The sequence below is a fragment of the Streptomyces sp. NPDC085927 genome, from assembly GCF_044540975.1.
Lineage (GTDB): Bacteria > Actinomycetota > Actinomycetes > Streptomycetales > Streptomycetaceae > Streptomyces > Streptomyces hirsutus.
The window spans coordinates 1-115,343 of record NZ_JBITSN010000011.1; the positions used below are offsets into that span (position 1 = coordinate 1).

Consider the following 115,343-nt stretch of genomic DNA (forward strand, 5'->3'; position numbering starts at 1 on the left):
CGACGGGCACCTGCCCATCGAGGTAGAGTCGGCCTACCTGCCCCAGCACCTCCTCCAGCACGACTGGCTGGGCGAATTCCCCACCTGACCAACCAGGAGGAGACCGGCCGGGAACTACCCGGCTCAGCCCCTCAGTACGTCCGCCACGCAAGCAGCTCCACGCATCCCACGCGGGCAATTCCGGCAACGCCCGCCGGTGCCACCGCCTCGACCCTGGCCGAGGCGGGCATCAAGTGCTTCGCGGACAAGGGCTATCAGAGCGTGGGTGGCACCGTGGGCGCCCCTTCCGTGGCAAGCACCGGAACCTCTCCACCGGCAAGCAGGCGGCCAACGTCGCCCACGCCAAGATCCGAGCTGTCAGCGAGCAGGTTATGGTCACTCTCAAAGGCTGGCGACTGCTGCGCGAGCCCGGCGAGATCGCTCTTCGGCCGGGGCGCTATCAACTGCGGTTGCTCTGTCGAGGCCGGGATCACGTGGAGGCCCTTGTTGCGCTCGACGCCTTCCCACCGCAGGGGCCTCACGAAGATTCCCTCGAGGTGTGGGTCGCTCAGATGTGGCCTGACGACTGAGACCCAGTGTGAGATTGGAAAAGGCTCAGGGAGACGAGGTGCCGCTACTCGGGTCGTTCTCTCCCGGCCGATCGTCCAGCAGTCGCATGACCTCAGGCAACAACACCCCGAGTGGCTCCCGCGCGGATCACGTTTCGAACTCGCCGACCCATGAGCGCCTCAGCAGGTGCTTGGGCAAGTACTCGGACTCGACCTCGACCGGGAATTCGTTGTCGTAAGCCATACAGGCCAACGCGAGGGGAGCGAGGGCCACCAGGCCGTCACCGCTCAGGGCGCGCGCCGCGTCGTCGGCCCAGTACTGCTTGTGCCCAGTGACGGCGTCAATCAGTGCAGTGTTGAACTGATCAATTTCCCGCAGCTGGAAGCGGTGGAATAGTTCGAGCGGCGGATAAAGAATCTTCAGCGTCACTTCCTTGCCAGTGACGCCCTCCCGCTCGGGATCGGTGCCTTTGACCGCTGATGCCAGCTTGTCCCACATCTCCGTCGCCCGGCCGGCCCAGTAGCTCCGGAGAGCCTCCACCCAGTCGTAGACATGGTCGTCGAAAACCGCGCCCTCGGGAACAGAGGCACGGAGAAACGACAGGGGTACCTGCATCAGTCGATCGAGACGATCGTTCTCGCGGCAGATCGTCGCCAGATAGACCGATGTGAGCCACGCCCCCGCATGCGTGTAAGGCGTCGGCCCCGTCGCAGGCAGGTCCTTCACCTCGCCCGCGCTTCCGATGCGGCACGGGACGGGTCCCTCGGTGGCTGTGGCAGAGTCGAACAGGGCGCAGCCGACCTGCATGGCGGTGACCCAGGCCTCCCACGTCTCAAGTCCGGCTGCTTCGGGATCCGTCAGGCAGCGCCACTTCGCCATGGTCAGGGTGCTGCTCAGCGCCCGATGGCGGGATATCTCCGACCTTTCCAGCCGGTCGAGAACCCGGCGTGTCCCATCGATGAGCGGCGCCATGGCCTTGGCCGCGTTGTCTGTGCGGAAGTCATGGCGCGGAACACTCGTGACCACTGAACCCCTCCCCTAACCGATACGGCTGGACACGTTGGCGCATCACTGGTGCGAACCATCAAGTGGTATATCCGAGCAGTACGTCAGGTAGAGGGCTGGCTCCTTATGGACCTGTCCTGAGTGGTCATTCCGATCACCTGTTTCACGTGGGGAATTCGCCGAGCCAGCTGCGCTTGAGTAGGTGTTCGGGCAGGTACTCCGATTCGACCTCGATGGGCCGTCCGGCGTCGTGGGCGAGGCAGGTGAGGGCGAGGATCGCGAGGGGGATGTCGCCCTCACCGGATTCCTCACGGTCCAGGTCGGCAGTCCAGTATTCCTTGTGCAGCTCAAGCGCCTGGACCAGCGCCTCGTTGAACTGGTCGGGGTCCTGTCCGATGAAGCGGTAGAACAGGTTGATCGGCGGATACAGGACCTTGAGCATCATCTCGCGGTCCATGAACCGCAGCCGGTCCGGGTCGGTTGCGTCGAACGCGGCGACGAGCTTGTCCCCGAGTCCCGGCCGCTCCAGCCAGTACGTCTGGAGTACATCCACCCAGTGGTAGATGTACTCCTCGAACACGGCGCCGGAGGCCCGCAGCGTCTCGATCGGCACCTGGCACAGCTGGGTCATCCGCGCCTGGTCCCGGCAGACCACCGCGAGCCAGAAGGCTTCCAGCCAGGTCCCGGCGTCAACGAAATGCGTGATCCCGACGGCGGGGATCGTCCGTACCTCATGGCCGATCATGCACTGGACGGTGGAGCCCTCAGGAGCGGTCGCCGAGGCGAACAGCGCGGACCCCACCTGCATGGCCATCACCCAGGCCTCCCACGTCTCCAACTTGTCGGCAGTAGGATCGCTCAGCGTAAAAAGGCTGGCGTTGGACAAAGCGCCGCTGAAGGTCAGGCCGAAGCCCTGCGGGTATTCCTCAAGGCGCTTGATGTGGCTGAGGGTTTCCTCGTTGAGTTCTTGCCGGAACTCATCTGGATTCGGATGGCTACCCTTCGACGGGGGGCGGGGAATGCGTGCGTGCATGAATGAATTTCTCATTTCGTGAGGTCGAACTGCCTTATCTGATATCCGGCATATGCGGACCCGTTGAAGTCCGCCTTGACTAGGATGTAGTCCACCTTGCCTTCGCCCAGCGCGTTTCGAAGGTCCATGGTCAAGGTGCGCTCGGCGCGAGCCGCATCAGGGGAACCGTTGTCTGCACGTCGGTTGGCTCTCCTCTCCATCTCCTTGAGAATGGTCTCGAAGTACTCCTTCGTTCCCTGTGTCACCAACCGCCCACTGTGCCCCTTGCGCGTGCCGAGGGAGGCCCTCGTGGACCCCTTCGCCTCGACGACGACGTACCGGCCATCCGTCGTCCGGTACACCTGGTCGAACCGATTGTTGCCGAACGCCCCGTCGTCCAGGCGCACCGCGCCCTCGTAGTGTTCCGGTATCGCGTGGCGCTCGGCCGCGTACTCGCCGAGCAGTTCGCTCTGCCGGTTGGCGTCGCCGTGGAGCGGTGAGTGCGTCCTGTCGGCGAGGTCTCTCGCGGCGGCCAGTTCGTCCGTGGGGTTGGCGGCGTAGGCCTTCTCCGCGGCCGTGAGGACGCCCTCCGCCGCGTTGTCGGCCTGGACGGCCGCGTCCCGCTTGGCGGCCTGTTCGTTCAGGTAGTCCAGGGTCTCCTTGGGGAGGTCCGACACCTTGCCCGGGATGGGATCCGGCCGGATGTAGTGTTCCTTGATCGCCGGAGGCATGTCACTGGCCGCGATCCATTTGGGCGGCGCGAACGGGTTGAGCGTGATCTGGGGTACGGCCTGTCCGTATCCGCCCTCTGCGGTCGTGTCGCGCCGGTAGCCGTTCTCGCGGTAGTGATCCTTGAACCACTGGGGGTCGTTGTTGGCCCGTTCGACCTGCTGGCGCATGATCTCGCGTTCGTGGTCCAGCGGATCGCGGCTGCTGCCGGACGGCGACCCGTCGGGGCCGTTACCGCCTCCGTTGCCGCCGCCGGTCCCGCCGTGCTGGGCGGGAATCCGGCCACCGTCGGTCCCGTCGCCGCCCGCCGTATGCCCGCCCGTGTCGCGTGCGGGCACCGTGTCGGTGCTCCTGGCTCCTGCGTGGTCGGTGGTGTGTGCGGTCGCCGCCGTGTTGCCGCCGGCCCGCCCCGTCGTGTCGCCGCCGACGTGGGCCGCCGTGCTCCCGGCGGCGTGCGCGCCCGCCCGGTCGCCCGCCCCGACGAGCGCACCCTCCTCGTGCGGCAGGCTCCGCTCCAGCAGTTCTCGGTCCGCCGCCGACAGTTCCACCTTGGCCGGGGCCGCCGTCCCGTCCGCGCGGACGACCGAGCCGTCGTCCAGGTTGAGGCGGGTTCCGTCGGGCCACTCCACGACGTTGTCGCGGATGACCGGCGTGTCGTCGGCGATCCGGACCACGCTGCCGTCGGGCTGGACGCGTCCCGCGCCGGCGAGGATGCCGTCGTAGGCGCCCGCGTGCACGCCCCGCAGGCCGGCGAACAGGTCGGCGACCTTGACCGTGCCGAACGTCGCGGCCTTGCCGAGGTACGTCATGGGGTCGACCAGCCGGGCCGTCCTGCCGAGCGCGCCGACCGTGCGGGCCACCGCGCCGCTCTTCGCTGCCGCTCCGGCGCCTCCGGTGAACACCGTGGTCAGGACGTTGAAGGTGACCGCGCCGCTCGCGCGTGCGGGGTTCTCGCCCCACTGGTCCCAGGCGACCAGCGCCTTGCCCGTCTCCTTGACCGCGTTGCGGGAGTCGCGCAGGTAGGAGGGCAGTTTGTCCTCGGGCATCGCCCAGTAGGCGACGCCGACGACGGGCACCGCGGTGATGAGCACGCCGGTAGCGAGCTTGCCGAGCCCTTTCCAGGCCTCGCCCGCCGCGTCGAAGCCGTCGAAGCCGACGAGGGTGCCGAGGCCCTGGATCGTGGCCCACACTCCGTCGACGACGAATCCCTTGCCGAACTCCCACACCTGGTGGCCCAGCCAGTCGAGCCCGTGCCGCTCCTTCTCCACGGTCTTGCCCCAGGGCAGTTCCTCGGACTGGTTCAGGAGGTCGGCGGTGAAGCCGTAGGTGCTGGTGCCGCGCTCCACCAGGCGCTTCTCCGCGCCGTCCTCGAGGATCAGCGTCGAGCCGCCCACCAGCGCGGTGATCCCGTTGTGGCAGGCGATCTCCGCCAGCCAGAAGGCCTCCGAGGTGGCATTGACGTCGTACACCAGGTCGTTGTTGAGCTGGACGTTGTCGTCGTCCTCGCGCCAGTCGTCGTCCCCCGCTATCTGCTGCCGGAAGGTTTCCGCACGCTGCTTGAGGCTCTTCAGCTTGGCCACGAGCGGCTGGATCTCCGTCTCGTACGCGCTGAGGGCCACCGCGACCTTCTCCAGGTCGTCGGCGAACTCGTCCGCCTTGGCCGCCACCGGCGCGGTCGTGGCGAACAACTGCTCCGCCTCCGGTGCCGTGTAGCACGCCGACAGCCCCTGGAAGCGGGTGTGCACGTCGGATCCCGACTGGCGGAAGACGAGGGCCTCCCCCGTCAGAAGCATGTGATCCGTGCCCAGTTGCTCCAGGTCGCCGGTGAACTGCGGGATGTTCTGCGGGTCGATCAGGTCCGCGCTCACTTGCCCCCCTGCTGCCCGCCCGCCCCCGGCAGGTCGATCTTCGGTTCCTTCAGCGCGTTCGCCTGGGCCTGCGCGGCCATGTCCAGGTCGCCCTTGACGTACGCGTTGGTCGCGGTGGCCGCCCCGTTGAGGGAGTTCGACGTGCGCACCGCGACGTACATCAGCTTTTCCTGGTAGGCGGTGAAGAACTCGCCCAGCGCCGCCGCGACCGGGCCCTGGACCCCGCTCCTCTCCACGCCGCCCTGCTGGATCGTGCCGGCGGACTTCGCCGCGCTCGGCAGCGTCTCCTGCAGGGCCTTCCCGGTGTCCGAGAGGCCCTCGGCCGCCTTCGCCGTCTGCGTGAGAACGCGCTGCACGCCGGACGGCGAGATGTCCCACCCCGTCATATGGATTCCCCGTATCCCCGTATCCCCGTGTGCCGTCGTCCCGCCGGCGCGCCCGCGCGCCCGCGTCAGCCGATGTTGTCGACCGCCGCCCGCGCCTTCGCCATCGTCGCCTGGGCCGTCCCGTCGTTGTCCTCGAGGGTGGTGCGCACCAGTTGGATGATGCTGCGCACCTCGTCGGCCGCGCGGTTCCAGCGCAGCTCCTTGCCGTGGTACTCCTCGGAGACCCCGTCGGCCTGGAAGTCGGCCATGGCGGCCTTCACGGCCTTGTCGCGGTCGGCCAGCACGCGCTCCAACTGGCCGACGATGCCCTGCAGACCACCCTGCACCTCGCTCGACGCGCCGGTGTCGTAGGAGCGGCGGTCCAGATTCTGACCCATCGTCACAAACCCCCTGTGGTGGTCGGTCCCTGCTCCGGTCCGCGGTCTAGCGCGCGCCGAAGCGGGCCGCGTCGAAATTCGCCGCCCCCATGTTCTTGTGGGCGTTGTCCTGCTGTTCCACGTCACCGGTGCCGAACGCGGTGTCCATACCGCCCTGGCCTTCGAGGATCGCGCCGAGCGACTCGTTCAGGGCGGCGGTGATCTCGTCCGCACGCGTCTTGAACGAGTCGAAGGCGACCTTTCCGGATCCGTTGAACTTGCCCTCCAGCGGCTCGGCCGCCTGGATGAGCATGCGGATCAGCGTGCCCAGGTCGGTGCTCGAACCGTCCGTGTTCCTGCCCAGATCCGACAGGGTCGTGGACCCCATGTCGAACTTCACGTGTGTCACCCCCGTGCGTCACGTACACATCACAAACCCGTTCGAACATATTCCCGTGCAACCCGTTGCGGACGCAACGTCGTTGATCGCAATGTGACGTGATCCGGACATGTTGGGGACAACGCCCAACGGCTCGGGCACGACGACGGTGCCGCGAACCCCCGGCACCGCACCCGCACCCGAGCCTGGCTGAGGGCCGGGAAAGTTTTTCGCGAAGACCGTACAACCCTCCCCGTACCCCGCGGGTCGTATGTGCTGTCAGGACTTCTGCGGGGGGACCCGGGGGGATCCGAGAGGTTCTGACGGGGGAGGGAACAGGGGGAGGGAATCGAGGGGGCCCGGTCACGTACCGAGCCCCCTCGAAGTTTCTCCGCGTCGAAGTTTCCCCACGCACGGCAGGACCCGCTCCTGGAAGAACACTCCGCTCCCGGAGCGCACCCGGCTCTCAGAAGAACACCCCGCACCGCAGCAGCACGTTCGCGTACGGCCGGGCCTCGCCGGTGCGGACGACGAGCCGGGCGCCGGCGGTCAGTTCCTTGAGCCGTTCGTGCGGGACCAGGTCGAGGGCGGGGAAGTGGCCCGCCAGCAGGTCCGCGGCGGCCGGGTTGGCCCGGCGGATCTCGGTGGCGGCCGTCGCGCCCTCGATCACCAGCTCGGCCAGCAGCCCCTCCAGCACCTCCGCGAAGGACGGCACTCCGGCGCGGAACGCCAGATCGACCACGCGCGGCCCGTCGGGGATGGGCATGCCCGCGTCGCACACCAGCACCCGGTCCGTGTGGCCCAGTTCGGCCAGCGCGGCGCACAGGTGCCGGTTCAGGATTCCGCCCTTCCTCACAGCGCCGCGACCTCCTCCGCGGTCGGGAAGGACACCTGCGCGCCCTCCTTGGTGACCGTCGCCGCTCCCACCCGGGCCGCGTACGCCGCCGCCTGGGCCAGGGACTCGCCCAGGCCCAGCCGCCAGGCCAGCGCGGCGGTGAACGAGTCGCCCGCACCCGTGGTGTCCACGGCCCGCACCTTCACCGAGGGGACACGGGAGACCCCGTCGGACGAGGCCACCAGCGCGCCCTCGCCGCCCAGCGTCACCACCACCGAACGGGGGCCCTTCGCGAGCAGCAGCCGCGCCCAGTCCTCGGGCGTCTCACCGACACGCGCCTCGCCGAGGATCACCTTCGCCTCGTGCTCGTTGACGATCAGCGGGTCGCACACCGCCAGCACCTCGCCCGGCAGCGGCTGCGGCGGTGACGGGTTCAGCACCAGCCTGCTGTCCGGCGCCAGCGAACGCGCCACCTCCACCACCGTCTCCAGCGGGATCTCCAACTGGGTGGAGACCACCTTGGCGGCGTGGAAGAGGCTCCCGGCGGCCCGTACGTCACCGGGCGTCAGCCGGCCGTTGGCGCCCGGCGAGACGACGATGCTGTTGTCCCCGGACGGGTCCACCGTGATCAGCGCGACGCCGGTGGGCGCCCCGCCCACCAGCACGCCGACCGTGTCGACCCCGGCCGCCCGCTGCGAGTCCAGCAGCAGCCGCCCGTGCGCGTCGGCGCCGACCCGGGCCAGCAGGGCCGTCCGGGCGCCGAGCCGGGCGGCGGCGGCCGCCTGGTTGGCGCCCTTGCCGCCCGGGTGGACGACCAGGTCGGAGCCGAGCACCGTCTCACCGGCGTCCGGCCGGCGCTCGACGCCGATCACCAGGTCGGCGTTGGCCGACCCCACGACCAGCAGGTCGTAGTCGTACATGGAATGGCTCCCCACATGGTCGTCATGTCGTCATACGGTCTTCGCACGGTCGGTCGTCGCACGGTCGTCCGGGGGCGGCCGGTCGTGATGACCGACCGCCCCCGGTCCTGATCCCTCGTCGGTGTCAGCCGCTGAACTCGGCCACGTTCTCCTTCGTGACCACCTTCACCGGAACCATCACCGTCTCGTCGATCTTCTTGCCCTCGGCGGCGCGCAGCGCGTTGTCCACCGCGATCCTGCCCAGTTCGCGCGGCTGCTGCGCGACGGACGCGTACAGCGTGCCCTGCTCGACCGCCTTGAGGCCGTCCGGCGTGCCGTCGAAGCCGACGACCTGGACCGACTTCCCGGCCTTGGAACCGAGCGCCTTGATCGCGCCGAGCGCCATCTCGTCGTTCTCGGCGAACACGCCGTCGACGTCGGGGTGGGCCTGGAGCAGGTTGGTCATCACGTCGAGGCCCTTGGTGCGGTCGAAGTCCGCGGGCTGCTTGGCGAGGACCTCGATGCCCGGGTAGTCCTTCAGGCCCTCGGCGAAGCCGGCGCCGCGCTCCCGGCTGGCGGAGGTGCCCGCCTGGCCCTGGAGGATCACGATCGTGCCCTTGCCGCCCAGCTTCTCGGCGAGCGCCTCGGCACCCTGCCGGCCACCGGCCACGTTGTCGGAGGCGACCAGCGCGGACGTCTCGGCCTTGTTGACGCCGCGGTCCACGGCGACGACCGGGATGTCCGACTCGTTGGCGGTGCGCACCGCGGGCCCCGCCGCGTCCGAGTCCACCGGGTTGACGATGATCGCGTCGAGGCTGCCGCTGGTGAAGTTCTGCAGCTGGTTGGCCTGTTGCGAGGCGTCGTTCTGCGCGTCGGTGACGGTCAGGTCCAGGCCCTGCTTCTTCGCCTCCTCCTGCGCGCCCTCACGGATCTGCACGAAGAACGGGTTGTTGAGGGTCGACACGGACAGGCCGACCTTGCGGTCCTCCTTCTCCGAGGAGCCGTTGTGCAGGAAGGACAGCGCGCCGACGACCGCCGCCGCGACCACCGCGGCGAGCAGATAGGTCGCCGCCTGCTTCTTCCGGCCGCCCCCGCCCGGCGCACCGGACGCGGTCGGGGTCGCCCCCGCCTTGCGGCGCAGCGTGTCCAGGAGCACGGCCAGCGCGATGACCACGCCGATCACCACCTGCTGCCAGAACGCCGACACCGACAGGAGGTTGAGGCCGTTGCGCAGCACCGCCAGGATCAGCGCGCCGATCAGGGTCCCGGACGCCTTGCCGGTGCCGCCCGCGAGGGAGGCGCCGCCGATGACGACGGCGGCGATCGCGTCGAGTTCGTAGCCCTGCGCGGCCTGCGGCTGCGCGGAGGACAGCCGGGAGGCGAGCACGATGCCCGCGGCGGCGGCGAACAGGCCGGACAGCGCGTAGATGGCGAGCTTCTGCTTCTTCACCCGCAGCCCGGACAGCCGGGCCGCCTCCTCGTTGCCGCCGATGGCGTACATGGAGCGGCCGATGTACGTGCGGCCGAGGATGAACGCGGTGATGAGCCCCATGGCGATCATCACGAGCACCGGCACCGGCAGCCAGCCGCCGAGGGTGTCACCGAGGTGCGAGACGGAGTCGGGGAACGGGATCGGGGAGCCCTGGGAGATCACCAGGGACAGACCGCGGGCCACCGACAGCATGGCGAGTGTCGCGATGAACGACGGCAGCTTGCCGTACGACACGAGGATGCCGTTGACCAGGCCGCACGCGATGCCGGTGGCGATGGCCAGCAGCACCGCCAGGGGCACCGGGACGCCCTCGGAGGTGGCGCTCCAGGCGAGGACGGTGGCCGACAGTGCGGCGACCGAACCGACCGACAGGTCGATGCCCGCGGAGACGATCACGAAGGTGACACCGAAGGCGAGGATCGCGACGACCGCCGCCTGCACACCGATGTTGAGCAGGTTGTCGGCCGTCAGGAAGTCGCCGGACAGCGCCGACATGGCGATGACGAGGACGATGAGCGCGGTGAGCGCCCCGTTGTCGAGCAGGAGGCGGCGCAGGCCGCCCGAGGCGGCGTCCTTGCCCCCCGTGCTCTTGAGCGTGTCAGTGGCCACGGGGGGCCTCCTTGCCGTTCTTGTCGTTCTTGTCGGTCCGGTCGTTCTCGTCGGTGGGGGCGGTGCCGACCGCGAGGGCCATCACGGCGTCCTGTGTGGCGTCCTCGGCCGGTAGTTCGCCCGCGATGCGGCCCTGGGCCATCACCAGCACCCGGTCGCTCATGCCGAGCACCTCGGGCAGGTCACTGGAGATCATCAGCACGGCGGCGCCCGCCGCGGTGAGTTCGTTGATCAGCTGGTAGATCTCGACCTTGGCGCCGACGTCGATCCCGCGCGTCGGCTCGTCGAGGATCAGCACCTTGGTGTCGGCGAGCAGCCACTTGCCGATGACCACCTTCTGCTGGTTGCCGCCGGAGAGCGTGCGCACCTGCTGGTGGAGGCCCGCCATCCGCACCCCGAGCTGCTCGGCGATCCGGGCCGCCGCGGTGTGCTGGCCCTTGAGGTCGACGAGGCCCGCGCGGGTGGCCGAACGCAGCGTCACCAGGCCCAGGTTCTCCTCGACCGAGGCGTCCAGGACGAGGCCCTGGCCCTTGCGGTCCTCGGGGACGAGTCCCATCCCGGCCGTCATCGCCGCGTTGACGTCGTGCGCGCGCAGCGTGCTGCCCGAGACCGTCACGGTCCCGCTGTCGTACGGGTCGGCGCCGAACACCGCGCGGACGACCTCGGTCCGGCCGGCGCCCACCAGTCCGGCGATGCCGACGACCTCACCGGCGTGCACCTCGAAGCTCACGTCGTGGAAGACACCGTCGCGGGTGAGCCCCTCGACCCGGAGCAGGGTGTCGCCGGCGTCGGGCCGCCGGCGCGGGTACTGCTGCTCGATGGATCGGCCCACCATGAGACGGACGAGTTCGTCCTCGGGCGTGGTGGCCGGGACCTGGCCGACGCTCCGGCCGTCCCGGATGACCGTGACCCGGTCGCCGAGGGCGGCGATCTCCTCCAGGTGGTGCGTGATGAACACGATGCCCACGCCGTCCTCGCGCAGCCTGCGCACGATGGAGAAGAGCTTGTCGACCTCCTCGGAGGTCAGCACGGCGGTCGGCTCGTCCATGATCAGCACACGCGTGTCCAGGCTCAGAGCCTTGGCGATCTCGACCATCTGCAGGCGTGCGATACCGAGTTCGCGGACCCGCGCGGAGGGCGACACACGGACGCCGACCCGCTCCAGGAGGACGGCGGCGTCGGCCTCCATCCTCTTGCGGTCGATCATCCCGAAGCGGCGCGGCTGCCGCCCCAGGAAGATGTTCTCGGCGACCGTCAGATCGGGTACGAGGTTGAACTCCTGGTAGATGGTGGCGATCCCGAGGCGCTCGGAGTCCTGCGCACCGTGGATGCGCACCTCCTCGCCGCCGACCAGGATGCGGCCCTCGTCGGGGGTGTAGGCGCCGGACAGCATCTTGATGAGGGTGCTCTTGCCCGCGCCGTTCTCACCGAGCAGCACGTGCACCTCGCCGCGGCGCAGGTCGAAGTCGACGCTGTCGAGGGCGACCACGCCGGGGAAGGTCTTGCGGATGCCCTCGATGCGCAGCAACTCGTCCGGGTTGCTCACGACGTACTCCTTTGTACGGGGGGACTGGGGGGACTGTGCGTGTGGGTGGTGGGGGTGTGGGGACGGGGGCTATGCCGGTGGTGACGGCCGGGCGGGGGACGGAGGCTCGGAAGCCGACGGCGGCGGCCCGGTGGCCGGTTCGCCGCACGAGCGGCGCACGACGAGCCGGGCGGGGAGGGTGACGGACTCACCGGTCCGTCCCTCGATCCGGTCGACCAGCGCCCGCACGGCGGCCCGCCCGAGGTCGCCCGTGGGCTGGGCGATCGCGGTGACCGGCGGATCGGTGTGCACGAACCAGGGGATGTCGTCGAACGCGGCGAGCCCGATGTCCTCGGGAACCCGCAGCCCGCGCGCGCGGACGGCGTCCAGCGCGCCGAGCGCCATCAGGTTGTCGGCGGCGAAGACGACCTCGGGCGGCTCGGGCAGGTCGAGGAAGCCCTCGGTGACCCGGCGGCCGCTGTCGGCCTGGAAGTCGCCCTGGCCGATGAAGGCGTCGGGAAGGGGGAGCCCGTACACGCCGAGCGCCTCGCGGAAGGCGTCGACGCGCTCGCGTCCGGTCGTGGTGGCGGCCGGCCCCGCGATGATCGCGAGCCGCCGGCGGCCGAGCCCGTACAGGTGCGCCACGAGGTCCCGCACGGCACTTTGCCCGTCCGACCGGACCACGGGCACGTCCACGCCGGGGATCCAGCGGTCGACGAAGACCATCGGCGTCCCCGCACGGGCGGCCTCCAGCATCCGGGGCGAGCCGCCGTCGGTGGGGGAGACCAGCAGTCCGTCGATACGGCGGTCCAGCAGGGTCGTGACGTGGTGGTCCTGGAGGTCGGGCCGCTCGTCGGCGTTGCCGATGATGACGCTGTAGCCCAGCGCGCGGGCCTCCTCCTCGACGGAGCGGGCCAGCTCGGTGAAGTACGGGTTCATCACGTCGCTGATGACCAGGCCGAGGGTGCGGGTCTGATGGGTGCGCAGCGACCGGGCGACGGCGTTCGGGCGGTAGCCCAGCGCCTCGACGGCGGCCAGCACCCGCTCGCGCGCGGCCGCGCTGACCGACGCGTGGTCGTTCAGGACCCGCGAGACCGTCGCGACGGACACGCCCGCCTCGGCGGCGACGTCCTTGATGCCCGCCATCGCCTCCACCTCCTCGTGGAATCGATTACATCGCTGTGCACCAAGGATTGGAATCGATTACACGGGGGGAAACAAGAGGTGCAGGTGGCCGAAATCAAATCGTGACCGGGGTGTGGGGTGCCGCCGGCGCCCTCCCGTGACGGGCCGGAACCGATCGCTGCCGGTCGGCGTGGTGGTGTTCATGGCGCAGGGCGGGAGCACGATGGGCGAGGAGCCGACGTGGGCGGAGTTGCTGCTGATCTTCGTCCTCGGGGCGGCGATTCCCACGATCGTCGGGGGAGCGGTGATCTTTTCCCTGGTCGGACTGACGGTGTGGGCGACGGCACCGCTGCGGCGACGCAGGCGGACCCGCTCCGAGGAGGCCTAGGCGGGTCCGCCGGTCACCGCGAGTGCCCGGCCGGCGTGCGGGTGCCGGCTCACCGGTGCTCTACCCGGGGGGTGGGGTCTCCCGTACCCGAGCCTGGTGCCGGCGGGCCTTGAGCCGGTTCCCGCAGGTCTTCATCGAGCACCACCGTGCGGTGTTGGCGCGACTGCGGTCCAGGAGGAAGAGACGGCATTCGGGGTTCCCGCACGGCCGCAGGCGGCCGGGCAGGCGTTCCTTGACGTCCGCCCACGCGAGCACGAGTTCCACGGCGAGCCTGCGCTCCGGCGGCACCTCCAGGTGCCACTCGACGCCCGACGCGCTGGGCTGCGGGACTTTGTGAACGCCCGCGAGGACTCGGCGCAGACGGGGCTCCGCCGGCGTGCCCGACTCCACCGCCTGGAGCGCGTCCCGGGCGGTGCGCAGCCACCCGCGCTCCTCCTCGCCGCCGATGCCCCCGTGCTCCCGCGCCCACCTGTCCATCTCCTGGTCGTCACGCCACAGGTCCTGGCGTCGGCCCTCCGTGACAGGGGTGCTGTTCAGCGCCTGCATCAGGGCTTGGTCGTCCAGCACGGCCCTCACCTTCCCGGCTAACTCCATCAAGTCGTTTGACAGGTTACTCCCAGGGCGGTCTACTGGACGCCGAGCGATAACCATCAAAGGCCATTGAAGGGGTTAGTCATGGTTGAGATCCGCCACCAGTACGCGACGGTGCGGGGACATCGCGTCTTCTACCGCGAGGCGGGGCCCCGCGAGGCGCCCACGCTCGTGCTCCTGCACGGATTCCCCTCCAGCTCACGCATGTTCCGCCACCTCATTCCGGCGCTGGCCGACCGATTCCACGTCATCGCCCCCGACCACCTCGGCTTCGGCAACTCCGACGCCCCGCCCGTGGACGCGTTCACCTACACCTTCGACTCCCTGACCGACATCACCGAAGCCCTTCTGGCCCGGCTCGGCGTCACCCGCTACGCCGTGTACGTCCAGGACTACGGCGCACCCATCGGCTGGCGGCTGGCCCTGCGCACCCCGGACGCGATCACCGCGGTGGTCACGCAGAGCGGCAACGCCTACGAGGACGGCTTCGTACCGGATTTCTGGAAGCCCGTGTGGGCGTACGGCGAGGACCCGGGCCCCCGGACCGAACCCGCCGTCCGTGCCGCCCTCTCGCTCGACGCCATCCGCTGGCAGTACCTGCACGGAGTGGACCGGCCCGAGCTGGTCGATCCCGACACCTGGGCCGCCGACCACCGCGAGGTCAACCGGCCGGGCAACGACCTCGTGCAGCTCGCCCTGTTCCGCGACTACGCCGCCAATCCGCCCCTCTACCCCCGGGTACACGCCTACTTCCGGGAACGCCGGGTTCCTCTCCTCGCGGTCTGGGGCGCGGGCGACGAGATCTTCGGTCCGGACGGGGCACGCGCCTTCGCGAGGGACCTGCCGGACGCGGAGATCCACCTGGTCCCCGGAGGCGGCCACTTCCTGCTCGAAAGCCACCTGGACACCGTGGCCGGGTACATGCGCGGGTTCCTGACCGCCACCGGAGCACCGGCGTGAAGCCCGTGAAGAGGTCCCGGGGCGGGTGAACGGGCTCTTCAGGGCCGAGATCCGGTCGGGACGCACCGCTCGCCACCGCCTCGGCCGGCGGGCCGGCCGTCGCCCGCATCCGGAAGAGCCCTAGGCGGTTTCGAAGAGGGTGGCCAGCTCGCACCACACGTACTTGCCCCGGCTGCCCTCCCTGGCCAGGGGCTGCCACCCCCACACGTCGGCGCAGGCCCGCACCAGCGCGAGCCCTCGCCCCGACTCCAGCTCCTCCCCTCGTTCGAACGGAACCGGCGGCTCCGGCGGTTCGGGGTCCGCGTCCCATGCCCCGATCCGCAGCGTCCCCGGCGGCGACCAGCGCACGCGCAGGGCAGCGGGGCCCTTGGTGTGCCGTACGGCGTTGGACACCAGCTCCGCCGCCATCAGTTCGGCGACGTCGACGAGGCCGATCAACCCGTGCATGGTCAGGATCAGCCGGAGGGTGCGGCGGCTGATGGTGACGGCGCGGGGATCGTTGGGGACGTACAGGGAGTACTCCCACGGTTCGTTTTCGGGCATGCGTCAACTCCGTTCGGTGAGAGGCAGGTTCGGGGGAGGGGGCGGTGTCGTTGCCACCGGCGTCACGACAGGACGGAGCGGGGCACTTCCGGCGCCCATGACTTCACACGGTGTGCGTTGCGTCACCGACGGTATGGGTTACGTGTAATCCAGGGCAAGTCGATCGCGTAATCTGCCCCCGAATGAGCTGCGCCGACAGGCGTGTTGAATCAAGGAGCGATCAATGGTCCTCAGGCGTGAACCGACCGCACGCCACGTGCGCCTCGGAGTCGAACTGCGCAGGCTCCGCGAGGCGGCAGGACTCACCACCGTGGAGGCGGCGGCGCTGCTGGGAGCGAACCGGGTTCAGACCAGCCAGATCGAATCCGGGCTCGTGGGAGTGAGTGAGCAGCGACTGCGTCGCCTCGCGTCCCACTACGCCTGCACGGACGTGGAGTTCGTCGACGCCTTGGTGGGCATGGCCACCGACCGGACCCGCGGCTGGTGGGAGGAGTACCGAGGGCTGTTGCCCACGTCGTTCCTGGATCTTTCTGAACTGAATCACCATGCCTCGTTCCGGCGTGATGTGGCGATCCTTTACGTGCCGGGCCTGCTGCAGACGGAGAACTACGCCCATGCTGTCTTCTCCGGCAGAGTGCCCGAACTGGCCGAGGACGAGCTCGAGGTACGTGTTCGTCATCGAATGGCGTCCCAGGGCATCGCTGTTCCCTACGACCTGGTGATCCACGAGTCGGCGCTGCGGATCAGGGTCGGTGATCGCGCCGCCTCCCGGGCCCAGCTCGCCAAGCTCCTCGGGCTTTCCGAAGCGGACAACATCACCATGCGTGTCATCCCCTTCGACCTGGACGGCTTCGCCAGAGCCGGTAGCACGATGACGTACGTGGGTGGCCCCGTACCCAAGCTGGACACAGTCGTGCGCGACGTGCCCCATGGCTCGGCCTTCATCGACTCCGAAGCGCAACTCGGCGCCTTTCGAACCCGCTTCCGTAAACTGGAGGCCGTGGCGCTCGACCCCCAGCGGTCGCGTGACTTCATCAACCGCCTGATGAAGGAGCTGTGAGGAGCATGGGCAACTGGCGTAAGTCGTCTTATTCAGGTCCCGACGACGGCAATGAGTGCGTGGAGATCGCGAACTCACCGACCCACGTCGCCGTCCGCGACACAAAGGCACCGGCTCGAGCCACCCTCGTCTTCCCGGCCGAAGCCTTCGCCCCCTTCCTCGAAGCCCTCAAGTCGCACCCCTAGCCCGTACGGGCTGTCACAGCCCACCGGTACCGTCGAACCATGTCCAACCAGTCCGCAGCGGCCCCCGGTGAACGGCGTCTCGCCACCCTCGAAGGCGTGCTGGAGCGCATCACGTACGCCAACGAGGAGAACGGCTACACGGTCGCCCGCGTCGACACCGGCAGGGGCGCCGCCGACCTGCTCACGGTCGTCGGGGCGCTGCTCGGGGCCCAGGTGGGCGAGTCGCTGCGGATGGAGGGCCGCTGGGGGTCGCACCCGCAGTACGGGAAGCAGTTCCACGTCGAGAACTACACGACCCTGCTCCCGGCCACCGTCCAGGGCATCCGGCGCTACCTCGGGTCAGGGCTGGTCAAGGGCATCGGGCCGGTCTTCGCCGACCGCATCACGCAGCACTTCGGCCTGGACACCCTGACCGTCATCGAGGAGGAGCCCAAGCGGCTCATCGAGGTGCCCGGCCTCGGGCCCAAGCGGACCAAGAAGATCGCCGACGCCTGGGAGGAGCAGAAGGCGATCAAGGAGGTCATGCTCTTCCTCCAGACCGTCGAGGTGTCGACGTCGATCGCGGTCCGGATCTACAAGAAGTACGGGGACGCCTCGATCTCCGTCGTGAAGAACCAGCCCTACCGGCTGGCGTCCGACGTCTGGGGCATCGGCTTCCTCACCGCCGACAAGATCGCCCAGTCCGTCGGCATCCCGCACGACAGCCCGGACCGGGTCAAGGCCGGTCTGCAGTACGCGCTGTCGCAGGCCACCGATCAGGGCCACTGCTACCTCCCCGAGGAGAAGCTGATCGCCGACGCGGTGAAGCTGCTCCAGGTGGACACCGGGCTCGTCATCGAGTGCCTCGCCGAACTGGCCGCCGAGCCGGAGGAGGGCGAGGACCCCGGGGTCGTACGGGAGAAGGTGCCCGACCCGGAGGGCGGCGACCCCGTCACCGCCGTCTACCTGGTGCCCTTCCACCGTGCCGAACTGGCCCTCTCCGCGCAGCTGCTGCGCCTCCTGCGCACCGGTGAGGACCGGATGCCGGGGTTCGGGGAGGTGGCCTGGGACAAGGCGCTGACCTGGCTGAAGGGGCGTACGGGCGCCGATCTCGCCCCCGAGCAGGAGGCCGCCGTCAAACTGGCGCTCACCGAGAAGGTCGCCGTCCTCACCGGCGGCCCCGGCTGCGGCAAGTCCTTCACGGTGAGGTCCGTCGTGGAGCTGGCCCGCGCGAAGAAGGCCAAGGTGGTGCTCGCCGCCCCGACCGGACGCGCCGCCAAACGTCTCGCGGAGCTGACCGGCACCGAGGCCTCCACCGTCCACCGCCTGCTGGAGCTCAAGCCCGGCGGCGACGCCGCCTACGACCGGGACCGGCCGCTGGACGCCGACCTGGTGGTGGTCGACGAGGCGTCCATGCTCGACCTGCTGCTGGCCAACAAGCTGGTCAAGGCGGTGGCCCCGGGAGCCCACCTCCTCTTCGTCGGCGACGTCGACCAGCTCCCCAGCGTCGGCGCGGGCGAAGTGCTCCGGGACCTGCTGGCCGACGGCAGCCCCGTCCCCGCCGTGCGCCTCACCCGCGTCTTCCGCCAGGCCCAGCAGTCGGGCGTGGTGACCAACGCGCACCGGATCAACGCCGGACAGCACCCGTTCACCGACGGCATGAAGGACTTCTTCCTCTTCGTCGAGGACGACACGGAGGAGGCCGGCCGGCTCACCGTGGACGTCGCCGCGCGCCGCATCCCGGCGAAGTTCGGGCTCGACCCGCGCCGGGACGTGCAGGTCCTCGCCCCCATGCACCGGGGCCCGGCCGGCGCCGGCACGCTGAACGGGCTGCTCCAGCAGGCCGTCACTCCCGGCCGCCCCGACCTGCCCGAGAAGCGGTTCGGCGGCCGGGTCTTCCGCGTCGGGGACAAGGTCACCCAAATCCGCAACAATTACGAAAAGGGTGCGAACGGGGTCTTCAACGGCACCGTCGGCGTGGTCACCTCGCTCGACCCGGTCGACCAGCGGCTGACGGTGCTGACGGACGAGGACGAGGAGGTGCCGTACGAATTCGACGAACTGGACGAGCTGGCCCACGCCTACGCGGTGACCATCCACCGTTCCCAGGGCAGCGAGTACCCGGCCGTCGTCATCCCGGTGACCACCGGCGCCTGGATGATGCTCCAGCGGAACCTGCTCTACACGGCGGTCACCCGGGCCAAGCGGCTGGTCGTCCTCGTCGGCTCCCGCAGGGCGATCGGGCAGGCGGTCCGCACGGTCTCGGCCGGCCGGCGCTGTACGGCGCTCGACTTCCGGCTCGCGGGCGCCTGAACCGTCGTTGTTGCGGCCCTTCGTCCCCCTCCCGGAAGAAAAATGATCGATCAAGTGAGTCGGGAACGTCACAGAGGCCTTCCGGAAGGGGAACGCAGGAGGCAGGATGGGCAAGTTGGCGGCACTCAGTGCCGCCAATAGGCCCGATGGTCGACCCCGAGTGCACTCTCCTGAGCCAAGTGGGGGATGGTAGAGACAGTCAGGGCACCTCGAAGATGAGGCACTACGTCGGTGAGGGAAGACGTGAGCGACAACTCTGTAGTACTGCGGTACGGCGACGGCGAGTACACCTACCCGGTGATCGACAGCACGGTCGGCGACAAGGGCTTCGACATCGGGAAGCTCCGATCCCAGACCGGCCTGGTGACGCTGGACAGCGGTTACGGCAACACCGCCGCATACAAATCCGCGATCACGTACCTGGACGGCGAGGGAGGCATCCTCCGTTACCGCGGGTACCCCATTGAGCAGCTGGCCGAGCGCTCCTCCTTCCTGGAGGTCGCCTACCTGCTGATCAACGGCGAGCTGCCGACCGTCGACGAGCTCAGCGCGTTCCGGGGCGAGATCACGCAGCACACCCTGCTGCACGAGGACGTCAAGAACTTCTACAAGGGCTTCCCGCGCGACGCCCACCCGATGGCGATGCTGTCGTCGGTCGTCTCGGCGCTGTCGACGTTCTACCAGGACAGCCACAACCCGTTCGACGAGCGCCAGCGCCACCTCTCCACCATCCGGCTGCTCGCCAAGCTTCCGACGATCGCGGCCTACGCGTACAAGAAGTCGATCGGTCACCCGTTCGTCTACCCGCGCAACGACCTCGGCTACGTCGAGAACTTCCTGCGCATGACCTTCTCCGTCCCGGCCCAGGAGTACGAGCCCGACCCGGTCGTCGTCTCCGCCCTGGACAAGCTGCTCATCCTGCACGCGGACCACGAGCAGAACTGCTCGACCTCCACGGTGCGCCTGGTCGGCTCCTCGCAGGCGAACATGTTCGCCTCGATCTCCGCCGGCATCTCCGCCCTGTGGGGCCCGCTGCACGGTGGCGCCAACCAGTCGGTGCTGGAGATGCTCGAGGGCATCCAGGCCGACGGCGGCGACGTCGACTCCTTCATCCGCAAGGTGAAGAACAAGGAGGACGGCGTCCGCCTGATGGGCTTCGGCCACCGGGTCTACAAGAACTTCGACCCGCGCGCCAAGATCATCAAGGCCGCCGCGCACGACGTGCTGTCCGCCCTCGGCAAGTCCGACGAGCTGCTGGACATCGCGCTCAAGCTGGAGGAGCACGCGCTCTCCGACGACTACTTCGTCTCGCGCAGCCTCTACCCGAACGTGGACTTCTACACCGGCCTGATCTACCGGGCCATGGGCTTCCCGACCGAGATGTTCACGGTCCTGTTCGCCCTCGGCCGGCTGCCGGGCTGGATCGCCCAGTGGCACGAGATGATCAAGGAGCCGGGTTCCCGCATCGGCCGCCCCCGCCAGATCTACACGGGCGTGGTGGAGCGCGACTTCATCCCGGTCGAGGAGCGCTGACCGGACACGGCACGGAACGACGACGGACGGCACGCTCCCAGGCTCTGGAGGGTGTGCCGTCCGTCGTTCCGTCTCGTACGGCGGGCGGGCCGACGACTACGGCAGGCGGGCCGACGGCACTTCGCGGCGAACCGGGCCCCAGAAATTACAGAAGGCGCCCTGCGCCGGTCCCCCCACGGGCCGACGTCAGGGCGCCTTCCCATGTCCCGGTGCGGATTCCCCCCACGGGATCCGGCCGGGCGTCTGTGAAGATCAGCGCCTGAATCGCTGTCTTTGAGCGCGATGAGCGGAACTCACCGCGCCTGTGCGGTCTGCCGGGACGCGCACGGTCGAGAGGGCCGCTCAAAGCTCTCCGAAGTACGTGCCCCGGCAACGCAGCTCCGGGGAAGTCCCCCAAGACATCCCCAGATGCCAGGTCGCGCCCCCCAAGACGCTTCCCGACATCGCCAACTTAGACCTTCGAACCCCTTCGATGGTTACGTTCACATCACTGTGATCTGCGTCTCTTGCATGTGTCCGTTAGGTGCGCAAGGGCCCTGAATTACCGACGCGCCCCAAGAGTAAGGAAGATGCGGGAGCCTTGTGAAGAGCTTATGTGAAATGTCGTACCGGACTCCAGGGGGTCACCTCAGTTGAGACCTCAATGAAACGAGCGCAGCCGCAGGCTGTTGGTGACGACGAAGACCGAGGAGAAGGCCATGGCGGCCCCCGCGATCATCGGGTTGAGCAGTCCGGCCGCGGCCAGCGGCAGCGCGGCGACGTTGTAGCCGAAGGCCCAGACGAGATTGCCCTTGATGGTGGCGAGGGTGCGGCGGGACAGCCGGATGGCGTCCGCCGCCACCCGCAGATCACCGCGGACGAGGGTCAGGTCGCCGGCCTCGATCGCCGCGTCGGTGCCGGTGCCCATGGCCAGGCCCAGATCGGCGGTGGCGAGGGCGGCGGCGTCGTTGACCCCGTCACCGACCATGGCGACGGACCGCCCCTCGTCCTGCAACTGCCGCACGACGGCGGCCTTGTCCTCGGGCAGGACCTCGGCGATCACCCGGTCGATGCCGACGGCCCGGCCCACCGCCTCGGCGACGGTGCGGTGGTCGCCGGTGAGCAGGACGGGGGTGAGCCCGAGGGCGCGCAGGTCCCGGACGGCCTCCGCACTGGTCTCCTTGACCGCGTCCGCGACGGCGAGGACCCCGCGAGCGGTTCCGTCCCAGCCGACCACGACCGCCGTGAGCCCGCCCTTCTCGGCCTCGTCACGGGCCCGCTCCAGCTCCGGCGGCAGCCCGGCGCCCGTCGTCCCGCCCGCCGGACCCCCGCCGAGCCGCCCCACGACCACCTCATGGCCGTCCACGCGCCCGCGTACGCCCCGCCCCGGGACGTTCTCGAAGCTCTCGGGTGAAGGCAGCGCTCCCGCCCGCTCCTCGGCGCCGGCGGCGATCGCGCGGGCGATCGGGTGTTCGGAGGCGTGCTCCAGGGCGCCGGCGAGCCGCAGCAGCTGCTTCTCGTCGGTGCCGTCGGCGGTGTGGACCTGCCGGAGGGTCATCCGGCCGGTGGTGACCGTGCCGGTCTTGTCGAGGACGACGGTGTCGACGCGGCGGGTGGACTCCAGGACCTCGGGGCCCTTGATGAGGATGCCGAGCTGCGCGCCGCGCCCGGTGCCGACCATGAGCGCGGTCGGGGTGGCCAGTCCGAGGGCGCACGGGCAGGCGATGATCAGCACCGCGACGGCCGCGGTGAAGGCGGCGACGGTGTCGCCGGTGGCGCCGAGCCACCCGCCGAAGGTGCCGGCGGCGACGAGCAGCACCACGGGGACGAAGACCCCGGAGACCCGGTCCGCCAGCCGCTGCACCTCGGCCTTGCCGTTCTGCGCGTCCTCCACGGCCCGTGCCATCCGCGCGAGACGGGTGTCGGCGCCGACCCGGGTGGCCTCCACGACGAGCCGGCCGCCCGCGTTGACCGTGGCACCGGTGACGGCGTCGCCGACGGTGACGTCCACCGGCACCGACTCGCCGGTCAGCATCGACGCGTCCACGGCGGAGGAGCCCTCGACCACGGTCCCGTCGGTGGCGACCTTCTCCCCGGGGCGTACGACGAACCGGTCACCGGCCGCCAGTTGCTCCGCCGGGACGCGCACCTCGCGCACCCGGCCGCCGCCCTCGTCACGGAGCACGGCGACGTCCTTGGCGCCCAGTTCCATCAGGGCCCGCAGAGCGGCGCCCGCGCGGCGCTTGGAGCGGGCCTCGAGGTAGCGGCCGAGAAGGATGAAGACGGTGACGCCGGCGGCGACCTCCAGGTAGATCGTGGAGGCGCCGTCGGTGCGGGAGACGGTCCACTCGAAGGGGTGCCGCATGCCGGGCATGCCCGCGTCACCGAGGAACAGCGCCCACAGGGACCAGCCGAACGCGGCGAGCGTGCCGACGGAGACCAGGGTGTCCATGGTGGCCGCGCCGTGCCGCAGGTTGGTCCAGGCGGCCCGGTGGAAGGGCAGCGCCCCCCAGACGACGACGGGGGCGGCGAGGGTGAGCGAGAGCCACTGCCAGTTGTCGAACTGCAGGGGCGGGATCATCGCGAGCAGCACGACGGGAAGGGCGAGCACGGCGGAGACGGTCAGCCGGTCGCGCAGGGCGGTGAGCCCGGGGTCCGCCGGCGCGGTGTCCGGCCCGTCCGGCCCGTCCGGTGCGGACTCCGGTACGGAGGCGGGGGACGGCGGGGGCGCGGGCTCCTCTGCGGTGTAGCCGGTCTTCACCACGGTGGCGATGAGATCGGCGACCCCGGTGCCGGCGGGGTAGGCGATCCGGGCCTTCTCCGTCGCGTAGTTCACCGTGGCGGTCACGCCGTCCATGCGGTTGAGCTTCTTCTCGACGCGGGCCGCGCAGGAGGCGCAGGTCATCCCGCCGATGAGCAGCTCGACCTCGGAGGCGGGCGGGGCCTCCGAGGTCGTGGGGGCCGCCGGGGTGCCCGGGCCCGCCGGCTCGGCGGGTATCGGTGCTCCGGTGGCGGTGGTGCTGGTCATGTCCGTACTCCAGGCAGGTCCGGGACTCCGGAGGGGTCGCGGTGTCCCCGGTGGGCTCGGGCGTGTCGTCCTGGCGCCAGGCCGAGCCGCCGGTGGCGTCAGGCGGGGCCGACGAGCTCGAAACCGGCCTCGTCGACGGCGGCGCGGACGGCCTCCTCGTCGAGCGGGGCCGCGGAGACGACGGTGACCTCGCCGGTGGTGGCGACGGCCTTCACCGAGACGACCCCGGGAAGCTCGGAGATCTCGCCGGAGACGGCACCTTCGCAGTGGCCGCAGCTCATGCCGCTCACCTTGTAGACGGCGGTGACGGAGCCCTGGGTATCGGTCTGGGCGGTCATGTCGTTGCTCCTCGTCGAGACGTATGAGGTCGAGGGGGTCCACGGGGCCGGGGCCTCCACTTCCAGACTATACCCCTAGGGGGTATGAATCCATGGGTGGCGGGTCCGGGTGGCGGAACAGGACGTCCTTCGGTTCCCGGACGCAGGCCTCACGCTCGGCGCCCTCGTGGGCGGGGATCGGCTCCGGGCCGCCCCTGTGGATGTCCATGCGCGTTGTTCGGGAGGGGCTGGTGCGGCGTGCCGGGGGAGCCGCCCGCCTCGAGCGGCCGGGCGACGCGCCGCTCGCTGCGCGCCTGTCCGTGGTGGGGCCGCCCGTCGGCCGTCCGCTCCTCCATGCCGGTCCTCCCGCTCCTGTGGGCACGTGTTCCCCGTTTCCGCGCCGCTTCTCCGCGCGCCGCTCCGTTCGGCCGTCCCGTAGTGACCGGAACGGCCGAACGGCTGTGCCCCACCTGCGTGGTGGGGCACAGCCGTTGTCTGTCGTGTGCGGGGCGGGCGGGGGTCAGGGGCGCGGCCGGTTGCCCGGCCGGGAGGCCACCCAGCGGCGCACCGTGTCCGCGTACCAGTACGGCTTGCCGCTCTCCACATGGTCGGGCGGCGGCAGCAGGCCGTGCTTGCGGTACGAACGGACGGTGTCCGGCTGCACCTTGATGTGCGCCGCGATGTCCTTGTAGGACCACAGGCGTCGGTCGGTCATACGTCGTACCTCCCCGCGAGCACCACGGAGGCGGCCAGGGGTCGGCCGTCAGGGGGAGCCGGGTGCTGCGCTGGCGATCACCAGGCGTTCTGCCCCGTGAACGACGCCCTACGGCGGCGGAGCGGCGTTGTGCGCCGGGCGTGACGAAAAGCCCGCGTACCCGGGACACACGTGACACGAGCGGGGTATTTGTGACGCAAGTGAAGCAAAGGTGCATGCCGGTCCACCGGCGGGCCGTGTTGACCCGCCCCGCCGGAGCCGTCGATCCGCCCGGCTCGCCCATCGGTCCGTAGCCCGGTCGGCGGTTGTGAAGGCATCGTCCGGCCGGGCGTCGGCCCGCTGTTTCCCCTGGACGGTTCGCCCGTTCCGGGGACGTAAGGTCAAGATCTCGTCCTTATGTCTGGACAAAGCATTGACAGGGCTTCGTCTCCACGGCTAGAACCGGGGGGAGCCGTGTGGGACGACCGCCGTCCCCGCTCCGGGGTGCCCCTGACGGCCCCGGCATCGACCACCTCCGGCGCGGGCAGCCGCTTCGCTTTGGCAGGAGCGAAGTGCGTGCGACGACTCCCCGTCCGCCACGGCCCCGCGCCGGAGGTTTTGACCCGGATGCCGTGCCCCCGGGGGCCCGGAGATCCGCGGTGTGCGTGACGGCCCGTCAGTCCACCGCACCGCACCGGCGGCTCGTCCGTCCTGGTGTGTCGTCGCGCGTGGTGTCGCCGGACGGGCCGGACGGCTGCGCCGTCTCGGCTTCTCGTCCAGTGCTCCCCGCCCGCCGCCGGTACTCGCCGGGCGGCATGCCGTAGGTGCCGCTGAAGGCCCTGCTGAACTCCGAGGCGTGCCGGAAGCCCCAGCGCGCGCCGATCGCCTGGACGGTCAGTTCCGCGCAGGCCGGGGTGAGCAGATCCCGGCGGCAGCGTTCGAGCCTCCGGCGGCGGATCCACTCACCCACGGTCGTCCCCTGCTCCCGGAAGAGCCGGTGCAGATGGCGTACGGAGATGTGGTGCGCGGCGGCGATCGACTCCGGTGTGAGGTGCCGTGTACCGAGATGGCGGTCGATGAAGGAGTGGATGCCGGTCAGCAGCGCCCGGTGGCGGATCTCCACCGGAAGCGCGTTCTCCGCCTCACCGTGGTGCGCCAGCGTCGCCACCGCGAGATCCGTCAGCACGGTGCCCAGGCGTATGCCGTCGTGCGGCCCGTACGAGCGGGTGTCGGCGACCAGGCGGTGCAGGAAGGAGGTCAGCAGTGCCCCCGTGCCCGTACCGCAGTCCAGCCGGGTGGTCGCCAGGCGGTCGAGTATGCGCCGCGGGAGCGGCACCGCCTCACGCGGGAGGGCCATGGAGATGGTCCCGGCCGTGGGCCCCGTGGGGCGCGCCCAGGTGTCGAACGGTCGGCCGATGTCCAGGAGCACCAGGTCCCCGGAGGTCAGAGTCGCCTCACGTCGGTCACTGGACGCTCCCTGTCTGCCTGCCGTGTTCAGGCACAGCCAGTACACATCCAGGTCCTCCGCGCGCACCAGCTTCGGGGTGCGCCTGGAATGCAGTGACGGGTATTCGAGTATGTCAACCTGGGCGGCCCCCATGTCGAGGCGCCTGAAGGAGGCGCGGAAGTCATGGGCGTCCTCGCTGGTGACGTCGGTCGGCAGGAACGTCTGCCGGAGCAGCTCCCAGTACCAGTCGTACCGCTCGGCGGCCGGTAAGTGGTCATTGCTGTAGACGGTTTCGCGCATGCCGAGGTCCCCCCTGGTCGCACCGTGTGGATCACTGGCCATCGCCCGGGAGCGCGCCGGGCGCACATCGTCAATGTCCTGGCACGCTCCGTTAATGACGGGATGGCGCCATCTTTCTAGCGTGATCCGTACATGTCAGCAAGGGAGAGAAGGGTCATCACGTGTTGAGCACCGCATCACAGCACCGCCCGGTCCGGGCGGCCGTCAACATCCTGCTCGCCGTCCTCATGGCGTTCGGCGTCAGCGCCGCGATCGCACCGGCCGCGCAGGCCGCCCCGCAGGCGGAGTGCTGGACTCCCCAGGCCAACGGGGAGGGGCGCGGGTACATCTACTGGAACGGCAACGGCGGCGTCAACCTCAAGAGCGGGCCCTACCAGTCCGGATGCTGGGACACCGGATGGGCCGGCTACCACTCCATGATCTACCTCCACTGCTGGACCTACAACTCCTACGGCAACACGTGGTGGTACGTCCGGCTCGCGGGCACCAACACCTACGGCTGGACGTCGGAGGACAACTTCTGGGGCGACTCGGTGGACGAGAACGGCGACGGGCAGATCAGCTTCCACCAGTGCTGAGACCCGCCCACCCGGAGGCCGCCCGTCACGCGGGCGGCCTCCGTCGCGTTCCCGGCCGGAAGACCGGCGCACCCCGCCCTACATGGGCGGCCCCGGGGTGTTCGCGGTGCGGTCGCGTACCACGGACGCGGTACGCGGCGGCGGCCGCGTACGCCTGGAGGAGGTGACGGGGTCGGCCTCCGGGCGGCATCAGGACGCCGGAACGACCCCGTACCGTTGACGCATGGATCTTCGAATGCCCGGTCGGCCCGGACTGCGGTGGCTCCGGTCGCGGCGGCCCCGACGCGCTGCGGCCGCCGCGGCCGCCGCCGTCGTGCTCGCCGGGGCCGGCACCTGGACCGCCGTCGCCTCCGACGACCCGGCGCCCGCGGTGGACCGGGCCGACCGCGTCATGACCGTGGACGACGGCGGTGAGGGGAGTGACGAGGTACGCATCGACACCTCGTACTTCACCGCCGGTCCGGACGGCCGCCGGCCCGCCGTCCTGCTCGGGCACGGCTTCGGCGGCAGCAAGAACGACGTACGGCAGCAGGCCGAGGACCTCGCGCGCGAGGGGTACGCCGTCCTCACCTGGTCCGCGCGCAGCTTCGGCAAGTCCACCGGGAAGATCGGACTGAACGACCCGGACGGCGAGGTCGCCGACGTCTCCCGGCTCATCGACTGGCTCGCCGAACAGCCCGAGGTCGAGCTGGACAAGGACGGCGATCCGCGCCTCGGCATGGCCGGTGCCTCCTACGGCGGCGCCATCGCACTGCTGACCGCCGGGCACGACGACCGGGTGGACGCCATCGCCCCGGCGATCACCTACTTCGACCTGGCCGAAGCGCTCTTCCCGAACGGCGTGTTCAAGAAGCTGTGGGCGGGCATCTTCGTCAACTCCGGCGGCGGCTGCGAGAAGTTCGAGCCCGCGCTGTGCCGGATGTACGAGCGGGTCGCCGAGTCCGGCACCCCGGACGCGGAGGCCGTCGCGCTCCTGAAGGAACGCTCCCCGTCCGCCGTCGCCGACCGCATCGACGTGCCGACCCTGCTGATGCAGGGCCAGTCCGACTCGCTGTTCCCGCTCGGCCACGCCGACGCGGCGGCGAAGGCGATCCGCGCGAACGGCGCCCCGGCCGACGTCGACTGGATCGCCGGCGGGCACGACGGCGGGGAGCCGGAGGCGGACCGCGTCCGCGCCCGCACCCAGTCCTGGTTCGACCGGTACCTGAAGGACGACAAGGGCGCCGACACCGGCCCCGCCTTCCGCGTCACCCGCACCGGAGGCGTCGACTCCACCGACGGGCGGGCCGTGCTGAGCGGCGCGAGCGCGGACCGCTACCCGGGCCTGACCGGCGGCGGGAAGGCCTTCCCGCTCGCCGGACGCGAGCAGAGCTTCGCCAACCCGGCCGGCGCCAGCCCGCCCGCCGTCTCCGCGCTGCCCGGCCTCGGCGGTGCCGGCGGCCTCTCCCAGCTGTCGTCCCTCGGCGTCGGCGTCTCCCTGGACTTCCCCGGCCAGCACGCCCGCTTCGAATCCGCCCCGGTCACCGGTGACCTGCCGATCACCGGCTCGCCGACCGCCACCGTCCACGTGAAGTCGACCAGTGACGACGCCGTCCTCTTCGGCAAGGTGTACGACGTCGGCCCGGACGGACGGCAGCAGGTACTGCCCTCCCAGCTGGTCGCGCCGATCCGGGTCGAGGACGCCAAGGCGGGCAAGGACGTCACCGTCACGTTCCCGGCCGTCGACCACGAGGTCCGGCAGGGCCACCGCCTGCGGCTCGTCCTGGCCTCCACCGACCTCGGCTACGCCTCCCCGGCCGCCCCGGCGACGTACACGGTCGCCCTGAAGAGCGACCTCACCGTGCCCACCGCGCCCGAGGTGGCCACCGCGGCGGCACCGCTGCCCTCCTGGGTGTGGTGGCTGCCGGCCGCCGGAGCGGTGATCGCCCTCGCCCTGGTGCTCACCGGCCGCCGCCGCACGACGGCCGTGCCCCCCGACCCCGGACTCGCCGGCGTACCGCTGCAGATCACCGGCCTCAGCAAGCGCTACGCCCGTTCCGCCGACCGGTACGCCGTACGGGACCTGTCGTTCCGCGTGGAGAAGGGCCAGGTCCTCGGCCTGCTCGGACCGAACGGCGCGGGCAAGACCACCACCCTGCGCATGCTGATGGGCCTGATCAGGCCCGACGGCGGCGAGATCCGCGTCTTCGGTCACGCCATCCGCCCCGGCGCGCCGGTGCTCTCCCGGGTCGGCGCCTTCGTCGAGGGCGCGGGCTTCCTCCCGCACCTGTCCGGTCGGGAGAACCTGGAGCTGTACTGGCAGGCCACCGGCCGCCCGCCGGAGGACTCCCGCATGGAGGAGGCCCTGGAGATCGCGGGCCTCGGCGACGCCCTCGCCCGCGCGGTGCGCACCTACTCCCAGGGCATGCGCCAGCGCCTCGCCATCGCCCAGGCCATGCTCGGCCTGCCGGACCTGCTCATCCTGGACGAACCGACCAACGGCCTGGACCCGCCCCAGATCCGCGAGATGCGCGAGGTGATGATCCGGTACGCGGCCGCCGGACGCACGGTGATCGTCTCCAGCCATCTGCTCTCCGAGGTCGAGCAGTCCTGCACCCACCTCGTCGTCATGGACCGCGGACAGCTGGTCCAGGCCGGGCCGGTGCACGAGATCGTCGGCTCCGGCGACACCCTGCTCGTCGGCACCGAGTCCCCCGTGGACGAGCCGCTCGCCGGGAAGGTGGCCGCCCTGCCGGGTGTCGCCTCGGCGGTCCCCACCGACGACGGGCTGCTGGTCCGCCTCGACGCCGACGGCACCGCCGCGCGCCTGGTCGCCGAACTGGTGCGACTGGAAGTACCGGTGGCGTCGGTCGGCCCGCACCGCCGCCTCGAAGACGCCTTCCTCACGATGATCGGAGGTCCCGCATGAGCGCGCTCGACGAACGGACCGGGCCCGCCGGGCCCGGCCGGCCGGTGACCCCGGCGGAACCGGTGGAGGTGGCCGACGGCTACCGCGCGGGCCGCACGCTGCCGCTGCGGGTCGAACTGGTCCGGCAGCTGAAGCGCCGCCGCACCCTCGTCATGGGCGCGATCCTCGCCGCCCTGCCGTTCGTGCTGGCCGTCGCCTTCGCCATCGGAGGCGAGCCGGAGGGCCGCGAGGGCCGGGTGAGCCTGATGGACACGGCCACCGCGTCCGGCGCCAACTTCGCCGCCGTGAACCTGTTCGTCTCGGCCGGCTTCCTCCTCGTCATCCCCGTCGCCCTGTTCTGCGGGGACACGGTCGCCTCGGAGGCCGGCTGGTCCTCGCTGCGCTACCTCCTCGCCGCCCCGGTGCCGAGGATGCGGCTGCTGTGGTCCAAGCTCGTCGTCGGCCTGGGGCTCAGTCTCGCCGCGATGGTGCTGCTGCCGGTGGTCGCGCTCCTCGTCGGCACGGCCGCCTACGGCTGGGGTTCGCTGCAGATCCCCACCGGCGGCTCGCTCGACCCCGCGACGGCGGCACAGCGGCTCGTGGTGGTCGTGGGCTACATCTTCGTGTCCCAGCTGGTCACCGCCGGACTCGCGTTCTGGCTGTCGACCCGCACCGACGCCCCGCTGGGCGCGGTCGGCGGCGCGGTCGGCCTGACCATCGTCGGCAACGTCCTGGACCAGGTGACCGCCCTCGGCGACTGGCGCCACTTCCTGCCCGCGCACTGGCAGTTCGCCTGGGCCGACGCCGTCCAGCCGACCCCGCAGTGGTCCGGCATGATCCAGGGCACCGCGGTCTCGGTGACGTACGCGCTCGTGCTGTTCGCGCTGGCCTTCCGCGGCTTCGCCCGCAAGGACGTGGTGTCGTAACGAGGGGCCCCAGGTCCGGCTCAGGTCGACGGAGGGTCACCCACCGGTCTCGGCGGGCCGGTTCCGTGCCCGCTTCGAGACCCATCCGCAACGCCCCGTAGCGCACGTTCCGCCCCGCTCCGGCGTCACAGTCGCAGAAGTCGACGCCAACGGCACGAGGGGGAACGGACGATGAAACGGACGACCCGACGCACGACCCCGCCCACGCAGTGCGGCCCGGGCACACGGACACGGCACGGAACGCGACGGCTCCGCACGCGACGGCTCCGCGCCGCGCTGGTCGCGCTCACGGCGGCGAGCGGCCTCCTGCTCACCGCGTGCGGCGGCGGGAACGGGAACGGGAGCAAGGCCTCCGACTCCTCGTACGAGGGCGGGGGCGGGCCCGGGGGAGGGACCGGGGGCGGCGGGAACGGTGGCACGGCCCCGCTCCCCGCGCCCGACGGCCCCCGCGGCCCGGAGGACGGACAGCGCGAGGGGGAGCAGGACGGACGGCGGGACATCGCGCCCGACCCCGACCACCTGTCCACCTTCGCCCTCGACGTCGACACCGCCTCCTACGGCTACGCCCGCCGCACCCTCTCCGAGGGCCGGCTGCCCGACCCGTCGACGGTCCGGCCCGAGGAGTTCGTCAACAGCTTCCGGCAGGACTACGAACGCCCGGACGGCAACGGCTTCACCGTCACAGTCGACGGCGCCCGCACCGGCGAGGACGACTGGTCCCTGGTCCGCGTGGGCCTCGCCACCCGGTCCGGCGGGACGGGCGAGGACCGCCCGCCCGCCGCCCTCACCTTCGTCATCGACATCTCCGGCTCCATGGCCGAACCGGGCCGCCTCGACCTCGCCCGGGAATCCCTCGCCACCATGACGGACCGGCTGCGCGACGAGGACTCCGTGGCGATCGTCACCTTCAGCGACGAGGCCGAGACCGTTCTGCCGATGACCCGCCTCGACGGCAACCGGGACGAGATCCACGACGCCGTCGACGCCCTGGAACCCGCTCGGTCCACCAACCTCGGCGCGGGCGTCGAGACCGGCTACGAAACCGCCGTCGAAGGGCTGCGCGAGGGCGCCACCAACCGGGTCGTCCTGGTCTCCGACGCGCTCGCCAACACCGGCGACACCGACGCCGACACGATCCTCGAACGCATCGGGGAGTCCCGCCGCGAGCACGGCATCACCCTCTTCGGCGTCGGCGTCGGCAGCGACTACGGGGACGCCCTCATGGAACGCCTCGCCGACAAGGGCGACGGCCACACGGTGTACGTGTCCGACGAGGAGGAGGGCCGCGAGGTCTTCTGCGAACAACTGCCCCGCAACATCGAACTGATGGCCAGGGACGCGAAGGCCCAGGTCGCCTTCGACCCGGGGACGGTCGCCGAGTTCCGCCTCGTCGGCTACGAGAACCGCCGGGTCGCCGACGAGGACTTCCGCGACGACGACGTCGACGGCGGCGAGGTCGGCCCCGGCCACACCGTCACCGCCCTGTACGTGGTGCGCACCCGGTCCGGCGCCCCCGACGGCCACCTCGCCACGGCCACCGTCCGCTGGCTCGACCCCCGCTCCCGCGCCCCGCACGAGGAGAGCGGCGCCCTGGAGGCCGGAGACCTCGGCGACTCCGTGTGGACCGGCGGCCGGGGCCTCGCCGTCACCGCGACCGCCGCCTACTTCGCCGACGCCCTGCGCCTGGACGACCGCCGCCACCGCGCCCTGCCCGGCGCCCCCGGCCTCGGCGAACTCGCCGACCACGCGGCCGGCCTGGCGGACCGCACCGAGGACAAGGACATCCACGGCCTGGCCGAAGCGATCCGCACCGCCGACCGCCTGTCCTGACGGGTCCGCCTGTCCTGACGGGCCCGGTCGTACCGAGGGGCCCGCTCGTACTGAGGGGCCCGCCCCATTGACTCGTCATTACGCACGGGTAAGTTTACTTCGGAGTAAGTAAGCGGGGCAGCACCAATACGACCGCATCAGCCGCGACCGGGAGCCGTCATGGGTGTACGCAAGGATCTGAAACGCGCGAAACGACGCACCGACCTGGCCGCCCGCACCAGAACCGGGACCACCAGGGACGAGCACGGCGTCGTGCGTGAGGTCCGTACGGAACCCCTCGCCCCGCGGCCGGCCACCGGCAGCACCGCCGACATCCCGTTCACCAACGCGGCCGAGGCCCCGGACGACGTCGTCCTGCGCCGCGAGCGGCACGGCGGCTGGCACCCGGTCACGGCGGCGGCCTTCGCCCAGGAGGTCGCCGCCGTGGCCAAGGGATTCGTCGCGGCCGGCCTCGAACCCGGCGACCGGGTCGCGGTGATGTCCCGCACCCGCTACGAATGGGCGGTGCTGGACTTCGCGATCTGGTCCGCCGGCGGCCAGAGCGTCCCGGTCTACCCCACCTCCTCCGCGGACCAGGTCGAATGGATCGTCCGGGACTCCGGCACCCGGTTCGTCGTCACGGAGACCCCGCAGAACACCGCCACCGTCACCAAGGCCACCGCGGCCCTCCCCGAGCCCCCGCGCACCTGGGAACTCGACGCGGACGCCCTCGCGGTCCTCACCGCCCTCGGCCGGGACGTCCCCGACGAGGAGATCACCGAACGCCGTGCCGCCCTCGCCCCCGGCACCACCGCGACGATCTGCTACACCTCCGGCACCACCGGACGCCCCAAGGGCTGCGTCCTCACCCACGCCAACCTGCTCGCCGAGGCCGGCAACACCGTCGAACTCCTCCACCCCGTCTTCAAGGAGGTCACCGACCAGACCGCCTCGACGCTGCTCTTCCTCCCGCTCGCCCACATCCTCGGCCGCACCCTGCAGATCGCCTGCCTGATCGGCCGCATCGAGGTCGGCCACTGGCCGAGCATCAAACCCGCCGAACTGCGTCCCGCCCTCAAGCGGTTCCGCCCGACCTTCCTCGTCGGCGTCCCCTACCTCTTCGAGAAGATCCACGACACCGGCCGCGCCACCGCCGAGAAGCTCGGACGCGGCGCGTCCTTCGAACGCGCCCACCGCGTCGCCGTCCGCTTCGGCGCCGCCCACCTCGACCGGTTCCTGGGCCGGGGCAAGGGGCCCGGCCTGCGTCTGTACGCCGCCTGGGCGCTGTACGACCTGCTGGTCTACCGGCGCGTCCGCAAGGAACTCGGCGGCCGGGTGCGCTACGCCATCAGCGGCGGCTCCCCGCTCGAGCGGGACCTCAACCTCTTCTTCTACGCGGCCGGAATCCTCGTCTACGAGGGCTACGGCCTGACCGAGACGACCGCCGCCGCCACCCTCGTCCCGCCGCTCGCCCCCCGCCCCGGCACGGTCGGCCTGCCGATCCCCGGCACCACCGTCCGTATCGCCGACGACGGCGAGGTCCTCGTCAAGGGCGGCATCGTCTTCGGGGCCTACCGCAACGACCCGGCCGCCACCGGCGAGGCGCTCACCGACGGCTGGTTCGCCACCGGCGACCTCGGCTCCCTCGACGACGACGGCTATCTCACCATCACCGGCCGCAAGAAGGACATCCTCGTCACCTCCGGCGGCAAGAACGTCTCCCCGGCCGTCCTGGAGGACCGCCTGCGCAGCCGCCCGCCCGTCGGCCAGTGCCTGGTCGTCGGCGACAACCGCCCCTACGTCGCCGCGCTCGTCACCCTCGACCCGGAGACGGTCGGACACTGGCTCGCGGTGCGCGGGCTGCCCGCCGACACACCCCTGTCCGAGGTGACCGCCGACCCCCGGATGCGCGCCGACGTCCAGAAGGCCGTCGACTACGCCAACGAGGCCGTCTCCCGCGCCGAGTCGATCCGCGCCTTCACCCTCGTCGAGGGCGAGTTCACCGAGGAGAACGGACTGCTGACCCCGTCCCTGAAGGTCAAACGCAAGGCGGCACAGGCGGCGTACGAACAGGAGATCGAGAAGCTGTACTCCTGACGGGGCGGGCGGCCCGCGGAGGGGGCCAACCGGGTGAACCTGCGCAACCGTTTCCCGTGCGTCGGGTTATTGAAGCAGTAGGGCACGCGACGCCACGAGAAAGGAACGCGCTGTGCTGCTCCGTCCGCGGTACACGGGCTTGTCCCGCAAGCCTTCCCGCCTGTGAGTCGGGGGCGAACACGGGAGCCGCTGCCGGCGCCGAGTCTGCCGCCGTCGGACCTCCGGGTGTTCTTCTCGACGCATAGCACGCTGTGGCGTCCGCCGCACCGGCCTCTCGGCTCCGCCATGGCCGACTTCGGACGTCGATCTCCGTGCCCGGGCCGGCTTTCCACCTCTTCAAGCAGGAAGACCACGACATTGCGACAGACTCTGAGCAGGGGAGCGTTCGCGGCGGCCGCCGCCACGGGCATCCTCTCCCTGTACGGCGCCCCCGCCCTCGCCGACACGTACGCGGAGGGAGCCGCCACGAACTCCCCCGGCGTCCTGTCCGGGAACAACGTCCAGGCCCCCATCGAGGTGCCGGTGAACGCGTGCGGCAACACCATCGGTGCGGTCTCCGCACTCAACGAGGCGTCCGGCAACGCGTGCGTCAACGGTTCGCACCACGACGACAGGTCCGAGCAGCGCGCGTCCAGCACCTCGCAGAGCCGCTCCGGCGGCGGTGGCGCGCACGCGGAGGGAGTCGCCAAGAACTCCCCCGGCGTGCTGTCCGGCAACAACGTCCAGGCACCGGTCCACGCCCCGGTGAACGTGTGCGGCAACACCGTCGACGTGGTCGGAGTGCTCAACGAGGCCTCCGACAACACCTGCGTCAACGGCTCGCACCACGACGACAGGTCCGAGCAGCGCACGTCCAGCACCTCGCAGAGCCGCTCCGACGGCGGTGGCGCGCACGCGGAGGGAGTCGCCGAAGGCTCTCCCGGCGTACTGTCCGGGAACCTCATCCAGGTCCCGGTCCACGCCCCGGTGAACGTGTGCGGCAACTCCATCGGTGTGCTCGGGCTGCTCAATTCCGCCTACGACAACGACTGCGGCAACGGATACACGCCGCACGAGCCGCAGAAGCCCGGCGACGAGCCCGAGGCCGAGACCCCCTCGTCCCCGCCCGTCCGTACGTACACCCCGCCTGCCACGCCCGTGACGTACACGCCGCCCCCGGCCACCGGCGAGGAGCCGCCCCACCTGGCCGAGACCGGCAGCGACAACGTGCTGCTGGGCTCGGGCGCCGGCGCGGCCCTGCTCGTGGGTGGGGCGCTGCTGTACCGCCGCGGGCGGGCAGCCGCCCGCCGATAGCGATTCCCGGGCGCCGGACCCCGTCCGTCCGGCACCCGCGACCCTGTCGGCCGCGCACGCCCCCGGACCGGCCCGGGGCCCCCTCGAAGGGTGGCCTCGGACCGGCCCGGGGGCACCGTGCTGTACGGGACGGGCCGGTCATGGCACGGGACCGGGACGGAGACGGGCCGCTGACGGCCGGTTCGCCGGCAGCGGCCCGAAAGGGCCCTGCGGGACGCCGCGTCAGCCGCTCACCGGCGCCGGGGACTCGCTCCGGCTGCTGCCCGAGGGGACGGGGACCGTCGCCCCGCGCAGCGGAGCCGCCCCGAGCCGCCGGCGCACCCCCCGGACGAGGGTGGGCGCCGTGAACGTCGCGCCGTGCACGAAGCGCATGGCCGGACCGAAACCGGAGGCGGTCACCAGGCCCGCGAGGAACAGGCCGGGGTGGGACGACTCGAAGCCGCGCCCGGCCGCCGGGGAGCCGTCGGGCAGGACCGCCAGCGCCCCGCGCAGTTCGGCGGAGAGCATGCCGAGCCGGTCGCGCTGCGCCCGGAACCCCGTGGCCGCGATGACGTGCTCGGTCTCCAGGGTGCCCGTGCTGCCCTCGCAGTTCACCGTGTCCAGCCGCACACCGCCCGGCACCGCACAGGCCGCGGTGACCTCGTGACCCGGCATCAGATCCACCGCGCGCTCCACCCGGTCCCGCACCCACCACGCCCCCGCCGGACCCAGGGCCGTCCCCGCGATACGGGTCCGGGTCTGCTGCGGCAGCCGCCGGAAGAGGCCGGGACGCTCCGAGTAGAACCAGTTCCGCCAGCCGGGGCCCAGACCGCTGTGGGGGGAGCGGACCGACTGCCACCAGGGGCGCTCCCAGGGCGGCGGCACCTCGTTCCACACCAGCCGCTCCGCCCGCGCCAGCACCCGTACGCGCGTGCCCTGTTCGGCGAGCAGCGCCGCGGTCTCCAGGGCCGCCTGGCCGCCGCCGATCACCGTGACGTCCTTGCCGCGGAACTGGTCGAGGCCGCTGTGGTGGCTGCTGTGCGTCACCAGGGACGGGTGCAGTCCGCGCAGGGCCGACGGGACCTCGATGAACGGCATCACCCCGACCGCCAGCGCCACCGTCCGCGCCTGCAGCGCCTGACCGTCCGCGGTCACCACCGTGAAGCCGTGGGGACCCGACGACACCCGGGTCACCATGCGCTCGTCCACGTCCGGCACGGCGTGGCGCGCGAACCACAGGCCGTACGACGCGAACTCCTCCACCGGAATCGGCTGGGCGTGACGTGCCGTCAGCCCCTGTTCCGCGCAGTACGCGGCCAGGGTCCGGCGTCCGCCCGGATCCGAAAGGTTGGACGCCCAGGGCTCCGACTTCAGGAACATGCCGCCGGGCATGTGGTCCCGCCAGGACGCCATGGGCCGGCCGAACACGCGCAGGCGCAGCCCGGCGGCCGCGGCGTGGGACGCGATCGACAGACCGTACGGGCCGGCACCGACCACCAGGAGGTCGTACATCATCAACTGCTCGCTTTCTCGTCGTCGGTCAGGGAGGGGGAGGCCGCCCGGGGGATCACGGGGGGCGGCGGCGCCACCACGCCGCCGCCCAGCCGCTCCCGCAGCCGGCCGGACACATGACGGGCCCACAGGGACCACATCGCCCGTCCGGGAGCCCGGTCGTCCGGGGCGTACCAGGCCAGTTCGCGTCCGCCCGGCGCCGCACGCAGCACGGCGAGCGGCGCGTAGTTCTCCACCACGAAAGCCCGCCCGGCCACCGGGGCCCCGTCCGGCAGCGGACGGCCCGTCAGATCCAGGTGCAGGGCGCGTACGACGTCCAGTCCGGCCCCGTCCTCGAAGAGCCGGAACTGGGCGCCGGGACGCGGGTTGAAGTCGAGCAGGTGGTAACGGCCCGTCGCGTGGCAGCGGCGGAAGTCGAGATCGAAGACGCCGCGGTAGCCCAGTTCACCGGTGAGCCGCTCGGCCAGCTCCCGCACCTGCGGATTGGGCACCCAGCAGCCCACCGCGGTCAGCCCCGCACCCCGCGGCCAGGCCAGCCGCTTGACGCCCGGTCCGCCGGCGCGCACGGCACCCGAGTGGTCGGCGTAGCCGTGGAAGAACCAGTCCCGGTTCGGGCCCGGCGGCAGATACGCCTGCAGCAGGAGCGGGCTGCCCGCCTCCTCGCTGCGCAGGTGCAGCTCCCGGGCCTGCTGCGCGGAGCGCACCAGCAGCGTGCTGCGCAGCCCGCTGCCGGCCGGCAGCAGCCAGGGCCGGCTCCACTTCGCCACCACCGGCAGCCCGAGCCGCGTCGCGTCGGCGGCCGCCCGCTCCGGACTGTCGGGGACGAGTGTCTCCGGGTGCGGAAGGTCCGCCGACGCGCACACGGTGGCCAGTTCCGCCTTGTCGGCGACGCGTTCGGGCAGTGTGCCCGGCATCTCCGGCAGCAGGTAGGAGGCAGTGAGAGCGTCCCGCAGGCGCCCCGCGGCGATCGCGCTCGCGTCGTCCATCGGGACCAGGACGGCAGGACGCGCGATCCGGTCGGCGACACGGCGCAGCACGGCGAGGATGTCGTCCGCGGACGCTCCGGGCGGCGGCGGGGTGTGCAGCCGGTGCACATAGCGGGAGCTGCGTACGGGGCTCCGGGACTCGTCGGCGACGACATGCACCTCCACTCCCGCCCGGCCCAGCGAACGCACGGCCCCCAGCGTTCCGTGATGGAAGGGATTCCGGTCGACCCGCAGAATCACGGCGGGGACTCGGGTGTCGAGCAGCGGCACGAATTGTCTCTTTCTTTTTGAATTCGCTCACCCGCACGGGCGAGCATGGCACTCGAAAGCCGCAATGGCGGTGGCACCATAGGGATTCTTGTGACTGACTTTCGGATGACTGTTCGTCAATAATGAGTCCGGAGGCGGAAGGTCAGAAGCTCAGAATTTCGGAAGGCCGGAAAAGAGAGCGAAGACAGGAGCAGGAATGGCCCCACAGCACGAACGTGTCCGGGTCCGCGGGCTGGTCGTGGGCGCGGTGGCGATGGCCGTGTCGGCAGCCCTGATGTCCGGTCCCGCGGCGGGGGTGGAGAGCACCGGTGATGCTCGCGTTCCGGCGCCGGACCCGACGGCGTCCGCGGCCGCCTTCCCGGACCTCGTCCAGCGGCCCGCACCCCTGCCGCCGGTCCTGACGCCGTCGGTCACCGTCCCGTCGGCCACCACCCCGCCGGTCCCGGCCGTCAGGCCCCCGGCCGCCCCGGTGCCGGGCGCGCAGGGTCCGCCCTTCGGCGCCTTCCTCGGCTCCGACGAGCGGGGCGTGGCCCGGATGGAACAGTTCAGCCGCTGGCTGGGCGGCGCCGAACTCCGCGTCGGCCACACCTACCTGCCCGGCAACCACTGGAGCGACATCGAGGGCGACGTCCGCTTCCTCGAGGCGTGGGCGCGCTGGCGCAACGAGAAGGACGACCGGACGTTCGTCCTCAACGTGCCCCTGCAGGAGCGCAACGAGGAGGGTGTCCCGGACCGCGAGGTCCGGGAACTGCTGCGGCGGGGCGCGGCCGGGGAGTTCGACCACCACTTCCGCGCGCTGGCCGAACGGCTGGTCCGGCTGAAGGTACCGGACACGGTCCTCGTGCTCGGCTGGGAGATGAACGGCGTCACCTACACCCACCGGTGCGGACCGGACCCGGAGTCCTGGAAGACGTACTGGAACAGGATCGTCACCACCATGCGCGCGGTGCCGGGCCAGGAGTTCCGGTTCGACTTCACGCCGAGCCGCGGCCGGGACGCCGTGCCCTGGACGCAGTGCTACCCGGGGGACGACACGGTCGACATCATCGGCATGGACTCCTACGACCAGCCGGCCGGGATGTCCTTCGACGAACAGGTCGAGGAACCCTACGGACTCCAGGCGCACGTGGATTTCGCGAAAGCCCACGGCAAACCCGTCTCCTATCCCGAATGGGGGCTTTTCCGCAACGGCGACAATCCCGAGTACATGCGGCGCATGCTCGCCTGGATGGACGAGCACAAGCCGCTGTACAACACGCTGACCGACTACTGCCCGCACGGTGTGTGGCGGTGTGACCAGAACCCGGCCTCGTCCCGCCACTACCGGTCCGTCCTCTCCGGCCGCGACGTCGTGGTCCCCCCGGTTCCCCCGGTGCCACCGGTGCCCACGCCTGTGCCACCCGTCCCCACCGCACCGCCGCCCCCGGTGGGCTGCTTGCCGCTGGAGCTGGGCAGCAGGGTGGAGGTCTGGCTCGGCGGGAAGCTCTGCCTCCCCTTCGGCCGGTGATCGCGTACCCGCCGCAGCCGCAGCCGGCCCGGCCGGACTCGCCGTCGTCACCGCTGTCCGCCCACAGCGGCGGCGGTGGCGGGACCGGGCACCGAGGCGGCGGCGGGGGCGGAGGCCTCGTCCCCGTCGGCCCGCCGCGGGCGGGCCAGCAGCGCCAGACCGCCCAGCAGCCCGCCCGCGCCGGCCCCCACCAGAGTGGTCAGCGCCGGCGAGGCGGACGTCGGCCTGCTCGGCTTCACCGCACGCGAGAACTGCACGAGCCGGACCTGGGTGCTGCTCCTGGTCTTCTCCGCGTGCTGCGTCAGCGCGCGGGAGACCGCGTTGGCCATGTCGACGGCGAGGTCGGGGCGCGAGGAGGTGGCCGAGACGGCGACCATCGGCGCGTCCGGCGAGGTGGCCGTGCGCACGCTGTCCTGCAGGGTCCGCACCGGCACGCCCGCCCACACCTGCGCGTCCCCGAGCACCGCGAGCTGCGTGGCCACCCGTCCGTAGGCCTGCGCGAAACCACGGGCGGACTCCGGGGTGGACGTCGCCGTCGGTACGGCGACGACGTAGCTGGTGGCCGTGTACGTCGTGGAGGTGAACAGGCCGTACGCGCCGCCGGACAGACAGCCGGCGAGGGTGCCGGCCGCGATCACGGACCAGGCCGGCAACCTCCCGGCACGGGCCAGGAACAGACGGAGCCGGCGGGTCGGAGTGTCGGTCATGAAGAGCTTGCTCCCAGAGAAGAGGAGGGGGACGACGAAGAACGGGAGACGGCTGTCGCGTACACGTTCATGAGACGGTCGGTGCTGCGGGTGATGCCGTAGCGGTGCGCGACCTCCGGGACGGTGCGTGGCACGGGACCCGCCGCCCGGACACCGGCGATCGCCCGCGCGTACGCCTCGGGGCCGCCCCGCACGCGCCGGGCGCCGGCCGCGGCCGACGGCGGCAGGTCCTCGATCGCCGGACAGGAGGCGTAGACCACGGGCAGGCCCGACGCCAGCGCCTCCACGACCGCCAGGCCGAAGGCCTCCTCCAGGGACGGGGAGGCCAGTACGTCCATCGCCGAGGTGAGCGACGGCAGGTCGGGGCCCGGCGAGCCGTCCGCGGCGTAGGGACACTCGCCGGTGAACAGGACCCGGTCGGCCACCTCGGCCTCACGGGCCGTACGGCGCAGGGCGTGCTCCTCGGGGCCGCCGCCCACCAGCAGCAGCCAGTGGTCGTCCGGGAGCCGGGCGAGCGCCCGGACCAGGACCTCGAACCGTTTCCCGGGGACGAGCCGGCCGACGCCGCCCACGACGAAAGCGCCCTCCGGCAGACCGAGGCGGCGGCGGGTGCGCGCGCGCCGCTCCGCCTCGAAACGGAAGCGTTCCAGGTCGATGCCGTTCGGGACGACCTCGATACGGGGAGCGGGCACGCCCCAGCGCTTCAGGCGGTCGGCCACCGCCGGGGACACGGCGACCGTCGCCGAACCGAGCCGCTCGCTGGAGACGTACAGCGCGCGCACCCCCGCCGTCAGCCGGCGGCCCTCCATCTGCGAGTCGCCCAGGGAGTGTTCGGTGGCGACGACCGCGCGGACCCCGGCGACGCGCGCGGCGAGCCGGCCGTAGACGCAGGCCCGGTACAGGTGCGTGTGCACCAGGTCGTAGCGGCCCGAGCGGATCAGCCGGACCAGCCGCGGGAGCGCGGTCACGTCACGGTTGCCGCCCATGCCGAGATGCACGACGCGGACACCGTCGGCGCTGAGGCCCTCGGCGACCGCGCCGGGATTGGTGAGCGTCACGACGTCGCAGTCGACGGGCAGATGACGCAGCAGCAGACGCAACTGCTGCTCGGCCCCGCCGACGCCGAGGCCGGTGATGATGTGCAGAGCCCTCATCTCACCGGCCCTCCACCGGGCGCCGGCGCAGCCGGTGCAGCCGGTACTTGAGACCCAGGCGCCACGCCGTGTCGTTCTGGCCGATGTGCACGCGCGGCAGGGCGTGCGGGCCGGTCAGCGGGCCGGGGTCGATGGCACAGGCGTAGGCGTAGCCCGCCTCCCGCACGGCCCGTACGGCGCGGGCGTCGACCGTGCCGTACGGATAGCAGAAGCCGTCGACCCGGGCACCGGTCAACTCCGCGAGCCGCTCGCGGCTTTCGGCCACCTCGGCCTCGAGGGTGAGGTCGTCCGCCCGGGTGAGATCGACGTGGGTCAGCCCGTGCGAGCCGATCTCCACGCCCTCGGCCGCCGCGTACCGGATGCCGGCCGCGGTCAGCAGCGGCTTGCGCGGGCCGAGCGGGTCCCAGGCGTTCTCGCCGCCGAGCCGCCCGGGCAGGACGAAGAGCGTGGCGCCGCAGTCCCAGCGGCGCAGCAGCGGCAGGGCCTCGGTGACGAAGTCGGCGTACCCGTCGTCGAACGTCAGCCCGACCAGGCGCCGTCCGTCGCCCCGGGCGCGGGCGGCGAGCAGGTCGGCCACGGACACGCCGCGCAGCCCCCGCCGGCGCAGCCAGGCCAGCTGCCCCTCGAGCCGCTCGGGCGTGACCGTGATGCGGTACGGGTCGTCCGAGCAGTCGCCCACCGAGTGGTACATCGCCACCCACGGGACAGGGCCCGGCGGCGCGGCGGGGAGTCTGCCGGTGCCGAAGGAACCGGCGGAATCGACGGAGTCGACGGAATCAATGGGAGCGGCCATGGGTGAGCCTTCGTGTGACGGTGCGCACGGAGCGCACTGCGGATGCGGAGCCCTGGACGCCCAGGGCCAGGGAAAGCGCGGCGAAGACGCCGGCCACGCTCAGAACGCCGGCCGCGAGACCCGCGACGGGGGACGCGAACCGGCTCGCGGCGAACGCCCCGGCGGCGGTGGCGACGACCGCGGCGAGCACCGGCCTGCTCAGTTCGGCCAGGACCGGCCGGACCCGGAGGGAAACACCGTGGGGGCTGCCGCGCCGGGACGTTCGCAGACCGGTCAGCAGCAGGACGGCCGTGACGGTGATGCCGAACGCGTTGGCGGCGGCGATCCCCGCCACCCCCCAGGGGCGCACGGCGACGGCACCGATCACCGACGTGGCGGTGATGCCCGCGGCCATCACCGCGAGGGGGTACCAGCTGGGCCGGCCCGCCGAGAAGTACGAGCGGACCAGCGCCCCCACCAGGGTCTGCCCCAGCAGCCCGAGGGCGTACACGCGCATGACGTCCGAGGTCGCCTCGGTGTCGCCCGCGGTGAACGCGCCGCGCTGGAAGAGCAGTTCGATCATCTGCGGGGCGCAGGCGATCACCGCGCCCATGCCCGTCAGCACCACACAGGAGGACAGCACCAGATCCCGCTCCACGCGGTCGCGTGCGCGTTCGGTGTCCCCGTCCGCCAGCGCCCGCGCCACCACGGGGAAGGTGACGGTGCACACCATCAGCGACAGTGTCATCGGGATCTGGGCGACCTTCTGCGCGTAGTTCAGGTGCGAGATGGCCCCGGAGGGCAGGGAGGAGGCGAGGAAGCGTTCGACGAGGACCTGCGACTGGCGGCACAGCGCGAAGAGGAGGACGGCGGCGATCAGGGCGAGCCGGACCGGCCGTTCCTGCGCGTCGCCCGCCGTCCCCCCGACGGCGGGTGTGCGCGACGCCAGCTGCCGCCACAGCGACGGCAGTTGCACCAGCACCATCAGGCAGCCGCCCACCGCCACCCCGGCCGCCGCGGCGCGCACGCCCCATGTACGGCCGAGCAGGAACATCGCGGCGATGATGCCGGTGTTGTACGCGACGTAGATCGCCCCGGGCGCGACGAAGCGGCGGTGTGCCCGCAGGGCGGCGCTGCAGTAGCCGGCGATCCCGAAGGCCAGCAGGCTGATCGCGGTGAGCCGGGTGCAGTCGACGGCCAGCCCGGGATCGGGCAGGCCCGGTGCGAGGACCTGGACCAGGAAAGGGGCCACAGCGGCGACCAGGGCGGCCGTCGCGGCGAAGGCGAGGCACAGCCGGGGCAGCGTGGCGGCGACCAGGGCGCGGACCGGGTCGCCCGGTTCGCCCCGGGCACGCCGGGCCAGCGCCATGCTGAACGCCGGGATCAGCGCGATCGCCAGCCCGTCCTCGATCAGCAGCGTGGCGGCGATCTCCGGCACGGTCCACGCGACCAGGAAGGCGTCCGTGTCGCTGCCGGCGCCGAACAGCCGCGCCAGCGACTGGTCGCGCACCAGGCCGAGCAGGGAGCCGGCGATGGACAGCGACGCCGTGACGAGCGCGGCACGGGCGAGGAACTTCCGGGAAGTTGAGGCCGGGGCCGAGCCCGGGACCGGGGCTTGGCCGGTGTCGTGCCCGGCGGGCGCGACGGCACGCGCCGCGGGCACGGCCGCCGACCCGTCGGTGTCCCCGTCGGTGTCGGGGGCGGGGCTCTGCGAGGGCACCACCGTCATCGCGCCGCGACCCCCTCGGCACGCTCCGGTACCGCGCCCCGCGGCACGGCGTGACGGTGCTCGCCGCCGGCCAGCGCCCACCACGCCGCGAGTCCCAGGCTCAGGGCGATCAGCATCGTCGAGGGGCCGCCGATGTCGCCGTACACGAAGTCGGTCAGCATCCAGAGCAGCAGCCCGCAGGCGACGAGCCCACAGTCGAGTGCCGGCTCCCGGCCGGGTTCCGGTCCGTCGCCGAGCACGCGTCCGCGGCCGCGCGCCCGGACGCGCAGCAGCCTCCGCCCCCCGCCCACCAGCAGCGCCAGCCAGCCGCCGGCGAGGGCGAGCAGCCCGATCAGGCCCTGCTCGCTGAGCACCAGCAGGTACATGTTGTGCGGCGAGAGCAGCTCCTGCTTCCGGTACTCCGTCCCCGCGCCCTCGATGTCACTGCCCGAGGACAGCGCCAGGGTGGCGTGCCCGTCGCGGTACTCGGGGAAGCCCTTCAGACCCACGCCCGTCAGCGGCTGCTCGCGCCACATGCCGCCGGCGGACGCCCACAGGGCGTACCGGTCCACGACCGACTGGTCGGGCGTGTCGCCGACCTGCGCGATGCTGTCGATCCGCTCCTGCAACTGGGCCGTGCCGATGCCGAACCCGCCGGTCAGGACCACGCCCGCGGCAGCCACGGCCAGGGCCACCTTCAGCGTGCGCCGCGGCCCGGTCAGGGCCAGCTGCACGGTGCACGTCAGGGCGGTCGCGATCCAGGCGCCCCGGCTGAAGGAGAGGGCGAGCGGCAGCAGCAGGGCCACGGCGCATCCGGTGGCCGTCACCCGCTGCCACACCGCTGCCCGGCCCAGCGCAATCCCGACCGCGCACACCAGGCCGAGGGAGACCGCCGTCGCCATGCCCATCACGTCATGGGCGCCGAAGGTGCCGACCGCCCGGACGTCCTCGCCCTGGTAGGAGGCACCGGTCCCGGTGGCGTACTGGTGCACGCCGACGGCCCCCTGCCACAGCGCGAGGCCCACGAACGACCAGGCCAGCACCCGGAAGTCGGTGCGGTCGCGGACCAGGATCAGTACGGCCGCCGGGACGAGCACGAAGACCTGCAGATAGCGGCCCAGTCCGGTGAGGCCGGCCTCCGGCGAGGACGCCCCCATCGCGGCGAGCGCGAGCCCCACGACCGGCAGGCCCAGCACCACGGCCGCGGCGGGCGACAGCGGACGCCGCCGCTCGCGCAGCAGGCGGATCACGCAGTACACCACCACCAGCCCGGAGAGCACGTCCGCGGGCCCCGCTCCGTCGTGCGTCACCGGCAGGGCCAGCAGGGCGGGCAGCGCCACCAGGGGCAGCACCGGCACCAGGCGGGCGGCCCGGCGGGGGAGCAGGGACGGGAGCGGTGCGGGAGCGAGGCTCACGTCGGTCAGCTCCCCGTCGGACGGACCAGCGTGACCGCGGTGCGCAGCAGGATGCAGATGTCCTGCCACAGCGACCAGTCGTCGATGTAGGCGTTGTCGAACCGGCAGCGGTCCTCGATCGAGGTGTCGCCGCGCAGGCCGTGGACCTGGGCGAGGCCGGTGATGCCGGCCCGCATCCGGTGACGGGCCGCGTAACCCGGGTAGGTCCGGCTGAACTGGGAGACGAAGTAAGGGCGTTCGGGACGCGGCCCGACCAGGCTCATGTCGCCGCGGAGCACGTTCCACAGCTGGAGCAGTTCGTCGAGCGAGGTGCGCCGCAGCATGCGGCAGAACCGGCGCATCTCGTTCTCGTTGGCCACGCTCCACCGGGTCGCCGACTCGTGCTCGTCGACCGGCCGGTGCGTACGGAACTTCAGCAGCGTGAACGGCTCTCCGCCCCTGCCGATGCGCTCCTGCCGGAACACCACGCCCCGCCCGTCGCTGAGCCGCAGCGTCAGCGCGCACACCAGCAGCAGCGGACCGGCCAGCAGCAGCAGCGTCCCCGACACGAGGATGTCGAGCACGCGCTTGCCCGCACTGCCGCGGCGCGCCGGTGACAGATCCAGGCGACGGCACGGGAAACCGGCCAGCCGCTCCCTCGCCGGGTACGGCGGGGAATCGGCGTCGACCTCCCGGACCGCACAGCCCGCATCGGCCAGCGCGCGCAGCAGCGGGCCCTGTCCGGCGCGTACCGAGGGGTGAACGGCCAGCACGGTCCGCACCCCGTTCTGGATGACCGCCCGCTCGACCTCCTCACCGGTGCGCAGCACCGGCAGGCCCTCGACGCCCTCCGGCTGTTCGGCGACGATCCCCACCGGCCGCACCCCGCACCCCGGGTGGCGCAGCAGGGCGGCGGCCACGCGCTGCGCGGTCGCCGCCGGGCCGACGACGAGCGCCGCGTGCGGATGGCGTCGCAGCGCGGCACGCCGCCGCCCGTGCACGGCCGCGCGCAGCGCACCGCCGGCCGCCGACTGCAGGACGAGGCCCGTCAGCACGGCGCCGGCGGACAACGCGTGCTCCGGCTGGTACGCGGCCCAGAACGCCGCGGACGCCAGCCAGGCCACCGCGACACGGCCGCACACGGCGGGCAGTTCCTCCAGCAGCCCCGGCCCCGGCGACCGGTCGCCGCGGAGGCGCAGCAGCAGGGACGCGCCGATCAGCAGGGCGACGAGCGGGGCGTCCCGCTGGGTACTGGACAGCGTCAGCGTGCCCAGCAGGGCCGCGGCGGTGTCCGCGAGGAGCAGCGGTACGGGCGAAGCCGGCCGCGCCGGTGGACGCGGGCCGGACAGCCGCAGACCGCCGGCGGTGTCGCGCGGCGGCATGACGGAGACGGGCGAGGAGCCGTGGTCCCGCGGCGGTACGCCGGGGGAGGTGACGGTGTGTTCGGCGGTCACGAGCGGATGGTCTCCCTGTACTTGGTGGGATCGGCGCGCTGCGCGGTCCGGTTCGCCGCTTCGGAGCAGCAGTCCGCGTCGAGCGGCTGCCCCTGCCCGGCGTCACGGGCCTCGCCACGCTCGACGGCCCGGGGCGGATCTGCCCTCTCCCTGGAGGGCCAGGTGCCGAGCAGGTCGCGGTAGACGTCGGCGACCTGCTCGGCGGTGTGCCGCACGTCGTGGACGGACAGCACGTGCCGACGGCCCAGGCCGCCGAGCGACTCGCGCAGCGGCGGGTCGAGCAGCAGCCCGGCCAGGGCCCCGGCCAGCGCCTCCGGGTCCTCCGGCGGTACCAGACAACGGGGGGCGAAGGACGGCGGCAGGCTCTCGCGGGCGCCGTCGACGTCCGTGACCACCACGGGACGCCCGCAGGCCATCGCCTCCAGCGGGGCGAGGGCCATGCCCTCCCAGCGGGACGGCAGGACGACGAGATCGGCGGCCTGGTACCAGGGCGAGGCGTCGGTGACGGCTCCCGCGAACAGCACGGACCGCGGAGCCTGCGCGCGCAGCCGGTCGTCGTCCGGCCCGTCGCCGACCAGGACGAGGCGTGCGGCGGGCACCCGCCGCACGACGGCGTCCCACGCCCGCAGCAGGACGTCCTGCCCTTTCTGCCGGCAGAGCCGCCCCACACAGACCACGAGCGGCGTCGCGGGGTGGAGGGCGGCGAGCGGGGCGAGCCCGGCCCGCACGGTGTCGGTGCCGGCCGGGCAGAAGCGCTCGGGGTCGATGCCGTTGGGGACGACGGTCCACCGTCCGGCGATCCCGGCGTGCACACCGGTCGCCCGTTCCGCCTCGCTCACGCACACCACCCGCGTGGCCCAGCGTGCTCCCCATCGCTCCCACCCGAGCGCGAGCGCCGCGGTGACCCCGCCCACCGCCTCGAACGACCAGGCGTGCGGCTGGAAGACCGTCGGAATCCGCCCGCGCACCGCGAGCCGCCCGGCGAGCCCGGCCTTCGCGCTGTGCGCGTGCACCAGGTCGGGGCGCACCTCGTCGATCACCCGTGCGAGGTGTCGTACCTCCCGCACGAGCGAGGGGCCGGGCGACCGCGTGGACCGCCAGTTCCGCACCTGCGCGCCGAGCGTCCGCAGGTGGAGGGCGAGTGTGCTGTCGGGGCAGACCGCGGTGACGTCCAGGCCCTCCGCCACCTGCGTACGGACCAGGTCCGTCACCACGCGCGCGACCCCTCCGTCCACCGGCTGGGTGAGGTGCAGGACCCGCGGCCGGCGGTCGGAGGGGGGCGGGCCCGTGCGTCCGGACTCCTCACCCGCGACGGCGCCCGGGACGGGTGACGGCGTGTTCATCGCCGGGCGTCGACGGCGGTGAAGAGCACTCCGGCCCAGGCCGCGTCCCGCTGGGACGAGAGCCGGAAGCTCACCCGGTCGCCGGCGTGCAGCAGTCCACCTCCGAGGTCGAACACGTCGGAGTCGTAGCCGAGGGTGTTGGCATACGCCGGCACCCGCGCCGGAACAGCCCCGGCGGGCCCGCTGACGGTGGAGTTCAGGACGTCGCCGGCGGGGTTGGCGGAGTCGGCGAGCGTCGCGGTGGAAGCGGGCGTGCCGGTGGTCACGGTGAGCGAGTCGCCCGTGGTGCCGCGGTCGCCGTTGTACGCCACCAGCCCCACCTGGCCCTCCGCGCCCGCCGCGAGGTCCAGACCGCTGAGCCCGACCTCGGGTCCCGTGCGGCCCCCCAGCGGCGCGAAGCCGTCCCAGAGCGAGAGGTGCCGCAGCGGCTCCGCCGGGTTCTCGTACGCCACGACCAGGGTCCAGCCGCCCCACGCGCCGGCCGCCGACCGGCCGGCGGCCACGTTGACCTCGGCCACGGTGTAGAGACCCGGCCCGCTGTCCCGCACCAGCCCGGTCACGTCCGCCGAGGCCTGGAAGGCGTCCGCGCCGTCCGCCACGTCGTGTCCCACGACGGTGTCCGCGAGGAGCTCCTTGTAGTCCCCGCCGGGCTCGGCGATCAGGACCCGCCCGTTGTCCTCCGAGGGCTTCTGCTCGCCCACGCGCAGGTTGCCGCCCCAGTACAGGCGCGCGTACGTCACCCGCGAGCCGGAGGGCAGGCGGACCTCCGCGCGGGAGGAGTTGTAGGTGTTCGAGTCGCGGTCGACGTCGACGTAGAACATGTCGAAGTCGCCGTTCACCGCCTGCGCGCCCGCCTGCACGTCCGCACACGAGGACGCCCGGGCCGTGCGGCAGGTGGCGGAGGAGTTGGCCGCGCGCACGATGCCGCCGTGCTGGAGCGCGTGATACCGCTGGTCGAACGCGAGACTGCTCGCTTCCGGCGCGGGCGGCGCGGCCGGAGCGGCGGCGGGGGAGCCGCAGGGTGCCCACATCGCGACAAGAGCGAGGACACCCACCGTGGCAGGGCGAAGCAACTGACCCAGGGAATGGCGCATGACCGTCGGAGCCTTTCGGAACGGGTGGCGGTGACCGGATGGGTGAAGACGACGTCCGCGGCCGGCGGTGCCGCCGATGTCGGAGCCTCGCCCGAGGACGGCGACGACGAGCAGAACCACCGGGATGGAGCAGGCAGCACGACGAGTGCGATGCGTCCGCTTCTGGGGGCGCGTCGGCGCAACTCTAGCCACCAGCCGGACAAATTTGCCGAAACTCAATCAACGCCGACAAGTGTGTTGGAATCGTGAAGCCGGCCCTCCGCGGGGTGGCACCCGGGTGGTTCCGCCCCGCCGCCTCGTCGGGCGGATCGGGGCCGTACAGGTGAAAAGGGGACGTCGGAGGCTTACCGCGCCGCTCGCGCGGACCGGAGACCCCGGCGCCCGCGCTCACCGTTCCGTCGGCGCGGGTGACGCTGTCACCCGTTTGATCTCATATGACGACTCGTCAATCCGTGGTCCCCCGGTTTCCGCACCGGCCGAGGATCGTTGAGCACGGCGACACAAAGCTCCCTCCGGCGACCCGCGTTGCCGAAGAAAGGAACATGATGAAGTCCCTGAAGGCTGCCGCCGTCATTGCCGGGTCCCTGATCGCCGCCGGCATGGCCGCGCCCGCGTACGCGCAGGAGATCGACCTGGCGTCCACCGGCCTCGACACCGGCCTGAACACGCGCACCGCGGTCCCCTTCGAACTCATGTCGCCGCAGGACGAGTCGAGCGCCACCGAGTCCCGGACGTCGGTGTTCGGCACCGCGGAGGAGGCGGCGGACGTGGTGAACCAGGCCAAGCCGGTGCGCGGCGATCTGGGGCTGCACGCCTGAGACGCGCCGTACGAAGTCGGCCCCCGGTCAGGACCGGGGGCCGACTTCGTGTGTTCCCTCCCGCCGCGCGGAGGTGACCACACGGCAGGTCCGACGGTTGGAACAGCGACAACCGTTCGGACAAGGAGTGGATCATGAACGTCCCCATCGACCCGGCGCCCATGGGCGCCGAGGACGCGGCGCCGCGCCCGGCGCCGCCCGGACCGGCGGACAGAACACGACGGGACGTGGCGCGCGGTCTGCGGGCCGGCGCCCTCGCCGGCGCCCTCGCGCCGGTACTCGCCGCCTTCCGGTCTCCGCGCCCCGGACCCGCGGAAACGGACCCCTCGGGCGACACCGCCTTCGCCTTCGCCTTCGAGCGGACCTACCGCGGTCGTCGCATCCGAGGGATGTGGACGCCAGGGCGCACCGCGGCCGAGGACGGCCGGTGGCACGTCACGGTGGACGGCCGCCCCCTGCCTCTGATGCGCCGCGCCGACGGCGGCTGGCTGAGCACGGTCGACCACTACTGCTCCTACCGGACGCCGCTCGAGGCCGCCCGCGCGGCCGTCGACGCGCTCGGCCCCGGCGAGCGGCTGCGTGACGCGGCGTCTGCGCCGGGGAGTGCGGGACACGCGCACGGGGAGGACCGGCATGGCGTACGTGCGTAAGGACGCCGGCACGCTCACGGCGGCCGAGAGGCGACGGTTCGTCAAGGCGCTGCTGGAGGTCAAACGGCGGGGCGAGTACGACGAGTTCGTACGGACGCACCTCGCGTACTTCTCCTCCGACGGCGAGCGCGGACTGCGCACCGCGCACATGGCGCCCTCCTTCCTGCCCTGGCACCGCCGGTTCCTGCTCGACCTGGAGACCGCCCTGCGCCGGGTGGACCCGTCGGTGACCCTGCCGTACTGGGACTGGACCCGTGACCGCACGGCCGCCTCCACCCCGTGGACGGCGGACTTCCTCGGCGGTGACGGGCGCCGTTCCGACCAGCAGGTGATGACGGGGCCGTTCGCGTACCGGCAGGGCGACTGGACCATCGAAGTGGGCGTGACCGACGGAGGGTTCCTCACCCGGGACCTCGGCCGCCGCCGCGACCCGATCGAGCTGCCCACCACGAGCGACCTGGAGCGGGCGCTGAAGGACCCCGTCTACGACGTGAGCCCCTGGGACTCGACGGTCACGCGGGGTTTCCGCAACAGGCTGGAGGGCTGGGGCACCGGCCGGGGCAGCGTGTCCTGGCGCAACCACAACCGGGTGCACCGCTGGGTCGGCGGGGCCATGCTCGGTGCCGCCTCCGTCAACGACCCCGTCTTCTGGCTGCACCACGCCTTCGTCGATCTGCAGTGGTACCGCTGGCAGCGCCGGCACGACGGGACCCGCTACCTCCCCGCGAAACCGCCGGGCCCCGACGACGAGCAGCACCGCCGGGTCGTGGCACGGCACGAGAAGCTGCCGCCGTGGGACGTGACACCGGACGAGTTGGAGGACGTGGGCCGGATCTACCGGTACGCGTGAGGCGGCCCCGGCCCGGCTCCACGAGGAGGAACCCGGCGCTCGGGGCACCGGGACGGACACGCTCCTGGACCGCTCGACACGTGTGTGGCAGGCCTGTGACGTGCTTCTTCACAGGAAAATTACGCACATGGGTGTTTTGACTGTCCAAAGTCGCAAACGTCGCTTACGTTATGCACTGTCGGTGATCAGCCCACCACGGGCTGTATCAACTCGTGAAATCGGAGAAGTAATGCGCAAGTACCAGAAGACCGCTGTCGTCATGGCCATGCTCGGCAGCGTTGCCTTCCTCGGCGCCGGCGTCAGCCACGCCGGAGACGACCCCTCGTTCAAGCTCTCCAACGAGCAGGCCACGACCTGTGTCCAGGACAACTCGGTCCAGGGCCTCGTCAACATCGACGACGTCAACGCCGGTGTCGGCGCCATCCTGGGCCTCGGCAACGCGGAGAACACCGAGACCAACGCGGTGGCCTGCGCCTCCAGCTTCACCTTCGGCGGCTGATCACCTTCAGGTGATTCAGGTGGGTCCCGGGGCTCGAACCACGCGTTCGGGCTCCGGGCCCGCCCGGCACGCACGCCGGTCCGGGGGTCCGGACCGGCTCCGCCGCCGAGTCGCGGCGGGGTGACCGTCAGGGAAAAGGCAGATGTTCAAGTCGAAGAAGACCGCAGCGGTGGCGGGGGTCCTCGGTGGACTCGCGCTGATCGGCGCCGGTGCCGTCCAGGCTGTCGGCGCAGAGGGCTCCGGCGGCTGCGTCAAGGACAGCAGGGGCACCGTTCGCTGCGAGCAGGTGAAGGAGTACCGGCTCCCGGCCGGCACTCAGGGGAAGGTCCGCTTCACCAACGAGCAGAAGCAGACCTGCTCCGGTTCGGATGTCGAGGTCTCCTGCACGAACAGCTCCCTCCTCGGTGGCGAGAGGGCCTGAGGGCTTCGCCACTCGGGTGTGATGCCTCTTTATTTGAAAAAAAGGCGTGATGCGGCGTTTCGTCTACCAACTGCCGTAATCGTCGCCTACATTAGCGACTGTAAGTGACCGGGCCATCACGGACCGTGTCAAACCAGAAGGAGAAGTAATGCGCAAGTACCAGAAGGCTGCGGTCGTCATGGCCATGCTCGGCAGTGCCGGATTCCTCGGCGCCGGCGTCGGTCACGCCAACGAGGGCCCCGAGGTCGAGGTCAGCAACTCGCAGGCCACGACCTGCATCCAGGACAACTCGAAGCAGGGCCTGATCAACATCGACGACATCAACCTCGCGGTCGGCATCCTGGGCCTCGGCAACGCGGAGAACACCGAGACCAACTCGGTCTCCTGCACCTCCAACTTCGCCATCGGCGGCTGATCACCTTCAGGTGATCCAGGTGGGTCCCGGGGCTCGAACCACGCGTTCGGGCCCCGGGACCGCCCGCTACATCGGCCGGTCCGGAGGTCCGGACCGGCTCCGCCGCTCAGTCGCGGCGGGCTGACCGTCAAGGAAAAAGGTAGATGGTGAAGTCGAACAAGATCGCAGCGGTGGCGGGGGTCCTCGGTGGACTCGCGCTGATCGGCGCCGGTTCCGTCCAGGCCTTCGGTGCCGAGGACCCGGACAGCTGCGTCAAGGACGAAAAGGGCACCGTTCGCTGCGTGCAGGTGAACGAGCAGGAGATCACGACCGATCAGGACGGGCAGATCCACTTCGTCAACAAGTCGGAGCAGACCTGCTCCGGTGAGGGCGCCGAGGTCTCCTGCGTCAACAGCGCCGTCCTCCCGGCCGAGAAGTCCTGAAGCCTCCGACGGTCGAGTGCCGTTGTCCACGGCATCCCTCCCGTCGGCATCCCCGCGTCGGATCATCCGTACGGCGGAGAGTGGCCGGAACCCGATACCGGGTTCCGGCCACTCATCGTGTGTCCGTCACCGATGGGCCGTCGCGCAGGCGAGACCTGCACCCGGCGACTCCACGGCAGTGCAGTACGGCAGGTCGTCGATGGGGCGGTCGGTGCAGAAGCGGCCGATCAGCTCCGAGGACTCCTGCCTGCGCTCGACCGTGACCAGATGGTCCGCCTCCTTGACCGTGGTGAACCGCGCCGCCGGAATCATCGCGGCGAGCTCGCGGCCCATCTGCGGGGTGCACAGGGTGTCGTACTCGCCCGTGAACACCAGCGTCGGCACGTCGGGGACGGGCAACGGCTCGTAACAGCCGTGCGTCACCAGCCTCGTGTTGTGTTCGACCGCCTTCCTGAGCTCGTCCGGCGTCTGGTTCATGAACTGGTGATGCAAAAGGCGTGCGACGGCCGCGTGCCTGCGGACCTGACCGGCGCCCGGGTTCGACATGAACAGCTCCACCAGACCGCCGGCCGCGGCTTCGATCTCGCCCCGTTCCAGCGCGTGCGACAAGCGCGGTACCGCGTCGGTGTAGATCTCGGGGAGACGCATCGCGGCGCCGCAGAAGACGATGCGGCGGACGGACTCGGGATGCAACTGCGCGAAGCGGAGGCCGACGACTTCACCGAAACAGCCGCCGAAGAGATTCACCGGCGGCATCCCGGTCTCCACCAGCATGTGCTGGACCGCGTCGGCGAGGAAATCGATCCCGTAGCGGGCGGGCAGGAAGTCCGCACTGCCGTATCCGGGGAGATCCACGGTGATCACCGTGCACAACGGTGCCAGCCACTTCTCGTGCCCCTGCCAGGAGTACCGGTTCTGGGAGGAGCCGCCGAGCAGCAGCAGCGGCGCCGTTCGCGGAGCGCTCTGGTGGACGATCCGGCACCCGTAAGCGAAGCCCTCGAACGCCAGGGTCCGCTCCTCCACCTGCTCCGGCGGTGGGGGAGCGGACCCGTCGCGTTGTGTGGTCAGTGAACCCTGGGGGGTGGTGAGGGCAGTGCGCATGGACGGCTCCGGAACAGGGGAAATGGCGACGAACCAGTCCATGATTACCAGCAATCATGGCTTTTGTTCGTAATCACTCATTTGTGGGCGATCCCGTCAGCAAGGTGTGCGCGCCTGCCGGGCGGTGACCGCCGGCGGATCCACCGTCGAACCTGAGGCCGGGGTCTCGGCGACGGTGTCAGGAGCGGCGAGAGCCCCGGCGCTCGAGGTGCCGGGGCTCTGGACGTTCTGCTGGTGACGCGTACGGGGTCAGTTCCCGTAAGCGTTCTTGTGGTTCTTGTGGCTCTTGTGGTGCTGGCCGTCCTCGTTCACGCAGGTGTTGCCGAACGCCGAGTTCAGCGCACCGACGACGCTGACGGTGTTCCCGCACACATTGACCGGCACGTGGACCGGGGCCTGGACGAGGTTGCCCGACAGCACTCCCGGGGAGTGGGAGGCGACACCCTGGGCGCCCGCGTCCGCCAGAGCCGTACCGGCCCCGCTCAGGGCCACGGCACCCGTGCCGAGTGCGACGCAGGCAACCTTCGCGATGCGCGACATCACGTTCTCCTTCTGATTCGATGAGCACGACCGCAGGGGGTGCGGCCGTGCTCCCCGTTCAACGCGGAGACGCACGACGAGTCACGGTGATCAGCCACGGATCACCCCGGGTGAAGAGGTTTTCTTCCGGCCGGCCATCCGCACCGGTCTTCTGCCCGGGTTTCCCGCCCCGGTCTTCCGCCCCGGTCTTCCGGCCGCTTTCAGGGCAGGCGCCGGACCGGTGCGCCGTCGAGGAAGGCGCGGATGTTCTCGGCCGCCTGGCCGTAGTACGTGGCGTAGTTGGCGCGGGAGACATAGCCGAGGTGCGGGGTGGCGAGCAGACGGGGGGCGGTGCGCATCGGGTGGCCGGCGGGCAGCGGTTCGATGTCGAAGACATCGACGCCGGCCCCGGCGATCCGGCCGTCGTGCAGGGCGACGAGCAGGGCGTCCTGGTCGACGATCGCCGCGCGGGAGGTGTTGACCAGGTAGGCGGTGGGCTTGAGCAGGGCGAGTTCGGCGGCGCCGAGCAGGCCGCGGCTGCGCTCGCCGAGCGCGAGGTGCACGGAGACGAAGTCGCTCTCGCGCAGCAGGTCCTCCTTGGACGGCGCGAGCTCCACACCCACCTCGTCGGCACGCTCCTGGGTGAGGTGGTGGCTCCAGGCCCCGACCCGCATGCCGAAGGCGAGACCGACCCGGGCCACCCGGCTCCCGATCTTCCCCAGGCCGAGCAGTCCGAGACGCCGTCCGTGCAGGTCGGCGCCCACGGTGCGCTGCCAGGGGCCGTCGGCGCGCAGGCCGTTGCTCTCCTCGACGATGCCGCGCGCCAGGCCGAGGAGCAGGGCCCAGGTCAGCTCGACCGGCGGGGTGGAGGAACTGGCCGTACCGCACACGGTGACGCCGTGCGCCTCGGCGGCGGCGTAGTCGATGACCGAGTTGCGCATGCCGGAGGCGACGATCAGCCTCAGCCGGGGCAGCCGGGCGATCAGCGACCCGGGGAAGGCCACCCGCTCCCGCAGCGTCACCACGATGTCGGCGTCGGCGAGCGCGTCGGCCAAGGCGTCCTCGTCGGTGAAGTGACCGTCGAACGAGACCACTTCGACGTCCTCCGCGACCGGCCCCCAGTCGGCGGCCTCGGCGGCCACGCCCTGGAAGTCGTCCAGCACCGCACACCGCAGCCGCATGCCGTTCCCCCCGCTCGTCCGTGGTCCGGGGCGATCAAGTTACCCTTCCTGCGGTCGGAGCCCGGCCCGGGGTGCCTGCCCCCGGGGAAGGTGAAGCATGCGTCTGCGGAGCCTCGTGCTCGACACGTCGCCGCTGCGGGAGAGCCGGCCGTTCCGGGTGATCTTCGTCGCGCGGACGGTCTCGCTGCTGGGCCTGGGGATGGCCGCCGTCGGAGATCGTCGACTCCCGGCTGATCGGGAAGGTCTTCGACCTTCCCGACATCGTCGTCCCGGACCCCGTCACGGGGACACCGAGGGTGGTCCCGACGCTCTGAGGGGACCGGGAGCGGGGCCCGGAGGAGCGGGGTCCCGGGCCCGGGATCAGCAGAAGTACGACTGCACGACGTTGTCGAAGCGCCCCGCCAGCAGGTCGTCACGGTTGATGAGCCAGCCCACTTCGCCGTCCCCGGTGTGGAAGATCTCGTCCTCGCCGAACTCCAGGAGGTTCAGCCACGGTCCGCCGTCCTGCTCGGATGCGCCCCGCAGGGCCTCGGCGTACAACTCGTCGAACCGCTCCGGCTCGTTCCTGCAGACGACCACGGCCTCCTCCCCCTTCTTCAGGAAGTCCGTTCCGTAGTCGGCCCGGTAGTACGGGGGATTCAATTCCACCCCGCGCAGTCCGCAGTCCCGGTGCACGAACGGAATGGTCCCGACCCGCTCGGCGTACTCCGCGACCGCGGCCAGCAGCGGACGGACCTCGTCCTCCACGTCCGGGTCCTCGGGGTCCGGCATGCGGGCCTCCGTCTCGTCGAAGTCGTCGTCGGGGTCCCACAGCCAGTCGAGGACGTCCCACGACGTACCGGTGCGGCACACCAGCACCCGCCGTTCGAGGACGTCCGTCGTCCACGTGTCGGAGGGGTCCTCGGAGTACACGCCCGAGGGCGCGGGGCGGACGTCCGTCCCGGTGCCCGGCGGTACGTGAACGACCCGCGCGGGTTCACCGTCCTCGTAGTCGCTGTCCGCGAAGAACAGCAGGTGCCCTTCGCGGGGGAGCCCGAGGTCCAGGGGCTGCTCCGGTATCGCGGCCAGATCGAGCCCGGCCACGTAGACGTCCCCGTCCCACGGGACGCCGTCGGGCAGCTCCGGCAGCCCACCGGTGTGACCCACCACGAGGTCGCCGGGACCGACCTCGGACGGATCGAGGATGTCCAGGTGGACGGACGGCTGCATCGTCCACATGATGCGCGTGACGGCATCGTCGGAGACGCCGTGCCGGCGGGCGAAGGCCCGGAACTCACCGGTATATGACATGACGTCATCCTGTCGTGCACCACTGACAGTTCTCTCCCCGGGACCTTGTCGCCGTTACGCGGAAGGCGCCGGGGAGAGTCCCGTGCCGCTCGGTCAGGTGGACGTCACCGGGCGGTAGCGCAGGTTCACCGCGGCCGTGGGATCGCCGCCGTTGAGCAGGGCGAGCCGGACGGGGACACCGCCGGGGCGGTCGAACAGCCGGATCCCGTCGCCGAGCAGCACGGGCGCGACATGCACGTCCACCTCGTCGACCAGCCCGCGGTCCAGCAGCTGCCGGCCGATGGAGGGCGAGAAGACCTCGAGGTTCCTGCCGTCGGCGGCCTCGAGCCCGATCCGGACCGCCTCGGCCACGTCGCAGCTCAGGAACGTCACGCCGTCGGCGGGGTGCGCGTCCTGCGGATGATGGGTGAGCACGAACACCGGCCCCTGCCACGCGCCCCCGTAGATCGCGCCGGCGTCGGGGGAGACGTCCCAGCCGTCCCGGCCCCCCAGAACGGCGCCGGTCGTCTCCGCGTACTCCTCGATGAGCCCGGGACGGTGCGAGGTCCCCGTCATCCAGTCCATCGCGTGCTCCGGCCCCGCCACGAACCCGTCCAGCGACATGGTGAAGTGCAGGAGCACCTTGCCCCCGGCCGTCTGCCGTTCCGTGTCCGGCAACGAACGGACCGGCACGGCGTCCGCACTCTCCGCGTTCTTCGTGCTCTTCGCAGGGGGCATGAAGCAGTCCTCTCTGTAACTGTCCTCCATCTCACTCCATGGACTGTCACGGGCCCGGAAACTCATCGAGGGGGTCGGCAGCGCCCAGTGGTGGCTCTTCGGGCCACGCGGCCGCGTCCAGGGCTTCGGGAGGAGGGGCCGGGATCCCCGCGGGCGGGCGAGCCACGGCGGGCAGGGCGCTGCCTCTGCCCCGAAACCCGAGGTGAGAAGGGTGGTGGCGCCCCCGGCAGGACTCGAACCTGCGGCCAAGCGCTTAGAAGGCGCCTGCTCTATCCACTGAGCTACGGGGGCCGGGTGTGGTGGCCTCTGTCGTGGTGCCCGGGTGGCCCCGGTCCCTGACGTTGCCGGGGACAAGGATAGGGCTCCCGCGTCCTTGCCCCTGTCGCCTCGCCTCCGTGACCCGATGTGGAGGTTCGGTGAAGCGGTCCCGATAATCGCAGGCGGGTACGAATCGTGCACCGATTTTGGCCCCTCGCGCATCGGGTGTTGTGCACTCGTTATGCCTGGGCTGCGCACGCGCCCCAGTCGTCCCTTCCATCCGCTTGTGTTCGATCGGCGCGCAGACAGGGTCATATGCTTCAGAATTCCCATGAAATTGGGCATTCTTCACATGTGGTGACCTTGGACGTACGGCCTCAGCTGCTCGACGCACTCTCCGCCCTGCGGGACCGTGTCGCCGCCGCACGCTTCCCGCTGCCTGTGGCGGGGGCTTCACGCGCGCGTGCCAACCGCGACGAACTGCTCGCGCAGCTCGACGATTATCTGGTGCCCCGCCTGAGAGAGCCCCGGGCGCCGCTGCTCGCCGTCGTAGGGGGGTCCACCGGAGCCGGCAAGTCCACCCTGGTGAACTCGCTCGTGGGACGGCGCGTCAGCGAGGCGGGCGTGCTGCGGCCGACGACCCGGACCCCGGTGCTCGTCTGCCACCCCGAGGACCACCACTGGTTCAGCGGGATGCGCGTACTGCCCGACCTCACGCGCGTGTGGAGCCCCCGGCGGGAGGTCGACGACCTGCTGCTCCCGGGAGAGAACCCGGCGCGCGTCCTGCGCATCGAGACCGCCGACAGCGTCCCGCCCGGCCTCGCCCTGCTCGACGCCCCCGACATCGACTCCCTCGTCGCCGACAACCGCGTCCTCGCAGCCGAACTCATCTGCGCCGCGGACATCTGGGTCATGGTCACCACCGCCGCCCGCTACGCCGACGCCGTGCCCTGGCACATGCTGCGCGCCGCCAAGGAGTACGACGTCAGCCTGGTGACCGTCCTGGACCGGGTGCCCCACCAGGTCGTGTCCGAGGTGTCCCGGCAGTACGGCGCCCTCCTCACCAAGGCCGGACTCGGCCATGTACCGCGCTTCACCGTGCCCGAGCTGCCCGAGTCGGCCTGGGGCGGCGGGCTGCTGCCGGCCTCCGCCGTGGCGTCGCTGCGGACCTGGCTCGTCCACCAGGCGCAGGACCCCGTCGCCCGCGCGCACGTCATGGCGCGCACCGCCCACGGCATCCTCGACTCCCTCAACTCCCGCATGCCGGAACTCGCCGGTGCCGCCGCCGCGCAGCACGCCGCCGCGTTGCGGCTCACCTCCGCCGTCGAGGGGGCGTACGACAAGGAGCACGCGCGCCTGCGTGGCCGGCTGCAGGCCGGGACCGTGCTCGCCGGCGACGCGCTCAAGCGGTGGCGGGCCTTCCCGCTCGACTGCACGCCCGGCGAACTCCTCGACACTCTGGTGGAGGGCCTGGGCGCCCTGCTGCTGTGCGCCGTCGCCGCCGCCGACGAGCGGGTAGACACCGCCTGGCGACGCGAACCGGCCGCCAAGTCACCGGAGTTCATCGACAGTGACGGGGCCACGGAGAGCATCGAGCACCGGATCGGGCTGGCCGTACGGCGGTGGCGGCGCGAGCTGGAGGAGTACGCCGAGGAAGAGGTTCGCGAGCTCGACCGCGGTAGCGCCCCCGATCCCGAGACGGTCGCCGCCCTGGTCGCCACGGCGCTGCTGAGCGGGCGCCGGGCGCGGACCGCGGGGGAGAAGCTCGCCCAACGGGTCGGCGCGCACGGGGCGGTGCGACTGCGCGACCGGAGCGGGCGGCTGCTCATCGAGTACGTGAACCGGGTCATGCACGCCGAACGTGAACGCCGGCTCGCGCCGCTCGACGCGCTCGAGGTGCATCCGGAGCCCCAGGCCGAACTCATCGCCGCGTTGTCCGTACTGCAGAAGGAGAGGTGACCGGTGACCGCCGTCACTGACCAGGACCAGGACCAGGATCAGGACCAGGACCACACCGAGCGCCCCGAGGAATCAGAGGGTTCAGAAGCGCCCGGGACGGCCGAGCGGCCCGAGGGGTCCGATCTCCCCGAGGACGCGCGCGGGGCGACCGGGCAGGAGCAGGACGGGCGCGAGCAGGGCCCGTACGGGGACGACAAGTACGGGGACCACGTGTACAGGGACGAGGACGCCTACGAGGAGGACGAGGAGGACGAGAAGGACGACGGCGGGGCGCCCGAGGACAGGACGGCCACGCAGTCCTCCTGGGCCGACGGGCTGATCGCGCGCCGGGTGGGTGAGACCGCGGGGACGGGGAAAGGCGCCGGGACACGGGCCGGGACGTCAGGAGCACGGGCCAGGACGTCGGGAGCTGGGAGCGGGACACGGACAGGGGCAGGGACCGGGACCGGGGCTGGGGCCGGGTTCGGTTTCGGGTTCGGAGCCGAGTCGTACGCCGCGATGGAGACCCGCGCGTCCGCGCCGCAGACGGCGTCACCTGTGGCGCCCCTGGCGTACGACGCGCCCCTGACGTCCCGGCTGGAGGCACTGCGCGAACTGGTGGGACTGTCCAGGGCCCGGCTCGACAGCCGGACGCTGGCCGGGGCGAGCCGGGTCCTCGACGAGGCCGCCGCGCGGCGCAGGCTCTCCGGGCAGCACACCGTCGTCGCCATCGCGGGCGCGACCGGCAGTGGCAAGTCGCAGCTGTTCAACGTCCTCGCCGGAGCCACCATTTCGGAGACCGGCGTACGACGGCCGACCACCGCCGCACCCATCGCGTGCAGTTGGAGCGACGGCGCCGCGGGCCTCATCGAACGGCTCGGCATCCCGCCCCGGTTGCGCCGGCGTCCGCTGCAGGCGACGGCGGACGAGGACGAGCAACTGCGCGGACTCGTCCTCGTCGACCTGCCGGACCACGACTCGGCGGCCGTGCAGCACCGCCAACAGGTCGACCGGGTGCTGGCCCTGGTGGACGCCGTCATCTGGGTCGTCGACCCGGAGAAATACGCCGACGCGATGCTGCACGAGCGCTATCTGCGGCCCATGGCGGCCCACGCGGAGGTCATGTTCGTCGTCCTCAACCAGATCGACCGGCTGCCCGGGGAGGCCGCCGAACAGGTCCTGGACGATCTGCGCCGCCTGCTCGACGAGGACGGCATCGCCCTGGGTGAGTACGGAGAACCCGGTACGACGGTCCTCGCCCTGTCCGCGCTCACCGGGGACGGGGTCGGTGAACTGCGCGAAGCCCTCGGTCAGTTCGTGGTCGAGAGGGGAGCGGCCGGCCGCCGTGTCGCGGCGGACGTGGACATCACCGCGGCCCGGCTGTGGCCCGTCTACGCCAACCGCCGGTGGGCCGGGCTCAGCGAGGAGGCGCGGGAGGAGTTCACGGACCGGCTCGCGGACGCGGTGGGCGCCACCGCGGCGGGCGAGGCCGCCGAACGGGCGTGGCTGCGCAACGCCAACCGCGCGTGCGGTACCCCGTGGCTGCGGCTGTGGCGCTGGTACGAGGACCGGGGCGGGCCGCTCACCGGGAAACTCCCGCAGCGGACGCAGCCCGACGAGGAGATCACGGCCAGGCAGCGGGTGGAGCAGGCGGTGCGCACGGTGTCCGACCAGGCCTCGGACGGGCTGCCCGAACCGTGGGCGCAGGCGGTGCGCGAGGCGGCGGTACGGGGCTCCCACGGGCTGTCGGAGGCGCTGGACGACCTCGCCACGCGCGCCGCACTGCCGCCGGGGCGGCCGCCGCGGCCCGGCTGGTGGCCGGTGGCCGTACTCGTCCAGGCGTCCATGACGGTCATTCAGTTCATCGGCGGGCTGTGGCTGATGGGCCAGATCATCGGGTTCATGTCACCGAACCTGGGGGTGCCGGTGCTGCTGATGGTGATCGGCATCGTCGGCGGCCCGATCGTCGAGTGGAGCTGCCGGATGGCGGCCCGCGGACCGGCCCGGCGGCACGGGCTGGAGGCGGAGAGACGGCTGCGGGAGGCGGCCGCGGGGTGCGGCCGCGCCCGGGTCCTGGACCCGGTGGCTTCGGAACTGCTGCGGTACCGGGAGGTACGGGAGGAGTACGGACGGGTGGCGGGGGTGGGCGTGGGGATGGGGTGAGGTGCGGGAGTGGCCCCTCCTGCGCGACCACTCCTGCGCAGCCCCTTCTGCACGCCTCCTCCTGCGCGGCCCCTTTGCGCTGCCGCTCGTACGGGTGGCGGAGTTGTCCACAGAGCGGCGGTGGTCCACAGGCGTCAGCGGGCCCGGTCCGACGGCGGCAGTCTGATGCGCAGCCGTACGGGACGGGCCCGTACGCGTATCCGCCCGGCCGCCGGTGCCGGCGGCCGGGCGCGGGAAGCAGGCGCGATGAACGAGACGATGATCTGTGCGGTGGGCAACGTGGCGACGCAGCCGGTGTTCCGGGAGACGGCGTCCGGACCGGTGGCGAGGTTCCGGCTGGCGGTCACGTCGCGGTACTGGAACCGGGACAAGGCGATGTGGGCGGACGGACACACCAACTTCTTCACGGTGTGGGCCAATCGTCAGCTCGCCACCAACGCCACGGCCTCGCTGTCGGTGGGCGAACCCGTGATCGTGCAGGGGCGGCTGAAGGTGCGCACGGAGACACGCGAGGGGCAGCAGGGCCGCACCTCGGCGGACCTCGACGCGGTGGCGATCGGCCACGACCTGGCCCGGGGTACGTCGGCCTTCCGCCGGGCGGGCCGCCCGGACCCACAACATGCCTCCCCGGACCGGCCGGAACCCACGTGGGAAACCACGCCGGGCGAGGGAGCCAAGGAGCCCGAAGCGGCCGAAACCACTGAAGCGGCCGAAAGTACCGAAGCCGCCGAAGTGACGGGTGTGGCGGGTGCGACGGATGTGGTCGAAACGACCGCCGCAACAGCCGTAGTCACCGCAACCGCAGCCACCGCGACCGAGCCCGCCGCCGCACAGCAGTCGCCGGAACCAGCCATGGTGACGTGATGACGCCGGTCCGGCCTTCGGAGGCGGAGCTGACCGAAGTGCGGCTTATCGGCGAATCCATGGCGAACAATCCCGAGGTGATTTATCGACAAGCCCTGTTCGTACGCGCTCCGGCGATAACGATTCCACGTCGGATCAGGCCTCCGACCTGATCACCGACAGGCGTGGTTCGCGGCGTACTTAGGATTCCGGGCATGGCTCCCGGAGTTCTTGGGGCCGGTGATTCTGCTGGTGGGACCCGTCCCCCACGTCAACGGGGCCCGCTCGGAAGGGAAATCGGTGTTTGCTGCGTCCTCTGGATTCTCTGCGGTGTCCGCACGCGGGCTCGGGCCGGTGAGACGTCTCGCCGCCGGAACGCTGGTGTCCGGATTCATCGCCGCCGGTGTACTGGCCGGCGCCGGGACGGCGGTGGCCGACGACGGGACGACGCGCGGTGAGAGCGGAGCGGCCGCGACCGTGGAGGGCCTGAAGACGTACGGCGAGGCCGTGATCCGCGGCGCCGCCGGGGACCAGCAGGTGTCGGCGGGACTGTTCGAGATGTCCGTCGAGGGCGGCGGCATGCTGCAGACCTACTGCGTCGACATCCACACCCCCACGCAGACGGACGCCGAGTACCACGAGACCGATTGGAGCGGGACCTCGCTGGGCGCCAACGAGGACGCCGGCCGGATCCACTGGATCCTGCGGAACTCCTACCCCCAGGTGAACGACCTCGCGGCGCTCGCCGACCGGGCGGGCGTCCGGGGCGAGCTGACCGAGCAGGACGCGGCGGCCGGCACGCAGGTGGCGATCTGGCGCTACTCCGACGACGTGGACGTGGACGCCGTCGACCCCCAGGCGGAGCAGCTCGCCGACTACCTGGAGAAGAACGCGCGCAACCAGGCGGAACCGCAGGCGTCGCTCACCCTGGACCCGCCGGCCGTCTCCGGACGCCCCGGCGAGCTGCTCGGCCCGGTGACGGTACGTACGGACGCGCGCAGCGTGACGATGTCGCCGCCGGCGGACGCCGCCACGAGCGGGGTGCGGATGCTGGACGCGGACGGCCTGCCGGTCATCAGCGCGGTGGACGGCACCGAGGTGTTCTTCGAGATACCCGAGGACGCGCCCGAGGGCACGGTCCAGGTGACCGCGCAGGCCTCGACCACGGTGCCGGTCGGCCGGGCGTTCGCCGCCGAGAGCCGCAGCCAGACGCAGATCCTGGCCGGCTCCAGCACCTCGACGGTCTCCGCGACGGCGAGCGCGACGTGGGCGGAGCAGGGCGCGATTCCGGCGATGACCGCCCGGAAGAACTGCGCCGAAGGCGGCGTCGACGTCATCACCACCAATCAGGACGACGAACCCTTCACCTACGAAGTGGCGGAGCGCGAGTACACCGTGGAGCCGGGCGAGACCCGCACGGTGACGGTTCCGGTGGCCGAGGACCGGACGTACGACTTCACGGTCCAGGGCGCGGACGGCTTCGAGAAGCGGTTCACCGGCATGCTCGACTGCAGGACCAAGGCGGCCGAAACCGGCGTCGACGTCCACACCCTGAGCGGCCCCACCCCCGCCCCCGTGGTCGTCGGGTCCACCACCGACGTCAACCTCGCCGACACCGGCGCCCCCAGCGCCGCCCCCTGGATCGTCGGCACCGCCATCACCCTGGTCGTCCTCGGCGGAGCGGCCCTGGTCATCACCCGGCAGCGCGAGGCGGGCCGCGGCAACTGACGCCCTCGGTCGACGCGCCCGCCGGACGGCTACTCCTGGAGGGCAAGGTCCGGACGAGTGGCCAGGAAGACCAGGTAAAGGATCGCCGCCGTCGCTCCCAGCAGGGAGAGCGCGCCGCCGACGACGGCGTGCGGTCTGCTCGTCCGGCCGTGGGCCGATGCCCGGTACTCGACGCAGGCCCGCACAAGCCCGACGAGGGCCAGGGGCAGCGCGAGGAAGCAGACGACCGTCCAGACCGGGCAGCAGAACCAGCACGCGACGGACGCCCCGCCGAACGGGACCGCGAGCGCTGTTCCCTCCCGCGTCCCGTCCGGTGCGTCAGCGGAAGCCATGGGCGGATCCAAGCAGAGCCTTCGGGGGGCTGCGGCAGGGACACCGGCCGGTGTTCCGGGACGGTGTCCGTCGCTCACCGCCGCACGCGTGTCGAGGAAGGACCCGGCTGGGACCACCGGACCCTCCGGCGGCCCCAGCCGGGCAGCCCTCCGGCCGTAGAGAACGCCAAGGGAGACCACCTCTGGAGGCCGTTCTCTTTCCCGAACCTCCTGAGTGGGTTTCGTGGCCGTTCGGGGAAAGGGACGTCCGCGGCCAGGCCGTGGCCGGCTCGTTCCCTTGCAGGCCCTTCGTGTACGTGTCACACAGTGGCGAGGCGAGGCGACCAGGGAAGAGGGTGCCAGGAACCGATCGCGGGTTGTTCACCCACACCGTTCCCGAAGCCGAGCTCGGCGCGCATCCTTTCCCCCTGCTCCCGGAGCCCAACGAAGCCTGTCCGTATGGCAACGAACGACCCGTCCGGATCCAGGCCCCCTTCTTCCCGGCACATGGTCCGCCAGTAGACCTCAGACCGCGCCGGCCATCGTGGCAGCGACCACCCCTCCGACCGCCATCGTCCCGGCTTCCGCACCAGCAGCCGCGACTGCCCGCACAGCCGCCGTGACGGCACACGCGCTTGGAAGCACAACGGCTGGGAGAATCAAGTCGGCTGACGCCCAGTGAGAACCGAAGAGCCCGTACGCCCGGCTCGTACGGGCCCTTCGCACTGCACCGGGACATTCCGAAAGCGCTGTCAGGCCACACTGATACGCTCCCGTCGCACAAGACATGCACAGGTCACTCACGGCTGTTGGGGTCACAGCTGTCGGGGTCGAGGGACCGGGGGGTTCCGTGGAAGGCTGCAAGGCCGTACGACGACGTCTGCTGGGCCGAGGGGGCACGGCCGTGGCCGTGGCTGTCGCCCTGGCCGCAGGCGCACTGGCCGCCGTGCCGGCGGGGACCGCGCGAGCCGTCGGCGAGGACGAGACCGTCCTGCCCGCCGCGGACCGCACGGCCACGCGCAACCCGGTGCTCATGGGATTCGGCGAAACCGGTGTGCTGTCGAGCCCTGAGGGCAGCACCGGCCTGCACTGGACGGACTACGCCACCGGGCGGACCAGGGAGCTGACCGAGTTCGCCGGCACCCAGCAGCCCAACGGGCTCGCCCAGTCGGACACCACGTACACCCTGTCGACCGACGCCGAGGGACGCCGTGTCGTCCGTTTCCGCGCGCTCGGTACGGGCGCGGACACGTCCACCGTGACCGTCCCGGCCGGCCTCGTCCACGCCGCCACGGCGGGCGAGGGCGTCGTCGTCGCCTACCGCCGCAGCGGGGCCGACGTGCACGAAGTGCACCTGCTGAAGCCCACCGCCGACGGCGGTACCGGCGACACGCTGCTGACCGGCTGGCCCGCCGACGCGAAGCTCCTCGCGATCAGCGAGCACGACGACCGCTCACTGCTCATGCGGTACCGCGTGCCCACCGAGGACCCCAAGGTCTTCCGCAACCAACTGGTCGTCGTCGACGTCCGCGACGGCTCCTGGACCGAGGTGCTGGCCCCCTACGACGCGCGGTCGGCCCGGACACCCGTCCTCACCGAGGACTACGTCGGCTGGTGGTCCCCGGGACTCGGCGCGCGGCTGCTGCGCCGGGACGCGCTCGACGGGCCGGTGACCGTGGTGCCGGGTGCGGGCACCGAGGGCAAGTCCGATTTCACGGTCGTCGGTGACGACGTCGTGGTGGCCACCTACGGCGGCGAGACCCGCGCCGTGCTCACCCGGCCCCTGACCGACGCCGGCGCGTGGCGCACGCTGATCCCGCGGATGGACGGCTGGGTCCGGCAGTCGGCGGACGGCTCGGCCGTCGTGACCGGCGGCCCCGACGAGGCGGACTGGGGCGTGCACCGGCTCAGCGAGGGGCCGGACGGACGGATCGTCACCGACGAGCTGATGGACCTGCCGCCGGTCCCCGCACCCGTCGACGGACTGGCGCTGGCCAACGGCACCTTGGCCTGGACCGACCAGACCTCCACCCCGGCCCACGACGTCATGTTCAACACCCGCACGGTGTCCGCCGGCCCGGTGCCCGAGGCGGGGCCGGTCCGGCAGGCCGGAGGGTGGGTCAAGCCGTGCGGGATCCACCACGGCTGCGTGCGGCTGTTCGGCGCCGGTGACGGCTCCGTCGTCCACGCCGACCTGGAGACCGCCCAGCGGGTCCACCGCCGTACGCCCACCGGTGAGGTCCAGACCCTGACCGTCCCCGGCTTCCACGGCGAGGTGGAGGCCGCGGAGGGGCGGTACGCACTGCTGTCCGGCGGTACCGACCGCAAGCAGTTCGTCGTCGACTGGACGCAGTCCAAGGCCGTGGTGACGCGCACGGCGAACGCCGCGGCCCTGTGGGGCGGACAGCTGTGGACCACGACGTCCACCGCGGGGCGCCTGTCGACGAGCCGCCTCGGATCGACGGCCAAGGCGGTCGAGGTCAACGTCGGCTCCGCGTGCGTGCCCAGTGAACTGCAGGTCAACGGACGTTTCGTGTACTGGGCGTGCGCCGCCCAGGGCAAGGCCGGGGTGTTCGACCGCTCCCGCGGCCGGTCGGTGACGGTGCCGAAGGGCGACGCGCTGCTGGCGGACGGTTTCCTGGTCCGCCACGACACCGCGCGGGGCACACTGGTGCGCACCGACGTGCGCTCCGGGCAGGCGGTCACCGCTGACATCGCCCCCCTGCCCGCCACGTCCCACCTCGCGGAGGGCGTGGCCTCGGACCGCCGGATCCGCTGGACCCTCGACCCGTACGGGAACCAGGTGGCGTACGTGGACGCCCAGGAGCGCATCCACATCCGCACCGGCGGCTCCCTCGCGGCGCCGGTGCGGCGGGACCACGCGGGACGGGACGGCCTCGGCGACCTGCTCACCCTTAACTCCTCCGGCGCCCTCACCTTCCAGCAGGGCACCGGCACGGGCACCTTCTCCGGGAAGGTGAGCGGCAGCGGCTGGGCGACGAGCGTGAAACCGGTGCCGCTCGGCGACCTGAGCGGGGACCGCTGCAACGACGTCCTGGTCCGGTTCAGCAGCGGAACGGTGCGCCTGTACCGGCCCGCCTGCGGAGCGGCGCTCAAACCGTCCACGCCGTACACGACGATCTCGACCGGCACCGGCTGGAAGCAGTACGACATCCTGACCTCGCCCGGCGACGTCACCAAGGACGGCCGCCCGGACCTGATCGCCCGCAACTCCTCCACCGGCGCCGTCTACCTTTACAAGGGCACCAGCACCGGGAAACTGTCGTCCCGCGTGAAGCTCTTCAGCAACTGGAAGGGCTACAAGAAGGTGGCCGGTGCCGGTGACCTGAACGGCGATGGCATCGGAGACCTGCTCGTGCAGGACAAGGCCGACAACCTGTACCGCCTCGACGGCACGGGCAAGGGCACCTTCAAGCCCCGGGCCAGGATCGCCACCGACTGGGGCGGCTCGTACAACGTGGTCGTCGGCGCGGGGGACATCACCGGCGACGGCAAGGCCGACCTCGTCGCCCGGGACACCGCGGGCAACCTCTTCCGGCAGAACGGCACCGGCAAGGGCACCTTCGGCAGCCGTACGAAGATCGCGAGCAGTTGGCAGGGCTACAAGGCGATCTCCTAGCCGCGAACCGGCCGACAGCCGTCTCTCCCGGCTCACACCCGGCCAGGTCAGCGAGCGCAGGCCCGAGGTCTACGCGATCAGGCTCTTGGACGCGCTGGACGGCGACGGCCCTCGCATACGGAGCCATGACGGCAAGCAGTCGCTTCGCCGGTGATGGGGGCTGCGCACGGCAGGGGGGAAACCGGTGCGCAGGGAACCAAGACCGCTCGCTTTCGTCGTCCGAGGTTCAGACGGGCCGCACCGAGGACAGCCCGGCCATCAACCGGGCGCAGCCCTGATTCGGAGGACATCACCGGACCGCCTCCGGACCGTCCGAGACAGCTCGGCAGTGGCCAACGACGACCAACGACGACCAACGACGACCACTCGGTCGCTGACTGACGACGACCACTCAGTCGCTCATGAATTACGGCCTGACCAGGGAAGAGCCGGCTCCCCGAGAGCCCTGGCAAGACTCAGGGCAGGAGGACACGTTCCGCCCAGCCCGTCGAGACGACTTTGCCGACCTCAGGCTGGTTCCCCTGCCGAGACGTCGTCAGCGGCCCCATAGGCTTCTTGCGCCGCCCTCAATGCTCTCCGCAGAGCGGGGATCACGTCGTAGATCCGTTGAACCAGGTCTTGGATGTCGCAGACAGCGACCTGGTGCTCCTCCACGCCCTTCCGGTTACGACTGCGATAGACGTGAAATACGCGATCGTCGAAGGCGGCGCCCTGAGGACGAGGCACACAATCACTGGCGCCGAGGCACGTCCGGCTCCAAGCGCCGTGCACCATGCGATTGCGCAGCAGGTTGATCGCGCCCACCGCTGCGAGGCTCTCACCAATGGCGTCGGAAAACTCGGCGGGCCACCGCTCCATCTCGCGGTGCTCTTTGAGGAGCGCCTTCCCCATGTTCACGAGCCAGTCCACCGACTGCCCCTCGAAGACGATCCAGCCGGCGTCCTCGACCTCGGCCAACTCTCCGACGACACCACGAAGGTGCAGCTCCATCTGCGCACTGGCCGTCACCAGCCGGCCCAGCGACATGTGCAGAGCATCGAGTACCTCATCAGAAGGCCACTGTGGGGTGCCCAACCCGTCCTCCTCGTAGTCGCCGAACGAGGTGGAACAGTAACCTCGCAGCATGTGGCGTGTGCAGCAGGTTTTGCCTTTGCGCCCACACAGGTGGCCCGCGCGGACGTCTCGGGAGATGTTCACGCGCGCCCGCTTCCACCGCTCCCTGCTGAAGGCCCAGGTCAGAGGCCTGGGCCTTGGTGTTGCGTTCGGTGATCGACCGCCGTGCGCCAGGCGTATGCCAGAAGGCTTGTCGGCCGCCTTCCCGACTGCGGCGCACGAGCCTTCCGCGCAGCCCTCGGGCATGCCGACGACCTCACTCGCCTTACGCTGCTTCCGCCCGAAGGCGCACGCCGGGAGGGTGCCTTTCCTCTCTGTCGAAGAGGAACCGTCCGGCCGCATCGGACCGTGGGCGTCGAGGCGGACCATGAGCCGCACCGCACGCCCACGGCTTCGGCGAGCACGTCATCCCGGGCGACGACGATGTGAGTCAGCGCGACTGCGAGGCCGCCCGGCAAAAAGCAGTCGAGACGTTGCACCGCCCTGCCCGATCATGCACACATGCCACTGACAGCCACCCTCGCCCGAGTCGACGCGGATCTGGCGGCCGGCCGGGTGCCCATGGCACGCCAACGTCTGCGCGGACTGGTCTCTTCCCACCCCAACGACCTGACGCTTCGCCGTCGCCTGGCCGGGGTGTACCGGCTGTACGGCGAGCCCGCGGAAGCCGGGCGCTGGATGTACCTCGAGGAGGACAGGAACACAGAAGAGACCTCCGCCTTCGAAGCGAGGTACCGGACTCCTCAGGAGCGCATGAGAGCGCTTGCGTGGCGCGGTCCCGAGTCGCTCACCCGCTCCAGGTTCGCCGTGGAGCAGCTGACAGCAGTACGAGTCGCCTGCTCCGATGCCCTGGGCCACCCGGTGGACTGGGACTCGGTGCCCTCCACTCCGGACGAACCGGACGTCGGGAAAGGCAAGTTCGCCGGACTTCTGACGGGAGCCGGATGCCTCGCGGTGGTCCTCGTGATGCTGGGAATCTGGGTGAACGGACTCATCGCCCTCTTCGACTGACGGTGAGCACTGGCGACGGGTGCGGTCAGGGCTCCAACACCGCTTCACCGCAGGCTTCGCGGATGGCCGCCGCCCATCGTTCGAGGGTGGCGGCCCGCCGGCTTGACTCGCCCATGGAGACTCCACCGACCTCGTGGGAGAGAGCCGCGTGGTCCTGGCACGGATTCAGTGGCCGGCCTGCGTCTCAGCAGCTACGGCTCGTGTGCTCCTGCGGAGGATGATCGCACGATGGGCAGCCGACACCGCCAGGAGCGCGAACCAGGTTCCCCCCAGGCACGGCCCAAGAAGACCCCACCAGTCCACGACTGGCTCCGCAAGGATCCCTGCGACCCACCAGACGTCGTAGGACACGATGCCGGTCAGCGCCACAGCTACGAGAGCCGTCGTCCACCAACGCTCAGGCCACCCCTTGCTCACGTTTCCCCCAGTCAGAACCGCCGATGCCGACAGGCCCAGTGTGCCGTGCCCGCTGGGTGCCCGATCAGGCGAGGAGTCACGGGAAACACCGGGTGATGCCGGCGAACCAGCACGCGAACGGCCCTCGACCGAATTACCTGGTCAGAGACTGTTTCACCTGGCGGTGACCGTGGGATTTGAACCCACGGTGACTTGCGCCACGACGGTTTTCAGGGCCTCTGCCCGGCGGTCGGCTGTCGGCCGCCCACGCGTGTCTGCACCGCCGAACACCCATAAGCCGACGCTGCGACTCAGCCAGGAAGCGTCCGATGGGGTCCAGTCGGTTTCCAGGAGGCCATGGACGACCTCATGGCATTGGCCTGGTCATTGATCGCAGGAAATCTCAGCCAACCATTCCGGGGTGTAGCACTCAGCGAACGACCACTTCCGGTCCGAGTGGCGGTCGTCCGTGCTGTCGGTGTACACCTCAAGCCTGCCGTGCGGCGTCAAGCGGTAGTACTCGCGAATCGGGTCACCCTCCACAGTGGGATAAGTCGCCTTCAGTTCTGCGCTCTCGCCACTCTTCAGGGCCCGCCGGAGACAGACGATTTCCCGCCCCGTCTGCTTCTGCATCTCCTCACCCTGAGCCAAGCTCACCTCGCCACAACTTGAAAACTCGGCTCTGGACTCCCAGCGGTCCTTGACCGGATCGTCCTGCGTGCCGCAACCTCCAGCCAGCAAGGACGCGGCCGCTACCGCGACGAGCCGCGCGCGGACCGAAACCGCCGCCACACCGCGACGACGGGCCCTGCTCTCACCTGTCGTCCGTGCCAGGTCCGCCGGCCCCACCCGTCGCAACCGGTCCGGCACATCGCCGTCGGCGTGCACCAGCAGTCCTGTCCTGGCTCCCAAAGCCCCTCCTCGGTGCGTTGCCCCTGACGGTGGGCGCACCCTAGCCGCACGTACTGACAAGGAAGGCGGCTCGGTCTGCCTGCCTGCCCGGCCGGGCCGTCTCCGGGCCGTCTCCGGGCCGGCCGAGACCCCGACGCCGACCGGTCGCGACCGGCAGTGACAGGCGAGCCGCCGTCGCGACCGGCGAAGCCCCAGCTCAGAGGCCCCGGACGGAACGCGTTTCCTCCTAGGGGTGGCGGTGCGGCAAGATGGGGTGTATCTGCCCACTGCCAGTTTCAAGCTGCCGGACGGTTTCTCTTGGCTGAGTTCATTTACACCATGCGCAAGGCGCGCAAAGCGCACGGCGACAAGGTGATCCTCGACGACGTCACCCTGAGCTTCTACCCGGGGGCGAAGATCGGTGTCGTCGGCCCGAACGGTGCCGGTAAGTCGACCGTTCTGAAGATCATGGCGGGGCTGGAGCAGCCGTCCAACGGCGACGCCTTCCTCACCCCCGGTTACACGGTGGGCATCCTGCTCCAGGAGCCCCCGCTGAACGAGGAAAAGACCGTCCTGGAGAACGTCCAGGAGGGTGTCGCCGAGATCAAGGGCAAGCTCGACCGGTTCAACGAGATCGCCGAACAGATGGCGACCGAGTACACCGACGCGCTCATGGACGAGATGGGCAAGCTGCAGGAGCAGCTCGACCACTCCAACGCCTGGGACCTCGACGCCCAGCTCGAGCAGGCCATGGACGCCCTGGGCTGCCCGCCCGGCGACTGGGCCGTCGCGAACCTCTCCGGTGGTGAGAAGCGCCGCGTCGCGCTCTGCAAGCTGCTGCTCGAGGCGCCCGACCTGCTGCTCCTCGACGAGCCCACCAACCACCTCGACGCCGAGTCGGTGAACTGGCTCGAGCAGCACCTGGCCAAGTACGAGGGCACCGTCGTGGCCGTCACCCACGACCGGTACTTCCTGGACAACGTCGCCGGGTGGATCTGCGAGGTCGACCGCGGCCGCCTGCACGGCTACGAGGGCAACTACTCCAAGTACCTCGAGACCAAGGCCGCCCGCCTCAAGGTCGAGGGCGCCAAGGACGTCAAGCGGCAGAAGCGCCTCAAGGACGAGCTCGAGTGGGTCCGCTCCAACGCCAAGGGACGCCAGGCCAAGTCCAAGGCCCGTCTCGCCCGGTACGAGGAGATGGCCGCCGAGGCCGACAAGATGCGGAAGCTGGACTTCGAGGAGATCCAGATCCCGCCGGGCCCGCGCCTGGGCAGCATCGTCGTCGAGGTGAACAACCTCAGCAAGGGCTTCGGCGACAAGCTGCTGATCGAGGACCTCAGTTTCACGCTGCCGCGCAACGGCATCGTCGGGATCATCGGTCCGAACGGCGCGGGCAAGACCACGCTGTTCAAGATGATCCAGGGCCTCGAGGAGCCCGACTCCGGGTCGGTCAAGGTCGGCGACACCGTCAAGATCTCCTACGTCGACCAGAACCGCGCCAACATCGACCCCAAGAAGACACTCTGGGCGGTCGTGTCGGACGAGCTCGACTACATCAACGTGGGCCAGGTCGAGATGCCCTCGCGGGCGTACGTCTCCGCCTTCGGGTTCAAGGGTCCGGACCAGCAGAAGCCCGCCGGTGTCCTCTCCGGCGGTGAGCGCAACCGGCTGAACCTCGCGCTCACCCTGAAGCAGGGCGGCAACCTGCTGCTCCTCGACGAACCGACCAACGACCTCGACGTCGAGACCCTCAGCAGCCTGGAGAACGCGCTGCTGGAGTTCCCCGGGTGCGCCGTGGTCATCTCCCACGACCGGTGGTTCCTGGACCGCGTCGCCACCCACATCCTCGCCTACGAGGGCGAGTCCAGGTGGTTCTGGTTCGAGGGCAACTTCGATTCGTACGAGAAGAACAAGGTCGAGCGGCTCGGTGCGGACGCCGCGCGCCCGCACCGCGCCACCTACAAGAAGCTGACCCGGGGCTGATCTCTTGCGGCACATCTACCGCTGCCCGCTGCGCTGGGCGGACATGGACGCGTACGGCCACGTCAACAACGTGGTCTTCCTCCGGTATCTGGAGGAGGCCCGTATCGACTTCCTGTTCCGCCCGGACAAGGACTTCCAGCAGGGGTCCGTGGTGGCCCGCCACGAGATCGACTACAAGCGGCAGCTCGTCCACCGGCACGCGCCCGTGGACATCGAGCTGTGGGTCACCCAGATCCGGGCCGCGTCCTTCACCCTCACCTACGAGGTGAAGGACGGCGACCAGGTCTACGTCCGGGCCTCCACGGTGATCGTGCCGTTCGACTTCGAGGCGCAGCGTCCGCGCCGGATCACCCAGGAGGAGCGGGAGTTCCTCCAGGAGTACACGGACGACGGCGACAGCACGAGTGACGCCGACGGCGCCGATCAGGACGAGGCCGTCGCGGCATGACGGTGCTCCACCTCGCCGACGAGAGGGAGGCCGCGGACCTCGCGGCCTTCCTCTCCCGGCTGCTCCACTACGACCGTGGGGCCGCGGTGCGCCTCCAGGCGTCGGGCACCGCACTCGCCGTGTTCGGCCGGCCGCCCTCCTTCGAGGTGCTGGCCGTCCGCGCCGTGCGGCTGGCCAAGCCGTACGAGGACGGCATCGACGTCACCCTGGACGTGACCGTGTCCGCCGGTGAGCTGCTGGAGTCGGTGGACGAGACCGCTGTCACCGCCGCCGTGCCGGGCGCGGTGACCGGGCCGCCGTGGGCCGGGATGCTGCCTCCGCGGAAGGGCTGGCAGGCCGAACCCGGGCTGCCCGCACCGGATTCCCTGCGGGCGCTCGTCGCCGCCGCGGTCGCCGAATTCAAGGCGCGTACGGGCGAGTTGGCGCCCGAGTCGCGTACCCGGGCCGAACTCGACCGGATCGGGCGGGAGATCTGGTCCCGCACGGTCGCCCCGACCGACCTCCCGGTGCGGGCGGTGCACGCGGCCCAGTCGCTGGGGTTCCTGCGGGCGGCGGCCCCGTCCGCCGGTGCGGGCGGCGACTTTGGGGAGCCGGTGCTGCTCGCCTCGGGCCCGTGGCTCCGGCTGCGGACGCCGTACGGGTCGATCGCCCTGCGGCGGGCGGGGACGGCCGGGGCGCTGGGGCTCAGCGTGCGCTGAACCCCGGTGTGCTCCGCCCCGGAAGGTGTCTCAGCCCGGGGAGTTGATCATCGAGGCCGCCGCGTACGTCAGGTACTTCCACAGCGTCTGCTCGTGCTCCTCGGACAGGCCGAGTTCGTCGAGGGCGACGCGCATGTGTCCCAGCCAGGCGTCGTGCGCGGCCCGGTCGACCTTGAACGGCACGTGCCGCATCCGCAGCCGCGGATGGCCCCGGTTCTGGCTGTACGTGGTCGGACCGCCCCAGTACTGGATCAGGAACAGCGCGAACCGCTCCTCGGCCGGGCCGAGGTCCTCCTCCGGGTACATGGGACGCAGCAGCGGGTCCTCGGCCACGCCCTCGTAGAAACGGTGGACGAGCCGGCGGAAGGTCTCCTCCCCGCCGACCTGCTCGTAGAACGTCTGCTCCTGAAGCGTGCCGCGCCGAATCTCTGTCACCCGTCCATGGTCTCAGACGGGGCGGCATAGGCCTCAAGCCCTAGGTCCCGCCGTTCTGCCCTTTGGTCCCGGTCCTCCCGGTCCCGGGACCGGGAGGAGGGCGGGGACCCCGTTCCTGCTCCGGGTCCCGTCCCCGTGCCGGTACTCGTACTGTGGAGGCATGGGCGGGCACGCTGCTCAGCGGGACCTGGACGACCTCGCCGGCTCGGCGCGGGCGGCACTGGTGCGCGAGATCGCCGCGAGCGGGACGTTCGACGCCGACCCCGTGTGGCGGGAGGCCTTCGAGGCCGTCCCGCGCCACCTGTTCGTGCCGTACTACTACGTGGGTGCCATCGGCGGCTACGAGCGGCGGTGGGGCGAGAGCCCCGACCTCCGGGCGGGCGAGGCCTGGGTGCGCGGCGCGTACGAGGACATCCCGCTGGCCATCCGGATGCGCGACGGCGAGCTGCTCTCCTCCAGCAGCCAGCCGTCCCTGATGGCGGTGATGCTCGTCGCACTGGGCGTCCGCGACGGCGACCAGGTCCTGGAGATCGGCACCGGCAGCGGCTACAACGCCGCCCTGCTCGCCCACCGGCTCGGTGACGACGACCTGGTCACCACCGTCGACCTCGACCCGGAGATCACCGAGTCGGCCCGCCGGCACCTGGACGCCGCCGGATACCACCCGGTGGTCGTCACCGGCGACGGCGCGCGCGGGGTGCCCGCACGCGCCCCCTACGACCGGATCATCGTGACCTGCACCCTGCCGTCCGTGCCCGGGGCCTGGCTCGCCCAGTGCCGGCCCGGCGCCCGCGTCCTCGCCCCGTTCGCCACCGGTCTGATCGCCCTCACCGTGCACGGCCCGGGGCACGCCGAGGGGCGGTTCCTGCACACGCCCGCCTACTTCGTACCCCTGCGCGGCGCGAACCGGTCGCGGGCGGTGCCGGCCGGCGAGACCGAGCTGGCCGACGTGCCGCGCCGGGCCAGGAACAGCGACCGGTTCCGGTTCCTGCTGACGCTGACCGCGGGCAGCATCGGGGCCGGGGAGGCGTACGAGGTGTGGCGGCGGGAGGGACGGCCGCAGCGCGAGCGCTACGGCCTCACGGTCGGCGAGGACCGGTGCTGGGCGTGGCTGGACGACCCAGGAGGGCCGCACCGCTGGGTGCTGCCCTCCTGAAACCTGAACCCTGGCCCCTGAGCCCTGGGCGTGTCTCCGGCCGGGGTCTCCCCGGCTCAGCCGCGGTGGATGGTGATCGTCGTCCAGGCGCCCACGTGGACGCGGTCGCCGTCCTGGAGCGGGACCGGGACGAACGGCTGAATCGGTTCCTCCGAACCGTTGACCGTCGTGCCGTTCGTCGAGTTCTGGTCGACGACCGCCCAGCTGCCGTCCGGCTGCTGCACCAGCACCGCGTGCTGGTGCGAGACACCCGGGTCCTCCGGCGGCGTCGACAGGTCGATGTCGGGGGTGTCACCGGTGGAGTGGCGCCGGCGGCCGATCGTGAGCTGGTTGCCGGTCAGGGTGCGCTGCTGCTCGGGCGAGTACGCGGGCAGGTTCAGGCCCGTGGCCTCGGGGCCGGAGCGGTGCATCATCGCCATGAAGTAGTCGCGGTCCGGACCGATCGTCGCGGTCCAGGTCACCGGACCCTGGGGCTGCTGCGGGAAACCGCCGGGACCGGACGGCGCCTGGGGCGCACCGGGCTGCGGATAGCCGTAACCACCGTGCTGGCCCTGCCCGTGCTGTCCCTGCCCGTGCTGACCGGGGCCGTTCGGACCGCCCTGGCCGCCACCGGGACCGCCGGACGGCGGGGGGATGACCCAGTCGTCCTCACCGCCGAAGGCGGGACCGCCCTGCTGCGGGGGCCGTCCGGTCTCCTGCGGGAATCCGGGCGGGGCCGGCGGGCCGGAACGGTACGCCTGCGGACCACCGGGACCGTTCGGACCACCGGGACCGTTCGGACCACCGGGACCGTTCGGACCACCGGGACCGTTCGGGCCTCCGGGCCCACCGGGCCCTCCGTAGCCGCCCTGGCCACCCGGACCGCCCTGGCCACCCTGTCCGCCGTGCGGACCGGGTCCACCGGGACCGTTCAGGCCACCGGGGCCACCGGGCCCTCCGTATCCGCCCGGGCCGGGCGGCGGCGGTACCGAGCGCGAGGGGTCGCCGCCGAAGCCGGGCGGGCCCGGCGGGATCGGCTCGGCCGGCCGGTTCACCTGGGACGGACGGGATCCCTGGTAGTCGTAGGAGTCACCGCCGTTGCCACCGCCGTACGTCGGGCCGGGCGGGGGCTGCTGCTGGTACCCGCCGTGACCACCCTGGCCACCGTGACCACCCTGGCCGCCTGGTCCGGGTCCGGGGCCGGGTCCGCCCGGGCCGGGACCGACGGGGCGCGGGGCTGCCGGGGTGTACGAGGTCGCCGTGTTCGTCAGGAAGTTCCACCGGCACTCCTCGCAGAACGGCGCGGCCCCCTCACGGGGCGTGCGGCACTGCGGGCACAGCTCCGCTCTGCCGCCGGGGCCACCAGGCCCCCCGTATCCGCCCGGGCCGCCGGGACCGCCCTGGCCGCCCGGGGGCGGGAATCCGTAGCCACCGCCGGGCGGCGGGGGAGGAGGGGGCGGCGGCACGGACCCCGCCATGCGGTGGCCGCACACCTCGCACCAGTCCTCGGAACCCGACTGGTGTCCGTTCGGGCAGGTCGGCATGTCGGCGCTTCCTCCTCTCCTTGTCCGGTCGCTTCCGACCGAAGTTCTCCGGCCCGCGGGCCGGGCTCGTTCAACTCGCGTTCACTTCTTTACACGAACAGTCTTGGTGGACCGGGTTTCGAGTGTCATCTCGTCGGCCTCCTCGACCCTCGCTTTCAGTCGCACAGTACCGGTCGCGGCGTCGACCACGTCCACCACCTTCGCAAGCAGTTTCGCAGTATCGGCGTTGCCGGAGACACTCGCGAGCTGGACGGCCCGGCCCAATTTGGACGTTGCTCCGTCGAAATCGCCCGCTTTGCGCAAATCAAGGCCCTGTTGGATGACTTGGGCCAGTTCGGCCTGCCCGGTGTAGTGGGCGACTTGGGGGTTGATGGACGTCGAAGCGGTCATGTCGTCCGTCCACACGGCCCGTACCAGACCCTGCGCGCCGAGCTTCTGGACGCCCTCCGCACCGCTTCCGGCCGAGGCGCCGGCGGGCTGCGGGATGATCAGCGAGAGCCGGGCGGCGAGCATCTCCCGCCCCACGTCCGCGGCCGGGACCTCGACGCAGACGTGGTAGTCACGGGACTCGTCGCCCCAGGAACCCAGCGGGTAGTCGCCCGCGCGGGGGCCGGCCTCGGTGCGCCGCCCGGTCAGTTCCTCGACCGTCGGCGCGACCTGTTTGACGAATTTCACACTCGCGCCCAGCGGGGTCCACAGCCGCAGAGCTACGTCCGAGACCTCCTTGCCCATCGCCGTCTCCATCATCCGCGTGAAGTCGTCGGCGAGTTCGGCCGGATCGGCGACGATGTCGGCGCTGCCGAGGAGACCGGAGGCGATCGCTGTGACTTCTTTCACTTCCCAGTCGGTGCCCACGCCGCGGGCGTCGCAGGTGAACCGTCCGGCGCACGCCTCCAGGGCCGCCTTCAGGTCCTCGGGCGACTCGTGCTCGTTGCGCCCGTCGGTGAGCAGGATGCCGTGCCGGATCGCCACGTCCGCCGATGCCAGCAGCCGGTCGGCCAGCTTGAGCCAGGTACCGATGGCGGTGCCCCCGCCCGCGCTCAGCGTGCGCAGCGACCGCTTGGCCTGCTCGCGGGTGGCGGCGTCGGCGACCGCGAGCCGCCCGGCGCCGGGGTAGACCTCCTTGGCGACATGCGTGCCGCCGACCACCGCGAAGTGCACGCCGTCGCGCAGGGCGTCGATCGCGGCGGCCGTGGCGTCGCGGGCGTTGCGCATCTTCGTCGGTGGATAGTCCATCGAGCCGGAGCAGTCGACCATGAGCACCACGGCCGCCGACGGCCCCTGGCCGGGCGTGTAGAGGTGGGGGGCCGCCACCGCGCTGCCGATGGTGCCGCCGCCGGTCGCGGTCACCGTGACGATGGCGTTGACCTCGCGGCCGCCCTCCGGCAGATACTCGTTCTGGTACACGTCCACCGAGAACTGCGGCACGTTCGACTTCGCGAAATTGGCCATGCCTGCTTCTCTCCCCCTGGAGAACCCCGACGAACGGGGCGACGACAGAAGGCGGACCGGTCCCCTCCGGTTCACCGTGCTTGTCCGCAGCTCTCCTACGGTTCCCTGCGGTTCCTTGCGGCTTCCCCGTACTTTCCCCGTCAAGGGCTTGCCGTACGGGCCTCAGGCCGATCCTGCCCCCTGCGGCACGGCCGGGAACGGGACGAGGGCCACTGTTACGTTGTCGTGGCCCCCGCCGTCGAGGGCATGGCCGACCAGGACCCGCGCACCGTGCAGCGGGCGGACGGCGGCGTCGGCGGGGACGGCCCGGGCCATCTCCTCGGCCGACTCCGCGTAGTTCCACAGCCCGTCCGTGCAGACCACGACCACTCCCGGCCGGTCCGGCTTGAACGACGCGGTGTGCGGATCGAGTTCGTACGCGTCGGCGCCGAGCCAGCCGGTGATCGCGTGGGCGCGCTGGTCGGCGTACGCCTCGGCCTCGCCCATCAGGCCCGCGGCGACCATCTGCGCGGCCCACGAGTCGTCCTCGGTGAGCCGGGCCGGGGAAGCGGCGCGGTCCACCGGGACCCAGTACACGCGGCTGTCGCCGACCCAGCCGACGACCAGCAGACCGTCCGTCACCACGGCGCCGACGAAGGTGCAGGCCGGGGAGTTCTGGTGCGGGGCGCGCTCCCGCTCCGTCTCGGGCTCGTCGGCCAGCGCGTTGACCGCGTCCGACGCGGCGATGATCGCCTCGTGCATCGCCTGCTGCGGGTGCGTGCCGCGCGGCAGGGCCGCGAGCAGCGACGCGCTCGCCGCCCGGGACGCGGCCAGCGAGGCCTCGTCGGGCCGGGTCGCGGAGGAGACGCCGTCACAGACGATCGCGACGGAGGCGGGGGAGCCGTCGGGCAGCGTGGTGGTGCCGATGCCGAAGGCGTCCTCGTTGCGGTGGTGGCGCAGGCCGCGGTCGCTGACCGCGGCCAGCGGGCCGCATTCCTGTTCCATGTGGTCCCGTTCGCGTGGCTGGGCGTGGCCGCAGTTCTCGCAGTAGCCGTCGTCGTCCACCCTGCCCGCACGACAGGCCACGCACACGGAGCCGCCCGGGGCGGCCGGGCCCTGTTCGGCACCCTGCTCGGCGGCCACACGCGGATCCGGGGCCTGCAGCGGGTACTCCTCGGGCTGCGGGGCCGGGCCGGCGGCGGGCCGCGCATCCGGCTGCGGGACCTGTTGGACGCCCGGCTGCGGGACCGGGTCGGCGACCGGCTGGGCCGGGCGGTCGAAGCGCACGCCGGAGGACCGGGGCGCCCCGACGGACGGGGGCGCGGCGGGCGGAGCCGGGGGCGCGGGAGAAGACGGGGGCGGGGGCGGTGGCACGGACGCGGAGTGCTGGGAACGGGGGTGGGGGTGAGGGTGACCGGTCAGCGGCAGGCCGGCCGAATCGGTGCCCGCCAGGTCCGCGGGCCGGTGCGTCGGGGCGGACACGCCGGAACTGTCCGGACTGACGGTGGGCCAGTCCGGATCGGTCGGCATCGGTACCGACGCCGGACGAGCCGCCGGGGGCGCCGGAGGAGCCGGCGGCACCGGGGGAGCGACCGGGGGCCGGGGGGTCCCGCGTTCCGCCGGACTCGGCGACGGCACCGCGCCGTTCCCGGTGTTCCCGGCGTTCCCTGTGTTCCCGGTGTTCATGGCGTTCCCGGTGTTCATGGTGATCGTCGGATGGTCCGCCGGCGGTGCCGGGACGGCCGACAGGTCGTATCCGCACGCACCGCAGAATCGATCACCCGATTCGAGGGGTTCCTCGCAGCTCGGGCATTTCGACAGAGCGGCCTGCTGGGGCATCTGCGACATCAACTACACCCACGTCCGGGGGCGGTAACGGTTGGCACGTTCCACCAGGTCGATCCTTTCCTCACCGCTCCGCGCCAGCCGGGCCAACGTGCGGTACGAGCGCTCGAGTCCGAAGCGCAGGTTCCGCTCGTCCAGCCCGCTGCCGAGCAGTGTCCTTGCCCCGGCGGCGTTCCGCTGCCCCCGTCCCGGCGGAGCCGGAAGCGGAAGCGGAACGGAACCCTGGCCCCCGGAGAGTACCCAGTCGAGCGCGCAGCCGAGGACCTCGGCCGCCAACTGCTCCCGGCGCGCCGGATCCAGACCGTACGACTCCAAGGCCTCGACCTGGCCCGCCGCGGCACTCAGGTCGTCGAGGAACGGTATGTCACCCGCGGTCGCGGTCCGCCCCCGCAGCCGGGCGCGTACGGCGGCCACCCGCGCGGCCGTGTAGTGGATCGACGACTCCGGCACCGACTCCAGCGTCCGTACGGCGCCGTGCCGGTCGCCGGTGGCCAGCCGTACCCGGGCCAGGCCGAACGCCGCGCTCACATGGCTCGGGTCGGTCGACCACACCAGGCGGTAGTACTCGGCGGCGTTGTCGAGCTGGCCCAGCACCTCGGCGCACAGGCCGAGCGCCAGCTTCGGCGCGATCTCGCCGGGGAAGGCGTCGTAGATCGCGTCGAAGGCGAGCGCGGCGCCCTCGTGGTCGCCGGTGACCAGGGCGGCGACCCCGCGGTACCAGACCACCCGCCAGTCGTCGGGTTCCTGCTCCCCCAGGGTCCGCAGCGCGGCCAGCGCGGGCTCCGGCTCGCCGGTCTCCAGCCGGGCGCGGACCTGCCGCAGCCGGGTTTCGGTCGACGGCGCGGGTACCGCGGCCAGGGCGTTGACCAGTTCCGCGGGCGCGGAGGTCAGCAGCCCCGCGAGGAAACCGGCGTTGGGGTCGGCCGGGTCGACGCGCGGGACGGGCAGCGCGAGCGCCGCCGCGGCGGTGTCGACGGACTTGACGAGCCCCGGGGCGGCTCCCGGAGCGGCGCCGGAGGGCACGGGGGTGCCGGGCTGTCCGCCCGCAGCACCCCCGCTGCCGCCCCCGCCTGCGGGGAGCTGCTTGGGCTGCTCGGCCTGGGCGAGCTGCGCGACCTGCGTGAGCCGTCTGCGCCCCGGCCCTCTCCGGGGCACCGCCCGCGCCCCCAGCCGGGACACGTCGCGGTACGACGCCGGGAACAGCTCGGTGTCCGTCACCCGCAACTCCGGGCCGAACAGGGTCGACAGGGCGGGACGGGCGCGGCCCGACTGGAGCGAGACGACCTCGCGCAGGACGCCGGTGAGCTGCTCGGCCATCTCCTGCGCGGAGGCGAACCGGCGGTCCGGCTCGGGATCGGTGGCGCGGACCAGCAGCCGGTAGAACGACTCGTACCGCCGGAAGACGTCGATGTGGTCCGGGTCGGGCAGCGAGTCCGCGTAGACGTTCGTGTAGCCCTGGAAGTCGAAGGTGAGGACGGCGAGCGTCCGGGCGACCGTGTACAGGTCGGAGGCGACCGACGGGCCGGCCTCGGCGACCTCCGGGGCCTGGTAGCCGACCGTGCCGTAGATGGCCGACTCGTTGTCGTCCGCCCGGCGCACCGCGCCCATGTCGATCAGCTTGAGCTCGTCCTCGGTCTGGATCGCGTTGTCGACCTTGAAGTCGCAGTACAGCAGGTTGCGGGAGTGCAGGTGCCCCAGCGCCTCGAGCGCCTCGATGCCGTACGCGCATGCCTGCTCCACCGGCAGCGGGTCCCGCCTGCCGTCCGGTGTGCGGCGGCCGTTGGCGATCTCCTTGAGGGCCTTGCCGCCGACGTACTCCATGACGATGTAGCCGTCCAGCGAACCGGTGCGCTGGTCGAGGTGCTCCACGAAGTTGTAGATCCGCACGATGTTGGCGTGCTCGATCTCCGCGAGGAAGCGCCGCTCGGAGATCGCCGCCTCCATCGCGTCCTGGTCGCCCGTGTCCAGCAGGCCCTTGAGGACCACCCAGCGGTCCGAGACCGCCCGGTCCACGGCGAGATAGATCCAGCCCAGGCCGCCGTGCGCCAGACAGCCGACCACCTCGTACTGGCCGTGCACCACGTCACCGGCCCGCAGCTTCGGGACGAACGAGTACGGGTGGCCGCACTTGGTGCAGAAACCCTCCGTGCGGCCCGGCCGGCCGGCCCGCGCACGGCCCACCTGGGCGCCGCAGTCCGAGCGGGAGCAGAATCGCTTCCGCTCCGGCACCTCGGGGTTGTCCAGCACCATCGCGCGCGGATCGGGCCGCGGGATCGGCGGAACCTGGACCAGCCCCGCGCCCAGCCGTCCCCGGCCGGAGGAATTGCCGGCGGACCCGGAGCTGCGCACCGACACCGAGCGGTCGCCGCCGCCCGGGAGCGAGCGGGGGAGCCGCCCGGACACCGAGCGCCGTGACTTCGCCGACTGCGACGACGTACGCGAACTGCGGCTGCCGGTACGGGCACTGCCGGCCGAGCCGCCGGAGCCGCGGGAACCCCGGGAGCCGCGCGACTCCCGGCCGCCGACGGTGATGCCGGTGGGGGCCGAGCCGACCTCCCCGGTCGGCGACACGACCGGGGCGAGTCCGCAGGTGTCGCAGTACAGCTCGCCGCCGCCGACGTCCTCGTAGGCGCCCTCGCAGCCGGGACGCTGGCAGGCACGGGGCGCCACGGCGACGGCCTGCGACGGCTGCGCCTGCTGCTCCCTGCTCCCGCTCTGTTCCCCGTTCCCGCTCTGCTCCTGGGTCCCGCTCCGTTCCCCGGAACCACCGTCGGGTTGCTCCTGGGGCCGGCCCTGGTGGTGCGTCCGGTTCTCCGCCTGACTCATGCGCCTGCCTCCCCCTCGTCACTCATGCGCCGGCCCCCCGCGCTCCTCGGGCGTGCCCCGGCCGGACTGCCGGTACGGACCCGACTGCCCGTACGGGCCGGACTGGCCGGGCACCCGTTGCTGCGCCGTGCCGAGGAGTTCGGCGGCGGCGTGCTGGTAACGCAGCACCGCCTCCTCGGCGACCCGCAGATCGCAGGGCGCGCTCCACAGCATGCGACGCGCCTTCTCGTACCGCTCGGCCAGCACGGTGTCCTCCGCGAGGCCGTGCCGGGCGACCTTCGCCTTGTAGGCGTCGAGCCGGCCGCGCAGCTCGGCGCGGATCGCCAGCGGCGCGGTGACCGCGGTCAACGACTCGCGGGCGCGCACCAGTTCGTCCTCCGCCTTCTGTTCCAGGGACTCCAGGAGCGGGGACAGCCGGTGCCACTGGGCGTGCCTGCGGTACTCGGCGGCCGTCGCCAGCTGTTCCTGCAGCACGGTCGGCGGGCCGCTGACGACCGGCACCTCCGTCGCGGCGATCTTCGCGAGCACCTCGCCGCGCGCCGTGCGCGCCTCGGCGAGCGTGCGGTCGGCGCGCGAGAGGACGTCCCGCAGCCGCACGATCCGCTTCTCGGAGTCCTGGCGGACCGCGAGCACCGCGTCGATCTCGCGGCGCACCTCCTCCAGGGCGCGCGCCTCACGGTCGTACACCGTCGTGTCCGGCCGGCCGCCGCCCGGCGCCGAACTGCCCTCCAGGGGCTTCCAGAAGGCCAGCGGGTCGGAGATCACCTGTTCGCGCAGCCGCGTCAGGGTGCGGGTGATCCGCTCCAGGTCGTCGCCCGCCGGGTGCTCGCCGGGGCGGACCCCCACGGGGTGGGCGAGCCTGCGGGTGCGCTGGAGCTCGGCGGCCAGTAGATCTATCCGCGCGGGCAGCGCCGACCACACCGCGTCCGCGGCGACGACCATGTCCAGTGAGGACGCGTACAGCTCGTTCATCAGCTCGACCAGCGCGGCCAGCGAGTAGCGCTCGCTGAGGCGGCCCGCGCGGCCCTGGAGCGTCGGCGCGTTCGCCGTGGCGGCGGCCGAGCCCGCGACCGTGACGCACTCGCCGCGCAGCAGCTCCGTCAGTTCCACCAGGTCCTCGCGGCTGGACCAGCGGCGCCGGGCGCGGATCTCGCGGGCGGTGCGCAACGCGCCGGAGTACGCGTCGAAGTACGTCCACAGCAGCGTGATCGAGGCTTCGGTGGCACGCCAGCGCTCCTCGGTACGGCCGGTGAGGCGGGCACCCTCCAGGAGTCTGCGGCCCGCGTGGTCCTGCAGGGCGAGGAGCGAGGTCTCAACCGCCTCGTGCTCCGCGCCGAGCCGCGCGAGCGCACGGTCCACCTCGTCCCGGTCCATCACCGGCCCGGTGGGATCCGTGTCGCCCATCGATCACCTCTCGCTGCGGGTCGGTCGTCGACGTTCGTTCGTCGGTGTTCGGTCGCTGACGTTCGTGCGTCGACGTTCGTGCGTTGTCCTGTGCGTATCACATTGTCTGCGCGGTGAGTTGACAGGTAATCAGCTCACGCGCAGGTACTCCGGTGCCGGTGGCTCGGAACTTCCTGGATCACTGCCCATCGTCTTCGACAGCCAACGCTCGTACGAGGCCCGCCATCCGTTCCCGGTGTCCTCGCCGAAGTCCACCAGGACCTGGTTGACCCGGCGCAGCAGGTCGTCCGCGTCCTTCTTCATGGCCACGCCGTAGTACTCGGTGGTGAAGGAGTCGCCCTTGAGTTCGACCGTCGGGTCCTGCGCGGCCTGGCCGGCGGCGAGCGCGGCGTCGGTGACGACCGCGTCGACCTCGCCGAGCTGCAGCCGCACCAGGCAGTCGAGCTGGTTGGGGACGGTGGTGCGGATGTCGGCCGACCGGGGGAGGGCGCCCCTCGCCTTGTCCGCCTCCAGGTTCGTGTACGCGGTGGAGCCCGCCGCCGTGCAGATCTTCCGGTCCGCGAGCGTGGGGCCGTACCCCCGGACCGGGGAGATCTTCGGGGCCAGGACCTGCTGTCCCGTGGTGAAGTACGGGGCGGAGAACGCCACGTCCTCCAGACGCTCGCAGTTGATCGTCATGGTGCGGACGATCATGTCGACCCGGCCGTCCTGGATCGCCGGGATGCGCTGGTCGGTGGGGATCGCCTTGAACTGGACCGCGTCCCGGTCGCCGAGTACGTCCTCGGCGATGCGGTGCGCCAGGTCGATGTCGAAGCCCTCGAGCCGGGCGCTGTCCCCGCTGTTGGGGTCGCGGTAGCCCCAGCCGTAGCTGTTCTGGTCGATGCCGACGATCAGTTTCCGCTTCTCGCCCGGGCGGGCCTTGATCGCGTCGATGACCGGGCCGTCGGCGTCGGAGGGGGTCAGGGTCTGCTTCTCGGGATCGTCGCACTCCTCGGCCGCCTTCGCGTCCAGGGCGTCCGTCACGCCCTGGACGGCGGTCCTCGGCTCCTTGCCGGGCCCGGAGGAGGACCCGGCGCGGGTCAGGACCAGCGCGAAGATCAGCGCGAGCACGCAGACGGTGGCCATCGCGCCCACCCCGCCCCAGCCCCGCAGGCCGGCCCGCAGGCGTCGTACGTTCCTCATCACGCCCCCTCCCGCTCCATCCTTCACCGGTACTCCGCTCACCGGTACTCCGACAGCCTGCGGCCGATGCCCAGCACCGCGCCCGCCGCACCCAGCACGGCGAGGCCCGCGGCGCCCTGCGGGAGACCCGTCAGCGCGTCCCGGCCGCCGGTGGCCGCTTCCTCGAACTCGCGCCTCTCGTGCGTCAGCGCCGAGGCCAGGCTCTCGTCGACGCCGTCGAAGCACTCACCGGTCGCGCCCTTGCCGCCGATCACCAGGTCCAGCGCCTCCTGGTAGTTGCCGTTCTCGTCCTGCTCGCGGGCGGCCGCGTGGCGCTTCTTCCACTCCGTCATGTTGCTCACGGCGGCGGCCACCGGCTTCTCGCCGCTGCTGTCGTCCGCGAGTTCACCGGCCCGGGCGAGGCCCTTGCCGAGGGCTTCCATGTCGTGCTGGAAGTCGTAGTCATAGGCGTCGTACGCCTTATCGCCGACCTTCGTCGTCTCGGCGCCGCGGGCCACCAGTGTCAGGTTCTCGTTGCCGCGTGCCTTCAGGGAGGCGATGCGGGCCTCGTGCAGCACGCCGAGCGAGCGGACGCCGTGGTCGTAGGAGCTGTTCAGCCCCGAGCGGGCGAGGCTGTGGCCGACGACCAGCCAGAGCAGCACGACCGCCGCCGCGGCGGTGGCCGCGACCAGGCCGTGGTTGAGCACCCGGTGGGTCCTCAGGTACGTACGGCGCTGGGCCCAGGCGAGCGCGGCGAGGACGACCGCACCGAGCACGAGCGCGGCCCACGGGTAGGGGGTCGCGTCCGCGTAGTCGGCGTCGAGGCGCTCGGTCTCCTTCGTGTAGAGATCCTCCGCCGCAGGAAGCATCTTCTCCTGCATCTTCTCGTTCGCGTACCGCAGATAGGCGCCGCCCACCGGGTAGCCCTGGCGGTTGTAGGTACGGGCGCGCTCCACCAGGCCCTTGTACTCGGGCAGCAGCCGGTTGAGGTCGGTGATCGTCGCCGCCGACGAGGAGCCCGGCTGGGAGTTGGCCGCGGCGTTGACGAGTTTGGCGGCGGCGGTGCGGATGCCCTTCTCGTACCGGTCCCGGGAGGCGGCGGTCTCCTGGCCCCCGGCCAGGAAGCCGCTGGAGGCCGCGGTGTTGGCGTCCGCGAGGGAGCGGTAGATGTCGGCGGCGTCCGAGGCGAGCGGCTGGCTGCTGGTGAGGACGTCGTCGGCCGCCGCGGCCCGCTCGGCCATCTGCCAGGCGGCGACCGTGCCGAAGGCGACGACGAGGGCGGCGAGGACCGCGCCGATGATCCTGAGGCGGCCGGGTTCGGTGGCGGCGGCCTCGCGCAGCCGGACAACCCCCTCGGCGAACGCCGTGCGCCGGGGCGCCTCCGGCTGCCGGGACGCGGGAAGACGGGAGCCGCCGGGTGCCTGCCGGGGGGCCGGGGCGCCGCCCGGCCCGGCCTGCGGCGGCACGGCGGGCATGGTGGGCGTCGCGGGCGCGACCGCGCCCGGCGGTGCCGCGCCGCCGCTCGGCGTGTGGGTCACTTGACCTCCCCCGTGGTCATTCGTCCCCGCAAGTATCGCCGCAGGAACCGACATATGCACCGGCCTTGGCACGATCTTGATCCGACGGCCGTGCGGTCACCGGGAATTCCGGCCCGTGAGCGAGCCCCGGACGGCCCCGGAGCGCCCTCCCCGCACCACCCCCTGCCCACGAACACGCCGGGGGAATCCGGTTGGTTCCGGGCGGAGTTCGCGAGTGTCCGGAGGGCCGGGGCCGAGGACCGCCCGGCGGGGCCGCCGGAGCACCGGACCCGTCCCCGGCCATTCGCCCTGTCACCCACCCGATCACCTGTCCGACCACCCACCCCCCCCCGGACCACCGACCCCCGACCACCCGCCCGGTTTTCCTGGACCTGTTCGGCGAATGGCGAATGGCGAATGGCGAATGACGAAGGGGACGGGCGGGAGCAACCGGTAGCACGGGCCTTCGGGAGAGCGAGTGCCCGCGCCCCGCTTCCCCGCTCCCCTTTGTCCCGTGCCCCCGGCGGGCTTCCTACCCCCGTTCGTAATGGGCCCGCAGCCGGGCCTGGGCACTCGGTGGGGCCGTCAGGTGGTCCAGGCCCAGCAGGGCCGCGCCCAGGACCGGGGCGGCGGTGACGACCCGGGGGACGGCCTTGGGGGCGCGCTCGGCGAGCAGGGCGCGGATGCGGTCGTCCAGCCGGGGGTGCCGGGCGGCCAGGACGCTGCCGCCCAGCAGGACGGGCGTCTCCTCGGCGAGCAGGTCCAGGCGGGTCAGCGCCACCACGGCCATCGACGCCACCTCGTCGGCCTGGCGGTCGACGATCGCACCCGCGACCGGGTCGCCGCCGGCCGCCGTGGCGAAGAGCACCGGCGCCAGTTCGTGACGGCGCCGGGGCGCGAGGCGCTCCAGGTGCAGGGCCTCGATGAGGGCCGGCATGTCCGGGAGGCCGAAGTGCGCCGGAAGGGTGCCGGCGAGGGCGGTGGCGGGACCGCGGCCGTCCTCGGCACGGGCCGCGTGCCACAGGGCCTCCTCCGCCAGGGCCCAGCCGCCGCCCCAGTCACCGGAGATGCGGCCGAGCGCCGGGAAGCGCGCGGTGCGGCCGTCCGGGCGCATGCCGACGCAGTTGATGCCCGCCCCGCACACGACGGCCACCCCGCGGGGCTCGGTGACCCCGGCGCGCAGGATGGCGAAGGTGTCGTTGCGGACCTCCACGGTGTCGCCCCAGCCGCGTGCCGCCAGGGCCGCCGTCAGCCGTTCCTCCTCGACGGGGAGGTCCGCGTTGGCCAGACAGGCCGAGACGTGCGCGACGCCGGAGGCACCGGCCTCGGTGAGCGCGGCGGCGACGGTCCCGGCGAGGGCGTCCACCGCCGCCGGCACGCCGACGGTGGGCGGCTGGAACCCCCCGCCCCGCACGGTGGCCAGGACCTCGCCGTCGTAGGTGACCACGGCGACGTCCGTCTTGCTGTTGCCGGCGTCGACGGCGAGGACGCCCGCGGTCAGGCCCACGTGAGGTGCTCCCGGTTGTGTGCGACGAGCCGGTCGGTGAGCTTCTCGGCGTACTCGTACTGGCCGATCAGGGGGTGGGCGAGCAGGGCGCGGAAGACCCGCTCGCGGCCGCCGCGCAGGGCCGCGTCGAGCGCCAGGTCCTCGTAGGCGGTGACGTTCGCCATCAGGCCCGCGAAGAGGGGGTCCACGCGCGGGACGGGCAGCGGGCTCGCGCCCTCGGTGCCCACGGCCGCCTGCACCTCGATCACCGCGTCCTCGGGGAGGAACGGCAGTGTGCCGCCGTTGCGCGTGTTCACCACCTGGTACGGGCTGCCGGCACCGCGCAGCAGGGCCGCCGCCAGGTCCACGGCCGCCTCGGAGTAGTAGGCGCCGCCGCGCCGGGCCAGCAGCGCCGGTTTCTCGTCGAGGGCGGGGTCGGCGTAGAGGGCGAGCAGCCGGCGCTCCATGTCGGCCACCTCGGCGGCCCGGGACGGCTTGGTGCGCAGCTCCCGTACGACCTCGTCGTGCGCGTAGTAGTACCGCAGGTAGTACGAGGGGACCACGCCCAGCCGGTCCAGGACGGCGCGGGGCAGCCGGAGGTCGGCGGCGATCGCGTCGCCGTGGCCCCGCAGCAGCGCGGGCAGGACGTCCTCGCCGCCGGGGCCGCCCCGGCGCACCGCGGTCTCCCAGGTGAGGTGGTTCAGGCCCACGTGGTCGAGGTGCAGTCCGGCGGGGTCGACGCCGAGGCGGGCGGCGAATTTCCGCTGGAGTCCGATGGCGACGTTGCACAGCCCCACCGCCCGGTGCCCGGCCTCCAGCAGCGCCCGGGTGACGATGCCGACGGGGTTGGTGAAGTCGATGATCCAGGCGTCGGGATTGGTGCGCCGGACCCGCTCGGCGATGTCGAGCACCACCGGTACGGTGCGCAGCGCCTTGGCCAGGCCGCCGGCCCCGGTGGTCTCCTGGCCGACGCAGCCGCACTCCAGCGGCCAGGTCTCGTCCTGCTGCCTGGCCGCCTGCCCGCCCACCCGCAGCTGGAGCAGCACCGCGTCGGCACCGTCCACGGCCGCGTCCAGGTCGGACGTGGTGACGATCCGCCCGCCGTGTCCCTGACGGGCGAAGATCCGGCGGGCCAGACCGCCCACCAACTCCAGCCGGTCCGCCGCCGGATCGACCAGCACCAGTTCCTCGACGGGCAAGGTGTCCCGCAACCGGGCGAAGCCGTCGACGAGTTCGGGCGTGTAGGTCGAACCCCCGCCGACCACGGTGAGCTTCATGACGTCAACCCTCTCAACCCTCTCAACTTTTTCGACCCTCTCAACTCTTTCCATCCCTTCGGCACTTCAGTGCTTCACCCCGGTCAGCGTGACACCCTCGACGAACGCCTTCTGGGCGAAGAAGAACACGAGGATCACGGGCGCCATGACCAGCACGGTCGCCGCCATGGTGAGGTTCCAGTCGGTGCGGTGGGCGCCCTTGAACGACTCCAGCCCGTAGGACAGGGTCCAGGCGCCCGGATTCTCGGAGGCGTAGATCTGCGGGCCGAAGTAGTCGTTCCAGGCGTATTCCAGAAGTGGAAGAATTGGAACAGGGCGACCGCCGCGATGCCCGGCTTGGCCATCGGCTCAGCGGGTGGTGTCGAAGACCTCGTCGCGGGTGGCCGCCAGCGCGCTCTCCAACGCGCCGCGCACCACGGGGTGTTCACGGACGTCGCCCACGACCAGACGCGGGCGGGACGCGGCCAGCTCCTCCAGCTCGGCCTGGACGAGGGCACGCAGCACCTCGCCGCCGGACGTGAGGACGGTGCCGCTCAGTACGACGAGTTCGGGGTCGAGGACGGAGACGAGCGAGGCGAGACCGGTCGCCAGCCGGGTGGCGTAGGTCTCCAGGAGCCGGCGGTGCGCCCCGTCGTCCGGCGCGGCGGCGGCACGTTCCACCAGGGCGGCGGCCACCTCGGGGTACGGGCCCTGCGGGATGCCGGTGATGCCCAGCTCGCGGGCCAGCCCCGGCACGGCCTGGGCGCCGGCCAGCTCCTGGTAGCCGCCGCTGTTGGCCCGGGTGACCTGGCGGACCAGGGGGGCGCCCGGCACCGGCAGGAAGCCGACCTCGCCCGCGCCGCCGGTCCAGCCCCGGTGCAGCCGCCCGCCGAGCACCAGGGCGGCGCCCAGGCCCTCCTGGTTCCACAGCAGGACGAAGTCGGTGTGCCCCCGGGCCGCGCCCAGGCGCTGCTCGGCGAGGGCGACCAGGTTGACGTCGTTCTCGTACTCGAACGGCATCGGCAGCGCGGCGGCGAGTTCGTCGAGCACCGTGGGGGAGTGCCAGCCGGGCAGGTGGGAGGCGTAGCGCAGGCGGCCGGTGCCCGGGTCGAAGGCGCCCGGGGTCCCTATGACCAGGCGGTGGATGTCGGCGCGGGCCAGGCCCGCCGCCTTCACCGCGCCGTCCAGGGCGTCGGTGACCTGCTGGACCACGGGGGCGGCGCCGGTGCCCGCGCGGCGGCCGGGGGTGGCCAGTTCGTACCGGCCGACGGTGCGGCCCGTGATGTCGGCGACGGCGGCCCGGATCAGGCCGGGGGTGACGTCGAGCCCGGCGGCGTACGCGGCGGCCGGGGCGACCTCGTAGAGCTGGGCGCCCGGTCCCGGGCGGCCCTCGGTGGTGCCGGTGGCGAGCACCAGCCCGGCCGCCTCCAGCCGGGCCAGGAGCTGGGACGCGGTCGGCTTGGACAGGCCGGTGAGCTTGCCGATCCGGGTGCGGGACAGGGGGCCGTGCTCCAGCAGCAGGTCCAGGGCGGCGCGGTCGTTCATGGCGCGCAGGACGCGCGGCGTGCCCGGTGTACCGGCGGTTCCTGCCATGGAGTGCGACACCTGCCCTTCTGTCGGCCGCCCAGCTTCTCAGCGGTCGGCGCGGGACGTCCATCCGGACCCTGCCCGGGGCCCGAGGCCCGGGGTTCCGGGCGGACGCCGGCCCGTTTCGGCCGGACGGGGAAACTCTGTTAGGAAAGTTTCCTGTTGGATGGAGAGGAAGGTAGGCCCAGGGCAGAGGGAGCGTCAAGAGGGGGAGCGGCCGGGATACGGGAAAGAGCGGCACCCGGGAATCCCGGGTGCCGCCCTTCCAGGCGCCGCGTCCTCCGCGAGGGCCCTCCGTCCCGGCCCTCCGCCGTGTAGCCGGCTACTTCTTCGTGTTCGGCGGCGGGGTCAGCGGGGACGCCGCGATGGACTGCGGCGACACGCTGCTCGCGTACGCGGACGGGGGCGCGACGGACGCCGCCGGGTCGGGGCCCTCCATCTCCACCGGGGCGGTGGCGCCCCCGACGATGCGGATGCCGGCCGCGTCGAAGGCGCGCTTGATGCGCCAGCGCAGCTCGCGCTCCACGGTCAGCGACTTGCCGGGCATGGTCTTCGCCGAGACGCGGACCACCATCGAGTCCAGCAGGACGGAGTCGAGGCCGAGGATCTCGATGGGGCTCCACAGGAGCTCGTTCCAGGGCTCCTCCTTGCTCATCCGCTCGGCGACGGCGACGAGGGTGGCCTTCACGTGGTCCAGGTCCTCGTCCGCACGGACGGTGACGTCGACGTTGGCGGTGGCCCAGCCCTGGGAGAGGTTCCCGATGCGCTTGACCTCGCCGTTGCGCACGTACCAGATCTCGCCGTCGGCGCCGCGCAGCTTGGTCACCCGCAGGCCGACCTCGATGACCTCGCCGGTGGCGACGCCCGCGTCGACGGTGTCACCGACGCCGTACTGGTCCTCGAGGATCATGAACACGCCGGAGAGGAAGTCCGTCACCAGGTTGCGGGCACCGAAACCGATCGCCACACCGGCGACACCGGCCGAGGCCAGCAGCGGGGCCAGGTTGATCTGGAAGGTGCCCAGGACCATCAGCGCGGCCGTGCCCAGGATCAGGAACGAGGCGACCGAGCGCAGCACCGAGCCGATCGCCTGCGAGCGCTGGCGGCGCCGCTCGGAGTTGACCAGGAGCCCGCCGAGCCCGGTGCCGTCCACGGGCTGGCCGGTCCGGGACATCCGGTCGATGAGCTTGGTGATCGCCCGCCGCACGAACACTCTCAGCACGGCGGCTATCACCACGATGAGCAGGACCCTCAGCCCGATCGCGAGCCAGGTGGACCAGTTCTCCTCCACCCAGCCGGCGGCGTTGGTGGCGCTCTCGTGGGCGTCCTTGAGCGTGGGCACCATCGGGGTCCCGGAATCCGAGGGGGTCGGGGACGGCTCCTCGGCCAGGGGGACGGCGGACAGGGACACGGCGGGTACCTCCAGGTGGCACGGTCTGCCCCCGGCGCGCGGTCAACGTCTACGGGCTCTTCAAGGTCTTCGAGGTCACGAAAAGGTCACCGGTGCGGGCAGAACCACCACACTAACGGGGCATTGCGGGTGGACCCGCACGAGCAGTGAAGAAGAGACGGCCCTCACCCGGGCCCGCCCCGGCCGCCACCCGGCACGGACGGGCCGTGGCCCCGGAAGCCGGACCGCGTCCGGACCGCGTGTGGTCGAAAACACTTCCAGCCCGTTACCGGTACATGGTGGCGCGACGACCAGGCATGAGGGGAGACTGACTACGGATCGTCCCGGCGCGAGCCACGCGCCGCCGGCGTACAAGGAGGCATCCGTGCCGCATGTCCTGGTTCTCAACGCGTCGTACGAGCCGCTCGGCGTCGTACCGCTCCGCCGCGCGCTCGTCCTCGTCCTCGAGAACAAGGCCGTGTGCCTCGAGGAGTCCGGCGCCTACCTGCACAGCGCGACCGTCACAGTCCCCGCACCCAGCGTGGTCCGGCTCAAGCGATTCGTGCGGGTCCCCTACCGGGGGCCCGTTCCACTCACCCGCCGCGCGCTCTTCGCCCGTGACGGGGGCCGGTGCATGTACTGCGGTGGCGTCGCAACCAGCGTCGACCACGTCATCCCGCGCAGCCGCGGGGGCAAGCACGTCTGGGACAACGTGGTGGCGTCCTGCCGCCGCTGCAACCACGTGAAGGCCGACCGCCACCTGTTCGAGCTGGGCTGGCGGCTGCGCCACAAGCCGGCCCCGCCCACCGGCCTGGCCTGGCGCATCATCGGCACCGGCCACCGCGACCCGTGCTGGCTCCCGTACCTCCAGCCCTACGGCGCGGACGACGCGATGGCCCGCATCGACGGCCTGTCCCACGTGGACGGCATCTCCGCCTGACCGGCCCGGGCCGGGACCTTCGCGTGCGTGGTGCCGGGGCGGTCCCGGCGCCACCGGCGGAGGAGGCGTGGTCAGGCTGCGTCCCGCCGACGCTCGGCGTATGCGAACGCCAGGAACTCCGCCGGTTCCTCGTCCGACTCGAATGTGTCGGCGGCGAGGCCGTCCAGGGAGCGGATCGGCCGGGTGTTCTTCGCCGCCGGCAACTCATCGACCGACAGGCGTGGCCTTGGCTGCGGGTAGTAGCCGAAGTTTTCAGGTGCGGGCGTACTCATCAGGACCTCCAGCAGGGCGGGAACCGGCTCCACGGCCGGCGTACGGGCGCTCTCACCTGCTGATATCAGGTTTCGTCGCAGCGAGCGAGCGCTTGAACACGCGTGCTGCGACACCTCGCCGAGGCGGCGTCGGCGAGGGGCCCGGGCATGGCCGGCCCGCCCTGCCAGTGCTCGCGGCCCGGCCGCTACGGGCGAGGGCAAACGTGGTCGGGCTGCGACACCATTGCTTCTGAGCGGATCGGTATGAGCCGCTTCGGCGACAGTGGCAGCGCGGTGTCTGTGCCGCGCACAACCGGCCAGGAGCGGCTCGGACATTCGTGGCTACGCGGCCGACTGCCGACTGTTCGGTTGGAGCGTTCGACCGGAGCGCTGTGAAAACCCTTTCTCGTTGAAACGTGATCAAGCTTCTCAGGACACCTGTCAAACGTAATGATCATCACGGTCGCTCAGCGGAACTTGTCCCGCCATTGTCCGTTTGCCACCCCTTGACCTGACGCTCCATGAAGCGATTGGTTACGTCAGGCAACTGTGTAAGTACTGTGGGCGGGGTGTGTGACGGAGATGTGGAACCGAAGTCGGTTCACGGGCAGGACTGTTGGGGTCCTGCTGGGGGTGACGCTGGCCGTCGGGTCGGTTCCCGCGACGACCACCGCAGCGGCGGCGGGCGTGCAGGCATCACCGGCGAGCGCGGAGGAACCGGCTGACCGCACCGACGGAGTGACGGAAGCGGAAGCGCTTGCGAAGGCCGAGCGGACCGGTGAGCCGGTGGAGATCGCCTCACTGCGTGGAGAGAGCAGCGAGGTCTTCGCGACCCCGGAGGGCGATCTGGAGGCGCGGGAGTACCTGCGTCCGGTCTGGGCGCGGGTCGGCGGAGCCTGGGAGCGTATCGACACCGACTTGGCGGCCACCGACGAGGGAACCGTCGCTCCGAAGGTGTCGACGCTGGGAGTGGAGTTCTCCGGTGGCGGCGAGAGCCCGCTGGTGCGGATGCAGCGTGCCGGACGGGAGCTGAGCCTGTCGTGGCCCGCTCCGCTGCCCGCACCCGAACTGGCGGGGCCGGTCGCCACCTATCCGTCCGTCCTGCCGGACGTGGATCTGCGGATGACGGCGTCGGAGGACGGGTTCACGCAGTTGCTGGTGGTGAAGACGGCCGAGGCGGCGGCCAGTCCGGAACTGGCCGAGCTGCGGCTGGAGCTGGACGCGCAGGGCCTGTCGGTCCAGGAGACGGACAAGGGCGGTCTGGAGGCGCTCAACGAGGGCGCCGAGGGGACCGTGTTCGAGGCGCCGAAGCCGATGATGTGGGACTCCAGCACCGGGGGGACCCCGGAGGGCACCGCAGAGTCCCGGACGGCAGCGGCCGACGGGGCGGCGAGTCCGAAGGCTGCGTCCTCCGGCGACGGCGCGGAACCGGGTGCGGGGGAGTCGGGCAAGCTCGCCCCGGTTGGAGTGGAAGTGTCGGCCGGACAGGACGAGTTGGTCCTGACCCCGGACGCCGACGTGCTCAAGGGCGAGGACACCACCTACCCGGTCTTCATCGATCCGCAGTGGTACACGCCGCGGGCGGCCGCGTGGACGATGGTCTCCAAGTACTGGGCCAACTCGCCCCAGTGGAAGTTCAACGGCGAATCCGATGCCGGCATGGGCTACTGCAACTGGTCCTACTGCAACCCGCACGACACCAAGCGTCTCCTCTACCGCATCCCCACGTCCAGGTTCGCGGGCAAGACGATCCTGGAAGCCACGTTCGTGGTGCGCAACACCTGGTCGGCGTCCTGCTCGGCCCGTACGGTGGAGCTGCACCAGACCAAGGGCATCTCCTCGTCGACGACATGGAACGGCCAGTACGACAACGGGTTCTGGATCAAGCAGCTGGCGTCGGACTCGTTCGCGCACGGTTACTCGGGCTGTGCAGCCAAGGACGCGGAGTTCAGCGTGAAGTCGGCGGTGCAGGCGGCCGCCGACGACAGGGACTCGACGATGACGTTCGGGCTGAAGGCGGCCAGTGAGACGGACGCGTACGGCTGGAAGCGGTTCTCGGACAAGGCGCACCTGCGGGTGCAGTACAACCGCCCGCCGCCCCAGATCAAGATGTCGCAGCTCACCATGGAGTACGGCGGCACCTGCAAGAAGCCGTCCGCCGCGGCCCGGGTGCGCACACTGGGGAAGATCCACGTCAACAACGTCACCGACCCGGACGGCGACCGCATTGCGGTGGAGGTCAGGGCATCCTGGGACGCGGGCGACGGCAAGGGAGTGATCGCTCGCTGGACACCGAAGCGGACCGACCCAAAGGAGTCCGGCTCCAACTTCGTGATCAGTCTGCCGTCCTCGATACCGGAGAACAAGCAGGTCTACTGGTATGCGCGCAGCCACGACGGCGGGAACTACTCACCATGGTCGTCCGCAGGCGACCCGACGGCCTGCTACTTCGTCTACGACACCAAGGTGCCCAAGGCGCCCGTCATCGCATCCGACGAGTACCCGTCCTCGAACCCGGAGGACCCGGACGATCCGTGGTTCGACGGAGTGGGCAAGTACGGCTCGTTCGAACTCAAGGCCGCCGAGTCGGACGTGACCAGGTACTGGTTCGGCATCAACGGCGACCCCACCTCCAAGAACGCGGTCACCACCTCGGCCGGGGCGGCGAGGACGATGAGGACGCTCCCCGCGAAGGCCGGGCTGAACTTCGTCACGGCCCAGGCGTTCGACCAGGCGGGCAACGGCAGTGAGATCCGCACCTACCAGTTCCGCGTCAAGGCCGGACAGCCCGAGCGGGCCATGTGGCAACTCGACGACGCCGCCACCGCCACCTCCGCGAAGGGCACCGCACCCCGGCGCACCGCCGACCTCATCGGCGGTCCGGCCCCCGGAGCGACCGGCGCCAAGGGCACCGCGGTCCGGTTCGACGGCGTCGACGACTACGCGGTCACCGACATCCCCACCGTCGACACCTCCACCGGCTTCTCCGTCTCGGCCTGGGCCAACCTGGCCGAGATGCCCGGCCGTGCCGCCATCGTCGCCTCCCAGCCCGGCAACCATGCCCCGGGCTTCGAGCTGTACTATTCCCACGCCTACGACCGCTGGGCGTTCAACCAATACACGGCCGACACCGAGAACGCCGGCATCGTCCGCGCCATGCAGGCGTCCCCGGGCGGCGCGAAGGCAGGGCAGTGGACCCACCTGGTGGGCACCTACAGCGCCACCTACGACGAGCTGAAGCTGTACGTGAACGGGCAACTGGCCGGCACGACCACCTATGACTCGCCCTGGGACGCACGCCGCGGCCTGCAGATCGGCGCCGGCCGCTACGACGGCGAGCCAGGGTCCTTCTTCCCCGGCGCCATCGACGAACTGCAGATCTTCGACAAGCCGCTCTCGTCCGGCGAGGTCACCCGGCTCAACAACAAGCAGTCCGTCATCTCCGGGCGCGCCGCACGCGCCGTCTTCCCCCTGGACGAACCCGCCACCGGCCAGGACGGCACGTCCACCACGCGGATCACCGGCACCGCCGAGGTCCCGGCCGCAACCTTCCACGGAGGCGCCACCCCGGGGGCCGACGGGGTCGCCGGCACCGCTCTCAGCCTGGACGGCACCGACGACTACGCCACCACCGGCCGGCCCCTGCTGAACAACCAGCGCAGCTTCGCCGTCTCCGCCTGGGCGAAACTGCCCAGGACCAAACCCGACCACGCGGCGATCGTCCTCACCCAGACGGGCGAGCACAAACCGGGACTGGAGCTGTACTACTCCGCCGCCTACGACCGCTGGGCGGTCAACCAGTACTCCGCCGACGACCCCGATGCCACCCCGATCCGCGCCATGCAGGCCGAAGGCACCACCGCCCACGGCGACACCTGGACCCACCTGGCCGGCGTGCACGACACCATCGCCAACAAGCTCACCCTCTACGTCAACGGCGTCGAAGCCGGATCCACCACCCTGCAGGCCGGCTGGTACGCCGGCGGCGCCGTCCAGATCGGCGCCGGCTCCTACGACGGAAACCTCGGCTCGTTCTTCGACGGCCAGATCGACGACGTCCGCATGTTCGACCGGTCCGTGTCCGCCGAAGAGGTGCAGCAGCTCTTCAAGCAGCGGCCGCTGGTGAAGAGCCGGTGGATGTTCGAAGAGACGATCGGAACCAATCCGGTCACCGTCCCCGATGCCGCCGGCACCGGCAACGCCCTCACGATGCGCGCCGGCGCCACACCGTCGGACGCCGGGTTCATCGACTTCGGCGCCATGCAACTGAACGGCACCACCGGTTATGCCTCCGCCGCCAGCATGCCGGTGGACACCTCGGGCAGCTTCACGCTGACTGCCTGGGCCCAAGCCGCCGCCATGCCCGACGGAGCCGTGGCCCTGGCGAGCATGGAAGGCAGCACACGCAGCGCCTTCACGGTCCGCTTCGTGCCCGATGCCACCGACCCCGAGACCAGCCCCGGACACTGGCAGCTGACCGTGGCGGACAAGAACGCCTCCGACGCCGTCGTCGCACAAGTCGACAACGGCGAGTTCTACGACGCCCGTGAATGGAACCACCTGGCCTTGGTCTACGACGGCTTCACCAAACAGGCACGCCTCTACGTCAACGGCGGCCTGGCCGAGGTCGCCTGCACCGACGCCGACGGTGACGGCACCAGCGACAGCAGCGCCTGCGCCGACCTCGTGCCCTGGGCAGAGAACGTGCTGGCGTTCAGGGCCGCCTCACTGCAGGTCGGACGCAGCGGCACCGGCAGCAGCGCGGGCTCGTACTTCCCCGGCCTGGTCGACGACGTGTGGACGTTCCAGGGCGCGCTGAACGACAGCCAGGTCCAGGAACTCGCGGGCTCCTGGTTCGACGTGCCCACCGAGGTGCCCGCCGGGCGCTGACATCCGACACCTGATCCCTAGGGTCCGGGGCGGCCTCGCCCGTCCCGGACCGGGTTTCCAACTTCCCTGTTCACCGGGGTGTCAGCACCCCTCCCCTGGCCTGGATCACATGATGCCCATACCGAGAACAATCCGCCCACGTACGCTCCGGCGTCCTTTGGCAGCGACGCTGTCCACCGTATTGATCGCCACTTTGCTGCAGATCGTGGCAGCTCCGGTGGCCAGCAGCCTGCCGGGTCTCCCTCCTTCCGAGAAGCCCGTCGAAGGCGCCCACTCCGTCAAGGTCAAGCCGCGCACCGTGGCAAAGGGACCCCGGGTGCCCGCCACGACACCGCACAAGGACTGGCCGGACGCCGGCACGGCCACGGTCACGCTGTCCGAGGCCGAACCCGAGCCCGGTAGCACGCCGGCGCTGACTGCGGCCAAGGGACAGCCCCTCAAGATCGGAGCCGCGCTCCGCAAGGCCGGCGCCAAGTCGCAACAGCCGCAGTCTGCGCCGGGTACCGTCACTACACGGGTCTTCGACCGAAAGCAGTCGGTACAGGCCGGCGTAACCGGGATGCTGTTCTCCCTCACCCCGAAGACCCAGTCGGCGAAATCCGCGGACGCTGCGGCGGGCAAGGTCGCCGTCACCGTGGACTATGGCGACTTCAAGAACGCCTTCGGTGGCTCCTATGCCTCCCGCATGCGTCTCGTAACGCTACCCGCCTGTGCCCTGACCACGCCGGACAAGACCGTCTGCCGCACGCAGGATCCGGTGGTCTCGGTGAATGACACCGCCAGCAGTACCCTTTCGGCCACCTCTGTCAGCCTGTCGGCCACGGCGCCCACCGTACTGGCTGCCGTCGCAGACGCCTCCAGCGACAGGGGCGACTACAAGGCGACTCAGTTGTCCCCCTCGGCGACCTGGTCCACCAGTCTCAATACCGGTGACTTCAACTGGTCGTACGACATGCCAGTGCCTGACGTGCCCGGCGGGCTGACCCCAGAGGTGGGGCTGGCGTACTCGTCCGGTTCCGTCGACGGCCGTACCGGCAACACCAACAACCAGTCCTCCTGGGCGGGTGACGGCTTCGAGATGTGGCCCGGCTACATCGAACGCCGTTACAAGTCGTGTGCCGACGATGGTGTGGAGAACTCCGACGGCAATAAGCCGGGCGACCTGTGCTGGGCTCACGACAACGCCTTCATCTCCTTCAACGGCAAGGCCGGCGAGCTGGTGCCCAACGGCACGAACTCCTGGAAGCTGAAGAACGACGACGGCACGAAGATCGACCGCCTGACCTCCAGCAACCGGGGCAACGGGGACAACGACGGCGAGTACTGGAGAGTGACCGCCCCGGACGGTACCCGCTACTACTTCGGCTACAACCGGCTGCCCGGCTGGGCGGACGGCAAGGAGACCACGGACTCCACCTGGACCGTCCCCGTCTACGGTGACGATTCGGGTGAACCGTGCCACGCCAACACGTTCGCGGAGTCATGGTGCCAGCAGGGCTGGCGCTGGAACCTCGACTACGTCGTCGACACCCACAGCAACGCCGTCACCTACTTCTACGACAAGGAGGGCAACCACTACGGCCGCAACCTGGAGGCCGAGGACGGCACCCCCTACGTCCGCGGCGGCACCCTCGACCGCATCGAGTACGGCCTGAAGTCGTCCTCGCTCTACGGCACCAAGCCGCGGGCCAAGGTCACCTTCACCAACAAGGAGCGCTGCATCAGCGACTCCCACACAACCTGTTCCGACATCGACGCCGATGCCGCCTACTGGTACGACACCCCCTGGGACCTGAACTGCGACAGCGCGGAGGACTGCGACCAGGGACGCCTGTCCCCGGCCTTCTTCACCCGTAAACGACTCACACAGGTGACCACCCAGGTCTACGACGGCAGTGCCTACCAGGACGTCGACTCCTGGAAACTGGCCCACCGCTGGGGCATGGCCGACACCGACTACCAGCTGCTGCTCGACTCCGTCCAGCACACCGGCCACAGCGCCGAACCGGCCATCACGCTCCCGAAGACCACCTTCGCCTACACCCAGCTCGCCAACCGCCTCGACAAGACCGGCGACGGCTACGCGCCCTTCATCAAGAGCCGCCTGTCCACCGTCGCCGACGAGTCCGGTGGCCAGATCGACGTCAACTACTCGTCTGAAGCCTGCTCCTGGGGCGGCCTGCCGACCCAGCACAGCAACACCACGCGCTGCTTCCCGCAGTACATCGGCGGCGACAGCGACAGCGACCCCGAACTGCACTGGTTCAACAAGTACGTCACCACATCGGTGACCGCCACCGACCGCACCGGCGGCGCTCCCGACCAGGTCACCGCCTACCAGTATCTGGACGGCGCCGCCTGGCACTACGACGACGACCCGCTGACCGAGGACAAGGAGAGAACCTGGTCGCAGTGGCGCGGCTATGGGCATGTGCGGGTGCAGACCGGTGGCCAAGGCGGAGCCGCCGCCATGAAGTCCCAGCAGGACTCCTACTTCCTGCGCGGAATGAACGGTGACCGCAAGGACGCCGATGGCGGGACCAAGTCGGTGAGCATCACGCTCGGCACCGACGAGGGGGACCCGATAACCGACTATGACGAGGCGAAGGGCTTCCAGTACAAGACCGTCACCTTCGACAAGCCCAACGGCAAGGTCATGACCAAGACGGTCAGCCGCCCCTGGCGTCATCAGACCGCCGAGAAAACCCGGGCCGTGGGCACTCTCACCGCCGCCTTCACCGGCACCCAGAACACCTGGGGCTGGACCTCACTGGACGGAGGAGCCGGCAGCCAGTGGCGCAAGACCTACACCTCCTACAGTCACGACACCGTCGCCGGCCGCGTCATCCTCGAACACAACGCGGGAGACACCTCCACCTCCGCCGACAACCGGTGTACACGCACCGAGTACGCCACGAACACCACGGCGAACATCCTCGGCAAGGTGTCACGGGTGGAGACCGTCGGTGTGGCCTGCAGTGCCACCCCTGACCGGTCCAAGGACGTCATCTCCGACACCCGCACCGCCTTCGACGGCCAGGCCTACAACCTCGCCCCGACCAAGGGCGATCCGACCGCGGCCGCCACACTCAAGAGCCACGACGGCACCAAAGCCACCTACCTGGAAACAGGCACCACCTACGACCCCTACGGCCGTGCCCTGACCGTCACCGACCTGACCGCGAACGTCACCGTCGACGGCAACGGCACCCCGGTCCGCACCGCCCGGTCCGACGGCCGCACCACCACCACGGCCTACACCCCGGCCACCGGCCGACCGACCCAGATCGCAACCACCACTCCGCCGGCCACTCAGCTGGACCCGTCGACCGCTCAGACAACGACCCACGACCTCGACCCGCTGCGCGGACAAGTGGTCAAGGCAACCGACACCAACGACAACGTCACCCAGACCGAGTACGACGCGCTGGGCCGCATCAGCAAAACCTGGCTCGCCGACCGCAAAACCGGCCAGACCCCCAACTATGCTTATACCTACACCATCACGGGCGACGCTCCCGCGACGGTGGCCACCAAGACGCTGAACAACAACGGTGGTCAAGTCACCTCGTATGCCCTCTATGACGGCTTCCTGCGTGCCCGCCAGCTCCAATCACCCGGCCCCGACGGCGGCACACTCATAGCCGACACCTTCTACGACGAACGCGGCCTGACGTCCAAGGTCTTCGCCCCGTACTACGCCACCACGGGACCCAGCGCCCAGTTGTTCCAACCGGACGACGCGCTCTCCGTGGAGACGCAGACTCGCACCACCTACGACGGTCAGGCGCGGCCCACCGAGGTCAAGCAGATCGCCGGCAACGGTGACGGTGGCACTGTCCTGCACACCACAACCACCATCTACGGCGGTGACCGCGTCACTGTCATCCCACCTCAAGGAGGCACCGCCACCGTCACCCTCAGTGATGCCCAAGGCGGTACCACCGAGTTGCGCCAGCTGCACAACCACAACCCGGACGCTGCCTACGACACCACGAAGTACACCTATCATTCCAACGGCCAGCTCAAATCCATCACCGACAAGGCGGGCAGCGTCTGGTCCTACACCTACGACCAACTCGGACGCCAGATCGCATCGACCGACCCGGACAAGGGCACCACCACCAGTGCCTACGACGACCGCGGTCAACTGACCTCCGTCGATGACGCCCGCACCGACGCCCCCAAACTCGTCTATGTCTACGACGGCCTGGGTCGCAAGACCGAACTCCACGAGGGCTCGGCCACCGGCACCCTGCGTGCCAAGTGGGTCTATGACACCGTCAGCGGAGCCAAAGGCCAACTGACCGAAGCCACCCGCTACATCAGCGGCAACGCCTACACCAACAAGGTCACGGCCTACGACAGGCTCTACCGCCCCAGCCGTACTGCTGTCGTCATCCCAGACAGCGAAGGAGCGCTGGCCGGCACCTACCAGACCGGCACCACCTACAAGCCTTCCGGCCTGACCGCCAGCGAAAGCTACTCCGCGGCCGGCTCTTTGCCGGGCGGCTCGGTCAACTACACCTACGACGAGCAGACCCTCCGCCTGACCTCGTTGTTCGGGCAGGGCATGAGCAGCAGCGTCAGCCACAGCCTCACCGGCAAGCCCCTGCAGTACACGATGGGTCTGACCGGCGGAGACAAGCAGACCCAGGTCACCAACACCTATGAATGGGGCACGCAGCGCCTGTCCCATACCCGTGTGGACCGTGCAGAACAGGCCGGCGTCGACCGCAGTCTCACCTACGGCTACGACGAGAGCGGCCGCATCCGCTCCATGTCGGATGTCAACCGCACCGGCACTGACACCCAGTGTTTCAACTACGACTACCTCAGCCGCCTCACCGAGGCCTGGACCCAAGGCACCCCCGCCTGCGCCGGCACACCCGCGAGCGAACAGATCGGCGGTGCCGCCCCGTACTGGCAGGCCTTCACCTACGACGCGTCCGGCAACCGATCCACCGAAACGCAGCACGACCCCGCCGGTAACACCACCAAGGACATCAACCGCACCTACACCTACCCCGGCCCCGGCCAGCCTCAGGCCCACAGCCTGACCTCCGTCACCACAAGCGGCCCGTCCGGCACCACAACTGATCAGTACTCCTACGACAAGACCGGCAACACCACCGCCCGGCCCGGGCAGGTCCTCCTGTGGGACGCCGAAGGCCACCTGGCCAAAATCACCGAAGGCGACGACACCACCACCTACCTCTACGACGCGGACGGCAACCGCCTCATCGGCCGAACCCCCACAGAGACGACCCTCTACCTCGGCCACACCGAAGTCACTCTCGCCGACGGTTCCACAACCCCGAAAGCAATCCGGTACATCGCTCTCGGCAGCGGTCAGACCGCGGTTCGTAACGACGACGGCACCTTCGCCTTCACCATCGGCGACCACCAGGGCACCGGCCAACTCGCCGTCGAAGCTGATGACTTGTCCATTACTCAGCGCCGCACCCTGCCCTTCGGTGCTCCGCGTGGCGCATCGCCCGAGAACTGGCCCGGTACCAAGGGCTACGTCGGCGGTACCGATGACCGGGCAACCGGCCTCACCCACCTCGGAGCCCGCGAATACGACCCCACCACCGGCCGTTTCCTCTCCGTCGACCCCCTCTTCGAACTCGGCAAACCCCAAACCTTCGATGGCTACAGCTATGCACTGCAGAACCCAGTCACCAACTCCGACCCCTCAGGACTGGGCAACGCCGACTGCATGAGCGGTGTCGTCACTGGATGCCAGAATGGCGTGCCGGTCAAGAGGTCCAAATATCATCCGGAACGCGAGAACAAGCCTCCGGTCAAAACTCCGGGGACTTGGGAGACGGAAGGGCAGACCGGCAAAGACCTCAGCAACGACGGCCAGGTCACCCTGCTCCCTGATGTTCACATTCCGGTGGACTGGGGTCAGACAGATAAGTTCATTAGTATCTTCTATGGGCACCTCGAAAAATTGAGTTATAGCGGACTGGACTTCTACATCAGAAATCATGATGAGATGGCCGTCCAGGCTGACATTAAACAGGCCCTGCTGTACGCCTGCCATGATACGAACTGCCCTGCAAAGAGAACCTTGTTCTTCAGTTGGGCGACCAAGAACTTGGTTTCTTCGCTCGGCGGAGGCAGATCTTCCCAGCCGGCCGGGAAGTCAACAGGGAACGGTAAGAGAAGTAAGGGCGGTACAGACTGCAACTGCTTCCTCGCCGGCACCGATGTCCTCATGTCCGACGGTACAACCAAAGACATTGAAGATATTGAGATCGGTGACGAGGTTCGTGCTACTGACCCCGAAACCGGTGAAACACGCAATCGAAGCGTCACACGCCTCATACGTTTCGACAAAGACAGGTTCTTCAATGAGTTGGTCATCGCCACCAGCGACGGCCTCGAGCACCTCACCGCAACCCACGAGCACCCCTTCTGGTCCCCCTCCCAGAACAAGTGGGTCACCGCAAGCGGCCTCAAGCCCGGCATGACCCTCCTGACGGACAACGGAACCACCGTCACCGTCACCGCCAACAAGCCATTCACCAAGCACGTCCGCACCTACAACCTCACCATCGACGAACTCCACACGTACTATGTGCTGGCGGGGGCTACTCCGGTACTCGTTCACAACAGCAACTGTGATCTTCCTGAGGGATACACCTCTTCCCCTGCGCTCAAGGGTGATCCGTACCATCCGGACTCGGTGGCTGCACGGAGTCAGCAGAACCGAGAGCTGTACGCGGGAACCGTAGGGGATCGGGCCGGGGCTCTGGGATACAGAACGAGAATTCCCGCACAAAAGGCCCCGTTCAATTCGCACGGCCAGGTGGTCTTCTCTAATGGGAAGAACTACATCACGCCTGATGTTGACGGGCATAACGTGTCGGATGGCTGGAAGATGTTCAATCGCAAGGGACAACGGATCGGAACCTATGACCCAGATCTCAACTACCTCAAGGAATGACGACTTCGTGATCGAGGTGATGGATTACCCGACCTCAGAGGGTACGAGTTCGCTGCCCTCCAAGGCAGTCGGCAGGATCAGGGTCGGCGAGTTCACGGAGACGTTCCTGATGGACCTGAGTTTCTGGACGGTGGATGACTACCGCCGAAGCTGGGATGGTGCGCTGACGAAGCTGGAAGAGGCCGAGAATTCGACCTCCTGCCTCATCGCCTCAATCACCGATCCGGCGGCCAGTAACTTCATCTCCTGTTGGCCGATGTATCGAGACGGGGAAGAGGTCTACGTGCAGAACTCGATCATCTTCCTGGACGAACTCCACGAACAGTTCAACCCGCAGGAGCCGTGGCGGTACGTAGAGGCTCGATCGTCGGTCGACGAGGATGGAAACCGTATCTCTGAGTGGTCGACGAGCACCTCTCAGGTACGGCGGTTCCATGAGTCCGCCTGGGGGCGATAGATCCCGCGTGCAGGTGCAAATGTGAAGCCCCGTCAGGTACGTCCTGGCGGGGCTTCAGCGCGGTCTGACGGCAGTAGTTGACGGCAACGTCAGCGGACGGGGGCTGCGCAGAGCAGTGGGTCGTCACCGTCGTCGGGCTGGCCTGCGCTCTCGGCGGGGCTACGGAGGGCGTGGCCGAGGATGTCGATAGCGTCGCGTTGGAGGCGGAGCCGGACATGGGCGTAGACGGTGGCGGTGACGCCGATGTGGGCGTGGCCAAGAAGTTCCTTGATCACGACCAGCTCAACCCCCTGCTCCAGGAGCAATGTGGCGGTCGGGTACCGGAGGTCATGGAAGCGGATGCGGCGAAGGCCGGCCTTGCGGAGAAGCGTGGTGAAGGCGCGGGTGAGGTTGGTCGGGTCGACCGCACGGCCCGGCGGAGCCTTGCGCCCCGTGATTCCGTCAGGCTCATCGAAGCTGTCCGACAGGAGATCTGACCGGTGACCGAGTTCGACTTCGTGAAGTCCAGCTGCAGCAACACCTCTGGCGAATGTGTGGAGGTTGCCCCCGGCCCCCTCACGTCGTGGCCGTGCGGGATTCCAAGGATCCCGCACGGCCCGATACTCCGCCTCGCCGCGACGACTTGGGCAGAATTCACCGCGTCGCTGGGCTGACTCTCCGTGGGGTGTCGAGGAGTACTGTCTCGACGTGGACGGCGTCTTCGTCTGACCGGTCCGCCCTCGGCCCGTATCCACCCGAGCGCGACGGCGCGGCAGCCACGCCCCGGCCCCGGTGAACCCCCGTCCCTCCGGGCCCCGGGGCATGGCCGCCGCGCCGGCCGGTCAGGCGTACCGCAGTTGGGACGGGTCGGCCGAGCGGCGCAGCAGGGGGAGTGCGGTTGCCGAGGCCAGGAGGCAGGCGGCGTAGGTTGCCGGGGGAACCAGCAGGGCGGCCCAGGGCAGGGACGCCGCGTTCGTCAGCGTGCCGTAACCGGTGCCGACCGCCAGGCCGCCGATGCCCGCGAGCAGCAGGGCCGGGGCCAGGGGCAGCGCGGTCTCCAGGAGCAGCGCCCGATTCAGCACCGGACGTGGCACGCCGGCGGCCGTCTGCGCGGCCAGCCCCCGCCGGCGGGTGGCCAGCGACTCGGCGGTGCCGACGGCGAGGGCGGTCAGGGTGATCAACACCGCCACCGTGATCGCCGCGGCGGTCAGGTTCAGGCCCGTCGTGTAGTACGACGTGGACCCGCCCAGGGATCCTTGGTTGCGGTGCAGCACCTCGAGGAACGCCTCGCGCACGCCCATGAACGCGGTGCCCACGACCGTCACCAGCAGCACGGCCGCATGCGTACGGGCCGCCGCCCACGGGTCGGCGCGTAGCCGCTCCGCCGCGATCAGCACCGCCGCCGATCGGGCCCGGGCGGCCAGCACCCGTCCCATCAGCCGGGAGGAGGCCCCGGCCAGCCACACCGCGCCCACGCCGACCGCGAGCAGCGCGGCGAACATCATCACCGGGAACTGCCAGTTCGCCCCGCGGGTCGCTGCGCGGTCGGTCATCGCGGTCACCACGCCCACCGCCACCACCAGCACCACCCCGCCCACGAACAGCCGGCCGGGACCGCGGGCCGAACGGATCTCCGTCACCCGGCGTACCGGGCCGAGCGGCGAGGCCACCACCCGGCGCAGCGCCAGCGCGCCCACCGTCGCGCCCAGCACCGGCACCGCGAGGGCGACCAGCGCGACCACGACCCAGGCGAGGGCGTCCGGCCGGGACTCCAGGCCCAGCAGGAACAGGACCGAGACCACGGTCGCCACCGCCGAGCCGAGCAGGCAGGCCAGCCCGGTCTCCAGCGCGGCGATCCGCCGCACCTGCCAGGACGTCGCCCCGGCCAGGCGCAGTCCGGCCAGCCGCCGGTCCCGGTGCACGGCGCCGACGCGGGCGCACTGCCCGAGGAACCCCAGCACCGGAACCAGCAGGAGCAGCAGACCGAGGATCACCCCGACGCGCGTCCCCGGCTGGTCGACCAGACCCTCGGCGACGGACGTGCCGGTGCTGCGGCCGCCCAGCGACAGCAGGACTCCGGCGGCGAGCGCGCACCCGGTCGCGAGCGCCGCGCCGATCGCGGTGAGCGCCACCCGCCACCACTCCCGCCGGTCCGAACCGTGCGTGAGCAACCAGGCCAGCCGCAGGTCGGAGCGCAGGGTGGGGGAGGAGTGCGTACCCGAGGAGGGCCGAGCGCCCGGGGAGGGCCGAGCGCCCGAGGAGGGGCGGGTGTCCGAGGAGCCGGCGGCGTTCACGCGGTCACCTCCAGCGGCGTAAGCGTCCCGTCGCGCAACTGCGCCTCGCGGTCCGCGTACGCGGCCACCTGGGCGTCGTGCGTGATCAGCAGCACCGCCGTGCCGGCCTCCCGGGCCGTGTGCGCCAGCGCCGTCATCACCTGCTCGCCGGCCAGCGAGTCCAGGGCGCCGGTCGGTTCGTCCGCGAAGACCACCCTCGGGCCGGTGACCAGGGCCCGCGCCAGCGCGGCCCGCTGCGCCTGCCCGCCGCTCATCTCGCCCGGCCGCGAATCCGCCTGCCCGCGCACCCCGAACCGCTCCAGCCACTCCCCGGCCCGCTCCCGGGCCTGCGCCCGCCCGGTGCCGGCCAGCATCAGCGGCAGCGCCACGTTGTCGAGCGCGGTCAGCTCCGGAACGAGCTGCCCGAACTGGAACACCACCCCGAAGTCGGTACGGCGCAGCTCGCTCAGCCGCTTCTCCGGCAGTTCCTCCAGCCGCTGCCCGTCGTACGTCACCGAGCCGGCGTCCGGGCGGACGATCCCGGCCAGGCAGTGCAGCAGCGTCGACTTGCCGCTGCCGCTGGGGCCGGTCACCGCCAGGATCTCCCCGGCGCGCAGCTCCACGGAAGCGTCGCGCAGGGCGAGCGTCCTTCCGTGCGCCTTGACGAGGCCGTGGGCCGCGAGAAGCGGCCGTGCGGCACCGCTGCCGCTGTCGGCGCCCGTAGAGCTTTTGCCGCTCCCCTTGCTCCGGTTGCTCATGCTGCGTCGACCTCCGCGGTCAGAGTGGTGAGCCGGTCCGCCGTGGTGGTCATCCAACGGAGGTCGGCGTCCAGGTGTGTGAGGGCGTAATCCGCCGAGAGCACGGTCGCCAGACCGGACCCGGTCGCGGACTTCACCGCGGTGAGCTCCCGCATCCGTCCCATGTGAGCGGCGCGTTGGGCGCGCAGATACGCGGCCGGGTCGCCGCCGGACAGGATCGAGACCACGACCTTCGCGAAAATCTCGTTCGTCACGAAAGGCGCGGGCGGGGCGACTTCCCCGGCCCAGCGGGACAGTTCACGCGTCCCCTCGTCCGTCACGCGGTACGCGGTCCGCTCCGGGCCGCCGTCCGACTCCGTGCCGTCGACCTCGGCGAGGCCGTCGCGGACCAGGCGTTGCAGGGTCGTGTAGACCTGCCCGTAGGCGAGGGGGCGGGCTTCGGGGAATCGTTCGTCGTGGCGTCGCTTGAGGTCGTAGCCATGGCTCGGCCCCGAGGCGAGCAGGCCCAGCAGGACGTGACGGGTGCTCATGGCCTCATTATGTACTGAGTACATGTACTGAGTGAATAGTGGTGCGTGAAAAGATCATCGAGCTCGGAACCCGAGGGTCAGGGGAGTGGGGGGTTGGGGGCGCGGTGCCGGGGTGCGCCCCCCGCCTCAGTCCGCGACCGCGTACGCCTCCACCGACCACAGGGAGTAGCCCCACTCGGTGGCGCGGGTCTCGCCCTGGACGCGGACGTGGCGGACGTCGGGTTCGTCCATGCGGAGCGTCTCCCGCCCGCCGCGGCTGTCCGCCACCGACACCGCCGTACGCCAGCTGCGGCCGTCCGCCGAGACCTCGACGCGGTACGCCGACGGGTGAGCGTCCTGCCAGTGCAGTGCGACCTTGCCGAGCCGCACCGGGCGTTCCAGCTCGACCTGCCACCAGGAGTCGTCCTCGACCGGGGACGACCAACGCGTCTCCGGGACACCGTCGTTCGCCGCCGAGGCGGGGAAGTCGGGCGTCTCGTCGGCCGAGGAGCTCGCCGTGCCGGTGCGGGCCAGATCGGGTCCGGCGGTGCGCGGGACGGCGTTGACCGTCAGCGTGTGCGTCACCTCGCCGAAGCCGAGCCGCACCTCGTACGACCGGGTCGGCGTCCCGGGCTCCACCGTCACCTCGACGGGAACCTCCACGGAGGTGCCGCGCGGGATAGTCAGGGTGTCCTTCGGAACCCGTACCTTCACGCCCTTCGGCGCCTCGACGGTCACCTTGCCGCGCACCTGCTCGGGCCGCAGCGACTCGAGCGTGGCCGTGAGCCGCCGGGTGCCGCCGATGTCGGTGTCCGCGGGGCCGTCCGGCAGCGTCAGCGAGACGCCGGGTTCGTCCGTGAACCACGGCACGACGTGCCGGACCCGGGAGGTGTCCGCGCCGGTGACGCGGACGGCGCCGGCCGGGCCGTCCACCCGCAGCTCGGTGGCGCCGGACGCGGCCAGCGTGCCCAGGCGGCGCCAGCCCGCGCCCGGCGCGTGGATCTCGACCGTCCCCGCGGTGCCGGGCTCGGCCAGGACCGTCACCGCGCTCAGGTCCCGGACCCGCGGCAGCTGGAGCACGCCGTCGTCCGACCGGCCGCCGGAGCCGGCGGTCGCCTCGCGGCCGATGCCCGCCCAGGTCTCGTACGCGTCCCGGGCCCGGTTCAGGAACGGGTCCAGGACGCCCTTGCCGACCGTCACCCGGGCGGGCTTCAGCAGCGCCCGCTGCCCGGCCAGTTCCCGGTACGCGGTCCAGGCGGCGCCCGCGTCGTCGGACTCCTGCGCGCGCAGCATGTCCAGCGCGGTGAGGCCGGCCTCGCCGTAGCGGGCCAGCTGCCCGGTCCAGGGGGCGACCTCGTCGGCGAGCGAGGCGGTGCGCGGGTTGCCGGACAGGGTCCCGGGCAGCTCGCGCAGCACGGTGAAGGCGGCGCGCAGCCGCTTCTCGGCCGCGCGGCCTTCGTCGCCGCCGGCGTCCGCGCGGGTCCGCCAGAACTCCTTCAGCAGCGGCCGCAGATACGCGGACTCCTCGGCGCCGAGGACCGAGGACGCGTCGTTGCCCGCCAGCGCGGACAGCGCCTCGACCAGCACGGGGTCGCCCCCCGCGAGGTTCTTGATCGCGGCCCGCCAGGACTCCTGGGGGCGGTAGTCGCGCGGGTTCCAGGCGAAGTCGGCGGCCGTGAACAGGGGAATGCGGGACGCCTCGGGCTGCTCCATCGCGTTCGAGAGCAGGGCGGCCGAACCGGCGGCCACGGCGGGCTCGCGGCCCTGGTAGGGGCCGAGGAAGATCCGGCCGGGGGCGAAGTCGTTGACCGGGTAGTTGTCCATGGTCACCAGCGGGCGCGCGAACACCCTCCGCGCCTCGGCCAGGTCACCGCCCGTAATGGTGCTCGGCACCACGCCGACCCCGGTCCACGCCACCTCCACCGCGGAGTCCAGGGCGTCCGAGAGGGCCCGCCGGTACGCGGTCGACCCGTCCTCGTAGTACTCGGTCGGCATCAGCGAGAGCGCCGCGGAGCCGGGGTGACGGCCCGCCAGGTGGCGGGCCACCGCGTTCGCCACGTGCGCCTGGGCGCGGGCGGCGGCGTCGGGGCCGGAACCGAAGCGTTCCGCGTCCTCCCCGCAGTGCCACTCGCTGTAGCTGACGTCCTGGAACTGCAGCTGGAAGGCGCGGAAACCCAGCGCCCACATCGCGTCCAGCTTGCGGGTCAGCGCGCGCAGGTCCTCGCCCGAGGCGAAGCACATCGCCTGGCCCGGCGCCACCGCCCAGCCGAGCGTGACGTGGTTGCTCCGGGCCCGCTCCGCCAGCTCCCGGAACTCCGCGCGCTGCCGGTCCGGGTACGGCTCGCGCCAGCGGGCCTGACGGTGGAGGTCGTCGCCGGGCGCGTACAGGAACCGGTTCTGCTTGGTGCGGCCCATGAAGTCCAGCTGCGCCAGCCGTTGTCGGTGCGTCCACGGGGTGCCGTAGAAGCCCTCGGTGATCCCGCGCACGGCGGTGCCCGGCCAGTCGCGGACGACGGCGGCCGTGAAGGTGCCGTCGGGGCGCAGCAGCTGACGCAGCGTCTGGACGGCGTGGAACAGGCCGTCCTCGCCCGCACCGGTGAGCGCGACGGTCTCCTTGCCGACGGTCAGGGTGTAGCCGCCGGAGGGGAGGGCGTGGAGGTCCGGCTGGGGGGAGCCCACAGACCGGTCCGCGCTCATCCGCACCACGAGCGCCCCCTCGGGCGCCTTGTCGCCGGGGGCGGTGAACCGGCGCGCGCCGGCCTCCCGCAGCAGCGTGCGCAGGGTTTCGACGGCGTGGGGGTCGGCCGACGCGTCGGTGCTCAGGACGACCTCGTCGGTCACCGCGACCGGAGCGCCGTTCGCCCGCAGGGACTGGGGGCGGGGCCAGACGGCCAGGTCCGTCTCGACCCGGTCGGGGACGGGGGACGTGGTCGTCCCGGGAACGGAGGGGGCCGCCGCGGAGACGGGCACGGCGCCCAGTGTCCCGGCGACGACGACGAACGCGAGGGCGGCCGCCCTCTTCCCACGCCGTAGCTGCAAGGCCCCTCCCGAGGAGACAGAACCGTTACGTGACAGGCCAGGAGCCCATCACTGTGCTCCGGACGTGTCAATCAGAGTGGCCGTTGTGACGGGTTTGCCCGCATGTGAAATGCGGGAACGGGAACACGGTGTGAGCAGAAGCACGTTCCACGGATTGGGGAGCCTGCCTTCGCGCCCGTTGGGTAGGGACTGCGAAGAACCGCGCCGTCAGGCGCATCCGTGCACGAAGTTTCCTGTCATTCCGCTTGATTCCGATCGATCTGATTGATTTCGACGAGGAGGCCCTCAGTGGCTGCTGCACCGGCGTTCGTTCTGTCCCCGCCCATGTCCAAACCCGAGGCGGATCCGTCCGCCGACCTCGACGGCCTGCACAGCGCCGAAGCCGAAGGCATGCACGCCTGCGTCTTCAGCG

General features: G+C 71.3%; 88 protein-coding genes, 1 tRNA gene and 6 pseudogenes (1 of these 95 running past the window's edge). 39 read left to right on the forward strand and 56 right to left on the reverse strand.

From position 1 onward, the window contains the following. Window positions 1-213: 213 nt before the first annotated feature. Window positions 214-407, forward strand: a pseudogene (locus ACIF80_RS25805) (IS5/IS1182 family transposase); the annotation flags it as partial. Window positions 408-696: 289 nt separating this feature from the next. On the opposite strand, the gene ACIF80_RS25810 reads toward ACIF80_RS25805, so the two are convergent. The 11 genes from ACIF80_RS25810 to ACIF80_RS25860 all read right to left on the reverse strand — a co-directional run bounded on the left by ACIF80_RS25810 (window position 697) and on the right by ACIF80_RS25860 (window position 12,790). Continuing rightward, window positions 697-1,575: an immunity 49 family protein gene (locus tag ACIF80_RS25810; protein ID WP_399808964.1), complete on the reverse strand. Its 879-nt coding sequence runs from the start codon at window positions 1,573-1,575 to the stop codon at window positions 697-699. 142 nt (window positions 1,576-1,717) lie between these two features. Then, the gene (locus ACIF80_RS25815; protein WP_399808967.1) at window positions 1,718-2,587 is read right to left on the reverse strand and encodes an immunity 49 family protein; all 870 of its coding nucleotides are present in this window, start codon (window positions 2,585-2,587) and stop codon (window positions 1,718-1,720) included. A gap of 11 nt (window positions 2,588-2,598) precedes the next feature. After that, complete coding sequence (locus ACIF80_RS25820; protein WP_399808970.1) at window positions 2,599-5,163, reverse strand: hypothetical protein; 2,565 nt, start codon at window positions 5,161-5,163, stop codon at window positions 2,599-2,601. Continuing rightward, window positions 5,160-5,549, reverse strand: a complete 390-nt coding sequence (locus tag ACIF80_RS25825) for a DUF6507 family protein (protein WP_399808973.1) — start codon at window positions 5,547-5,549, stop codon at window positions 5,160-5,162. The genes ACIF80_RS25820 and ACIF80_RS25825 overlap by 4 nt, the downstream gene beginning before the upstream one ends. A 65-nt stretch (window positions 5,550-5,614) precedes the next feature. After that, window positions 5,615-5,926 (reverse strand): pore-forming ESAT-6 family protein, encoded by a 312-nt coding sequence (locus ACIF80_RS25830; protein WP_055574214.1) that lies wholly within the window; start codon window positions 5,924-5,926, stop codon window positions 5,615-5,617. Window positions 5,927-5,972: 46 nt separating this feature from the next. After that, complete coding sequence (locus tag ACIF80_RS25835) at window positions 5,973-6,305, reverse strand: hypothetical protein (RefSeq protein ID WP_399808977.1); 333 nt, start codon at window positions 6,303-6,305, stop codon at window positions 5,973-5,975. Between the two features lie 445 nt (window positions 6,306-6,750). Then, window positions 6,751-7,140 (reverse strand): D-ribose pyranase, encoded by a 390-nt coding sequence (rbsD, locus tag ACIF80_RS25840; protein ID WP_399808980.1) that lies wholly within the window; start codon window positions 7,138-7,140, stop codon window positions 6,751-6,753. Continuing rightward, entirely contained in the window at window positions 7,137-8,039 is a 903-nt protein-coding gene (locus ACIF80_RS25845; RefSeq protein ID WP_399808983.1) for a ribokinase, read from the reverse strand. The genes rbsD and ACIF80_RS25845 overlap by 4 nt, the downstream gene beginning before the upstream one ends. Window positions 8,040-8,163: 124 nt before the next feature. Continuing rightward, the gene (locus ACIF80_RS25850) at window positions 8,164-10,119 is read right to left on the reverse strand and encodes a substrate-binding domain-containing protein (protein WP_399808985.1); all 1,956 of its coding nucleotides are present in this window, start codon (window positions 10,117-10,119) and stop codon (window positions 8,164-8,166) included. Further along, window positions 10,109-11,665 carry a sugar ABC transporter ATP-binding protein gene (locus ACIF80_RS25855; protein WP_399808987.1) on the reverse strand — a complete coding sequence of 519 codons (1,557 nt, stop codon included), beginning with the start codon at window positions 11,663-11,665 and terminating at the stop codon, window positions 10,109-10,111. The genes ACIF80_RS25850 and ACIF80_RS25855 overlap by 11 nt, the downstream gene beginning before the upstream one ends. Window positions 11,666-11,734: 69 nt before the next feature. After that, window positions 11,735-12,790, reverse strand: coding sequence for a LacI family DNA-binding transcriptional regulator (locus ACIF80_RS25860; RefSeq protein WP_399808989.1), 1,056 nt, complete (start codon window positions 12,788-12,790; stop codon window positions 11,735-11,737). A 181-nt stretch (window positions 12,791-12,971) separates the two neighbouring features. Between ACIF80_RS25860 and ACIF80_RS25865 the strand changes: the two genes are divergently transcribed. Beyond that, window positions 12,972-13,157 carry a hypothetical protein gene (locus ACIF80_RS25865; RefSeq protein WP_399808992.1) on the forward strand — a complete coding sequence of 62 codons (186 nt, stop codon included), beginning with the start codon at window positions 12,972-12,974 and terminating at the stop codon, window positions 13,155-13,157. A 60-nt stretch (window positions 13,158-13,217) separates the two neighbouring features. Here ACIF80_RS25865 and ACIF80_RS25870 read toward each other — a convergent pair whose 3' ends face one another. Continuing rightward, the gene (locus ACIF80_RS25870) at window positions 13,218-13,724 is read right to left on the reverse strand and encodes a CGNR zinc finger domain-containing protein (protein WP_399808994.1); all 507 of its coding nucleotides are present in this window, start codon (window positions 13,722-13,724) and stop codon (window positions 13,218-13,220) included. A gap of 108 nt (window positions 13,725-13,832) precedes the next feature. Between ACIF80_RS25870 and ACIF80_RS25875 the strand changes: the two genes are divergently transcribed. Continuing rightward, window positions 13,833-14,708 (forward strand): alpha/beta fold hydrolase, encoded by an 876-nt coding sequence (locus ACIF80_RS25875; RefSeq protein WP_399808997.1) that lies wholly within the window; start codon window positions 13,833-13,835, stop codon window positions 14,706-14,708. Between the two features lie 120 nt (window positions 14,709-14,828). Here the strand turns inward: ACIF80_RS25875 and ACIF80_RS25880 are convergent, their stop codons facing one another. Beyond that, window positions 14,829-15,251 (reverse strand): ATP-binding protein, encoded by a 423-nt coding sequence (locus tag ACIF80_RS25880; RefSeq protein ID WP_399809000.1) that lies wholly within the window; start codon window positions 15,249-15,251, stop codon window positions 14,829-14,831. A 223-nt stretch (window positions 15,252-15,474) separates the two neighbouring features. Here ACIF80_RS25880 and ACIF80_RS25885 point away from each other — a divergent pair, with 223 nt between their 5' ends. The 4 genes from ACIF80_RS25885 to ACIF80_RS25900 all read left to right on the forward strand — a co-directional run bounded on the left by ACIF80_RS25885 (window position 15,475) and on the right by ACIF80_RS25900 (window position 20,321). Beyond that, window positions 15,475-16,311 (forward strand): helix-turn-helix domain-containing protein, encoded by an 837-nt coding sequence (locus ACIF80_RS25885; protein ID WP_399809003.1) that lies wholly within the window; start codon window positions 15,475-15,477, stop codon window positions 16,309-16,311. A 5-nt stretch (window positions 16,312-16,316) separates the two neighbouring features. Then, window positions 16,317-16,496 carry a DUF397 domain-containing protein gene (locus ACIF80_RS25890; protein WP_399809006.1) on the forward strand — a complete coding sequence of 60 codons (180 nt, stop codon included), beginning with the start codon at window positions 16,317-16,319 and terminating at the stop codon, window positions 16,494-16,496. Window positions 16,497-16,535: 39 nt separating this feature from the next. Continuing rightward, window positions 16,536-18,788: an ATP-dependent RecD-like DNA helicase gene (locus ACIF80_RS25895; protein ID WP_399809008.1), complete on the forward strand. Its 2,253-nt coding sequence runs from the start codon at window positions 16,536-16,538 to the stop codon at window positions 18,786-18,788. Window positions 18,789-19,031: 243 nt separating this feature from the next. Continuing rightward, window positions 19,032-20,321 carry a citrate synthase gene (locus tag ACIF80_RS25900; protein ID WP_399809011.1) on the forward strand — a complete coding sequence of 430 codons (1,290 nt, stop codon included), beginning with the start codon at window positions 19,032-19,034 and terminating at the stop codon, window positions 20,319-20,321. Window positions 20,322-20,961: 640 nt separating this feature from the next. Here the strand turns inward: ACIF80_RS25900 and ACIF80_RS25905 are convergent. The 3 genes from ACIF80_RS25905 to ACIF80_RS25915 form a co-directional block, all read right to left on the reverse strand. Further along, complete coding sequence (locus tag ACIF80_RS25905; RefSeq protein WP_399809013.1) at window positions 20,962-23,328, reverse strand: heavy metal translocating P-type ATPase; 2,367 nt, start codon at window positions 23,326-23,328, stop codon at window positions 20,962-20,964. A 98-nt stretch (window positions 23,329-23,426) separates the two neighbouring features. After that, entirely contained in the window at window positions 23,427-23,666 is a 240-nt protein-coding gene (locus ACIF80_RS25910; RefSeq protein WP_399809016.1) for a heavy-metal-associated domain-containing protein, read from the reverse strand. Window positions 23,667-24,165: 499 nt separating this feature from the next. Then, window positions 24,166-24,360 carry a helix-turn-helix transcriptional regulator gene (locus ACIF80_RS25915; RefSeq protein WP_381369158.1) on the reverse strand — a complete coding sequence of 65 codons (195 nt, stop codon included), beginning with the start codon at window positions 24,358-24,360 and terminating at the stop codon, window positions 24,166-24,168. Window positions 24,361-24,843: 483 nt separating this feature from the next. On the opposite strand from ACIF80_RS25915, the pseudogene ACIF80_RS25920 reads away from it, so the two are divergent. Continuing rightward, window positions 24,844-24,990, forward strand: a pseudogene (locus ACIF80_RS25920) (5-deoxy-glucuronate isomerase); the annotation flags it as partial. A gap of 25 nt (window positions 24,991-25,015) precedes the next feature. Here the strand turns inward: ACIF80_RS25920 and ACIF80_RS25925 are convergent. Continuing rightward, a complete protein-coding gene (locus tag ACIF80_RS25925) occupies window positions 25,016-26,086 on the reverse strand; it encodes a helix-turn-helix domain-containing protein (RefSeq protein WP_399809019.1) in 1,071 nt (356 codons plus the stop codon). A gap of 164 nt (window positions 26,087-26,250) precedes the next feature. On the opposite strand from ACIF80_RS25925, the gene ACIF80_RS25930 reads away from it, so the two are divergent. From ACIF80_RS25930 to ACIF80_RS25955, 6 genes are all read left to right on the forward strand, one after another. Further along, on the forward strand, window positions 26,251-26,664 hold the full coding sequence (locus tag ACIF80_RS25930; RefSeq protein ID WP_399809022.1) for a hypothetical protein: 414 nt from the start codon (window positions 26,251-26,253) through the stop codon (window positions 26,662-26,664). Between the two features lie 223 nt (window positions 26,665-26,887). Then, window positions 26,888-29,572, forward strand: coding sequence for an alpha/beta fold hydrolase (locus tag ACIF80_RS25935; RefSeq protein WP_399809025.1), 2,685 nt, complete (start codon window positions 26,888-26,890; stop codon window positions 29,570-29,572). Beyond that, window positions 29,569-30,477 (forward strand): ABC transporter permease, encoded by a 909-nt coding sequence (locus tag ACIF80_RS25940; protein WP_399809027.1) that lies wholly within the window; start codon window positions 29,569-29,571, stop codon window positions 30,475-30,477. Before ACIF80_RS25935 ends, ACIF80_RS25940 begins: the two co-directional genes overlap by 4 nt. A 171-nt stretch (window positions 30,478-30,648) precedes the next feature. Then, window positions 30,649-32,307: a von Willebrand factor type A domain-containing protein gene (locus tag ACIF80_RS25945; protein WP_399809030.1), complete on the forward strand. Its 1,659-nt coding sequence runs from the start codon at window positions 30,649-30,651 to the stop codon at window positions 32,305-32,307. A 159-nt stretch (window positions 32,308-32,466) separates the two neighbouring features. Beyond that, window positions 32,467-34,383 (forward strand): AMP-dependent synthetase/ligase, encoded by a 1,917-nt coding sequence (locus ACIF80_RS25950; RefSeq protein ID WP_399809033.1) that lies wholly within the window; start codon window positions 32,467-32,469, stop codon window positions 34,381-34,383. A gap of 357 nt (window positions 34,384-34,740) precedes the next feature. Next, window positions 34,741-35,676 (forward strand): chaplin family protein, encoded by a 936-nt coding sequence (locus ACIF80_RS25955; RefSeq protein ID WP_399809035.1) that lies wholly within the window; start codon window positions 34,741-34,743, stop codon window positions 35,674-35,676. Between the two features lie 222 nt (window positions 35,677-35,898). Here ACIF80_RS25955 and ACIF80_RS25960 read toward each other — a convergent pair whose 3' ends face one another. Together ACIF80_RS25960 and ACIF80_RS25965 are read right to left on the reverse strand one after the other, a co-directional pair. Beyond that, window positions 35,899-37,167 carry an NAD(P)-binding domain-containing protein gene (locus ACIF80_RS25960; RefSeq protein WP_399809402.1) on the reverse strand — a complete coding sequence of 423 codons (1,269 nt, stop codon included), beginning with the start codon at window positions 37,165-37,167 and terminating at the stop codon, window positions 35,899-35,901. A gap of 2 nt (window positions 37,168-37,169) precedes the next feature. Further along, window positions 37,170-38,423, reverse strand: a complete 1,254-nt coding sequence (locus tag ACIF80_RS25965) for an ATP-grasp domain-containing protein (RefSeq protein ID WP_399809038.1) — start codon at window positions 38,421-38,423, stop codon at window positions 37,170-37,172. A gap of 196 nt (window positions 38,424-38,619) precedes the next feature. Here ACIF80_RS25965 and ACIF80_RS25970 point away from each other — a divergent pair, with 196 nt between their 5' ends. Continuing rightward, window positions 38,620-39,930 carry a glycoside hydrolase family 26 protein gene (locus ACIF80_RS25970; protein ID WP_399809041.1) on the forward strand — a complete coding sequence of 437 codons (1,311 nt, stop codon included), beginning with the start codon at window positions 38,620-38,622 and terminating at the stop codon, window positions 39,928-39,930. A 47-nt stretch (window positions 39,931-39,977) separates the two neighbouring features. Here ACIF80_RS25970 and ACIF80_RS25975 read toward each other — a convergent pair whose 3' ends face one another. The 8 genes from ACIF80_RS25975 to ACIF80_RS26010 are packed head-to-tail and all read right to left on the reverse strand — an operon-like array spanning window position 39,978 to window position 49,556. Beyond that, the gene (locus tag ACIF80_RS25975; RefSeq protein WP_399809044.1) at window positions 39,978-40,637 is read right to left on the reverse strand and encodes a lipopolysaccharide biosynthesis protein; all 660 of its coding nucleotides are present in this window, start codon (window positions 40,635-40,637) and stop codon (window positions 39,978-39,980) included. Next, complete coding sequence (locus ACIF80_RS25980; RefSeq protein WP_399809047.1) at window positions 40,634-41,791, reverse strand: glycosyltransferase; 1,158 nt, start codon at window positions 41,789-41,791, stop codon at window positions 40,634-40,636. The genes ACIF80_RS25975 and ACIF80_RS25980 overlap by 4 nt, the downstream gene beginning before the upstream one ends. Window position 41,792: 1 nt before the next feature. After that, window positions 41,793-42,584 carry a polysaccharide deacetylase family protein gene (locus ACIF80_RS25985; protein WP_399809049.1) on the reverse strand — a complete coding sequence of 264 codons (792 nt, stop codon included), beginning with the start codon at window positions 42,582-42,584 and terminating at the stop codon, window positions 41,793-41,795. Further along, window positions 42,568-44,292 carry a murein biosynthesis integral membrane protein MurJ gene (murJ, locus tag ACIF80_RS25990; RefSeq protein WP_399809051.1) on the reverse strand — a complete coding sequence of 575 codons (1,725 nt, stop codon included), beginning with the start codon at window positions 44,290-44,292 and terminating at the stop codon, window positions 42,568-42,570. Before murJ ends, ACIF80_RS25985 begins: the two co-directional genes overlap by 17 nt. Next, complete coding sequence (locus tag ACIF80_RS25995) at window positions 44,289-45,686, reverse strand: O-antigen ligase family protein (protein WP_399809053.1); 1,398 nt, start codon at window positions 45,684-45,686, stop codon at window positions 44,289-44,291. Before ACIF80_RS25995 ends, murJ begins: the two co-directional genes overlap by 4 nt. Window positions 45,687-45,691: 5 nt before the next feature. Then, window positions 45,692-47,119, reverse strand: a complete 1,428-nt coding sequence (locus tag ACIF80_RS26000) for a sugar transferase (RefSeq protein ID WP_399809056.1) — start codon at window positions 47,117-47,119, stop codon at window positions 45,692-45,694. Next, entirely contained in the window at window positions 47,116-48,462 is a 1,347-nt protein-coding gene (locus ACIF80_RS26005; RefSeq protein ID WP_399809058.1) for a glycosyltransferase, read from the reverse strand. Before ACIF80_RS26005 ends, ACIF80_RS26000 begins: the two co-directional genes overlap by 4 nt. Then, window positions 48,459-49,556 carry a DUF3344 domain-containing protein gene (locus ACIF80_RS26010; RefSeq protein WP_399809061.1) on the reverse strand — a complete coding sequence of 366 codons (1,098 nt, stop codon included), beginning with the start codon at window positions 49,554-49,556 and terminating at the stop codon, window positions 48,459-48,461. The genes ACIF80_RS26005 and ACIF80_RS26010 overlap by 4 nt, the downstream gene beginning before the upstream one ends. A gap of 542 nt (window positions 49,557-50,098) precedes the next feature. Between ACIF80_RS26010 and ACIF80_RS26015 the strand changes: the two genes are divergently transcribed. From ACIF80_RS26015 to ACIF80_RS26045, 7 genes are all read left to right on the forward strand, one after another. Further along, window positions 50,099-50,374 (forward strand): hypothetical protein, encoded by a 276-nt coding sequence (locus ACIF80_RS26015; RefSeq protein WP_399809064.1) that lies wholly within the window; start codon window positions 50,099-50,101, stop codon window positions 50,372-50,374. A 134-nt stretch (window positions 50,375-50,508) separates the two neighbouring features. Then, complete coding sequence (locus ACIF80_RS26020) at window positions 50,509-51,024, forward strand: tyrosinase family oxidase copper chaperone (RefSeq protein ID WP_399809066.1); 516 nt, start codon at window positions 50,509-50,511, stop codon at window positions 51,022-51,024. Beyond that, the gene (locus ACIF80_RS26025) at window positions 51,008-51,874 is read left to right on the forward strand and encodes a tyrosinase family protein (RefSeq protein WP_399809068.1); all 867 of its coding nucleotides are present in this window, start codon (window positions 51,008-51,010) and stop codon (window positions 51,872-51,874) included. Before ACIF80_RS26020 ends, ACIF80_RS26025 begins: the two co-directional genes overlap by 17 nt. Window positions 51,875-52,103: 229 nt before the next feature. After that, window positions 52,104-52,373: a hypothetical protein gene (locus ACIF80_RS26030; protein ID WP_399809071.1), complete on the forward strand. Its 270-nt coding sequence runs from the start codon at window positions 52,104-52,106 to the stop codon at window positions 52,371-52,373. A 142-nt stretch (window positions 52,374-52,515) separates the two neighbouring features. Beyond that, complete coding sequence (locus ACIF80_RS26035; protein ID WP_399809074.1) at window positions 52,516-52,794, forward strand: hypothetical protein; 279 nt, start codon at window positions 52,516-52,518, stop codon at window positions 52,792-52,794. A 148-nt stretch (window positions 52,795-52,942) separates the two neighbouring features. Next, window positions 52,943-53,209 carry a hypothetical protein gene (locus tag ACIF80_RS26040; RefSeq protein WP_399809076.1) on the forward strand — a complete coding sequence of 89 codons (267 nt, stop codon included), beginning with the start codon at window positions 52,943-52,945 and terminating at the stop codon, window positions 53,207-53,209. Between the two features lie 143 nt (window positions 53,210-53,352). Further along, complete coding sequence (locus tag ACIF80_RS26045; protein WP_399809079.1) at window positions 53,353-53,631, forward strand: hypothetical protein; 279 nt, start codon at window positions 53,353-53,355, stop codon at window positions 53,629-53,631. Between the two features lie 126 nt (window positions 53,632-53,757). On the opposite strand, the gene ACIF80_RS26050 is transcribed toward ACIF80_RS26045, so the two are convergent. The 3 genes from ACIF80_RS26050 to ACIF80_RS26060 form a co-directional block, all read right to left on the reverse strand. Then, window positions 53,758-54,732, reverse strand: a complete 975-nt coding sequence (locus ACIF80_RS26050; protein ID WP_399809080.1) for an alpha/beta fold hydrolase — start codon at window positions 54,730-54,732, stop codon at window positions 53,758-53,760. Between the two features lie 249 nt (window positions 54,733-54,981). Beyond that, window positions 54,982-55,272: a chaplin gene (locus tag ACIF80_RS26055; RefSeq protein ID WP_399809083.1), complete on the reverse strand. Its 291-nt coding sequence runs from the start codon at window positions 55,270-55,272 to the stop codon at window positions 54,982-54,984. A gap of 200 nt (window positions 55,273-55,472) precedes the next feature. Next, window positions 55,473-56,432, reverse strand: coding sequence for a D-2-hydroxyacid dehydrogenase family protein (locus ACIF80_RS26060; RefSeq protein ID WP_399809086.1), 960 nt, complete (start codon window positions 56,430-56,432; stop codon window positions 55,473-55,475). Window positions 56,433-56,638: 206 nt separating this feature from the next. Between ACIF80_RS26060 and fecE the strand changes: the two are divergent. Beyond that, window positions 56,639-56,746: pseudogene (gene fecE / locus ACIF80_RS26065) on the forward strand (Fe(3+) dicitrate ABC transporter ATP-binding protein FecE); the annotation flags it as partial. A gap of 46 nt (window positions 56,747-56,792) precedes the next feature. On the opposite strand, the gene ACIF80_RS26070 reads toward fecE, so the two are convergent. The 3 genes from ACIF80_RS26070 to ACIF80_RS26080 form a co-directional block, all read right to left on the reverse strand. Further along, window positions 56,793-57,722, reverse strand: coding sequence for a DUF1963 domain-containing protein (locus ACIF80_RS26070; protein ID WP_399809089.1), 930 nt, complete (start codon window positions 57,720-57,722; stop codon window positions 56,793-56,795). A 93-nt stretch (window positions 57,723-57,815) separates the two neighbouring features. Next, window positions 57,816-58,439: a dihydrofolate reductase family protein gene (locus ACIF80_RS26075; protein WP_399809092.1), complete on the reverse strand. Its 624-nt coding sequence runs from the start codon at window positions 58,437-58,439 to the stop codon at window positions 57,816-57,818. A gap of 215 nt (window positions 58,440-58,654) precedes the next feature. Further along, window positions 58,655-58,730 (reverse strand) — tRNA-Arg (locus ACIF80_RS26080). 321 nt (window positions 58,731-59,051) lie between these two features. Here ACIF80_RS26080 and ACIF80_RS26085 point away from each other — a divergent pair. Then, window positions 59,052-60,656 carry a dynamin family protein gene (locus ACIF80_RS26085; protein ID WP_399809094.1) on the forward strand — a complete coding sequence of 535 codons (1,605 nt, stop codon included), beginning with the start codon at window positions 59,052-59,054 and terminating at the stop codon, window positions 60,654-60,656. Window positions 60,657-60,659: 3 nt separating this feature from the next. After that, a complete protein-coding gene (locus ACIF80_RS26090) occupies window positions 60,660-62,798 on the forward strand; it encodes a YfjP family GTPase (RefSeq protein WP_399809096.1) in 2,139 nt (712 codons plus the stop codon). 134 nt (window positions 62,799-62,932) lie between these two features. Here ACIF80_RS26090 and ACIF80_RS26095 read toward each other — a convergent pair whose 3' ends face one another. Then, window positions 62,933-63,145, reverse strand: a complete 213-nt coding sequence (locus tag ACIF80_RS26095) for a hypothetical protein (protein ID WP_399809426.1) — start codon at window positions 63,143-63,145, stop codon at window positions 62,933-62,935. Here ACIF80_RS26095 and ACIF80_RS26100 point away from each other — a divergent pair. Then, window positions 63,045-63,536, forward strand: a pseudogene (locus tag ACIF80_RS26100) (single-stranded DNA-binding protein); the annotation flags it as partial. The gene ACIF80_RS26095 and the pseudogene ACIF80_RS26100 overlap by 101 nt on opposite strands. Window positions 63,537-63,995: 459 nt before the next feature. Next, the gene (locus ACIF80_RS26105) at window positions 63,996-65,369 is read left to right on the forward strand and encodes a Cys-Gln thioester bond-forming surface protein (RefSeq protein ID WP_399809099.1); all 1,374 of its coding nucleotides are present in this window, start codon (window positions 63,996-63,998) and stop codon (window positions 65,367-65,369) included. A gap of 29 nt (window positions 65,370-65,398) precedes the next feature. Here ACIF80_RS26105 and ACIF80_RS26110 read toward each other — a convergent pair whose 3' ends face one another. Further along, window positions 65,399-65,701: a hypothetical protein gene (locus ACIF80_RS26110; RefSeq protein WP_399809102.1), complete on the reverse strand. Its 303-nt coding sequence runs from the start codon at window positions 65,699-65,701 to the stop codon at window positions 65,399-65,401. Between the two features lie 883 nt (window positions 65,702-66,584). Between ACIF80_RS26110 and ACIF80_RS26115 the strand changes: the two genes are divergently transcribed. Beyond that, a complete protein-coding gene (locus ACIF80_RS26115) occupies window positions 66,585-69,320 on the forward strand; it encodes an FG-GAP repeat domain-containing protein (RefSeq protein WP_399809104.1) in 2,736 nt (911 codons plus the stop codon). 507 nt (window positions 69,321-69,827) lie between these two features. Here ACIF80_RS26115 and ACIF80_RS26120 read toward each other — a convergent pair. Then, window positions 69,828-70,517 carry a hypothetical protein gene (locus tag ACIF80_RS26120; RefSeq protein WP_399809106.1) on the reverse strand — a complete coding sequence of 230 codons (690 nt, stop codon included), beginning with the start codon at window positions 70,515-70,517 and terminating at the stop codon, window positions 69,828-69,830. Window positions 70,518-70,934: 417 nt separating this feature from the next. Here ACIF80_RS26120 and ACIF80_RS26125 point away from each other — a divergent pair, with 417 nt between their 5' ends. Then, the gene (locus ACIF80_RS26125; RefSeq protein ID WP_399809107.1) at window positions 70,935-71,444 is read left to right on the forward strand and encodes a DUF6584 family protein; all 510 of its coding nucleotides are present in this window, start codon (window positions 70,935-70,937) and stop codon (window positions 71,442-71,444) included. A 780-nt stretch (window positions 71,445-72,224) separates the two neighbouring features. On the opposite strand, the gene ACIF80_RS26130 is transcribed toward ACIF80_RS26125, so the two are convergent. Beyond that, window positions 72,225-72,728, reverse strand: a complete 504-nt coding sequence (locus tag ACIF80_RS26130; RefSeq protein ID WP_399809110.1) for a hypothetical protein — start codon at window positions 72,726-72,728, stop codon at window positions 72,225-72,227. Window positions 72,729-73,049: 321 nt separating this feature from the next. On the opposite strand from ACIF80_RS26130, the gene ettA reads away from it, so the two are divergent. Genes ettA through ACIF80_RS26145 form a run of 3 tightly spaced genes read left to right on the forward strand, consistent with a single transcriptional unit; the run spans window position 73,050 to window position 75,860 of the window. Next, entirely contained in the window at window positions 73,050-74,714 is a 1,665-nt protein-coding gene (gene ettA, locus ACIF80_RS26135) for an energy-dependent translational throttle protein EttA (RefSeq protein WP_399809113.1), read from the forward strand. Window positions 74,715-74,718: 4 nt separating this feature from the next. Continuing rightward, window positions 74,719-75,162, forward strand: coding sequence for an acyl-CoA thioesterase (locus ACIF80_RS26140; RefSeq protein WP_399809116.1), 444 nt, complete (start codon window positions 74,719-74,721; stop codon window positions 75,160-75,162). Next, window positions 75,159-75,860, forward strand: a complete 702-nt coding sequence (locus tag ACIF80_RS26145) for a hypothetical protein (protein ID WP_399809119.1) — start codon at window positions 75,159-75,161, stop codon at window positions 75,858-75,860. The genes ACIF80_RS26140 and ACIF80_RS26145 overlap by 4 nt, the downstream gene beginning before the upstream one ends. A gap of 30 nt (window positions 75,861-75,890) precedes the next feature. Here the strand turns inward: ACIF80_RS26145 and ACIF80_RS26150 are convergent, their stop codons facing one another. Beyond that, complete coding sequence (locus ACIF80_RS26150) at window positions 75,891-76,295, reverse strand: globin (protein WP_399809121.1); 405 nt, start codon at window positions 76,293-76,295, stop codon at window positions 75,891-75,893. 160 nt (window positions 76,296-76,455) lie between these two features. Here ACIF80_RS26150 and ACIF80_RS26155 point away from each other — a divergent pair, with 160 nt between their 5' ends. After that, complete coding sequence (locus ACIF80_RS26155; protein WP_399809124.1) at window positions 76,456-77,451, forward strand: methyltransferase domain-containing protein; 996 nt, start codon at window positions 76,456-76,458, stop codon at window positions 77,449-77,451. A gap of 56 nt (window positions 77,452-77,507) precedes the next feature. On the opposite strand, the gene ACIF80_RS26160 is transcribed toward ACIF80_RS26155, so the two are convergent. The 12 genes and pseudogenes from ACIF80_RS26160 to ACIF80_RS26215 all read right to left on the reverse strand — a co-directional run bounded on the left by ACIF80_RS26160 (window position 77,508) and on the right by ACIF80_RS26215 (window position 94,898). Further along, window positions 77,508-78,974, reverse strand: coding sequence for an FHA domain-containing protein (locus ACIF80_RS26160; RefSeq protein ID WP_399809126.1), 1,467 nt, complete (start codon window positions 78,972-78,974; stop codon window positions 77,508-77,510). A gap of 81 nt (window positions 78,975-79,055) precedes the next feature. Further along, a complete protein-coding gene (locus tag ACIF80_RS26165) occupies window positions 79,056-80,426 on the reverse strand; it encodes a VWA domain-containing protein (protein ID WP_399809129.1) in 1,371 nt (456 codons plus the stop codon). Window positions 80,427-80,588: 162 nt separating this feature from the next. Next, window positions 80,589-81,935: a protein phosphatase 2C domain-containing protein gene (locus tag ACIF80_RS26170; RefSeq protein WP_399809131.1), complete on the reverse strand. Its 1,347-nt coding sequence runs from the start codon at window positions 81,933-81,935 to the stop codon at window positions 80,589-80,591. A gap of 321 nt (window positions 81,936-82,256) precedes the next feature. Continuing rightward, window positions 82,257-85,076, reverse strand: a complete 2,820-nt coding sequence (locus ACIF80_RS26175; protein WP_399809134.1) for a tetratricopeptide repeat protein — start codon at window positions 85,074-85,076, stop codon at window positions 82,257-82,259. An 18-nt stretch (window positions 85,077-85,094) separates the two neighbouring features. Then, on the reverse strand, window positions 85,095-86,480 hold the full coding sequence (locus ACIF80_RS26180) for a hypothetical protein (RefSeq protein WP_399809137.1): 1,386 nt from the start codon (window positions 86,478-86,480) through the stop codon (window positions 85,095-85,097). A gap of 129 nt (window positions 86,481-86,609) precedes the next feature. Beyond that, entirely contained in the window at window positions 86,610-87,662 is a 1,053-nt protein-coding gene (locus tag ACIF80_RS26185; RefSeq protein ID WP_399809139.1) for a glutamate ABC transporter substrate-binding protein, read from the reverse strand. A 38-nt stretch (window positions 87,663-87,700) separates the two neighbouring features. Then, window positions 87,701-89,179, reverse strand: coding sequence for a hypothetical protein (locus ACIF80_RS26190; protein WP_399809142.1), 1,479 nt, complete (start codon window positions 89,177-89,179; stop codon window positions 87,701-87,703). 511 nt (window positions 89,180-89,690) lie between these two features. After that, on the reverse strand, window positions 89,691-90,665 hold the full coding sequence (locus ACIF80_RS26195; RefSeq protein ID WP_399809145.1) for an N-acetylglucosamine kinase: 975 nt from the start codon (window positions 90,663-90,665) through the stop codon (window positions 89,691-89,693). Next, complete coding sequence (locus ACIF80_RS26200) at window positions 90,656-91,921, reverse strand: 6-phospho-beta-glucosidase (protein WP_399809148.1); 1,266 nt, start codon at window positions 91,919-91,921, stop codon at window positions 90,656-90,658. The genes ACIF80_RS26195 and ACIF80_RS26200 overlap by 10 nt, the downstream gene beginning before the upstream one ends. A 66-nt stretch (window positions 91,922-91,987) precedes the next feature. Further along, window positions 91,988-92,268: pseudogene (locus ACIF80_RS26205) on the reverse strand (carbohydrate ABC transporter permease); the annotation flags it as partial. 1 nt (window position 92,269) lies between these two features. Then, on the reverse strand, window positions 92,270-93,493 hold the full coding sequence (locus ACIF80_RS26210; protein ID WP_399809151.1) for an ROK family protein: 1,224 nt from the start codon (window positions 93,491-93,493) through the stop codon (window positions 92,270-92,272). Between the two features lie 316 nt (window positions 93,494-93,809). Beyond that, on the reverse strand, window positions 93,810-94,898 hold the full coding sequence (locus ACIF80_RS26215; protein WP_399809154.1) for a mechanosensitive ion channel family protein: 1,089 nt from the start codon (window positions 94,896-94,898) through the stop codon (window positions 93,810-93,812). A gap of 364 nt (window positions 94,899-95,262) precedes the next feature. Between ACIF80_RS26215 and ACIF80_RS26220 the strand changes: the two genes are divergently transcribed. Next, window positions 95,263-95,817, forward strand: coding sequence for an HNH endonuclease (locus tag ACIF80_RS26220; RefSeq protein ID WP_399809157.1), 555 nt, complete (start codon window positions 95,263-95,265; stop codon window positions 95,815-95,817). Between the two features lie 71 nt (window positions 95,818-95,888). Here the strand turns inward: ACIF80_RS26220 and ACIF80_RS26225 are convergent, their stop codons facing one another. Next, window positions 95,889-96,089 carry a hypothetical protein gene (locus tag ACIF80_RS26225; RefSeq protein WP_399809159.1) on the reverse strand — a complete coding sequence of 67 codons (201 nt, stop codon included), beginning with the start codon at window positions 96,087-96,089 and terminating at the stop codon, window positions 95,889-95,891. 561 nt (window positions 96,090-96,650) lie between these two features. Here ACIF80_RS26225 and ACIF80_RS26230 point away from each other — a divergent pair. The 3 genes from ACIF80_RS26230 (at window position 96,651) to ACIF80_RS26240 (ending at window position 108,373) form a co-directional block, all read left to right on the forward strand. Beyond that, window positions 96,651-100,958 carry a LamG-like jellyroll fold domain-containing protein gene (locus ACIF80_RS26230; RefSeq protein WP_399809162.1) on the forward strand — a complete coding sequence of 1,436 codons (4,308 nt, stop codon included), beginning with the start codon at window positions 96,651-96,653 and terminating at the stop codon, window positions 100,956-100,958. A 559-nt stretch (window positions 100,959-101,517) separates the two neighbouring features. Next, window positions 101,518-107,916: a polymorphic toxin-type HINT domain-containing protein gene (locus tag ACIF80_RS26235; protein ID WP_399809404.1), complete on the forward strand. Its 6,399-nt coding sequence runs from the start codon at window positions 101,518-101,520 to the stop codon at window positions 107,914-107,916. A 7-nt stretch (window positions 107,917-107,923) separates the two neighbouring features. Beyond that, window positions 107,924-108,373, forward strand: coding sequence for a hypothetical protein (locus ACIF80_RS26240; protein WP_371238423.1), 450 nt, complete (start codon window positions 107,924-107,926; stop codon window positions 108,371-108,373). A gap of 89 nt (window positions 108,374-108,462) precedes the next feature. Here ACIF80_RS26240 and ACIF80_RS26245 read toward each other — a convergent pair. Next, window positions 108,463-108,786: pseudogene (locus ACIF80_RS26245) on the reverse strand (tyrosine-type recombinase/integrase); the annotation flags it as partial. 84 nt (window positions 108,787-108,870) lie between these two features. Between ACIF80_RS26245 and ACIF80_RS26250 the strand changes: the two are divergent. After that, window positions 108,871-109,026, forward strand: coding sequence for a DUF397 domain-containing protein (locus ACIF80_RS26250; RefSeq protein ID WP_399809165.1), 156 nt, complete (start codon window positions 108,871-108,873; stop codon window positions 109,024-109,026). Between the two features lie 168 nt (window positions 109,027-109,194). Here the strand turns inward: ACIF80_RS26250 and ACIF80_RS26255 are convergent, their stop codons facing one another. The 4 genes from ACIF80_RS26255 to ACIF80_RS26270 form a co-directional block, all read right to left on the reverse strand. Then, window positions 109,195-110,550 (reverse strand): ABC transporter permease, encoded by a 1,356-nt coding sequence (locus ACIF80_RS26255; RefSeq protein WP_399809406.1) that lies wholly within the window; start codon window positions 110,548-110,550, stop codon window positions 109,195-109,197. A gap of 92 nt (window positions 110,551-110,642) precedes the next feature. Beyond that, window positions 110,643-111,383 (reverse strand): ABC transporter ATP-binding protein, encoded by a 741-nt coding sequence (locus ACIF80_RS26260; RefSeq protein WP_399809168.1) that lies wholly within the window; start codon window positions 111,381-111,383, stop codon window positions 110,643-110,645. Then, window positions 111,380-111,913 carry a PadR family transcriptional regulator gene (locus ACIF80_RS26265; RefSeq protein WP_399809171.1) on the reverse strand — a complete coding sequence of 178 codons (534 nt, stop codon included), beginning with the start codon at window positions 111,911-111,913 and terminating at the stop codon, window positions 111,380-111,382. The genes ACIF80_RS26260 and ACIF80_RS26265 overlap by 4 nt, the downstream gene beginning before the upstream one ends. Window positions 111,914-112,039: 126 nt before the next feature. Continuing rightward, window positions 112,040-114,931 (reverse strand): beta-N-acetylglucosaminidase domain-containing protein, encoded by a 2,892-nt coding sequence (locus tag ACIF80_RS26270; protein ID WP_399809174.1) that lies wholly within the window; start codon window positions 114,929-114,931, stop codon window positions 112,040-112,042. Window positions 114,932-115,255: 324 nt separating this feature from the next. Between ACIF80_RS26270 and ACIF80_RS26275 the strand changes: the two genes are divergently transcribed. Further along, a protein-coding gene (locus ACIF80_RS26275; protein ID WP_399809408.1) for a hypothetical protein crosses the window boundary here: on the forward strand, window positions 115,256-115,343 show its 5' end (the start). Its footprint extends 176 nt past the window's final position; only the first 88 of its 264 coding nucleotides appear in the window; the start codon lies at window positions 115,256-115,258; its stop codon lies beyond the right edge, outside the window.

Coding starts and splice junctions, on each gene's coding strand:
- ACIF80_RS25815 (WP_399808967.1), bottom strand. CDS start 2,587: ATGCACGCACGCATTCCCCGCCCCCCGTCGAAGGGTAGCCATCCGAAT.
- ACIF80_RS25825 (WP_399808973.1), bottom strand. CDS start 5,549: ATGACGGGGTGGGACATCTCGCCGTCCGGCGTGCAGCGCGTTCTCACG.
- ACIF80_RS25830 (WP_055574214.1), bottom strand. CDS start 5,926: ATGGGTCAGAATCTGGACCGCCGCTCCTACGACACCGGCGCGTCGAGC.
- ACIF80_RS25845 (WP_399808983.1), bottom strand. CDS start 8,039: ATGTACGACTACGACCTGCTGGTCGTGGGGTCGGCCAACGCCGACCTG.
- ACIF80_RS25860 (WP_399808989.1), bottom strand. CDS start 12,790: ATGGCGGGCATCAAGGACGTCGCCGCCGAGGCGGGCGTGTCCGTCGCG.
- ACIF80_RS25865 (WP_399808992.1), top strand. CDS start 12,972: ATGGCGCAGGGCGGGAGCACGATGGGCGAGGAGCCGACGTGGGCGGAG.
- ACIF80_RS25875 (WP_399808997.1), top strand. CDS start 13,833: ATGGTTGAGATCCGCCACCAGTACGCGACGGTGCGGGGACATCGCGTC.
- ACIF80_RS25880 (WP_399809000.1), bottom strand. CDS start 15,251: ATGCCCGAAAACGAACCGTGGGAGTACTCCCTGTACGTCCCCAACGAT.
- ACIF80_RS25885 (WP_399809003.1), top strand. CDS start 15,475: ATGGTCCTCAGGCGTGAACCGACCGCACGCCACGTGCGCCTCGGAGTC.
- ACIF80_RS25890 (WP_399809006.1), top strand. CDS start 16,317: ATGGGCAACTGGCGTAAGTCGTCTTATTCAGGTCCCGACGACGGCAAT.
- ACIF80_RS25895 (WP_399809008.1), top strand. CDS start 16,536: ATGTCCAACCAGTCCGCAGCGGCCCCCGGTGAACGGCGTCTCGCCACC.
- ACIF80_RS25905 (WP_399809013.1), bottom strand. CDS start 23,328: ATGACCAGCACCACCGCCACCGGAGCACCGATACCCGCCGAGCCGGCG.
- ACIF80_RS25910 (WP_399809016.1), bottom strand. CDS start 23,666: ATGACCGCCCAGACCGATACCCAGGGCTCCGTCACCGCCGTCTACAAG.
- ACIF80_RS25915 (WP_381369158.1), bottom strand. CDS start 24,360: ATGACCGACCGACGCCTGTGGTCCTACAAGGACATCGCGGCGCACATC.
- ACIF80_RS25925 (WP_399809019.1), bottom strand. CDS start 26,086: ATGCGCGAAACCGTCTACAGCAATGACCACTTACCGGCCGCCGAGCGG.
- ACIF80_RS25935 (WP_399809025.1), top strand. CDS start 26,888: ATGGATCTTCGAATGCCCGGTCGGCCCGGACTGCGGTGGCTCCGGTCG.
- ACIF80_RS25940 (WP_399809027.1), top strand. CDS start 29,569: ATGAGCGCGCTCGACGAACGGACCGGGCCCGCCGGGCCCGGCCGGCCG.
- ACIF80_RS25945 (WP_399809030.1), top strand. CDS start 30,649: ATGAAACGGACGACCCGACGCACGACCCCGCCCACGCAGTGCGGCCCG.
- ACIF80_RS25950 (WP_399809033.1), top strand. CDS start 32,467: ATGGGTGTACGCAAGGATCTGAAACGCGCGAAACGACGCACCGACCTG.
- ACIF80_RS25960 (WP_399809402.1), bottom strand. CDS start 37,167: ATGTACGACCTCCTGGTGGTCGGTGCCGGCCCGTACGGTCTGTCGATC.
- ACIF80_RS25970 (WP_399809041.1), top strand. CDS start 38,620: ATGGCCCCACAGCACGAACGTGTCCGGGTCCGCGGGCTGGTCGTGGGC.
- ACIF80_RS25975 (WP_399809044.1), bottom strand. CDS start 40,637: ATGACCGACACTCCGACCCGCCGGCTCCGTCTGTTCCTGGCCCGTGCC.
- ACIF80_RS25980 (WP_399809047.1), bottom strand. CDS start 41,791: ATGAGGGCTCTGCACATCATCACCGGCCTCGGCGTCGGCGGGGCCGAG.
- ACIF80_RS25985 (WP_399809049.1), bottom strand. CDS start 42,584: ATGGCCGCTCCCATTGATTCCGTCGACTCCGTCGATTCCGCCGGTTCC.
- murJ (WP_399809051.1), bottom strand. CDS start 44,292: ATGACGGTGGTGCCCTCGCAGAGCCCCGCCCCCGACACCGACGGGGAC.
- ACIF80_RS26005 (WP_399809058.1), bottom strand. CDS start 48,462: ATGAACACGCCGTCACCCGTCCCGGGCGCCGTCGCGGGTGAGGAGTCC.
- ACIF80_RS26010 (WP_399809061.1), bottom strand. CDS start 49,556: ATGCGCCATTCCCTGGGTCAGTTGCTTCGCCCTGCCACGGTGGGTGTC.
- ACIF80_RS26015 (WP_399809064.1), top strand. CDS start 50,099: ATGATGAAGTCCCTGAAGGCTGCCGCCGTCATTGCCGGGTCCCTGATC.
- ACIF80_RS26020 (WP_399809066.1), top strand. CDS start 50,509: ATGAACGTCCCCATCGACCCGGCGCCCATGGGCGCCGAGGACGCGGCG.
- ACIF80_RS26025 (WP_399809068.1), top strand. CDS start 51,008: ATGGCGTACGTGCGTAAGGACGCCGGCACGCTCACGGCGGCCGAGAGG.
- ACIF80_RS26030 (WP_399809071.1), top strand. CDS start 52,104: ATGCGCAAGTACCAGAAGACCGCTGTCGTCATGGCCATGCTCGGCAGC.
- ACIF80_RS26035 (WP_399809074.1), top strand. CDS start 52,516: ATGTTCAAGTCGAAGAAGACCGCAGCGGTGGCGGGGGTCCTCGGTGGA.
- ACIF80_RS26040 (WP_399809076.1), top strand. CDS start 52,943: ATGCGCAAGTACCAGAAGGCTGCGGTCGTCATGGCCATGCTCGGCAGT.
- ACIF80_RS26045 (WP_399809079.1), top strand. CDS start 53,353: ATGGTGAAGTCGAACAAGATCGCAGCGGTGGCGGGGGTCCTCGGTGGA.
- ACIF80_RS26050 (WP_399809080.1), bottom strand. CDS start 54,732: ATGCGCACTGCCCTCACCACCCCCCAGGGTTCACTGACCACACAACGC.
- ACIF80_RS26055 (WP_399809083.1), bottom strand. CDS start 55,272: ATGTCGCGCATCGCGAAGGTTGCCTGCGTCGCACTCGGCACGGGTGCC.
- ACIF80_RS26060 (WP_399809086.1), bottom strand. CDS start 56,432: ATGCGGCTGCGGTGTGCGGTGCTGGACGACTTCCAGGGCGTGGCCGCC.
- ACIF80_RS26070 (WP_399809089.1), bottom strand. CDS start 57,722: ATGTCATATACCGGTGAGTTCCGGGCCTTCGCCCGCCGGCACGGCGTC.
- ACIF80_RS26075 (WP_399809092.1), bottom strand. CDS start 58,439: ATGCCCCCTGCGAAGAGCACGAAGAACGCGGAGAGTGCGGACGCCGTG.
- ACIF80_RS26110 (WP_399809102.1), bottom strand. CDS start 65,701: ATGGCTTCCGCTGACGCACCGGACGGGACGCGGGAGGGAACAGCGCTC.
- ACIF80_RS26125 (WP_399809107.1), top strand. CDS start 70,935: ATGCCACTGACAGCCACCCTCGCCCGAGTCGACGCGGATCTGGCGGCC.
- ACIF80_RS26145 (WP_399809119.1), top strand. CDS start 75,159: ATGACGGTGCTCCACCTCGCCGACGAGAGGGAGGCCGCGGACCTCGCG.
- ACIF80_RS26155 (WP_399809124.1), top strand. CDS start 76,456: ATGGGCGGGCACGCTGCTCAGCGGGACCTGGACGACCTCGCCGGCTCG.
- ACIF80_RS26160 (WP_399809126.1), bottom strand. CDS start 78,974: ATGCCGACCTGCCCGAACGGACACCAGTCGGGTTCCGAGGACTGGTGC.
- ACIF80_RS26165 (WP_399809129.1), bottom strand. CDS start 80,426: ATGGCCAATTTCGCGAAGTCGAACGTGCCGCAGTTCTCGGTGGACGTG.
- ACIF80_RS26170 (WP_399809131.1), bottom strand. CDS start 81,935: ATGCCGACCGATCCGGACTGGCCCACCGTCAGTCCGGACAGTTCCGGC.
- ACIF80_RS26175 (WP_399809134.1), bottom strand. CDS start 85,076: ATGAGTCAGGCGGAGAACCGGACGCACCACCAGGGCCGGCCCCAGGAG.
- ACIF80_RS26180 (WP_399809137.1), bottom strand. CDS start 86,480: ATGGGCGACACGGATCCCACCGGGCCGGTGATGGACCGGGACGAGGTG.
- ACIF80_RS26185 (WP_399809139.1), bottom strand. CDS start 87,662: ATGAGGAACGTACGACGCCTGCGGGCCGGCCTGCGGGGCTGGGGCGGG.
- ACIF80_RS26200 (WP_399809148.1), bottom strand. CDS start 91,921: ATGAAGCTCACCGTGGTCGGCGGGGGTTCGACCTACACGCCCGAACTC.
- ACIF80_RS26210 (WP_399809151.1), bottom strand. CDS start 93,493: ATGGCAGGAACCGCCGGTACACCGGGCACGCCGCGCGTCCTGCGCGCC.
- ACIF80_RS26225 (WP_399809159.1), bottom strand. CDS start 96,089: ATGAGTACGCCCGCACCTGAAAACTTCGGCTACTACCCGCAGCCAAGG.
- ACIF80_RS26230 (WP_399809162.1), top strand. CDS start 96,651: ATGTGGAACCGAAGTCGGTTCACGGGCAGGACTGTTGGGGTCCTGCTG.
- ACIF80_RS26235 (WP_399809404.1), top strand. CDS start 101,518: ATGCTGTTCTCCCTCACCCCGAAGACCCAGTCGGCGAAATCCGCGGAC.
- ACIF80_RS26260 (WP_399809168.1), bottom strand. CDS start 111,383: ATGAGCAACCGGAGCAAGGGGAGCGGCAAAAGCTCTACGGGCGCCGAC.
- ACIF80_RS26265 (WP_399809171.1), bottom strand. CDS start 111,913: ATGAGCACCCGTCACGTCCTGCTGGGCCTGCTCGCCTCGGGGCCGAGC.